The 111,623-nt window shown below is 70.0% G+C and carries 114 protein-coding genes, 1 tRNA gene and 1 pseudogene (1 of these 116 running past the window's edge); 69 read left to right on the forward strand and 47 right to left on the reverse strand.

The features are described from left to right. The 3 genes in view from LCN96_RS02270 to ccsB are tightly spaced (each overlapping or abutting the next) and all read left to right on the forward strand, a layout consistent with a single transcriptional unit that may run on beyond the window. Window positions 1-471, forward strand: the 3' portion of a protein-coding gene (locus LCN96_RS02270) for a cytochrome c biogenesis CcdA family protein (protein WP_225270927.1). It extends 252 nt beyond the left edge of the window; the window shows 471 of its 723 coding nt (coding positions 253-723); its start codon lies beyond the left edge, outside the window; it ends in the stop codon at window positions 469-471. Further along, window positions 471-2,030, forward strand: a complete 1,560-nt coding sequence (gene resB / locus LCN96_RS02275; RefSeq protein ID WP_225270928.1) for a cytochrome c biogenesis protein ResB — start codon at window positions 471-473, stop codon at window positions 2,028-2,030. Before LCN96_RS02270 ends, resB begins: the two co-directional genes overlap by 1 nt. After that, window positions 2,020-3,030, forward strand: a complete 1,011-nt coding sequence (gene ccsB / locus LCN96_RS02280) for a c-type cytochrome biogenesis protein CcsB (RefSeq protein ID WP_225270929.1) — start codon at window positions 2,020-2,022, stop codon at window positions 3,028-3,030. The genes resB and ccsB overlap by 11 nt, the downstream gene beginning before the upstream one ends. Window positions 3,031-3,039: 9 nt before the next feature. On the opposite strand, the gene LCN96_RS02285 is transcribed toward ccsB, so the two are convergent. Beyond that, window positions 3,040-3,333, reverse strand: coding sequence for a PLD nuclease N-terminal domain-containing protein (locus LCN96_RS02285; protein ID WP_225270930.1), 294 nt, complete (start codon window positions 3,331-3,333; stop codon window positions 3,040-3,042). 139 nt (window positions 3,334-3,472) lie between these two features. Here LCN96_RS02285 and LCN96_RS02290 point away from each other — a divergent pair, with 139 nt between their 5' ends. Together LCN96_RS02290 and LCN96_RS02295 are read left to right on the forward strand one after the other, a co-directional pair. Then, window positions 3,473-4,621, forward strand: coding sequence for a hypothetical protein (locus LCN96_RS02290; RefSeq protein WP_225270931.1), 1,149 nt, complete (start codon window positions 3,473-3,475; stop codon window positions 4,619-4,621). A 10-nt stretch (window positions 4,622-4,631) separates the two neighbouring features. Then, window positions 4,632-4,874 (forward strand): hypothetical protein, encoded by a 243-nt coding sequence (locus tag LCN96_RS02295; protein WP_225270932.1) that lies wholly within the window; start codon window positions 4,632-4,634, stop codon window positions 4,872-4,874. A gap of 205 nt (window positions 4,875-5,079) precedes the next feature. On the opposite strand, the gene LCN96_RS02300 is transcribed toward LCN96_RS02295, so the two are convergent. Further along, the gene (locus LCN96_RS02300; RefSeq protein WP_026214226.1) at window positions 5,080-5,301 is read right to left on the reverse strand and encodes a BldC family transcriptional regulator; all 222 of its coding nucleotides are present in this window, start codon (window positions 5,299-5,301) and stop codon (window positions 5,080-5,082) included. Window positions 5,302-5,558: 257 nt separating this feature from the next. On the opposite strand from LCN96_RS02300, the gene LCN96_RS02305 reads away from it, so the two are divergent. Further along, a complete protein-coding gene (locus LCN96_RS02305; RefSeq protein ID WP_225270933.1) occupies window positions 5,559-5,777 on the forward strand; it encodes a DUF4229 domain-containing protein in 219 nt (72 codons plus the stop codon). On the opposite strand, the gene LCN96_RS02310 is transcribed toward LCN96_RS02305, so the two are convergent. Continuing rightward, on the reverse strand, window positions 5,774-6,979 hold the full coding sequence (locus tag LCN96_RS02310) for a hypothetical protein (RefSeq protein WP_225270934.1): 1,206 nt from the start codon (window positions 6,977-6,979) through the stop codon (window positions 5,774-5,776). The two genes, LCN96_RS02305 and LCN96_RS02310, sit on opposite strands and share 4 nt — an antisense overlap. Before the next feature lie 107 nt (window positions 6,980-7,086). Between LCN96_RS02310 and LCN96_RS02315 the strand changes: the two genes are divergently transcribed. Further along, the gene (locus LCN96_RS02315) at window positions 7,087-7,803 is read left to right on the forward strand and encodes a demethylmenaquinone methyltransferase (RefSeq protein ID WP_225270935.1); all 717 of its coding nucleotides are present in this window, start codon (window positions 7,087-7,089) and stop codon (window positions 7,801-7,803) included. Here the strand turns inward: LCN96_RS02315 and LCN96_RS02320 are convergent. Continuing rightward, the gene (locus tag LCN96_RS02320) at window positions 7,790-8,509 is read right to left on the reverse strand and encodes a hypothetical protein (protein WP_225270936.1); all 720 of its coding nucleotides are present in this window, start codon (window positions 8,507-8,509) and stop codon (window positions 7,790-7,792) included. The genes LCN96_RS02315 and LCN96_RS02320 overlap by 14 nt on opposite strands. Window positions 8,510-8,797: 288 nt before the next feature. Between LCN96_RS02320 and LCN96_RS02325 the strand changes: the two genes are divergently transcribed. The 17 genes from LCN96_RS02325 to LCN96_RS02405 all read left to right on the forward strand — a co-directional run bounded on the left by LCN96_RS02325 (window position 8,798) and on the right by LCN96_RS02405 (window position 27,407). Beyond that, window positions 8,798-9,670: a helix-turn-helix domain-containing protein gene (locus LCN96_RS02325; protein WP_225270937.1), complete on the forward strand. Its 873-nt coding sequence runs from the start codon at window positions 8,798-8,800 to the stop codon at window positions 9,668-9,670. 207 nt (window positions 9,671-9,877) lie between these two features. Next, entirely contained in the window at window positions 9,878-11,131 is a 1,254-nt protein-coding gene (locus LCN96_RS02330) for a geranylgeranyl reductase family protein (protein ID WP_225270938.1), read from the forward strand. Window positions 11,132-11,195: 64 nt separating this feature from the next. Then, window positions 11,196-11,591, forward strand: a complete 396-nt coding sequence (locus LCN96_RS02335) for an NADH-quinone oxidoreductase subunit A (protein WP_080043646.1) — start codon at window positions 11,196-11,198, stop codon at window positions 11,589-11,591. A gap of 2 nt (window positions 11,592-11,593) precedes the next feature. Next, a complete protein-coding gene (locus tag LCN96_RS02340; RefSeq protein ID WP_225270939.1) occupies window positions 11,594-12,145 on the forward strand; it encodes a NuoB/complex I 20 kDa subunit family protein in 552 nt (183 codons plus the stop codon). Beyond that, window positions 12,142-12,837: an NADH-quinone oxidoreductase subunit C gene (locus tag LCN96_RS02345; RefSeq protein WP_225270940.1), complete on the forward strand. Its 696-nt coding sequence runs from the start codon at window positions 12,142-12,144 to the stop codon at window positions 12,835-12,837. Before LCN96_RS02340 ends, LCN96_RS02345 begins: the two co-directional genes overlap by 4 nt. Beyond that, window positions 12,834-14,159 (forward strand): NADH-quinone oxidoreductase subunit D, encoded by a 1,326-nt coding sequence (locus LCN96_RS02350; RefSeq protein WP_225270941.1) that lies wholly within the window; start codon window positions 12,834-12,836, stop codon window positions 14,157-14,159. Before LCN96_RS02345 ends, LCN96_RS02350 begins: the two co-directional genes overlap by 4 nt. After that, entirely contained in the window at window positions 14,156-14,812 is a 657-nt protein-coding gene (gene nuoE / locus LCN96_RS02355; RefSeq protein WP_225270942.1) for an NADH-quinone oxidoreductase subunit NuoE, read from the forward strand. Before LCN96_RS02350 ends, nuoE begins: the two co-directional genes overlap by 4 nt. Beyond that, the gene (nuoF, locus tag LCN96_RS02360; RefSeq protein WP_225270943.1) at window positions 14,809-16,098 is read left to right on the forward strand and encodes an NADH-quinone oxidoreductase subunit NuoF; all 1,290 of its coding nucleotides are present in this window, start codon (window positions 14,809-14,811) and stop codon (window positions 16,096-16,098) included. The genes nuoE and nuoF overlap by 4 nt, the downstream gene beginning before the upstream one ends. Window positions 16,099-16,115: 17 nt before the next feature. Continuing rightward, entirely contained in the window at window positions 16,116-18,473 is a 2,358-nt protein-coding gene (locus LCN96_RS02365; RefSeq protein WP_263657429.1) for an NADH-quinone oxidoreductase subunit G, read from the forward strand. Further along, window positions 18,470-19,753 carry an NADH-quinone oxidoreductase subunit NuoH gene (nuoH, locus tag LCN96_RS02370; protein ID WP_225270945.1) on the forward strand — a complete coding sequence of 428 codons (1,284 nt, stop codon included), beginning with the start codon at window positions 18,470-18,472 and terminating at the stop codon, window positions 19,751-19,753. Before LCN96_RS02365 ends, nuoH (LCN96_RS02370) begins: the two co-directional genes overlap by 4 nt. Next, window positions 19,740-20,255 carry an NADH-quinone oxidoreductase subunit NuoI gene (nuoI, locus tag LCN96_RS02375; RefSeq protein WP_148433094.1) on the forward strand — a complete coding sequence of 172 codons (516 nt, stop codon included), beginning with the start codon at window positions 19,740-19,742 and terminating at the stop codon, window positions 20,253-20,255. Before nuoH (LCN96_RS02370) ends, nuoI begins: the two co-directional genes overlap by 14 nt. After that, a complete protein-coding gene (locus tag LCN96_RS02380; RefSeq protein WP_225270946.1) occupies window positions 20,248-21,051 on the forward strand; it encodes an NADH-quinone oxidoreductase subunit J in 804 nt (267 codons plus the stop codon). The genes nuoI and LCN96_RS02380 overlap by 8 nt, the downstream gene beginning before the upstream one ends. Beyond that, on the forward strand, window positions 21,048-21,344 hold the full coding sequence (gene nuoK / locus LCN96_RS02385) for an NADH-quinone oxidoreductase subunit NuoK (protein ID WP_148433096.1): 297 nt from the start codon (window positions 21,048-21,050) through the stop codon (window positions 21,342-21,344). Before LCN96_RS02380 ends, nuoK (LCN96_RS02385) begins: the two co-directional genes overlap by 4 nt. 71 nt (window positions 21,345-21,415) lie before the next feature. Next, on the forward strand, window positions 21,416-23,254 hold the full coding sequence (gene nuoL / locus LCN96_RS02390) for an NADH-quinone oxidoreductase subunit L (RefSeq protein WP_225275904.1): 1,839 nt from the start codon (window positions 21,416-21,418) through the stop codon (window positions 23,252-23,254). After that, a complete protein-coding gene (locus LCN96_RS02395; RefSeq protein ID WP_225270947.1) occupies window positions 23,254-24,813 on the forward strand; it encodes an NADH-quinone oxidoreductase subunit M in 1,560 nt (519 codons plus the stop codon). Before nuoL ends, LCN96_RS02395 begins: the two co-directional genes overlap by 1 nt. Then, window positions 24,810-26,402: an NADH-quinone oxidoreductase subunit NuoN gene (nuoN, locus tag LCN96_RS02400; protein WP_225270948.1), complete on the forward strand. Its 1,593-nt coding sequence runs from the start codon at window positions 24,810-24,812 to the stop codon at window positions 26,400-26,402. The genes LCN96_RS02395 and nuoN overlap by 4 nt, the downstream gene beginning before the upstream one ends. A 15-nt stretch (window positions 26,403-26,417) precedes the next feature. Next, entirely contained in the window at window positions 26,418-27,407 is a 990-nt protein-coding gene (locus LCN96_RS02405) for a polyprenyl synthetase family protein (RefSeq protein ID WP_225270949.1), read from the forward strand. On the opposite strand, the gene rarD is transcribed toward LCN96_RS02405, so the two are convergent. Then, window positions 27,383-28,315 carry an EamA family transporter RarD gene (rarD, locus tag LCN96_RS02410; RefSeq protein WP_225270950.1) on the reverse strand — a complete coding sequence of 311 codons (933 nt, stop codon included), beginning with the start codon at window positions 28,313-28,315 and terminating at the stop codon, window positions 27,383-27,385. The genes LCN96_RS02405 and rarD overlap by 25 nt on opposite strands. Window positions 28,316-28,694: 379 nt before the next feature. On the opposite strand from rarD, the gene LCN96_RS02415 reads away from it, so the two are divergent. Both LCN96_RS02415 and LCN96_RS02420 read left to right on the forward strand, forming a co-directional pair. After that, on the forward strand, window positions 28,695-29,825 hold the full coding sequence (locus tag LCN96_RS02415) for a hypothetical protein (RefSeq protein WP_225270951.1): 1,131 nt from the start codon (window positions 28,695-28,697) through the stop codon (window positions 29,823-29,825). Window positions 29,826-29,834: 9 nt separating this feature from the next. Beyond that, window positions 29,835-30,758 carry a GNAT family N-acetyltransferase gene (locus LCN96_RS02420; protein WP_225270952.1) on the forward strand — a complete coding sequence of 308 codons (924 nt, stop codon included), beginning with the start codon at window positions 29,835-29,837 and terminating at the stop codon, window positions 30,756-30,758. 197 nt (window positions 30,759-30,955) lie between these two features. Here LCN96_RS02420 and LCN96_RS02425 read toward each other — a convergent pair whose 3' ends face one another. From LCN96_RS02425 to LCN96_RS02435, 3 genes are read right to left on the reverse strand one after another with little or no spacing between them, the layout of a single operon-like run. Further along, entirely contained in the window at window positions 30,956-31,306 is a 351-nt protein-coding gene (locus LCN96_RS02425; RefSeq protein WP_225270953.1) for an MmyB family transcriptional regulator, read from the reverse strand. 52 nt (window positions 31,307-31,358) lie between these two features. Then, complete coding sequence (locus LCN96_RS02430; protein WP_225270954.1) at window positions 31,359-32,039, reverse strand: NADPH-dependent F420 reductase; 681 nt, start codon at window positions 32,037-32,039, stop codon at window positions 31,359-31,361. Further along, complete coding sequence (locus LCN96_RS02435) at window positions 32,036-32,929, reverse strand: helix-turn-helix domain-containing protein (RefSeq protein WP_225270955.1); 894 nt, start codon at window positions 32,927-32,929, stop codon at window positions 32,036-32,038. The genes LCN96_RS02430 and LCN96_RS02435 overlap by 4 nt, the downstream gene beginning before the upstream one ends. An 80-nt stretch (window positions 32,930-33,009) precedes the next feature. On the opposite strand from LCN96_RS02435, the gene LCN96_RS02440 reads away from it, so the two are divergent. Next, window positions 33,010-34,407 carry an MFS transporter gene (locus tag LCN96_RS02440; protein ID WP_263657430.1) on the forward strand — a complete coding sequence of 466 codons (1,398 nt, stop codon included), beginning with the start codon at window positions 33,010-33,012 and terminating at the stop codon, window positions 34,405-34,407. A 77-nt stretch (window positions 34,408-34,484) separates the two neighbouring features. Here the strand turns inward: LCN96_RS02440 and LCN96_RS02445 are convergent, their stop codons facing one another. Continuing rightward, a complete protein-coding gene (locus LCN96_RS02445) occupies window positions 34,485-35,276 on the reverse strand; it encodes a hypothetical protein (RefSeq protein WP_225270956.1) in 792 nt (263 codons plus the stop codon). A 431-nt stretch (window positions 35,277-35,707) separates the two neighbouring features. On the opposite strand from LCN96_RS02445, the gene LCN96_RS02450 reads away from it, so the two are divergent. Together LCN96_RS02450 and LCN96_RS02455 are read left to right on the forward strand one after the other, a co-directional pair. Continuing rightward, entirely contained in the window at window positions 35,708-36,859 is a 1,152-nt protein-coding gene (locus tag LCN96_RS02450) for a sensor histidine kinase (RefSeq protein ID WP_225270957.1), read from the forward strand. Between the two features lie 398 nt (window positions 36,860-37,257). Further along, the gene (locus tag LCN96_RS02455) at window positions 37,258-37,962 is read left to right on the forward strand and encodes a response regulator (RefSeq protein WP_225270958.1); all 705 of its coding nucleotides are present in this window, start codon (window positions 37,258-37,260) and stop codon (window positions 37,960-37,962) included. Window positions 37,963-38,303: 341 nt separating this feature from the next. Here the strand turns inward: LCN96_RS02455 and LCN96_RS02460 are convergent, their stop codons facing one another. The 3 genes from LCN96_RS02460 to LCN96_RS02470 form a co-directional block, all read right to left on the reverse strand. After that, the gene (locus tag LCN96_RS02460) at window positions 38,304-38,903 is read right to left on the reverse strand and encodes a dihydrofolate reductase family protein (RefSeq protein WP_225270959.1); all 600 of its coding nucleotides are present in this window, start codon (window positions 38,901-38,903) and stop codon (window positions 38,304-38,306) included. 318 nt (window positions 38,904-39,221) lie between these two features. Then, on the reverse strand, window positions 39,222-40,346 hold the full coding sequence (locus LCN96_RS02465; protein WP_225268164.1) for an IS5 family transposase: 1,125 nt from the start codon (window positions 40,344-40,346) through the stop codon (window positions 39,222-39,224). A 145-nt stretch (window positions 40,347-40,491) separates the two neighbouring features. Continuing rightward, window positions 40,492-41,931, reverse strand: a complete 1,440-nt coding sequence (locus LCN96_RS02470; RefSeq protein ID WP_225270960.1) for a carboxylesterase/lipase family protein — start codon at window positions 41,929-41,931, stop codon at window positions 40,492-40,494. Window positions 41,932-42,016: 85 nt separating this feature from the next. Here LCN96_RS02470 and LCN96_RS02475 point away from each other — a divergent pair, with 85 nt between their 5' ends. From LCN96_RS02475 to rfbD, 14 genes are all read left to right on the forward strand, one after another. After that, on the forward strand, window positions 42,017-42,193 hold the full coding sequence (locus LCN96_RS02475) for a hypothetical protein (RefSeq protein ID WP_225270961.1): 177 nt from the start codon (window positions 42,017-42,019) through the stop codon (window positions 42,191-42,193). Window positions 42,194-42,389: 196 nt separating this feature from the next. Continuing rightward, the gene (locus LCN96_RS02480; protein ID WP_225270962.1) at window positions 42,390-42,962 is read left to right on the forward strand and encodes a TetR/AcrR family transcriptional regulator; all 573 of its coding nucleotides are present in this window, start codon (window positions 42,390-42,392) and stop codon (window positions 42,960-42,962) included. 141 nt (window positions 42,963-43,103) lie between these two features. Continuing rightward, window positions 43,104-45,983 carry a WD40 repeat domain-containing protein gene (locus tag LCN96_RS02485; RefSeq protein WP_225270963.1) on the forward strand — a complete coding sequence of 960 codons (2,880 nt, stop codon included), beginning with the start codon at window positions 43,104-43,106 and terminating at the stop codon, window positions 45,981-45,983. A 140-nt stretch (window positions 45,984-46,123) separates the two neighbouring features. Beyond that, the gene (locus LCN96_RS02490) at window positions 46,124-46,543 is read left to right on the forward strand and encodes a VOC family protein (RefSeq protein WP_225270964.1); all 420 of its coding nucleotides are present in this window, start codon (window positions 46,124-46,126) and stop codon (window positions 46,541-46,543) included. Window positions 46,544-46,682: 139 nt separating this feature from the next. After that, window positions 46,683-46,997: an MmcQ/YjbR family DNA-binding protein gene (locus LCN96_RS02495; protein ID WP_404823979.1), complete on the forward strand. Its 315-nt coding sequence runs from the start codon at window positions 46,683-46,685 to the stop codon at window positions 46,995-46,997. A gap of 10 nt (window positions 46,998-47,007) precedes the next feature. Continuing rightward, on the forward strand, window positions 47,008-47,499 hold the full coding sequence (locus LCN96_RS02500; RefSeq protein WP_225270966.1) for a GNAT family N-acetyltransferase: 492 nt from the start codon (window positions 47,008-47,010) through the stop codon (window positions 47,497-47,499). Window positions 47,500-47,564: 65 nt separating this feature from the next. Further along, the gene (locus tag LCN96_RS02505; protein ID WP_225270967.1) at window positions 47,565-47,948 is read left to right on the forward strand and encodes a hypothetical protein; all 384 of its coding nucleotides are present in this window, start codon (window positions 47,565-47,567) and stop codon (window positions 47,946-47,948) included. A gap of 34 nt (window positions 47,949-47,982) precedes the next feature. Continuing rightward, complete coding sequence (locus LCN96_RS02510; RefSeq protein ID WP_225270968.1) at window positions 47,983-48,873, forward strand: DMT family transporter; 891 nt, start codon at window positions 47,983-47,985, stop codon at window positions 48,871-48,873. Further along, entirely contained in the window at window positions 48,870-49,514 is a 645-nt protein-coding gene (locus LCN96_RS02515) for a GntR family transcriptional regulator (protein WP_225270969.1), read from the forward strand. Before LCN96_RS02510 ends, LCN96_RS02515 begins: the two co-directional genes overlap by 4 nt. 47 nt (window positions 49,515-49,561) lie before the next feature. Then, a complete protein-coding gene (locus LCN96_RS02520) occupies window positions 49,562-49,912 on the forward strand; it encodes a hypothetical protein (protein WP_225270970.1) in 351 nt (116 codons plus the stop codon). 269 nt (window positions 49,913-50,181) lie between these two features. Further along, window positions 50,182-51,636, forward strand: coding sequence for a sugar transferase (locus LCN96_RS02525; protein WP_225270971.1), 1,455 nt, complete (start codon window positions 50,182-50,184; stop codon window positions 51,634-51,636). 2 nt (window positions 51,637-51,638) lie between these two features. Continuing rightward, window positions 51,639-52,706 (forward strand): glucose-1-phosphate thymidylyltransferase, encoded by a 1,068-nt coding sequence (locus LCN96_RS02530; protein WP_225270972.1) that lies wholly within the window; start codon window positions 51,639-51,641, stop codon window positions 52,704-52,706. Next, the gene (gene rfbB / locus LCN96_RS02535) at window positions 52,703-53,629 is read left to right on the forward strand and encodes a dTDP-glucose 4,6-dehydratase (RefSeq protein WP_225270973.1); all 927 of its coding nucleotides are present in this window, start codon (window positions 52,703-52,705) and stop codon (window positions 53,627-53,629) included. The genes LCN96_RS02530 and rfbB overlap by 4 nt, the downstream gene beginning before the upstream one ends. A 33-nt stretch (window positions 53,630-53,662) precedes the next feature. Then, on the forward strand, window positions 53,663-54,514 hold the full coding sequence (gene rfbD, locus LCN96_RS02540) for a dTDP-4-dehydrorhamnose reductase (RefSeq protein WP_225270974.1): 852 nt from the start codon (window positions 53,663-53,665) through the stop codon (window positions 54,512-54,514). Here rfbD and LCN96_RS02545 read toward each other — a convergent pair. Continuing rightward, entirely contained in the window at window positions 54,496-55,077 is a 582-nt protein-coding gene (locus LCN96_RS02545; protein WP_225270975.1) for a dTDP-4-dehydrorhamnose 3,5-epimerase family protein, read from the reverse strand. The genes rfbD and LCN96_RS02545 overlap by 19 nt on opposite strands. A gap of 59 nt (window positions 55,078-55,136) precedes the next feature. On the opposite strand from LCN96_RS02545, the gene LCN96_RS02550 reads away from it, so the two are divergent. The 9 genes from LCN96_RS02550 to LCN96_RS02590 all read left to right on the forward strand — a co-directional run bounded on the left by LCN96_RS02550 (window position 55,137) and on the right by LCN96_RS02590 (window position 64,321). Then, the gene (locus LCN96_RS02550) at window positions 55,137-56,339 is read left to right on the forward strand and encodes a class I SAM-dependent methyltransferase (protein ID WP_225275905.1); all 1,203 of its coding nucleotides are present in this window, start codon (window positions 55,137-55,139) and stop codon (window positions 56,337-56,339) included. Beyond that, complete coding sequence (locus LCN96_RS02555; protein ID WP_225270976.1) at window positions 56,336-57,112, forward strand: glycosyltransferase family protein; 777 nt, start codon at window positions 56,336-56,338, stop codon at window positions 57,110-57,112. Before LCN96_RS02550 ends, LCN96_RS02555 begins: the two co-directional genes overlap by 4 nt. Further along, window positions 57,109-57,759, forward strand: coding sequence for a PIG-L deacetylase family protein (locus tag LCN96_RS02560; RefSeq protein WP_225270977.1), 651 nt, complete (start codon window positions 57,109-57,111; stop codon window positions 57,757-57,759). Before LCN96_RS02555 ends, LCN96_RS02560 begins: the two co-directional genes overlap by 4 nt. Window positions 57,760-57,764: 5 nt before the next feature. Continuing rightward, entirely contained in the window at window positions 57,765-58,784 is a 1,020-nt protein-coding gene (locus LCN96_RS02565; protein ID WP_225270978.1) for an NAD-dependent epimerase/dehydratase family protein, read from the forward strand. Continuing rightward, the gene (locus tag LCN96_RS02570) at window positions 58,781-60,052 is read left to right on the forward strand and encodes a DUF4910 domain-containing protein (RefSeq protein WP_225270979.1); all 1,272 of its coding nucleotides are present in this window, start codon (window positions 58,781-58,783) and stop codon (window positions 60,050-60,052) included. Before LCN96_RS02565 ends, LCN96_RS02570 begins: the two co-directional genes overlap by 4 nt. Then, a complete protein-coding gene (locus LCN96_RS02575) occupies window positions 60,049-61,002 on the forward strand; it encodes a hypothetical protein (protein WP_225270980.1) in 954 nt (317 codons plus the stop codon). Before LCN96_RS02570 ends, LCN96_RS02575 begins: the two co-directional genes overlap by 4 nt. Beyond that, complete coding sequence (locus tag LCN96_RS02580) at window positions 60,999-62,447, forward strand: oligosaccharide flippase family protein (RefSeq protein ID WP_225270981.1); 1,449 nt, start codon at window positions 60,999-61,001, stop codon at window positions 62,445-62,447. Before LCN96_RS02575 ends, LCN96_RS02580 begins: the two co-directional genes overlap by 4 nt. Then, window positions 62,434-63,309, forward strand: coding sequence for a glycosyltransferase family 2 protein (locus tag LCN96_RS02585; RefSeq protein ID WP_225270982.1), 876 nt, complete (start codon window positions 62,434-62,436; stop codon window positions 63,307-63,309). Before LCN96_RS02580 ends, LCN96_RS02585 begins: the two co-directional genes overlap by 14 nt. Window positions 63,310-63,373: 64 nt before the next feature. Further along, entirely contained in the window at window positions 63,374-64,321 is a 948-nt protein-coding gene (locus tag LCN96_RS02590; RefSeq protein WP_225270983.1) for a hypothetical protein, read from the forward strand. Here LCN96_RS02590 and LCN96_RS02595 read toward each other — a convergent pair. Together LCN96_RS02595 and LCN96_RS02600 are read right to left on the reverse strand one after the other, a co-directional pair. Then, window positions 64,300-65,172, reverse strand: a complete 873-nt coding sequence (locus tag LCN96_RS02595) for a DUF6492 family protein (protein WP_225270984.1) — start codon at window positions 65,170-65,172, stop codon at window positions 64,300-64,302. The two genes, LCN96_RS02590 and LCN96_RS02595, sit on opposite strands and share 22 nt — an antisense overlap. Continuing rightward, window positions 65,169-66,053: a DUF6492 family protein gene (locus tag LCN96_RS02600; protein ID WP_225270985.1), complete on the reverse strand. Its 885-nt coding sequence runs from the start codon at window positions 66,051-66,053 to the stop codon at window positions 65,169-65,171. The genes LCN96_RS02595 and LCN96_RS02600 overlap by 4 nt, the downstream gene beginning before the upstream one ends. Before the next feature lie 146 nt (window positions 66,054-66,199). Between LCN96_RS02600 and LCN96_RS02605 the strand changes: the two genes are divergently transcribed. Beyond that, the gene (locus LCN96_RS02605) at window positions 66,200-66,925 is read left to right on the forward strand and encodes a hypothetical protein (RefSeq protein WP_225270986.1); all 726 of its coding nucleotides are present in this window, start codon (window positions 66,200-66,202) and stop codon (window positions 66,923-66,925) included. 3 nt (window positions 66,926-66,928) lie between these two features. Continuing rightward, window positions 66,929-68,275: an O-antigen ligase family protein gene (locus LCN96_RS02610; protein WP_225270987.1), complete on the forward strand. Its 1,347-nt coding sequence runs from the start codon at window positions 66,929-66,931 to the stop codon at window positions 68,273-68,275. Here the strand turns inward: LCN96_RS02610 and LCN96_RS02615 are convergent. Then, complete coding sequence (locus tag LCN96_RS02615) at window positions 68,224-69,129, reverse strand: hypothetical protein (RefSeq protein WP_225270988.1); 906 nt, start codon at window positions 69,127-69,129, stop codon at window positions 68,224-68,226. The two genes, LCN96_RS02610 and LCN96_RS02615, sit on opposite strands and share 52 nt — an antisense overlap. Window positions 69,130-69,141: 12 nt before the next feature. Continuing rightward, window positions 69,142-69,690, reverse strand: a complete 549-nt coding sequence (locus LCN96_RS02620; RefSeq protein WP_225270989.1) for a dTDP-4-dehydrorhamnose 3,5-epimerase family protein — start codon at window positions 69,688-69,690, stop codon at window positions 69,142-69,144. A gap of 47 nt (window positions 69,691-69,737) precedes the next feature. Between LCN96_RS02620 and LCN96_RS02625 the strand changes: the two genes are divergently transcribed. Continuing rightward, window positions 69,738-70,562, forward strand: a complete 825-nt coding sequence (locus LCN96_RS02625) for a glycosyltransferase (protein WP_263657431.1) — start codon at window positions 69,738-69,740, stop codon at window positions 70,560-70,562. Between the two features lie 16 nt (window positions 70,563-70,578). Here the strand turns inward: LCN96_RS02625 and LCN96_RS02630 are convergent, their stop codons facing one another. The 11 genes from LCN96_RS02630 to LCN96_RS02675 all read right to left on the reverse strand — a co-directional run bounded on the left by LCN96_RS02630 (window position 70,579) and on the right by LCN96_RS02675 (window position 82,229). Further along, complete coding sequence (locus LCN96_RS02630) at window positions 70,579-71,772, reverse strand: glycosyltransferase family 4 protein (RefSeq protein WP_225270991.1); 1,194 nt, start codon at window positions 71,770-71,772, stop codon at window positions 70,579-70,581. Continuing rightward, window positions 71,762-73,069, reverse strand: coding sequence for a nucleotide sugar dehydrogenase (locus LCN96_RS02635; RefSeq protein WP_225270992.1), 1,308 nt, complete (start codon window positions 73,067-73,069; stop codon window positions 71,762-71,764). Before LCN96_RS02635 ends, LCN96_RS02630 begins: the two co-directional genes overlap by 11 nt. 103 nt (window positions 73,070-73,172) lie before the next feature. Next, window positions 73,173-74,168, reverse strand: coding sequence for a GNAT family N-acetyltransferase (locus LCN96_RS02640; protein ID WP_225270993.1), 996 nt, complete (start codon window positions 74,166-74,168; stop codon window positions 73,173-73,175). Next, a complete protein-coding gene (locus LCN96_RS02645) occupies window positions 74,165-75,067 on the reverse strand; it encodes a glycosyltransferase family 2 protein (protein WP_225270994.1) in 903 nt (300 codons plus the stop codon). The genes LCN96_RS02640 and LCN96_RS02645 overlap by 4 nt, the downstream gene beginning before the upstream one ends. After that, window positions 75,067-75,726, reverse strand: coding sequence for a polysaccharide deacetylase family protein (locus LCN96_RS02650; protein WP_225270995.1), 660 nt, complete (start codon window positions 75,724-75,726; stop codon window positions 75,067-75,069). The genes LCN96_RS02645 and LCN96_RS02650 overlap by 1 nt, the downstream gene beginning before the upstream one ends. Window positions 75,727-75,781: 55 nt before the next feature. Next, window positions 75,782-76,663, reverse strand: coding sequence for an NAD-dependent epimerase/dehydratase family protein (locus LCN96_RS02655; RefSeq protein WP_225270996.1), 882 nt, complete (start codon window positions 76,661-76,663; stop codon window positions 75,782-75,784). A gap of 10 nt (window positions 76,664-76,673) precedes the next feature. Then, a complete protein-coding gene (locus LCN96_RS02660; protein ID WP_225270997.1) occupies window positions 76,674-77,600 on the reverse strand; it encodes a hypothetical protein in 927 nt (308 codons plus the stop codon). Between the two features lie 20 nt (window positions 77,601-77,620). Continuing rightward, a complete protein-coding gene (locus tag LCN96_RS02665) occupies window positions 77,621-78,667 on the reverse strand; it encodes a 2-oxoacid:ferredoxin oxidoreductase subunit beta (RefSeq protein WP_225270998.1) in 1,047 nt (348 codons plus the stop codon). Beyond that, complete coding sequence (locus LCN96_RS02670) at window positions 78,660-80,504, reverse strand: 2-oxoacid:acceptor oxidoreductase subunit alpha (protein ID WP_225270999.1); 1,845 nt, start codon at window positions 80,502-80,504, stop codon at window positions 78,660-78,662. Before LCN96_RS02670 ends, LCN96_RS02665 begins: the two co-directional genes overlap by 8 nt. 126 nt (window positions 80,505-80,630) lie before the next feature. Next, a complete protein-coding gene (locus LCN96_RS57310; RefSeq protein ID WP_311132193.1) occupies window positions 80,631-80,720 on the reverse strand; it encodes a putative leader peptide in 90 nt (29 codons plus the stop codon). 33 nt (window positions 80,721-80,753) lie between these two features. After that, window positions 80,754-82,229 carry a polysaccharide deacetylase family protein gene (locus tag LCN96_RS02675; protein WP_225271000.1) on the reverse strand — a complete coding sequence of 492 codons (1,476 nt, stop codon included), beginning with the start codon at window positions 82,227-82,229 and terminating at the stop codon, window positions 80,754-80,756. Window positions 82,230-82,338: 109 nt separating this feature from the next. On the opposite strand from LCN96_RS02675, the gene LCN96_RS02680 reads away from it, so the two are divergent. Further along, complete coding sequence (locus LCN96_RS02680; RefSeq protein ID WP_225271001.1) at window positions 82,339-82,710, forward strand: NADH-quinone oxidoreductase subunit A; 372 nt, start codon at window positions 82,339-82,341, stop codon at window positions 82,708-82,710. Between the two features lie 284 nt (window positions 82,711-82,994). On the opposite strand, the gene LCN96_RS02685 is transcribed toward LCN96_RS02680, so the two are convergent. Further along, a complete protein-coding gene (locus LCN96_RS02685) occupies window positions 82,995-83,240 on the reverse strand; it encodes a hypothetical protein (RefSeq protein ID WP_225271002.1) in 246 nt (81 codons plus the stop codon). On the opposite strand from LCN96_RS02685, the gene LCN96_RS02690 reads away from it, so the two are divergent. The 5 genes from LCN96_RS02690 (at window position 83,233) to LCN96_RS02710 (ending at window position 87,940) form a co-directional block, all read left to right on the forward strand. Then, the gene (locus LCN96_RS02690; RefSeq protein WP_263657432.1) at window positions 83,233-84,453 is read left to right on the forward strand and encodes a M48 family metalloprotease; all 1,221 of its coding nucleotides are present in this window, start codon (window positions 83,233-83,235) and stop codon (window positions 84,451-84,453) included. The genes LCN96_RS02685 and LCN96_RS02690 overlap by 8 nt on opposite strands. A 216-nt stretch (window positions 84,454-84,669) precedes the next feature. After that, window positions 84,670-85,200, forward strand: a complete 531-nt coding sequence (locus LCN96_RS02695; RefSeq protein WP_311132194.1) for an NADH-quinone oxidoreductase subunit B — start codon at window positions 84,670-84,672, stop codon at window positions 85,198-85,200. Further along, a complete protein-coding gene (locus tag LCN96_RS02700; protein WP_225271003.1) occupies window positions 85,197-85,943 on the forward strand; it encodes an NADH-quinone oxidoreductase subunit C in 747 nt (248 codons plus the stop codon). Before LCN96_RS02695 ends, LCN96_RS02700 begins: the two co-directional genes overlap by 4 nt. After that, complete coding sequence (gene nuoH, locus LCN96_RS02705) at window positions 85,936-86,877, forward strand: NADH-quinone oxidoreductase subunit NuoH (protein WP_225271004.1); 942 nt, start codon at window positions 85,936-85,938, stop codon at window positions 86,875-86,877. Before LCN96_RS02700 ends, nuoH (LCN96_RS02705) begins: the two co-directional genes overlap by 8 nt. Window positions 86,878-87,283: 406 nt before the next feature. Further along, window positions 87,284-87,940, forward strand: a complete 657-nt coding sequence (locus tag LCN96_RS02710) for a class I SAM-dependent methyltransferase (RefSeq protein WP_225271005.1) — start codon at window positions 87,284-87,286, stop codon at window positions 87,938-87,940. On the opposite strand, the gene LCN96_RS02715 is transcribed toward LCN96_RS02710, so the two are convergent. Together LCN96_RS02715 and LCN96_RS02720 are read right to left on the reverse strand one after the other, a co-directional pair. Beyond that, window positions 87,937-88,611: a helix-turn-helix domain-containing protein gene (locus LCN96_RS02715; RefSeq protein WP_225271006.1), complete on the reverse strand. Its 675-nt coding sequence runs from the start codon at window positions 88,609-88,611 to the stop codon at window positions 87,937-87,939. The genes LCN96_RS02710 and LCN96_RS02715 overlap by 4 nt on opposite strands. A gap of 479 nt (window positions 88,612-89,090) precedes the next feature. Further along, a complete protein-coding gene (locus LCN96_RS02720) occupies window positions 89,091-90,206 on the reverse strand; it encodes a serine/threonine-protein kinase (RefSeq protein WP_225271007.1) in 1,116 nt (371 codons plus the stop codon). A 206-nt stretch (window positions 90,207-90,412) separates the two neighbouring features. Here LCN96_RS02720 and LCN96_RS02725 point away from each other — a divergent pair, with 206 nt between their 5' ends. The 7 genes and pseudogenes from LCN96_RS02725 (at window position 90,413) to htpX (ending at window position 98,882) form a co-directional block, all read left to right on the forward strand. Continuing rightward, a complete protein-coding gene (locus tag LCN96_RS02725) occupies window positions 90,413-91,501 on the forward strand; it encodes a 4Fe-4S binding protein (protein ID WP_225271008.1) in 1,089 nt (362 codons plus the stop codon). After that, a complete protein-coding gene (locus LCN96_RS02730) occupies window positions 91,498-92,238 on the forward strand; it encodes an NADH-quinone oxidoreductase subunit J family protein (protein ID WP_225271009.1) in 741 nt (246 codons plus the stop codon). The genes LCN96_RS02725 and LCN96_RS02730 overlap by 4 nt, the downstream gene beginning before the upstream one ends. Then, window positions 92,238-92,555, forward strand: a pseudogene (gene nuoK / locus LCN96_RS57060) (NADH-quinone oxidoreductase subunit NuoK); the annotation flags it as partial. The gene LCN96_RS02730 and the pseudogene nuoK (LCN96_RS57060), both read left to right, overlap by 1 nt. Before the next feature lie 125 nt (window positions 92,556-92,680). Next, a complete protein-coding gene (locus tag LCN96_RS02740; RefSeq protein WP_225271010.1) occupies window positions 92,681-94,684 on the forward strand; it encodes an NADH-quinone oxidoreductase subunit 5 family protein in 2,004 nt (667 codons plus the stop codon). Between the two features lie 73 nt (window positions 94,685-94,757). Continuing rightward, entirely contained in the window at window positions 94,758-96,371 is a 1,614-nt protein-coding gene (locus tag LCN96_RS02745) for a complex I subunit 4 family protein (protein ID WP_225275908.1), read from the forward strand. Then, a complete protein-coding gene (locus tag LCN96_RS02750; RefSeq protein ID WP_225271011.1) occupies window positions 96,368-97,873 on the forward strand; it encodes an NADH-quinone oxidoreductase subunit N in 1,506 nt (501 codons plus the stop codon). The genes LCN96_RS02745 and LCN96_RS02750 overlap by 4 nt, the downstream gene beginning before the upstream one ends. A gap of 157 nt (window positions 97,874-98,030) precedes the next feature. After that, window positions 98,031-98,882: a zinc metalloprotease HtpX gene (gene htpX / locus LCN96_RS02755; protein ID WP_225271012.1), complete on the forward strand. Its 852-nt coding sequence runs from the start codon at window positions 98,031-98,033 to the stop codon at window positions 98,880-98,882. 13 nt (window positions 98,883-98,895) lie between these two features. On the opposite strand, the gene LCN96_RS02760 is transcribed toward htpX, so the two are convergent. Together LCN96_RS02760 and LCN96_RS02765 are read right to left on the reverse strand one after the other, a co-directional pair. Further along, entirely contained in the window at window positions 98,896-99,435 is a 540-nt protein-coding gene (locus tag LCN96_RS02760) for an NUDIX hydrolase (RefSeq protein ID WP_318528345.1), read from the reverse strand. Window positions 99,436-99,510: 75 nt separating this feature from the next. Continuing rightward, entirely contained in the window at window positions 99,511-100,002 is a 492-nt protein-coding gene (locus tag LCN96_RS02765; RefSeq protein WP_225271014.1) for a YajQ family cyclic di-GMP-binding protein, read from the reverse strand. Between the two features lie 281 nt (window positions 100,003-100,283). Here LCN96_RS02765 and LCN96_RS02770 point away from each other — a divergent pair. Beyond that, window positions 100,284-100,365, forward strand: a tRNA-Tyr gene (locus LCN96_RS02770). A gap of 121 nt (window positions 100,366-100,486) precedes the next feature. On the opposite strand, the gene LCN96_RS02775 is transcribed toward LCN96_RS02770, so the two are convergent. The 14 genes from LCN96_RS02775 to LCN96_RS02840 form a co-directional block, all read right to left on the reverse strand. Continuing rightward, entirely contained in the window at window positions 100,487-101,947 is a 1,461-nt protein-coding gene (locus LCN96_RS02775; protein WP_225271015.1) for a tyrosine-type recombinase/integrase, read from the reverse strand. Beyond that, entirely contained in the window at window positions 101,947-102,141 is a 195-nt protein-coding gene (locus tag LCN96_RS02780) for a helix-turn-helix transcriptional regulator (RefSeq protein WP_225271016.1), read from the reverse strand. The genes LCN96_RS02775 and LCN96_RS02780 overlap by 1 nt, the downstream gene beginning before the upstream one ends. A 133-nt stretch (window positions 102,142-102,274) precedes the next feature. Further along, the gene (locus LCN96_RS02785) at window positions 102,275-103,456 is read right to left on the reverse strand and encodes a DUF3631 domain-containing protein (RefSeq protein WP_225271017.1); all 1,182 of its coding nucleotides are present in this window, start codon (window positions 103,454-103,456) and stop codon (window positions 102,275-102,277) included. Between the two features lie 23 nt (window positions 103,457-103,479). After that, complete coding sequence (locus LCN96_RS02790; RefSeq protein ID WP_225271018.1) at window positions 103,480-104,382, reverse strand: bifunctional DNA primase/polymerase; 903 nt, start codon at window positions 104,380-104,382, stop codon at window positions 103,480-103,482. Beyond that, complete coding sequence (locus LCN96_RS02795) at window positions 104,379-104,606, reverse strand: hypothetical protein (RefSeq protein ID WP_225271019.1); 228 nt, start codon at window positions 104,604-104,606, stop codon at window positions 104,379-104,381. Before LCN96_RS02795 ends, LCN96_RS02790 begins: the two co-directional genes overlap by 4 nt. A 178-nt stretch (window positions 104,607-104,784) precedes the next feature. Next, window positions 104,785-105,711, reverse strand: a complete 927-nt coding sequence (locus LCN96_RS02800) for an adenine nucleotide alpha hydrolase family protein (RefSeq protein WP_225271020.1) — start codon at window positions 105,709-105,711, stop codon at window positions 104,785-104,787. A 186-nt stretch (window positions 105,712-105,897) separates the two neighbouring features. Continuing rightward, window positions 105,898-106,380: a single-stranded DNA-binding protein gene (locus tag LCN96_RS02805; RefSeq protein ID WP_225271021.1), complete on the reverse strand. Its 483-nt coding sequence runs from the start codon at window positions 106,378-106,380 to the stop codon at window positions 105,898-105,900. 277 nt (window positions 106,381-106,657) lie between these two features. Further along, window positions 106,658-107,353, reverse strand: a complete 696-nt coding sequence (locus tag LCN96_RS02810) for a hypothetical protein (RefSeq protein ID WP_225271022.1) — start codon at window positions 107,351-107,353, stop codon at window positions 106,658-106,660. A 1-nt stretch (window position 107,354) separates the two neighbouring features. After that, complete coding sequence (locus tag LCN96_RS02815; protein WP_225271023.1) at window positions 107,355-109,427, reverse strand: hypothetical protein; 2,073 nt, start codon at window positions 109,425-109,427, stop codon at window positions 107,355-107,357. Continuing rightward, window positions 109,427-109,897 (reverse strand): hypothetical protein, encoded by a 471-nt coding sequence (locus LCN96_RS02820; protein WP_225271024.1) that lies wholly within the window; start codon window positions 109,895-109,897, stop codon window positions 109,427-109,429. The genes LCN96_RS02815 and LCN96_RS02820 overlap by 1 nt, the downstream gene beginning before the upstream one ends. Continuing rightward, on the reverse strand, window positions 109,894-110,130 hold the full coding sequence (locus tag LCN96_RS02825; protein WP_080043560.1) for a hypothetical protein: 237 nt from the start codon (window positions 110,128-110,130) through the stop codon (window positions 109,894-109,896). Before LCN96_RS02825 ends, LCN96_RS02820 begins: the two co-directional genes overlap by 4 nt. Further along, on the reverse strand, window positions 110,127-110,381 hold the full coding sequence (locus LCN96_RS02830) for a hypothetical protein (protein WP_225271025.1): 255 nt from the start codon (window positions 110,379-110,381) through the stop codon (window positions 110,127-110,129). The genes LCN96_RS02825 and LCN96_RS02830 overlap by 4 nt, the downstream gene beginning before the upstream one ends. Continuing rightward, window positions 110,381-110,626 (reverse strand): hypothetical protein, encoded by a 246-nt coding sequence (locus LCN96_RS02835; RefSeq protein WP_225271026.1) that lies wholly within the window; start codon window positions 110,624-110,626, stop codon window positions 110,381-110,383. Before LCN96_RS02835 ends, LCN96_RS02830 begins: the two co-directional genes overlap by 1 nt. After that, window positions 110,626-111,609, reverse strand: coding sequence for a DUF2637 domain-containing protein (locus LCN96_RS02840; RefSeq protein ID WP_225271027.1), 984 nt, complete (start codon window positions 111,607-111,609; stop codon window positions 110,626-110,628). The genes LCN96_RS02835 and LCN96_RS02840 overlap by 1 nt, the downstream gene beginning before the upstream one ends. Between the last annotated feature and the right edge of the window lie 14 nt (window positions 111,610-111,623).

Below are 111,623 nucleotides of genomic sequence, written 5' to 3' on the forward strand. Positions count from 1 at the left end.
AACGCCGACGTCATCACCCGGGTGCTCGGCGTGCTCACCATCCTGCTCGGGCTCGCCTTCCTGGGCGTGCTGCCCGGGCTCATGCGCGACGTGCGCATCCACCGCCTGCCGGCCGCGGGGCTGGCGGGCGCGCCGCTGCTCGGGGTGGTCTTCGGCCTCGGCTGGACGCCGTGCATCGGGCCCACGCTGGCCGTGGTGCTCACGCTCGGCCTCAACGAGGGCAGCGCGGGCCGGGGAGCGCTCCTGGCCGTCGCCTACGCCCTCGGCCTCGGCCTGCCCTTCGTGGGCGCGGCGCTGGCCTACAGCAGGGCGCTGCGCACGTTCCGGGCCATCCGCAAGCACTCGCGCCTGATCACCAGGATCGGCGGCGGCATGATGGTGGCCGTCGGCGTGCTCCTGGTGACCGGGCTCTGGGGAGAGATGATCGCCGCCATGCAGGGACTGATCGGCGCGTTCGAGCCGGTGATCTGATGAGCGTCCAGGAGCTGGAGAAGGAGCAGGAGCCCAAGCAGGGCTCGTTCGGCCTGGTGGCCTGGCTGCGCTGGGTGTGGCGCACGCTCACCTCGATGAAGACGGCGCTGATCCTGCTGTTCCTGCTGGCGCTGGGCTCGGTGCCCGGCTCGCTGGTGCCGCAGCGCAGCGTCGAGCCCGACAAGGTCGCCCAGCTCTACGAGCAGAGCCCGGCGCTGGCCGAGTGGTACGACCGCCTCCAGCTCTTCGAGGTGTTCAGCTCCACCTGGTTCGCGGCCGTCTATCTGCTGCTGTTCACCTCGCTGATCGGCTGCATCATCCCGCGCACCGCGACCTACCTGCGCGAGCTGCGCCGCAAGCCGCCCGCCGCCCCCAAGAACCTGTCCCGCCTGCCCCACGCCGACTCCTTCGACTCCGCCCTGGAGGTCGACGAGGCCGCGCGCCGGCTGCGCAAGCTGCGCTTCCGCGTCGTGACCGGCGACGGCTGGGTGTCGGCGGAGAAGGGCTACCTGCGCGAGACCGGCAACCTGTTCTTCCACGTCGCCCTGCTCGGCATCCTGCTCGCCATCGGCGCCGGGTCCCTGTACGGCTACCGCGGCAACGTCCTGGTCGTCGAGGGCGACGGGTTCGCCAACACCGTGGCCGCCTACGACCGGTTCATGCCCGGCAACCAGGTCTCCGCCGAGTCGCTGCAGCCGTTCTCCTTCACGCTGTCGGACTTCAAGGTGGCCTACCAGGTCGCCGGCGACAAGCGGGGGCAGGCCCTCGACTACTCGGCCCACCTCAAGGTCAGCGACACGCCGGCCGCGCCCGCCCGCGACTACGAGCTCAAGGTCAACGAGCCGCTTGAAGTCGACGGCACGCAGATGTACCTGATCGGCAACGGCTACGCGCCCGTGTTCAAGGTCACCGACGGCAAGGGGCAGGTGGCCTTCGAGGGGCCCGTGCCCTGCCTGATCGAGCAGAAGACCACCATGACCTCGGGCTGCGTGGTCAAGGTGCCCGACGCGCAACCGTCGCAGCTGGGGTTCCTGCTGCAGTTCCTGCCGACCAGCGTGCCGCTGACCAACGGTGACCACGCCTCGGCCTTCCCCGGCTCGCTCAACCCCGAGGTGAAGATCCTCGGCGCCTTCTCCGGCGACCTGGGTGTGCGCTCGGGCAAGCCGCAGTCGGTGTACGAGCTGGCCGAGCCCGAGGTGCTGAAGAAGCTCAAGCCCCTCGTCATGGGGTCCGCCGCGCCCAAGCCGCTGGCCGTGGGGCAGTCGCTGGACCTGCCCGACGGGCTGGGCAAGCTGGAGTACACCGGGGTCAAGGAGTGGATCACGCTCCAGACGTCCTACGACCCGGGGCGCTTCCCCGCGCTGGTGGCCGCCGCCACGGCCGTCGTCGCCATCGCGCTCTCCCTCATGATCCGCCGCCGGCGGGTCTTCGTGCGGATCTCCGGGGGCAGGGCCGAGGTGGGCGGCCTGACCCGTACCGAGGGCTCCGCGGCGGGCTTCGCCGAGGAGTTCGCCGACATCGTGAAGGTTCTATCAGCAGGAGAAAAGGATGTCCGCTGAGCAACTCGCCGAGCTGAGCGACCTTCTCGTCGTCGCAGCCGTGCTGCTCTACGTCGTGGCCATGGTGGGCTTCGCGATCGAGCTCGCCTTCGGCCGGGCCCGGCCCGGCAAGGCCGTGGCCACCGAGCCGGCCGAGGTCAAGCAGCCGGTCGCGGTGGGGGCCACGGCCGCGGTGCCCGACGAGGGGGCCTCGGAAGGCGCCACCGTCAAGGACGCCGACGGGAAGACCGCCGAGGCGGCGCCCGCGGTGGCCGGGAAGGCGGCCGACCAGCCGGGCGGGCACACCAAGGCCGGCACGGTGGCGCTCGTGCTCGCCTGGATCGGCTGGGCCGCCAACTTCGGCGCCATCGTCACCCGCGGCCTGGCCGTGGACCGGTGGCCGTGGGGCAACATGTACGAGTTCGTGGTCGCGATCTGCTTCGCCGCCGTGACCGCGTTCCTCGGCACCCAGCTCCGCCACAACGTGCGGTTCCTGGGCGCGTTCGTGATGGTCACGGCCGCGCTGGGGCTCGGGCTGGCCGTCAAGGTCTTCTACACCGCCGCGGGGCCCGTGGTGCCCGCGCTGAACTCGTACTGGATCGCCATCCACGTCAGCGCGGCGATCATCTCCAGCGGCCTGCTGACGCTGGCCGGCGTCGCCGGCGTGCTCTACCTGGTGCGGGGCGACGGGATGTCGCGCCTGCCGTCGCGGGCGGACCTGGAGAAGGTGGCGCACCGGGCGATCGTGTTCGCCTTCCCGCTGTGGACGTTCGCGGTGATCGCGGGTGCGCTCTGGGCGGACCGGGCGTGGGGTCGTTACTGGGGCTGGGACCCCAAGGAGGTGTGGTCGTTCATCACCTGGGTAGCCTACGCCGCCTACCTGCACGCGAAGGTGACGGCCGGCTGGCGGGGGAGGGCGGCGACGATCGTGCAGCTCGTGGCGTTCGGCTGCCTGCTGTTCAACCTGATCGGCGTCAACATCTTCATCGACGGCCTGCACAGCTACGCCGACGTCGACTAGCCCCGGGGGCTAGGAGACGTCGTCGCCGCGCATCCGCCGGTCGAGGTCCTTGAGGAAGTCGGGGTCGTCGTCCGGCCCCTTCGGCGCGCCCGGGCCCGGGGGGACGGGCCAGGCCGCCCTCGGGGCGCGCGGACGGCCGCGCGCCATCCACACCACGCCGCCGAGCAGCGGGATGAGCACGACGATGAGGATCCACAGCGGCTTTGGTACGTTCCGTACCTCGTCTTCGGGTGTGGTGACCACGTCGAACAGTGAGAAGAGCCAGAAGGCCAGCAGCGCCAGGCCGATCAGAACACCTGCCATGTCCCGAACTGTAAGCCATGTTTCGGCGTGATCGTGCTGCCTGATGTCCCATTTCGGGTGACTAGCGGAAGATCGGCGTCGTACGGTGGAATCCGATGCGTCGGTGTCCACGGGGCTCCAGGTGGCGTTGAGGGGTGCGATGGCCTTTTCTTCCGACAGGGGACCCAACGACAGAGGACGGCATCGGCGTGGGCGCTGGTGGCGGCGTGGCTCCTACCTCTTCTCGCGCCGTGGCGAGGCGCACCCCGACGCCGACCGTTCCTTCTGGTCCGACGCGCGCACCGGTGGCGGGGAGCCGCACCAGGTGGGCCGGCCCGCCGAGACGGGCAGGCTGTCCGGCACGCAGGACAGGATGATGTGGCCCGGAGGTGACGATCCGGAACGCCCGCGATGGCCATCGGACGGCACCCGCGCGGAACGGCCACGCGACGGTTACCGCGCGGAACGGCCACGCGACGGTTACCGCGCGGAACGGCCGCCGGACGGCACGCGCGCCGAACGGCCCCCCGATGGACGGCCGGCTGCGCGGTCGGAGGGGACGAGCTGGGACGCCTTCGGCCTACGCGAGCGCGGCGAGCGCCTGCCCGCCGCCGTCGTGGTCGATCGCCCCCGCTACACCTGGGCCGACTTCGAGCTCACCGACGAGCCGCTCAGGGCCCGCCCGCACCGCCCCGACGCGCCCTCGCTCGGCGACGGCCTGCGGCACTGCGGCAGGCTGGAGTCGATCCTGCACCGCCAGTGGGACGCCAGGCAGGGCCCGCCGTCCGCCGACGTGATCAGGGCCGTGGAGAGCCTGGCCAGGCTGCCCGAACGGTTGAAGGAACTGCTCGCCTCGGGCCTGGAGGGCATCTACGTCGGCCCCGGCGGCGTGCCCGACCTCGACGACATGGGCTACCTGCGCGGCGCCCCGCTCCCGTCGAGCCGGGCGACCTGGGACATCTGCGCCGGCGCGTACGGCGACAGGAAGATCGTCGTGGGCGACCGTCCCTCACCCACGCCCGACGTGATGATGCACGAGGTCGGCCACGCCATCGACGACATCGACGCGGCCTACGGCGACTGGGTGTCGGACTCGCCGGAGTTCGCGCGCCTGTACGACTCGGCCGTGCCGCTGCTGGCCTCGACGTTCCACCGCCAGGGCGGCGGGCTCGGCCGCAAGGAGTTCTTCGCCGACGCCTTCGCCGCCATCGCCTCGCGCCAGCGCCCGGCCCTGGTGGACATGCTCGGGGGCGACACGCGGATGGCGCTCGACATCATGCTGTTCTTCAACCGGCGCTACGGAATCTAGGTGATCGGCCATGTACGTCATCCGGCTCGCGGACGGCACCTTGCGCGTACCGCAGAGCCTGGCCAGCCAGGACGGCCGTCTGATCGGCAACGCCTACGTCGAGGTCCAGCCCGGTGACCCCGACTACGAGCAGTGGCTGCCGGAGTCGCTGACCGAGGAGGAGGCGGAGCTGCGCCGCCGGCGCTGGGAAGAGGAGAACGACGACCTGGAGCGGGAGTTCCTGGCGTTCAAGGCGCGGCAGGAGGACGCCTGACCGGGCTGCAGGGGGACGCCGGCCCGGTCCTGGGCGAACGGACAGGCGCCAGCCACGGTCGGCGGTTGGCGCCGCCCCGTGCCGTTCCCGTACGGAAGTGTGGCCGGGAGGGCACGCGAAACAGTGGGTTCCGCCAGCGGTGATCCTGGCGGGAAGGACCGCTGTTCAGGCGGCCCGCCTGCAGGATCACCGACTAGACGGAACGTCAGACGCGCGGGGACTCACCTGCTGGCCTGTCGGCCGTGAGAACGTCCTCGCCTCGGAGAAGGGCGTGCACTTCCGACTCGCGGAAGCGCCGGTGCCCTCCGGGGGTGCGGATACTGCTGATGCGGCCTGCCGCTGCCCAGCGTGTAACCGTCTTTGGGTCTACCCGGAAGAGGGCGGCAACCTCTCCTGGGGTCAGCAGACGCTCGCTGCTACTCTCCACCAATCTCTCCCCCTCGCATCCCGCTTCCTGCCAGCGGGCGGACAGGTAACCAGTGTGTCGAGCGAAGCCTGATTTATCCGTGGTTTTCTACAAAGATCACGGGTTGTTATCAGCTGACTGCCCGATTGTTATATGATAGAGCCTCTTTGGGGCTCTCGTGGGTGTTTCTTTACGAAACTCCCTAACTGGGAACAGTAGCAGTGCTCGCGTCCGATGCGAAGAGCGACCGCTGCGCCGGTCCGAGTAACCTCGAACCTGTGCGTCCCGTTCTCGTTTACACCGCGTCGCGGATCGGCTTGTTTCTCGTGACCCTGGGTGTCCTGTACCTGCTCGGACTCCAAAACCCGCTGATCCTCATCGCCGCTTCTTTCTTGATCAGCGGCATAGCCAGCTACGTGTTGCTGTCCAAGCAGCGTGACGCCGTGAGTGCGCGTCTCAGCGACAGGATCGACCGGCCGAAGCCGGACAACGACTAGGGCAGGGGGAACATGCCAATCCGGGCATGGTACTCCCGTCCGAGTCTCGTTGTGTCGCTACCGACAAGTAGTCCACTGCCGTGCGCGTAAAACGCCTTCACCCCGATCCCGCGCTCCCGCGTGGGATTCCAACTGAGGGCCTTTCCGGTGCTCGGATGAATGGCGCCGATCCCGGGCCGTGACACCGCGCCGGGGCCGGCCGAGTCGCGGCCCTGTGGATTGTCCAGCCAGCGCTGGTGCCCGCCCACGTACACCGCCGCACCGGTCACCGCGACCGCGTAGAGCGAGTCGCCGCCGGTGCTGTTCACCCAGGTCGGGCGGATGGCCGAGCCCTTCGCCCAGGTCTCGAAGCGGGCCGTCGTGTCGCACATGCCGCCCTTCGGGCCGCCCGTGGTGACGACCGCGAAGTAGCGGCCGTCGGGGGAGAAGTCGAGGCCGCGTACGTAGGAGGGGAACGCGCTGCTGCACGGGCGCGCGTACGCCTCGGTCCGCCACGGGGCCACTCTGGCGACCGGCCCGCCGACGTCGATCAGCCCGAGCTGCGGGCGTGACTGGCCGTCGAGCGTGGTGAACGAGCCGTCCACCGCGAGCCTGCGGCCGGAGACGGCCAGCGCGTACACCTTCACGCGTGACGTCAGCGGCGCGCCCGGCTCGACGGCGAACCCCGCGTCGGGCGCGCCGGTGGTGGCGTCCAGCCGGGCCAGCGCCGTGCGCGGGCTGACGAAGTCGCCGCCGACGTACAGGTGCCGGCCCTGCCTGGCCAGCGCGGTCACCATGCCGCCGCCGACGCGCGGCTGGAAGGCGGGCACCAGGGCGCCGTCGGCCAGGCTGAGCCTGGCCAGGCCGCGGGCCCGGCGGTTGTCCACGCCGTGGAACTCGCCGCCGACGTAGACGGTGCCGCTGTCGCCGGCCGCCAGGCCGTAGACGGGGCCGGCCACGCTCGGCGCGAAGCCGGGCAGGACGCGCCCGGTCACCAGGTCGTAGGCGAACAGGTTGTCGCGGGCGTGGACCGTGGTGCGGGACGCGTCGCTCACTTCGCTGAACGAGCCGCCGACCACGACGGTGCGGCCGACGACGGTGATGGCGTTGACGATGCCGTCGAGCACGTGCGGGGTGGTGTCGATCGGGTCGGCCGCCACGACGCGGGCGTGCGCGACGGGGGCGTAGGCGGTGATCGCCGCAAGGGCGACACGGGCAAGCATTCGCCAATATCTAGCAGACGTTGGGTAGTGCTGCGACTACTTTCCGTTGATTGTCCTGGATGGGTATGACCGCGTACCCGCAGGCGGGGCCCAATAAGGTGTGAGTCATGACGCGCGCTCAGTTGGACAAGCAGCCGGACGAGGTCGCCGCGATGTTCGATCGCACCGCCCGGCGTTACGACCTGGTCAATGACGTGATCTCCCTCGGGCAGGTGCGGCTCTGGCGCAAGGCGGTGGCCGCCGCCGTGGACGCCGGGCCGGGGGAGCTCGTGCTCGACCTGGGCGCCGGCACGGGCACGTCCACCGACGCGTTCACCACGCTGGGGGCACGGGCGATCGCCTCCGACTTCTCCTTCGGCATGCTCAGCACGGGGGTGCGGCGGCACGGCGGCAACGCGCTGTCGGGGCCCGGCGTGCCGTTCGTCGCGGGTGACGCGATGCGGCTGCCGTTCGCCGACGGGGTGTTCGACGCGGTGACGATCTCGGTGGCGCTGCGCAACGTGCATGACACGTCCCTGGCGCTGCGGGAGATGCTGCGGGTGACGAAGCCGGGCGGGCGGCTGGTGATCCTGGAGTTCTCGCACGTCACGTTCGGCGCGTTCGACCTGGTCTACCGTGAGTACCTGATGCGGCTGCTGCCGAAGGTGGCCAAGGTGTTCGGCTCCAACGACGACTCCTACGAGTATCTCGCCGAGTCGATCAGAGACTGGCCCGACCAGCCGACGCTGGCCCGGACCATCCAGGACGCCGGCTGGGAACGGGTGGCCTGGCGCAATCTCACGATGGGGATCGTCGCCATGCACAGGGGGTTCAAGCCCGCCTGAGCTCGATGGTCAGCAGGTGGGCGTGACGGGGATGGCGGTGGAGCGTGACCTCCTTGACGAAGCAGGCGACCTTGATCTCGGGGATGTAGTCCTCGAACAGCTCGGGGCTCATGCCCGACCTGCACCAGATCAGCATCGCGGTCCCGTCCGGGATCGCCTGGGTGTGGACGACGAGGGGCAGGCGCCCCTCGGGGGTGCGCATCGAGGTGCGCAGGCAGAGCCCCTGGAAGCGGTGGCGGATGACGAGCCGCCCCACGGCCCTGCGTACGGCTGGGATCGCGCCGCCGGCGAGCACCGCCCCCGCGAGCAGCAGTGCCGCCACCGGCCCTTGCCAGAGGACCACTGAAGCCGCGCCGGCGAGCGCGAGCTCGGTCCGCCACCGCCAGGCCAGGCCCGCTGCGGCGACGGGGCCGCGCGCTCTGGCGATCTTCGGATGCTTCCGGGGGAACCCGTCCCCGGGGCTGAACTTGCGCGGGGGCGGTTCGCTGACCGGCTCGTCCTGGGGCGGCGACTCCAGGATCTCCTTCTTGCGCTGCTCGAAGCGGGGGTCGCGGTACTTCCGCCCGCCCCAGGCCGACCGGTCGACCTCCCAGCCCTGCTTCCTGGCGAAGTCGTTGGACCGGCGCCAGAACCACCTGTTGACGGCGACGGTTAATCGCCGCCATCCGCCCTTGCGATCTCCGGCGCCACGTGTAGCGTCGTTCATGCCGCGGCTCCCAATTTCCGCTCTTCGGTCAGAGTCGGGGTGCTACGCGGTTGCGGGCGGATGGGGTCCCACCATCCGCCCCCTCGCGTCTGGCGAAAACCTCATTTCGGCATCTGGCCCGTTTTCCTGCCTGCGGGCTACCCTGAGGGTGTGCCATCGGGCGGCCCTGTGCAATTCCCGCAGGGATGAGTCAAGGGATTCCGCGCGGAACGTGATTCATTCTTCCCGGCGACGATTGCATGACAGCGGGGCGGGCATATTTGGAAGAATGTCCCGAGAGGAGGCTGAGTGATCGGGGAGGTCAATCCGACACTCCGCCGCCGGAAACTCGCCTCTGAGCTGCGGCGGCTCCGCGAGGAGGCGGGGCTCAACGGGGTCCAGGTGTCGCAGGCGCTGCACTGGTCGACCTCCAAGCTCTCCCGGCTGGAGACCGGGCAGGTCGCTCCCTCGGCCAAGGACGTGGCCCGGCTGCTCAAGCACTACGACGCGCTGGGCGAGGAGGCCGACCTGCTGCTCGAACTGGCCGGCAACCACGTCGCCAAGGGCTGGTGGGAGTCCTACTCCGACATCCTGGCCGAGGTGGCGCTGGAGTACATCGGCCTGGAGGACGGCGCCCAGGTGATCAGCGCCTGGCACAACAACGTGCTGCCCGGTCTGCTGCAGACGCGCGCCTACGCCACGGAGCTGGCGCGGCTGTACCGCGCGGTGGAGCTGGCCACGCCGACCCAGATCGAACGCAGGACCCGGGTCCGCATGCGCAGGAAGCAGCTGCTCACCAACGAGCGGGTGACGTACACGGCGGTGGTGGAGGAGGCGACCCTGCGCCGCCGGTTCGGCGAGGCCGACGAGGCGATGATGCGCGAGCAGTTACGCCATCTGCTGGAGCTTTCCGACCTGCCGAACATCACCATTCACGTGATGCTGCTCGAACAACAGCATCCGATCGACTTATCGAGTTTCGTGCATCTGAGATTTCCCTCGATGCGGCTGCTCGGCCCGATTTCCAGTGACGTGGTCTACACCGAGGACTATCCCGGGCTGGAGCTGATCGAGGCGGAGGAACGGGTCTATCGGTATTCGCTGCTCTTCGACCTGCTGCGGGAGGCGGCGCTCGACGAGGAAGCGTCTCGAGACTGCATCGCCTCACTGGCCGGACTCTGACGCTCATGGGCCGGCTGCTAGCGTGACGATCATGACTGCGCGGCCTCAGGCGACACGCCGTCCCCAGGGATCACAGAACCGCACCCCGACTGCCACTATGTACAGGAAAAGCAGTAGACTGCGGGCCGGTAAGTTTGTGAAGGGGTTCACAAAGGAACGAAGGCGCGACACCCCACGGCCTTCGAGCGTGTAGGGACAGGATGTCCAGTGACCGTGCCAGCAGCCAGACAGGCTGACGCAGACGTCATCGTCGTCGGCGCCGGTCCAGCCGGCTCCGCAACCGCCTTTTACCTCGCTCAGGCCGGGCTCGACGTGTTGCTCCTGGAGAAGACCAGGTTTCCTCGCGAGAAGGTCTGCGGCGACGGCCTGACCCCCCGTGCGGTCAAGCAGCTGCAGAACATGGGCGTCGACATCGACGCGCCCGGCTGGATCAGGAACAAGGGCCTGCGTGTCGTCGGCGGCGGCCTGCGCTTCGAGCTCGACTGGCCGCAGCTCGAGCGCTTCCCCGACTTCGGCCTCGTCCGCACCCGCCAGGACTTCGACCAGATCGTCGCCGCCAACGCGGTCAAGAACGGCGTGCGCCTCATGGAGGGCGTCACCGTCACCGGCCCCGTGCTCGACGACCGCAGCGGCCACATCGTCGGCGTGACCACCAAGGACGGCCGCGAGTTCCGCAGCCGCGTGGTCGTGGCGGCCGACGGCAACAGCACCCGCCTGGCCCTGGGCATGGGCCTGCACAAGCGGGAGGACCGCCCGATGGGCGTGGCCGTGCGGACGTACTTCCAGAGCCCGCGCCACGACGACGACTACCTCGAGACCTGGCTGGAGCTGTGGGACGGCGACACGCTGCTGCCCGGCTACGGCTGGGTGTTCGGCGTCGGCGACGGCACCGCCAACGTCGGGCTCGGCCTGCTCAACACCAGCTCACAGTTCGGCAACATCGACTACCGCGACCTGCTGCGCCGCTGGTGCCGGTCGATGCCGCAGGAGTGGGGCTTCACCGAGGAGAACATGACGGGCCCGATCCGCGGCGCCGCGCTCCCGATGGCCTTCAACAGGCAGCCCCACTACACCCGCGGCCTGCTGCTCGTCGGGGACTCCGGCGGATCGATCAACCCGTTCAACGGCGAGGGCATCGCCTACGCCATGGAGACCGGGGAGATCGCCGCCGAGATCATCGCCAAGGCCCTCAAGGACACCACCCCCGCGCAACGCGAGCGGATCCTGCGGACCTATCCTCAGACGCTGAAGGACGCCTACGGCGGATATTTCACGCTCGGGAGGTTGTTCGTCGAGGCGATTGGGAAGCCGGGTGTGATGAGCTTCGGCACCAGGCACGGGCTCCCGCACCCGAGGCTGATGCGCTTCGCGCTCAAACTCCTTGGTAATCTCACCGACCGGCGAGGCGATGCGTCAGACATGATCATCAACGCACTCTCAAAGGTCGCGCCATCAGCATGAATCTCGCAATCAACAGATCCGGCTGCGCGCCCGCGCGCGCGGCGACTCCAGAGGAGGCGTAGCGATGGACCTTTACGTGCCCATCCTGGTGCTCGCCGTTCTCGCGGGGGGCTTCGCGATCTTCTCGGTCGCCATCGCTCCCTTCACCGGTCCCAAGCGCTGGAACCGCGCCAAGCTCGACGCCTACGAATGCGGCATCGAGCCCACGCCCCAGCCTGTCGGTGGTGGACGGTTCCCACTCAAATACATGATCACGGCGATGCTCTTCATCGTCTTCGACATCGAGATCATCTTCCTATACCCGTGGGCCGTCTCGTTCGCTCCGCAGACGGACGACCTCGGCCGCGTGCTCTCCTCGGGCCTTGGCCTGTTCGCGCTCGTCGAGATGCTGCTGTTCATCGTCACCGTGCTCGTCGCCTACGCGTACGTGTGGCGCCGCAAGGGTCTGGACTGGGACTGAAAATGGGACTTGAAGAAAAACTCCCCAGCGGGTTCATCCTCAGCACGGTCGAAGCGGCCGCGGGGTGGGCGCGAAAGAACTCCGTGTGGCCGGCCACGTTCGGCCTCGCGTGTTGCGCCATCGAGCTGATGGCCACCGGTGGCCCCCACTACGACCTGGCGCGCTTCGGTATGGAGCGCGCTTCGGCGTCTCCCCGGCAGGCCGACCTCATGATCGTGGCCGGCCGCGTGTCGCAGAAGATGGCGCCCGTCCTGCGCCAGATCTACGACCAGATGGCCGAGCCCAAGTGGGTCATCTCCATGGGCGTGTGCGCCTCCAGCGGCGGCATGTTCAACAACTACGCCATCGTGCAGGGCGTCGACCACGTCGTCCCGGTGGACATCTACCTGCCGGGCTGCCCGCCGCGGCCCGAGATGCTCATCGACGCGATCGTGAAGCTGCACGACAAGATCCAGAACATGAAGTTCGGCGCGCACCGCGCCAAGCAGATCGAGGAGCTCGAGCTGCAGGCGCTGCGCACGCTGCCGCTGATCGACCAGGGGGCCCCGAAGTGACCTCGCCCGACAACCTGCCCGAGGTCCCGGACGCGGAGGTTCCCCAGGTTCCCGCGGCCCAGGAGCCGCCGGTCGCCCGCAGGGGCATGTTCGGCGCGCACGACAGCGGCGACACCTCCGGCTACGGCGGTCTCGTCGTGCGCCGGGCGCCGCAGCTCTCCACGCCCCGCCCGTACGGCGGCTACTTCGACGAGATCGTCGACAGCCTGGCGATGGACGACGCCATCGAGCGCGTGGTCGTCGACCGCGGCGAGCTGACCCTGCACGTCAAGCGGGAGCGCCTGGTCGAGGTCGCCCAGAAGCTGCGCGACGACCCCGCGCTGCGCTTCGAGCTGTCGACCGGCGTGTCCGGGGTGCACTACCCGCACCTGGCGGGCGAGGAGCTGCACGCCGTCTACCACCTGGTCTCGATCACCCACAACAGGCGCGTGCGCGTGGAGGTGAGCGCGCCGGACTCCGACCCGCACATCCCATCCACGGTCAGCGTTTACCCTGGTCACGACTGGCACGAGCGCGAGACGTACGACTTCTTCGGGATCATCTTCGACGGTCACCCCGCGCTCACCCGGATCATGATGCCGGACGACTGGGACGGCCACCCGCAGCGGAAGGACTACCCGCTGGGCGGCATCCCGGTCGAGTACCGCGGCGCCACGATCCCCTCGCCTGACCACAGAAGGAGCTACTCATGAGCACCGCTTATGACGAGGCGACCGAGGGCAAGGTCTATTCGGTCAACGGCGCTGACTGGGACCAGGTCGTCAGCGGCGTGCGCGACTCCGAGGAGGAGCGCCTCGTCGTCAACATGGGCCCGCAGCACCCGTCCACGCACGGCGTGCTCCGGCTGGTGCTGACGCTCGACGGCGAGACGGTGACCGAGGCGCGCGGCGTCATCGGCTACCTGCACACCGGCATCGAGAAGAACATGGAGTACCGGACGTGGACCCAGGGGACCACGTTCGTGACCCGCATGGACTACCTCTCGCCGATCTTCAACGAGACCGCCTACTGCCTCGGCGTGGAGAAGCTGCTCGGCATCACCGACCGCGTGCCCGAGCGGGCGCAGGCCATCCGCGTGATGATGATGGAGCTCAACCGCATCGCCTCGCACCTGGTGGCGATGGGCACGTTCGGCATGGAGCTGGGCGCCACCACGCCGTTCCTGTTCGGGTACCGCGATCGTGAAATGATCATGGACCTGTTCGAGTACATCACCGGCCTGCGCATGAACCACGCCTACATCCGCCCCGGCGGCGTGAGCGTGGACCTGCCCGCCGGCGCGGTCGACAAGGTGGGCGAGTTCCTCAAGGAGATGCCCAAGCGGATCAAGGACATCCGCAAGCTGCTCGACGAGAACCCCGTCTACGTGCGCCGCACCAGGGACGTGGCCTACCTCGACCTGACCGGCTGCATGGCCCTCGGCGTCACCGGGCCGATCCTGCGCGCCGCCGGCCTCCCGTGGGACCTGCGCAAGTCGCAGCCCTACTGCGGTTACGAGACCTACGAGTTCGACGTCGCCACCGAGCGCGGCTGCGACGTGTACTCGCGCTACCTCGTCCGCATGAGGGAGATGGAGGAGTCCCTCAAGATCATCGAGCAGGCGCTGGACCGCATCGCCGGTCCGCTCAAGGGCGACCCTGTCATGATCGAGGACAAGAAGATCGGCTGGCCCGCGCAGCTCGCGCTCGGCCCCGACGGGTTCGGCAACTCGCCCGACCACATCGCGCACATCATGGGCACCTCCATGGAGGCCCTCATCCACCACTTCAAGCTGGTGACCGAGGGCTTCAGGGTGCCGGCGGGGCAGGCGTACGCCAGCATCGAGTCGCCCAAGGGCGAGCTCGGCGCCCACGTGGTCAGCGACGGCGGCACCCGGCCGTACCGCGTGCACTTCCGCGAGCCGTCCTTCTGCAACCTGCAGAGCTTCCCCGCCATGGCGGAGGGCGGCCAGGTCGCCGACGTGATCGCCGCGGTGGCTTCTATCGACCCCGTCATGGGAGGTGTGGACCGGTGACTTACTCACCGGAGATCCGTGAGCGTCTGGAGCGGGACGCCAAGGAGATCATCGGGCGTTACCCGAAGACGCGCTCCGCTCTGCTGCCGCTGCTCCACCTCGTGCAGTCGGAGGACGGCTACGTCTCCGACGACGGCCAGGAGTTCTGCGCGGAGATGCTCGGCCTCAGCAAGGCCGAGGTCACGGGCGTGGCCACCTTCTACACCATGTACAAGCGCAAGCCCGCCGGCGAGTACCACGTCGGCGTGTGCATCAACGCGCTGTGCGCGGTCATGGGCGGCGACCAGATCTGGGAGGAGCTCTCCGAGCACGTCGGCGTCGGTCACGAAGAGGCGACCGCCGACGGCAAGATCTCGCTGGAGCGCCTGGAGTGCAACGCGGCCTGCGACTTCGCGCCCGTCATGATGGTCAACTGGGAGTTCTTCGACAACCAGACCCCCGAGTCGGCCAAGCAGCTCGTGGACGACCTGCGTGACGGCAAGGACGTGGCACCCACGCGCGGCCCCAAGAAGCTGTGCACCTTCAAGCAGGCCTCGCGCGTGCTCTCCGGCCTGCCGGACGACCTCGCGGGCGAGGGCCCGTCGGCCGCCGGCGCCTCGCTGGAGGGCCTGAAGGTCGCCAAGGCCAAGGGATGGAAGGCACCGGAGGCATGAGCACGACTTTGACACCGGTCCTGACCGCGAACTGGGACCAGCCCAACTCCTTCACCCTCGGCGCCTACGGAGAGTACGAGGCGGCGAAGAAGGCCCTGGGCATGGACCCCGACGCGGTCATCCAGGCCGTCAAGGACTCGGGCCTGCGCGGCCGCGGCGGCGCGGGCTTCCCCACCGGCATGAAGTGGGGCTTCATCCCGCAGGGCGACGGCAAGCCGCACTACCTCGTCGTCAACGCCGACGAGTCGGAGCCGGGCACCTGCAAGGACATCCCGCTGATGATGGCCAACCCGCACGCGCTGGTCGAGGGCATCATCATCACCTCGTACGCGATCCGGGCCAACCACGCCTTCATCTACGTGCGCGGCGAGGTGCTGCACGTCATCCGGCGGCTGCACGCGGCCGTGCGCGAGGCGTACGAGAAGGGCTACCTCGGCACCGACATCCTCGGCTCCGGCTACGACCTGGAGCTCGTCGTGCACAGCGGCGCGGGCGCCTACATCTGTGGCGAGGAGACGGCGCTGCTGGACTCGCTGGAAGGCTTCAGAGGTCAACCGCGGCTCAAGCCCCCGTTCCCGGCCGTGGCGGGCCTGTACGCCTCGCCTACTGTCGTGAACAACGTCGAGTCGATCGCGTCTGTTCCCTCGATCATCGCCAACGGCGCCGAGTGGTTCGCCGGGATGGGCACCGAGAAGTCCAAGGGCTTCGGCATCTTCTCCCTCAGCGGCCACGTCACCAGGCCCGGCCAGTACGAGGCCCCGCTCGGCATCACGCTGCGCGAGCTGCTCGACATGGCCGGCGGCGTCCGCGAGGGGCACCAGATCAAGTTCTGGACCCCGGGCGGCTCCTCCACGCCGATCTTCACCGACGAGCACCTCGACGTGCCGCTCGACTTCGAGGCGGTCGGCGCCAAGGGCTCCATGCTCGGCACCCGCGCGCTGCAGATCTTCGACGAGACCACCTGCGTGGTCCGCACGGTGCTGCGCTGGACCGAGTTCTACGCCCACGAGTCCTGCGGCAAGTGCACGCCCTGCCGCGAGGGCACGTACTGGCTCAAGCAGGTGCTCAAGCGCCTGGAGAAGGGCCAGGGCACCGAGGAGGACCTCTCCACGATCACCGACATCGCGGACAACATCCTGGGCCGCTCGTTCTGCGCGCTGGGTGACGGCGCCACGAGCCCGATCCACTCCTCGGTGAAGTACTTCCGCGAGGAGTACCTCAAGCACTTCGAGATCGGCGGTTGTCCGTTCGACCCGAAGAAGTCCACTCTCTGGGGTGAGCAGTGACCGTCGTAGAGACAGAAGTGAACCTGGTGACCCTGACCATCGACGGGTTCCAGGTCAGTGTCCCCAAGGGCACGTTGATCATCAGGGCCGCCGAGCTGCTGGGCATCCAGATCCCCAGGTTCTGCGACCACCCGCTGCTCGACCCGGCCGCCAACTGCCGGCAGTGCCTGGTCGACATCCCCGACGCGGGCAACGGCCGCGGCTTCCCCAAGCCGCAGCCGTCGTGCGCGATCGAGGTCGCCGAGGGCATGGTGGTGCAGACCCAGCTCACCTCCCCGGTCGCCGAGAAGGCGCAGCGCGGGGCCATGGAGCTGCTGCTCATGAACCACCCGCTGGACTGCCCGGTCTGCGACAAGGGCGGCGAGTGCCCCCTGCAGAACCAGGCCATGTCCAACGGCCAGGGCGAGTCCCGCTTCCAGGAGCAGAAGCGCACCTTCCCCAAGCCGCTGCCGCTGTCGACGCAGGTCCTGCTCGACCGCGAGCGCTGCGTGCAGTGCGCGCGCTGCATCCGCTTCTCCGACCAGATCGCCGGTGACCCGCTCATCGAGTTCTTCGAGCGCGGGGCCAAGGAGCAGGTACGCACGGCCGAAGGCAAGCCGTTCAACTCCTACTTCTCCGGCAACACGGTGCAGATCTGCCCGGTCGGCGCGCTCACCGGCGCCGCCTACCGCTTCCGCGCCCGCCCGTTCGACCTGGTCTCCACGCCGAGCGCGTGCGAGCACTGCGCCGGCGGCTGCGCCCTGCGCACCGACCACCGGCGCGGCCGGGTCACCCGCCGCCTGGCGGGCAACGACCCGCAGGTGAACGAGGAGTGGAACTGCGACAAGGGCCGCTGGGCGTTCACCTACGCGCAGCAGCCCGACCGCCTCAAGCAGCCGCTCATCCGCAACGAGGAAGGCGTGCTCGTGCCCGCCTCGTGGCCGGAGGCGCTGATGGTGGCCGCCGAGGGCCTGGCCAAGGCCCGTGGCAAGGCCGGCGTGCTGGTCGGCGGCCGGGTCACGGTCGAGGACTCCTACGCCTACGCCAAGTTCGCCAGGCTCGCGCTCGGCACCAACGACATCGACTTCCGCGCCAGGCCGCACTCCGCCGAGGAGGCGCAGTTCCTGGCGCACGCGGTGGCCGGCAAGGGCATCGAGATCAGCTACACCGACCTCGAGAACGCCCCGCACGTGCTGCTCGTCGGCTTCGAGCCCGAGGACGAGTCGCCGGGCGTCTTCCTGCGCCTGCGCAAGGCGTGGCGGAAGAAGGGCCTCAAGGTCACCTCGATCGCGCCGTTCGCCTCGCTGGGCCTGACGAAGATGGGCGGCACGCTCATCCGCACCGCGCCCGGCGCCGAGGCCGACGCGATCGGCGACCTCGTCGGCACGCTGGCCGAGGGCACGATCGTGCTGGCCGGCGAGCGCCTGGCCACGGTGCCCGGCGCGCTGTCGGCCCTGGTCCGGCTCGCCGCCGCCTCCGCCGGCGTCAGGATCGCCTGGATCCCGCGCCGGGCCGGTGAGCGCGGCGCCGTCGAGGCGGGCGCGCTGCCCAACCTGCTGCCGATCGGCCGCCCCGTGGACGACGAGAGCGCCAGGGCCGAGGTCGCCAGGGCGTGGAACGTGGCCTCGCTGCCCGCCACGCCCGGCCGCGACACCTCCGGCATCCTCGCCGCCGCCCGCGACGGCGAGCTGGACGCGCTGGTCGTCGCCGGGGTCGACCCCTACGACCTGCCGGACCCGGCCGCGGCGCTGGACGCGCTGGAGCACACGCCGTTCATCGTCAGCCTGGAGATCCGCGCCAGCGCCGTCACCGACCGCGCCGACGTGGTCCTGCCCGTCGCCGCGGTGCAGGAGAAGGGCGGCACGTTCGTCAACTGGGAGGGCAGGGGCCGCTCGTTCGAGGCGCCGCTCAAGGTGCCCGGCCTGCAGTCCGACCTCGCCGTGATCGCCAACCTGGCCGACCGCATGGACGTGCACCTGGGCCTGCCTGACGCCAAGGCCGCCCGGCGCGAGCTGTCCGGCCTCGGCTCGTGGCGCGGCAGCCGCATCAGCGCCCCGGTCGCCCTGTCCCGCACGCTGGACCTGCCGGAGCAGGGCCAGGCGCTGCTGGCCACCTGGCACCTGCTGCTCGACGAGGGCAGGCTGCAGGACGGCGAGCCGTACCTCGCGGGCACCGCCCGCCCCGCCGAAGCACTGGTCTCGGAGGGCACCGCCGCCGAGCTGGGCGTCACGGACGGCGACAAGCTCGTCGTCGGTGAGAACGTCACGCTGCCGGTGCGCGTCGCCGACCTGCCCGACCGCGTGGTCTGGGTGCCGGCGAACTCCGGCGGCTGCTCGGTCACCCGTGACCTGCGCGCGGTGGCCGGCGACATCGTCACCATCGGGAGCGCCTCATGAGTCCCACCCTGGAGAACTTCGGCCACGATCCGCTCTGGATCACCATCATCAAGGCCGTCATGCTCTTCGCCTTCCTGATGCTGGGCATCCTGTTCGGCGTCTGGTTCGAGCGCAAGCTCATCTCGCGGATGCAGCACCGCTACGGCCCCAACCGGGCCGGCAAGTTCGGCCTGCTGCAGTCCGTCGCCGACGGTCTGAAGATGGGCCTGAAGGAGGACATCTTCCCGCGGACCGTGGACAAGGTGCTCTACCTGCTCGCGCCCGTGATCATGGTGGTGCCGGCCTTCCTGGCCTTCTCCATCGTGCCGTTCGGGCCGGTGGTGAACCTGTTCGGTGTCGAGACGCCGCTGCAGCTGGTGGACCTGCCGGTGGCGGTGCTGTTCATGCTGGCCATGGGTGCGGTGTCGGTGTACGGCGTGGTGCTGGCCGGGTGGTCGTCGCGCTCGCCGTACGCGCTGCTGGGCGGGCTGCGCTCGGCGGCCCAGGTGGTCTCCTACGAGATCGCGATGGGCCTGTCGTTCGTGGCGATCTTCCTGTTCGCCGGCACGCTGTCCACCTCCGAGATCGTCAAGGCGCAGGAGCAGACCTGGTTCGCGGTGCTGCTCATCCCGTCCTTCCTGGTCTACGTGATCTGCATGTTCGGCGAGGCCGCGCGCATCCCGTTCGACCTGCCCGAGGGCGAGGGCGAGCTGGTCGGCGGGTTCCAGACCGAATACTCCTCGTCGCTGAAGTTCGCGCTCATCATGATGGGCGAGTACCTGCACACCTTCACCGCCTCGGGCATCGCGGTCACCCTGTTCCTGGGCGGCTGGCGGGCGCCGTTCCCGATCTCGTTGTGGGAGGGGGCCAACCAGGGCTGGTGGCCGGTGCTGTGGTTCTTCATCAAGTTCGTGCTCACGTTCTGCTTCATCGTGTGGGTGCGCGCCTCGCTGCCGCGGGTGCGTTACGACCAGCTCATGTCGCTGGGCTGGAAGGTGCTCATCCCGGTCAACCTGGCCTGGATCCTGCTGGTGGCCGCGGTGCGCAACATCGTGGTCAACGAGGGCGACCGGACGCTCGGCATCGGGCTCGGCGTGGTCATCGTGATCGGCGCGCTGGCCATCTGGATGCGCTTCGACACCGTCAACCAGCGGCGCAAGGAAGCGAAGAAGGCGCAGGTGGAGGCCGAGTTCGAGCAACTGTCCGAGGAACCGGCGGCCGGTGGCTTCCCTGTGCCGCCGCTCGACCTGCCGCACTACCACGGGGTGCAGCACAAGGAGATTCCCAGTGGGACTAACTGATTGGCTGAACCCCGTCAAGGGCTTCGGGGTCACCTTCCACACGATGTTCAAGAAGCCCGTCACGACGAACTACCCGGAGGAGAAGAAGCCCACGGCTCCTCGCTTCCACGGGCGTCACCAGCTCAACCGCTGGCCCGACGGGCTGGAGAAGTGCGTCGGGTGCGAGTTGTGCGCCTGGGCGTGTCCGGCCGACGCGATCTACGTCGAAGGCGCGGACAACACCGAGGAGGAGCGCTTCTCGCCCGGTGAGCGCTACGGGCGCACCTACCAGATCAACTATCTGCGGTGCATCCTGTGCGGCCTGTGCATCGAGGCCTGCCCGACCCGCGCGCTCACCATGACCAACGAGTACGAGCTCGCCGACACCAACCGCGAGAGCCTCATCTACACCAAGGAGATGCTGCTCGCGCCGCTGACCCAGGGCATGGAGCAGCCGCCGCACCCCATGCGGCTCGGTGAGACCGAAGAGGACTACTACCGGCTGGGGCGGACCAATGGGTGAGACCATCACTTTCTGGGTGCTCGCCGTCGTCTCCGTCGGCGCCGCGCTCGGCATGGTCTTCAACCGCAAGGCCGTCTACTCCGCGCTGATGCTCGGCACCGTGATGCTCTGCCTGGCCGTCCTGTACGCCGTGCAGGACGCGCCCTTCCTGGCCGCGGTGCAGATCATCGTCTACACCGGCGCCATCATGATGCTGTTCCTGTTCGTGCTCATGCTCGTGGGCGTGGACTCCTCCGACTCCTTCGTGGAGACGCTCAAGGGACAGCGGTTCTGGGCGATCCTGGCGGGCCTCGGCTTCCTGGCGCTGATCGTGCTGGCCGTCGGCAACGCGATCTTCGCCCCGGAGGCCGGGTTGGCGCAGGCCACCGGGCAGGGCGGCTACATCCGCTCGATCGCGCTGCTGCTGTTCACCAAGTACGTCTTCGCGTTCGAGATCACCTCGGCCCTGCTGATCACCGCCGCGCTGGCCGCGATGGTGCTCGCGCACCGCGAGAAGCTCACCGAGAAGGTCACGCAGAAGGACCTGTCCCGGGCCCGCTTCCTCGGCGACCGCCCCTCGCCGCTGCCCGGCCCCGGCACCTACGCCAGGAGCAACGCCATCGACATGCCGGCGCTGCTGCCGGACGGCTCGGTGGCCGAGGACTCGGTCAACCGCTACATCGCGCGCTACGACGTCGAGCACGACCACCTGCCCGAGGACCCGAAGCTCGCCGAGGCCATCAAGCACACGGCCGAGCTCGACCAGGCGCCGACCGAGGCGGAGAAGGACGCCGAGACCAATGAGGTGACCAAGTGACGACGCACTACCTCGTCCTGTCCGGCATTCTCTTCGCCATCGGCGCCATGGGCGTGCTCATCAGGCGTAACGCGATCGTGGTGTTCATGTGCGTGGAGCTCATGCTCAACGCCTGCAACCTCGCCTTCGTCACCTTCTCCAGGCAGGTCGGCAACCTGGAAGGCCAGATCATCGCGTTCTTCGTGATGGTGGTGGCCGCGGCCGAGGTCGTGGTAGGCCTGGCCATCATCGTGACGATCTTCCGAACCCGCAGGTCCGCGTCCGTCGACGACGCGAACCTGCTGAAGTACTGAGGTGACTGGTGGAATCTCATATCGCTGAGATCACGCCGCACACCGGTGGAGTGATCGGCAACGCCTGGCTGATGATCGCCCTCCCGCTGATCGGGGCGTTCATCCTGCTGGTGTTCAACCGGTTCACCAACCGCTGGGGCCATCTGCTGGGCGTGGCCATGTCCCTCGCCTCGTTCGTCGTGGCGGTGCTGGCGTTCTTCGAGCTGATCGGGTTCGGGGCGGAGGAGCGCCGCCGGGCCGTGCACCTGTACGAGTTCATCCCCGGCATGGTCGACATGGGGCTGCTCATCGACCCCCTGTCCATCAGCTTCGCGCTGCTGATCACCGGTGTGGGCTCGCTGATCCACATCTACTCGATCGGCTACATGGCTCACGACGAGCACCGCCGCAGGTTCTTCGCCTACCTGAACCTGTTCGTGGCCGCGATGCTCCTGCTGGTGCTGGCCGACAACTACGTGGGCCTGTTCATCGGCTGGGAGGGCGTCGGTCTGGCGTCGTACCTGCTGATCGGCTTCTGGCAGTTCAAGCCGTCCGCGGCGGTCGCGGCCAAGAAGGCGTTCGTCGTCAACCGCGTCGGTGACTTCGGCCTGCTGGTCGGCATGTTCGTCATCTGGACCACGTTCGGCTCGCTCGCCTTCAAGGACATCCCGGTCAACGGCGCCGAGAGCGGCACCACGCTCGCGATCGGCCTGCTGCTGCTCCTCGGCGCGTGCGGCAAGTCGGCGCAGCTCCCGCTGCAGTCCTGGTTGCTCGACGCGATGGAGGGCCCGACCCCGGTCTCGGCCCTCATCCACGCCGCGACCATGGTCACCGCCGGCGTCTACCTGGTCGTCCGCTCCGGGGCGTTCTTCTTCCCCGAGGGCTCGGGCGCCGCGCTCGCCGTCGCCATCGTCGGCGCGGCCACGCTGCTCGCCGGTGCGATCATCGGTTGCGCCAAGGACGACATCAAGAAGGGCCTGGCCGGCTCGACGATGTCGCAGATCGGCTACATGATGCTCGGCGCGGGCCTCGGCCCGGCGGGATACGCCTTCGCGATCGGCCACCTGATCACGCACGGCTTCTTCAAGGCCGACATGTTCCTCGGCGCCGGTTCGGTCATGCACGGCATGAACGACGAAGTGGACATGCGCAAGTACGGCGCGCTCCGCAAGGTCATGCCGATCACCTTCGTCACGTTCTTCATCGGTTACCTGGCGATCATCGGGTTCCCGCTGCTGTCCGGTTACTTCACCAAGGACGGCATCATCGAGACCGCGGTGCACCACCAGCCGATCCTCGGCTGGCTGGCCGTGCTGGGCGCGGGCATCACCGGCTTCTACATGTCGCGGATGGTCTTCATGACCTTCTTCGGCCAGAAGCGGTGGGCCGACGACGCGCACCCGCACGAGTCGCCGCTCGTCATGACGGTGCCGCTGATGATCCTCTCGCTCGGTGCGCTGGGCCTGGGCGCCTACCTCGTCCTGAGCAACCGGCTCCTGCACTTCCTGGCTCCGGCCGTCGGCGCTCCGGAGGTCGAGCCGCAGTTCGCCCCGTTCGCCCCGTCCGGTCTGGCGACGCTGGGGCTGGTCGCGGTCGGCGCGATCATCGCCTGGATGAAGTACGGCCGGGTCGAGGTGCCGTCGGTGCAGCCGCGCGGCTCCTTCCTCACCACGTTCGCCCGGCGCGACCTCTACGGTGACGCGCTCAACGAGTCGCTCTTCATGCGCCCCGGCCAGTGGCTGACCCGTCTCGCGGTGTTCTTCGACAACCGCGGCATCGACGGGATCGTCAACGGCCTGGCGGCGGGCATCGGCGGCAGCTCCGGGCGCCTTCGGCGGGTCCAGACGGGCTTCGCCAGAACGTACGCGCTGTCCATCTTCATCGGTGCCGCCCTGCTGACCGGCGCCCTGCTCCTCGTTGGGAACATCTGATGTCACCCTGGCTTCCGATACTCATGGCGGTGCCCGTGGTGGGCGCCATCGTGGTGGCCCTGCTTCCCAAGGGCAGTGACAAGCTGGCCAAGCAGGTAGCGCTGCTCGTCTCGCTGCTGGTGCTGGTCCTCACGGGCGTCGTGGCCGCCGGGTTCAAGCCGTCCGGCGACCGCTTCCAGTTCGTCGCCGAGTACAACTGGATCCCGAGCTTCGGCGTGAAGTTCGGGGTCGGCGTGGACGGTGTGGCCTTGGTGCTCATCGCCCTGTCGGCGGTGCTGGTGCCGATCGTGATCCTGGCCTCCTGGCACGACGCCGACGGGGTCAAGACCGCCGACGGCACGGTGGTCGCGCCCAAGCGGTCGGTGAAGACGTACTTCTCGCTGCTGCTCGTGCTGGAAGCGATGATGATCGGCGTCTTCGCGGCGACCGACATCTTCCTGTTCTACGTCTTCTTCGAAGCCATGCTGATCCCGATGTACTTCATGATCGGGTCGTACGGCGGCGCCCAGCGGTCCTACGCGGCCGTGAAGTTCCTGCTGTACTCGCTCTTCGGCGGCCTGCTCATGCTGGTCGCGGTCATCGGGCTGTACTTCGTCGCCGGCAAGCAGACGTTCATGTTCCCCGAACTCGTCGGGGCCATCCAGGACCCGACGACGCAGAAGTGGCTGTTCGGCGGCTTCTTCATCGCCTTCGCCATCAAGGCGCCGCTGTGGCCGGTGCACACCTGGCTGCCCGACGCGGCCGCCCAGGCTCCGGCCGGTGCCGCGGTGCTGCTGGTGGGCGTGCTCGACAAGGTCGGCACGTTCGGCATGCTGCGCTTCTGCCTGGAGCTGTTCCCGGACGCCGCCAAGGCGTTCACGATGCCGATCGTCGTGCTGGCGGTCATCAGCATCATCTACGGCGCCATCGTGGCCATCGGCCAGACCGACATGAAGCGGCTCATCGCCTACACGTCGATCTCGCACTTCGGCTTCATCGTGCTCGGCGTGTTCGCCATGTCGGACGTCGCCCAGTCCGGCGCCGCGCTCTACATGGTCAACCACGGCTTCGCCACCGGCGCGCTGTTCCTGGCCGCGGGCTTCCTCATCGCCAGGCGTGGCTCGCCGTTCATCAGCGACTACGGAGGCGTGCAGAAGGTCGCGCCGGTGCTCGCGGGCTTCTTCCTGGTCGCCGGTCTGGCCGGGCTCTCGCTGCCGGGCCTTTCGTCGTTCGTCAGCGAGTTCATGGTGATGATCGGCACGTACTCCACCCAGGCGCACGGCTCGGGCGCGCTGACGGTGGCCGCGATCATCTCCGCGGTGGCCGTGATCCTCGCGGCCGTCTACATCCTGTGGATGGTCCAGCGGACCATGAACGGGCCGACGGCCGAGCCGGTCAAGGCGTTCAAGGACCTGAACGCCCGCGAGGTCTGGGTGCTGGCTCCGCTGGTCGCCCTCATCATCGGCTTCGGCTTCTTCCCCAAGCCGCTGCTCGATGTGATCAACCCGTCTGTGCAACAGACGCTGACCAACGTGAAGGTGCCCACCTCCACCATCGCTGAGAAGGGGACAGGTCAGTGAACCCCGCCATCGAAGCGCCGACGATCGAGTACGGCACGCTGGCGCCGCTGCTGATCATCTTCGGCGCGGCCTGCATCGGCGTGCTCGTCGAGGCGTTCGCGCCGCGCTACCTGCGCAAGTCCATCCACGTGCCGCTCACCCTGCTGAGCCTGGCCGGCGCGTTCGCGCTGGTCCTGGTGCAGACGCTGCGCGGCCAGGTGTCCACCACGGCCTCCGCCATGGGCGCGATCGCCGTGGACGGCCCGTCGCTGTTCATCTGGGGCATCATCCTCGTCCTGTCGTTCGTCTGTGTGCTGCTGATCAACGACGAGGGGCACTTCGTGGCCTCCGCCGCGGCCGTGCCGGGCAGCGCCGACGAGGAGGAGGCCGAGGCGCACGACAACGGCACCGGCCACACCGAGGTCTACCCGCTGGTCCTGTTCGCCGTGGGCGGCATGCTGCTCTTCCCGGCCGCGCACGACCTGCTGATGATGTTCGTGGCCCTCGAGGTCATGTCGCTGCCGCTGTACCTGCTGTGCGGCCTGGCCCGCAGGCGCCGCCTCCTGTCGCAGGAGGCGTCGATGAAGTACTTCCTGCTGGGCGCCTTCTCCTCGGCGTTCTTCCTGTACGGCACCGCCATGGTCTACGGCTTCGCGGGCACCGTCTCGCTGCCGGGCATCAACCAGGCCATGGCGTCGGGCAACACGCTCGACCCGCTGCTGCTCATCGGGTTCGCGCTGCTCGGCGTGGGCCTGCTGTTCAAGATCGGCGCGGCGCCGTTCCAGGCCTGGAAGCCGGACGTCTACCAGGGCGCTCCCACCCCGATCACCGCTCTCATGGCCTCCGGCACGCTGGTGGCGGCCGTCGGCGCCGTGCTGCGGGTGTTCTGGGTGGGGCTGGGCAACCTCGACTGGGAGTGGCGGCCGGTCATCTGGGCCGTCGCCGCGCTCACCATGGTCGTGGGCTCGATCCTGGCGATCACGCAGACCGAGATCAAGCGCATGCTGGCGTACTCGTCCATCGCGCACGCCGGCTTCCTGCTGGTCGGTGTGATGGCCACGTACGGCAGCGGCGAGCAGAACGCAGGCTCGCTCCAGGCGATCCTGTTCTACCTGGCGGTCTACGGCATCACCACCGTCGGCGCGTTCGCCGTGCTGACGCTGGTGCGCGACCCGGGCGGCGAGGCGGGGCACCTGTCCCGCTGGGCCGGGCTCGGCAAGCGCGCGCCGCTGCTGTCCGGGGTGTTCGCCTTCTTCCTGCTGGCCTTCGCCGGAATCCCGCTGACCAGCGGCTTCATGGGCAAGTACGCCGTCTTCGCCGCCGCGCTGAACAGCGGCACGCAGCCCGGCGACTCCATGGGCGGCTGGATGGCCGGCCTGGTCGTCGTGGGTGTGGTCGCCTCCGCGATCGCCGCGTTCTTCTACGTCCGCGTGATCGTGCTGATGTTCTTCAGCGAGCCGGCGGCCGACGGCCCGGCGATCGCGGCCCCCAGTATGGGGACCGTGGCCGTCATCGCGGTTTCGTTGCTGGTTACCGTAGGGGTGGGGCTCTACCCGGAGTCCGTGCTCGGTGTTGCCAACGACGCTGCTAGCAGCCTGTTCATCAGATAGACAAGGGGATCTCGTATGTCTGCGCCTCCCGTGGTTGACCTTCCCATTGCGGACGAGCGGTTGGCGCAGGACGTGGCCAACGGACTGGCCGCAGTCGAGAAGCTCCTGCGCTCGTCGGTGGAGAGCGAGGACGCCTTCGTCACCGAGGTGTCCAAGCACCTCATCGAGGCGGGCGGCAAGCGGTTCCGCACCCTGATGGTCCTGCTCGCCGCCCAGTTCGGCGACCCGTCGGCGCCGGGTGTCGTGCCCGGCGCCGTGGTCATCGAGCTGACCCACCTCGGCTCGCTCTACCACGACGACGTCATGGACGAGGCCCCGGTCCGCCGGGGCTCCCCGTCCGCCAACGCCCGGTGGGACAACACCGTGGCCATCCTCACCGGCGACTACCTGTTCGCCCAGGCCTCCGACCTGCTCGCCGACCTCGGCCCCGAGCTGATCAGGATCCAGGCCCAGACGTTCTCCCGGCTCGTACAGGGCCAGATCCGCGAGACCGTCGGCCCGCGCGCCGACGAGGACCCGATCGCCCACTACCTCGGCGTCCTGGCCGACAAGACGGGCTCGCTCATCGCCGCCTCCGGCCGCTTCGGCGCGCTGCTGTCCGGCTCTCCCGCCGACGTGGAGGAGCGCCTCAGCCGGGCCTGCGAGGCGATCGGCGTGGCCTGGCAGCTCGGCGACGACCTGCTGGACGTGGCCTCCACCGGCGCCCAGTCGGGCAAGACGCCCGGCACGGACCTGCGCGAGGGCATCAAGACGCTCCCCGTACTGTACGCGCTGGCCGCCGGCGACTCCCCGCGCCTGACGGCCCTGCTCTCCGGCCCGGTCGCCGAGCAGGACGTCGAGGAGGCGCTCACCCTGCTGCGCGCCCACCCCGGCATGGCCCAGGCCAGGGCGGAGCTGGAAGCGTGGGTGAACCGCGCCCGGGCCGACATCTCGGGCCTGCCCGACATCCCGGCCAAGGACGCGTTCCTGGCGCTCTGCGACTACGTGGTCGAGCGCTCCGGCTGAAGCCGCGCCTGGGCGGCCTTGCGGGCGGTACGGTTCATCCGTGCCGCCCGCAGGCTGTCGTAGGTGAAGACGGCCAGCGCCAGCCACACGATCGAGAACCCGATCCACCGGCTCGACGGCATCACTTCCTTGGCGATCAGCACCCCGCACGCGAACTGCAGGATCGGCGCGATGTACTGCAGCAGCCCGATCGTGCTCAACGGCACCCTGATGGCCGCCGCCCCGAAGCAGAGCAACGGCAGCGCCGTGATGAGCCCCGCACCCACCAGCAGCACCGCGTGCCCGGCTCCCGCCTGCCCGAACGTGCCCTCCCCGCTCACCTGCAGGAATCCCAGATAGCCCAGGGCGGGCAGCAACAGCACCAGCGTCTCGACCGCCAGGCTCTCCGTGGCCTGCACGTTGGCGTGCTTCTTGACCAGCCCGTACACGCCGAAGCTGAAGGCCAGCATGAGCGCGATCCACGGCAGCCGGCCGTAGTCGAACGTGAGCACCAGCACCGCCAGCGTCCCGAACCCCACCGCCGCCCACTGCAGCGGCCGCAGCCGCTCCCGCAGCAGCACCACCCCGAACAGCACGTTGACCAGCGGGTTGATGAAGTAGCCCAGGGCGCTCTCGACCACGTGGCCGGTGTTGACCGCGTAGATGTAGGTGCCCCAGTTGACGGTCACGAAGACGGCGGCGACGGTGAGCAGGGCGAGCTTGCGCGGCTGCCGCGCCAGCTCCTTGACCCAGCCCCAGTGCCGGCGCACGGCCAGCGCGGCGACCACGACGACCAGGGACCACACCATCCGGTGGGCGAGGATCTCGACGGCTCCCGAGGGCTTGAGCAGGGGCCAGTAGAGGGGGAACAGCCCCCACATGGTGTAGGCGGCGATCCCGAGGAACACGCCACGCCGGAGGTCAGGCATGTCCACGATTGTGACGCCTTACCACCTTTAAACACAAATTTCATGCACTAAGTGGAAATGTGTAGACATTCTTAAGTATTGGCTGCTGTGTGGGCTGATTCCGACCTGCGGAGGTAGCGCCATGGGCTGGCTGTTCGGCGGCAACAAGACCTCGATGGTCCTCCCGAGGACGCCCTCCCCGGCACCCCATCCCCGTCCCACCCCGCCACGCCGTTCTGGACGTCCCCCTCGCGCCCCCTTACCCGGAGGGCCTGGAGATTCACCTCGACACCCCAAGGACACCGAGTAGGACCTGACGCGTAGGCGCACGTGGCCAGGTTGCATGCACAGCGATGATCTTCGTAGGGTGAGGCACCCCCCAGTGAAGATCGGAGCCTCGATGCACGAGCCCCAGCCGACGCCCGCCGACCAATGGTCCACCTGGGAGACCAGCCCCAAGAACCCCAGCAGCTGGCCGGGCCTCGGCGACGAGCATGCGGAGGGGTTCGAGATCCAGCGCGGCAACGTCAAGGCCGTCGCCGGCAAGCTGGTCGGGCTGGCGGTGGCCGCCGCCGACCACGGGTCCAGCCGGGCGACCAACGACGGACTCACCGGCCTGCACTGGAACCTGCCTCGCGAGCTGCACGCGATCTTCACCGACGCCGACAGGGCGGTCGCGCAGTTCTGGAGCGACCTGTACGCCGAGACGGGCATGGCGGGCCTGCTGATCGAGCGGGCCGCGGCCAACTACCGGCTGGCCGACGAGCCGTTGCTCGGCGACCTGCCGCTCGACCGGCTGCGGGAGCGGATCGAGGAGCTGGGTGCGGGCATGGGGGTGCGGGGGCCGAGTGACCTGTATCCGAACGGCACGGTGTCGCTGCGGTTGCCCAGGGCGATCGACTACGGCGTGGACGACATGACCGCGGAGCAGGCGCGGCGGGACATCGAGGCCCTGGTGCTGTACGGCGGCGGCGGTGATCCGCTGCGGTACGAGGAGATGGCGGAGGAGCTGGTCGGCCTGGCGAACGGGGTGCGGCTGCGGGCGCAGGACCTGCGTGATTCGCCGTGGCGGGGCGGGGCCGCCGACAACGCGCAGACGGCGTTGCGGCAGATCTACGGCAACGTGACGGCGCTGGCCGCCGCCACGGGGGCGCTGGGCGCCGCGAGCAGGAGGTTCGCGGAGGTCATCGACTGGTGTCACCGCAACTTCCAGGCCATGGCGGACCCGGACCGGGGCGGGTGGGAGGAGTTCTGGGATCTCGGGGGTACGGCGGACAGCCGGGCCCGCGACTTTCTCACCCAGGCGAACAACGAGTTCGTCACCGTCTACGACCTGCTGCCCGCGCAGATCCAGGAGAACCTGCCCGGCCTCCTCGTCACCGACGAAAGCCACACCAGGCTGAAGTGGAACATCCAGGACATCCAGGACAGCATTCTGGACTCGGGCAGGAACGACTTCGACGCTCCCTGGCTGCAGAGCCTGGACCGCAGGCTCGCCGGCTACGAGCGGGCCGAGGAGAACTACGGCTAACCTTCGCGGATGACTTCCTACCGTGCGATTCTGCCCACCGAGCTCGATCGGGTCACCGCCTGGGTCGTGAGCGAGCCCGTCGGGTCGATCTCCGCCGAGCGTTACCTCGCGGAGCTGGCCGAGAACATGTACCGGCCGGAATGGACGTGGATCGCCGAGGCCGGTGACCGGGTGGTGGGGCGGGCCCTGTGGTGGGGGCCGAAGGGCAGTGCGGAGCCGGTCGCGCTCGACTGCCTCGACGTGGATCCCGGGGTCGGGGATCGCGCCGCGGTCGCCGCCGAGCTGATCAAGGCAGCGGTGGCCGGGATCGCGGGGCCGGTGCAGTACGCGATCAAGACGAACGGCGGATGGCGGGACGATCCGGTCGTCTCGGCGGCCGTGGGGTGGCGGCGGGCGGCGGCGCACGCGGCCGGGCTGACCCGGGAGGTGGAGCGGCTGCAGTTCGAGTGGACGCCGGACGCCGGGGTGCCCTCGGCGGCGGGCCGGCTGCGGTTCGCGCAGGCGTCCGACGAGGAGTTCCTGAAGGTGTTCCGCAGGATCGCCGAGGGCAGCCTGGACGCCCAGACCCGGGCGAACCTGGCGGCCAAGGGGCCGGAGGCGACCGCTCGCGAGGAGCTGGACTTCTACCTGCGGGCGCCGGGCGAGCGGGACTGGTGGCGGCTGGCCTGCACCGAGGAGGGCGAGGTGGCCGGCCTGGCGATCCCGTCCGCGACGCCGTACAGCGTGAATGTGGGGTATCTCGGGGTGGTGCCGGAGCAGCGCGGGCGGGGGTACGTGGACGAGTTGCTCGCCGAGATCACCCGGCTGCACGCGGCAGGCGGCGCGTCGCGGATCACCGCCACCACCGACATGGGCAATACGCCGATGGCGGCGGCGTTCCGGCGGGCCGGTTACCGCAACACGGAGATCCGGATCAATCTCTCGAACGGTTAGCAGACGCCCGGTAGCGTGCACACCTTGACGGCCATCTTCCTGGCGTGCTTGGTGAGCCGGCCGGGGTTGTAGAAGCCCTCGTCGGTGATGTAGATCATCAGGGCGCTGCCCCGGCGGGCGGCGAGGGAGGAAGTTCTTCGGGATCTCGGTCGCGGTCACGGGGGTGAGGGTCAGCAGCAGGGAGAGTGTCACACTGATCATGCAGGGTTGGACACCGGCGCGAGCGGCTCGGTTCGCTTCGGCAGCTGGAGCGACCGGTACGCCGGGGAGTCCGGGTCGGCCGTGCGGATGACGACCTGCTGTTCCTGTTCGGGGACGGTGAGGATGTCGAAGTCCAGCTCGATGGGGCCGAGCTGCGGATGGCGTACCTGCTGGCGCAGGTGCCGGTCGATGTGGAAGGCGTGGGAGTGCCACATCCGGGCGGACACCTCGCTGCCGGCCACCAGCTCGTCCATCAGGCCGCGCAGCTCGGAGGCGTCCGGGTAGCGGGTGAGGGTCAGGCGCAGGTAGGTGACCGCCGTGACGACGAACCGCTCCGGATGGAGCACGCCGTAGCGCGGCCGGTCCGGCTGACGGGCGGCTCCTACCGCTGACGGGCGGTCAGCGCTTGGCGGCGTCCAGGTCGGCCCGGATCCGCTCGGTGCCCGCCGGTACGCCCGGAGACTCCCAGAAGTTCGCGCTCTCACCCGCGTACGCGTTGCCGTACACCGGCGTCCCGGGCTGGAACCGCCAGCCCTCCGCCAGCGGGCCCGCGTCCACGGCGTCGTAGCCGATCGCGTCCAGGAACGCGCTCGCCTCCTGCTTCCCGGCGGCGTCGTCACCCGCGATCGGCAGGGCGCTGCGGTCGGGCGCGCCGCTGGGGCGGGGCAGGGCCTTCAGGTGCTCGAAGAAGATGTTGTTGAACACCTTGACGACCCGCGACGCCGGCAGGTGCTGCTGCAGCAGCTCGCTGGACGTGGTGGAGCCGTCGTCGAGCTGCGGGAAGTCCCCGTCGCGCTGCGAGTAGTAGTTGTTGGTGTCGAGAACGGTCTTGCCGGCGAGCGGCTCCACGGGCACGTCACGGTACGCCCGTAGCGGAATGCTGACGACGACCAGGTCCCCGGCCGCCGCTGCCTCCGCCGGGGTCGCCGCGCGGGCTTTGGGCCCCAGCTCGGCCACCAGGTCCTGGAGCGTCTCCGGGCCCCGGGAGTTGCTGAGCACGACGTCGTAGCCGGCTGCCGCGGCGAGCCGGGCGACGGTGCCGCCGATGTGTCCGCTGCCGATGAAGGCGATAGTCGTCATGACGGCCCCAACTGCGGCGGAGGGTGCGGCATTCCCCCTGCGACCGATGGGCGGCGTGTCGTCGTACCGGCCAGGTGACGCAGCCCGGCCTCCGACTCCGAGCCCGGCTCGGCCGCGAACAGGTCCATGCCCTGCAGCTCCGGGTCGCCCGGCAGGGTGACGAGCTCGGCCGACAGCCGCAGCTCGCCCACGACCGGATGGTCGAGCACGTAGTCGCGGTGCGTCGCGGCGGCCACGTGATGCTCCTCCCACAGCTCGCGGAACTCGGCGCTCTCGCTGCGCAGGGCGTTGACGTGCGCCGTGACCTGGGGGTTCGCCGGGTAGCGGGCGGTCAGGATGCGGAGCTGTGCCACGTGCTCCCTGGCCAGGCGCGGCCAGCGCTCGCCGTGCAGGCGTCGGATGCCCTCGTCCAGGAAGATCAGGTGGGCGATGGTCCTGCGCTCGTCGGGGATCGCGGCGAAGTCGGCGAAGACGGCGGCGGCGAGGCTGTTCCAGGCCACGATGTTCGCGTGGCGGCCCAGGACGAAGGCCGGCGTGAGCACGAGGGAGTCGAGCAGCCGCTGCAACCCCGGCCGCACCGCCGCCTGGGGGAGGTCGTGGCAGCGGTGCGCCGGGTGGGCCAGCGCGTGCAGGTACGCCCGCTCGTCCCCGGTGAGCCGCAGCACGTCGGCGATGGCGTCCAGCACCTCGGCGGAGACGTTCTGGCTGCGTCCCTGCTCCAGGCGGGTGTAGTGGGTGACGCTCACGCCCGCGAGCAGCGCCAGCTCCTCGCGGCGCAGCCCACGCACCCGCCGCGTGCCGCTGCTCAGGAACGGGACGCCGGCCTCCTCGGGGCGCAGGCGGGCCCGCCGGGACTTCAGGAACTCGCTCAGCTCAGCGCTTCGATCCACATCCGCCCAGCCTAGGCAAAGATTGGCTAGTCAAGACGCGGGGCTGGTTGGAGGGCATGGGGGCCAGCAGGCTGTCCGGCATGAGATCTGTGATCCCTCTTGTTCTGCTGGGGCTGGGCAGCATGATCACTGCCCTGGACTTCACCCTCGTCTACGTCGCCTTGCCGGAGATCGGCCGGGAGGTCGGGTTCTCCGCCCGCGATCTGCAGTGGGTGGTGAGTGCGTACGCGGTGCCGTTCGGTGGGTTCTTGCTGCTCGGTGGGCGGTTGGCGGATGTGGTGGGGCGGCGGCGGATGTTCGTGGTCGGGATGGTTCTGTACGGGGTCGCGTCGTTGCTCGGGGGGCTGGCCGGGACGGCTGGGCTGTTGATCGGGGCGCGGGCGTTGCAGGGGGTGGGGGGCGCGGTGCTGATGCCGGCGACGTTGTCCCTGGTGGTGACCCTATTCGAGGAGGGGCGGGCGCGGAATCGGGCCATGACGGTGTGGGCCGTGTGTGGGGCCAGTGGGATGAGTGTGGGGGCGTTGCTGGGTGGGGTGCTCACCGGGGCGTTCGGGTGGGAGGCGGTGTTCTTCGTGAACGTGCCGTTGGTGGGCGTGGCTGTTGTGGCGGCGTTCGGGGTGCTGGCTCCGGACGGTGTGCGGGCTTCGGCGGGGCGTTCGGGTGGGTTCGACCTGCCTGGGGCGCTGGCCGGGACCGCGGGGGTGACCGGGCTGGTGTTCGCGATCTCGCGCGGCGCCGAGTCGGGGTGGGGCTCCGCCGGAGTCCTGGTGCCGCTGGTGGTGGCGGTGGGGCTGCTCGTGGCGTTCGTGGTGATCGAGGCCCGCAGCCGCAGCCCGCTCATGCCGCTGCGCCTGCTGGCCAACCGGCACACGAGCGCCGCCGCCGGGGCCATCCTGGTGTACGGGATGACCCTGCAGTGCGTCCCGTACTTCCTGGCCCTGCACTTCCAGGACGTGCTCGGCTACGACGCCCTGCAGTCGGGCCTGGCCTTCCTCGGGCCGACCCTCGGCATCACCCTGGGGAACCTGGCCGGTGAGCGGCTGATCCCCCTCCTCGGGCTGCGCGGCACGTTGCTCCTCAGCGTGGTGGTGGGGGTGGCCGGCACGGGGGTGCTGGGGCTCAGCCTCTCCGTGGACGGGACGTACCTAGGGCTGCTCGCCGGGGCCGTCTGCTTCGGGGTGGGATCCGGGTTGTCGTTCACCACCATGTTCATCCTCGCCTCGACGGGGGTGGCCGCGCATGAGCAGGGGGTGGTGTCCGGGCTGTCGTCCACGGTGTTGCAGGCGGGGAGCGGGGTGGGGCTGGCTGTGCTGGTGGCGGTGGCCGATCGGGGTGGGAGCGGTGGGCTGACCGGGGAGGCGTTGCGGGTGGCCACCGTGGAGGGGTTGCGGGGGGCGTTCTTCGTGGCGGCGGGGATCGCGGTGGTGGGGGTGGTGGCGGCGGTGGCGATTCCGCGGCGGGTGCCTGTGTCGCGGTGAGAGGGTTGTCAGGGGCTGAGGTGCTTTGCGCGGTGTCGGTACGCCTTCCGCGCCGTCGTCCGTACGGTGTCGAGCTGCTATCCGCGCGGCCCGAACGCAGCGCCCAGCACGAGCGAGGCAACGCACACCGCGACCCAGCACAGCGCGCGGGTGGTGGGACGAGGGCCGTTGCGCAGCATCTCGATCCCGAGCGGCACGAGCGCCAGGCAGAGCCCGACCGCGGCGATGATCGACTGGGGAACCTGGGTGCCCTTGAGGGTGCCCAGTGCCAGCATGGACATGAGCCCGAGGGCAATGGACCGGCCCAGCCCCAAGGCCCCCGACCGGTAGGAGGCCACGGCGAGCACCACCCAGCCCAGGAACGCCGGTCCGGACAGGGTCTTGAACGGGTGCCATGGCGTGTCCCGCCACGACTGGTAGTAGTCGCCGATCGCCCCCACCATCGTGTCCGCTCCCAAGCTGTCGGTCAGGTGGAAGGCGAGGTGGTCGGTGCCGAACTGGAAGGTACGCGCGAACAGCCCGAACATCACCATGCACCCGCCCCACATCGCCCATAACGGCTGGGTCGCGGCGATCCGCTGAGCCAGGGCCATGACCGCCGGCCACAACAGCACGACTCCGAACGCGAAGCAGGCGTAGGCGGTGGTGATGAGGGTGGGGTGGCGGTCGTACGCGGCGATCTGGTCGGGGTAGAAGAAGTGGAAGCGGATGCGGATGAGGATGCCGGTCAGGAGCAGGATGGGGGCGCACACCAGAGCGATCCCGCTGACCCAGCGGCCGGGGAACGGGTGCTTCTCGTGGCGGTAGGCCGCCGCGTTCGCGGCCTGCCGGGCACGGTCGGCGCGGTGCCACTTTCGGACTCGGTTCACGCTCATGGGTTGCTCCGTCTTGTTCGGGGCGTCGGCTGGTACGCCGGGTGGTCCGGTTGCAGAGTTGTGGTGTTCGGCGGTGTCAGTCGGCCAGGGCGCTGCCGTCGAAGGCGAGACCGTGCCGATGGCACCGCCCGGTGGCACCCGGCCGGTGGCACCCGGCTGGTGGCGCCGCCCGGTGGCACCCGGCCGGGTGGCCGTCGAACTGGTTGGCTGTCGTACCGGGCAGCCATCGTGCCGGTTGGAGCATGGCTAGGGCGTCGGACCGGAGTCGGATCTTCGGCGTACGGAAAACCCCCAGCTACGACCCCAGTCCGACACCAAATCTCCAACCCTGGTCAGATGCCCCACCCACCACCCCGCGATAACTTCTCCGCATGACCACCCCACCCCCCCGACAAGTGCGGCCGGCGCTCGCAGAGGCCGGAGCAGTGACAGCTCTGGTCCTGCTCCTCGGCTACGCGCTGGTCGATCCACCGGGGCCGTCCTCCTGGCTACCACCATGGGCCGCCTGGCCAGTCGCGGCGGCCATGAGCCTGCCGGTCGCCTTCCGGCGACGCTGGCCGCAGGCCATGCTGATCACCGCAGCCACAGCAGCCGTCCTGGCGACCGCGGCAGGCGCCGTGGCCGCCGGCGCGATCTGGATCTTCTTCATCCCGGCCGCACTCACGCTCTACCTGGTCGCCACCACCACTCCGCCAGCCCGGTCGGCGGCCTTCCTGGCCGGATGCCTGAGCGGCGCGGCGGTCGCCGTGCTCGTCTTCTACACACAGGTGTTGCCGACCCTGCCGCCCGCCCTCGAGCGCACCGAGTTACCCCCGTACTGGCCGGTGGAGGGCGGCACGATCGGCGTCTTCATGAGCGCCGCGTGGGGGATCGGCGTGATGGTCCGCCGCCAGCGGGGCCTGGTCGCGCGTCTCGCCCACCACCGTGCCGAGGCTGCGGTGGCCGACGAACGCCGACGCATCGCCAGGGAGCTCCACGACATCATCGGGCACAGCATGAGCGTGATCGCGGTCAAGGCCACCGTGGCCAACCACGTCGCCGACCTCCACCCCCAGGAGGTGCGCGCCGCGATGACCGTCATCGAGCAGACCAGCCAGAGCACCCTCACCGAGATCCGCCGGGTGCTCGGCCTGCTCCGCTCCGACGGCGACCCCCACGACTCCTGGGCCCCCGTGCCCGGCCTGGCCGACCTCTCCGACCTGGCGCGCCAGGCAACATCAGCCGGGGTGGACGTGAATCTCCATGTGCCTACGGACGCGGCACTGCCATCCGCAGTAGCCCTGTCCGCGTACCGGATCGTGCAGGAGGCCCTCACCAACGTCGTTAAACACGCGGCACCCACCCGATGCTCAGTCACCGTGACCCTCGACAGCGGCCAAGCCGTGATCGAAGTCCGCGACAGCGGCCCCCGGACACAACGCGAGCCACGACCGACGTCCCTGGGCGGCCACGGCCTCATCGGAATGCGCGAACGCGCCACGATGTTCGGCGGCACCCTCACCGCCGGCCCTCACACCGACGGCGGATTCCACGTGGTGGCACGCCTTCCCTACGGCCCGGTGGACGCCGCAGCCTGAGGCCGACCGGACACACCGTCCGGCCTCCGAAGAGGACAGTAACCTCAGCCGAGCCGAGCCGAGCCGAGCCGAGCCGAGCCGAGCCGAGCCGAGCCAAGCCGAGCCCAGCCGAGCCAAGCCGAGCCGAGCCAAGCCGAGCCAAGCCGAGCGAGTCGAGCCGAGCCCAGCCAAGCCAAGCCCAGCCGGAGCCGAGCCAAGCCGAGCCAAGCCGAGCGAGTCGAGCCGAGCCCAGCCAAGCCAAGCCCAGCCGGAGCCGAGCCGGAGCCAGAGCCGAGGGCGGGGCCAGCACGAGCGCTCAGACACAGTTTGATGTGATGGGCCGGAGTCCGCTGCTGTGATCAGCCGAGGCCGGATGGGGTGGATTGCGTGAGCGTGAATGCGGGTGAAGGGTGAATCACTTGGGATCTCAGGAGGACGATGGCTCGTCCATCAAGGTCCTGCTCGCCGAAGATCAAGTGCTGCTACGTGACAGCTTCAGAATGCTCATCGACAGCACCCCGGGAATGGTGACCGTAGGTGAGGCGGGCACCGGTGGTGAGGCCGTGCGGCTGGCCGGTGAGCTACGTCCCGACGTCGTCCTCATGGACGTGCGCATGCCCGAGATGGACGGGATCGAGGCGACCAGGCGGATCTGCGGTTCCCCGCAGAACGCCGGCATTCGCGTGCTCATCCTCACCACCTTCGATCTGGACGAGTACGTCTACGCCTCCCTGCAAGCCGGCGCCAGCGGCTTCCTGATCAAGAACACGACGGCCGCCGAGCTGCTCAGCGCGATCCGGGTGGTGGCCGGCGGCGAAGCACTGCTGGCCCCGACCGTCACGCGCCGGCTCATCGCGGAGTTCCTGCAGCGCTCCGAACGGCCTCCAGCGGCGGCCCGACCGCTCGACGGGATCACGCCCCGCGAGCGTGAGGTGCTGACGCTCATCGCCAAGGGCCTGTCCAATCGCGACATCGCAGAGCACCTCCACCTCACCGTCGGCACGGTGAAGACGCACATCGGTCACTTACTGGCCAAGCTGAAGGCCCGCGATCGGGCGCAACTCGTGATCGCGGCCTATGAGGCCGAGCTGGTCACCAGCCCTTCCCGGGACGGCCGCCGATAACGAGCAGCCCAGGCCAATAGCAGCAGTTATTGATGATGATCGCCGGTAGCTGCGGCGCGACCCTGGTGCCGAGGGCGGGCTCATCGGCTCGGCCGAGGACCGCTGTGCCTGCACAGAGCCATCATGTGGGTCGGGCGGCTCCGCAGTGGATCCGGTGGCTCCGCTGAGGACCGCTGTGCCTGCACGAAGTCACCATGTGGACGCGGCGGCTCCGCGGTGGAACGGGCGGATCTGCGGTGGAACGGGCGGATCTGCGGTGGAACGGGCGGATCTGCGGTGGGTCGGGTGGCTCCGCCGTACATCCGGCGGCTCCGTCTGGTCTGAAGTGCGGGGCTCAGGTCTTACCGGACCACTCGGTACGTCAGGTGGGAGACGAGGCTGGTGCCGGTGGGGGTGCCGATGGGCTCGAGGGTGATGTCGCCGACGTTGTGGAGCAGGCGCTCGCCTCTGCCGAGGATCACCGGTGCGATGTGGAGGCGCAGCTCGTCGATGAGGCCCGCTGCCAGGTACTGGTTGACGGTTGCGGCGCCGCCCGCGATGGCGACGTCGCGCTCGCCGGCCGCCTCGCGGGCCTGGGCGAGCGCTGATTCGATGCCGTCGGTGACGAAGTAGAACGTCGTGCCGCCCTGCATCGGCAACGGCTCGCGCGGGTGGTGGGTGAGGACGAAGACCGGGGCGTGGTACGGCGGCTCGTCGCCCCAGTAGCCGTTCCAGTTCAGGTCCCAGGAGCCGCGGCCGGGGGTGAACATGTTGCGGCCCATGATGAACGCGCCGGCTGCGGTGACGTTCTCGATCACGGTGGCGTGCTGCTCGGGCTCGTCGAACATCCACTGGTGCAGGCGGTCGCCCACGCCGTCGCCGAAGGGCTTGTCCAGGCTCTGGTTGGGGCCGGCGACGAAGCCGTCGACGGACATCGCCATGTCACAAGTGACCTTGCTCATCTCTGCCTCCTGTGGTTCCGGCGCCTGTCTGGCGCCGCCTTCACTGGTTGGTCGGAGCCGCTCGGCCGTTCTTTACATGCCGGTGGGATTTTGGTCGTGAGATTTCGGGGTGGGGGTGGGGGTGGGGGTGGGGGTGGGGTGTCGGGCGAGGTGACAGGTCATCGTCCGAGCATCGTGGTGAGCACCACGGTGAGTGCTGTGGTGAGCACCACGGTGAGTGCTGTGGTGAGCACCACGGTGAGTGCTGTGATGAGTGCTGTGGTCAGTGCTGTGGCGGTGCAGTGGTGAGGTGCTGCGTTAGAGCCTGTTGGCAGAGGCTTAAGCCGCTGTCGGCACTGGCCCGTAGAGGGCTGGTCCGATCTTGTTGATGTGGCCCTGGTGGGACCATTGGGACAGTTGGACGCGGAAGCTGTTGACGTTGTCGATGGCGAGGATGGCGGCCAGTTCGGTGCCTTTCCAGGCGCGCCAGGGCTGGGCTGCCAGGAGCTCCAGGACCTTGCCTCGCCTGTCGGGGCTGGTCAAGCACGGGAGCGGTGGCGGGCCGCCCCAACGGCGATTGGGCGGTTGACCTGCGAGTTCTCGGGTGAGGCGGCGGGTCATCTGATGAACGGCCGCCCACCAGATCATCGCTTCGTGATGGGCGGGCCGCCGTTCGTAGCACCGCACCAGGCGGCGGTGCCGCATCAGCCAGGCCAGACTCCGCTCGACGACCCATCTGCGGGGCAGGACGACGAAGCCTTTCATGTCGTCGGTGCGCCTGACGACGGCCACGGTGATCTTCAGGGCCTTGGCTGCCCAGGTCACGAGTCGTCCGGCATAGCCGCCGTCGGCCCACACCAGCGTGATGGTGGAGAACTTCCCCCGCAGGAGGGCCAGGAGCGGGTGAGCGCCATCGCGGTCCTGGACCGAGGCGGCAGTCACCAGCACGGTCAGCAGTAGCCCGAGCGTGTCGACCGCGACGTGCCGCTTCTGCCCCTTGATCTTTTTCCCGCCATCGAAACCGCTGTCGGCGGCACCGATGGTCTCGCTCGCTTTCACACTCTGCGCGTCGATGATCGCGGCCGTCGGTGTCTCCTTCCGTCCCGCGGCGACGCGGATCCGACCGCGGAGCCGATCGGCCAGCCGTGCCGGCAGTCCCCGCTCCGACCAGCGCTCGAAGAACGCATAGACCGCCGTCCAGGGCGGGAAGTCCACCGGCAGCGCCCGCCATTCGATCCCGTACCTGGTCACATAGCCGATCGCATCCACCACCGCCCGAAGATCATGTTTCATCGGGCCGCCTGGACCCTTGCGCAGCTCGGCCATGACAGCCTCGGCCTCGGGCAGCAACACCTCCCACTGCGCATCAGACAGATCAGACGGATAGGGACACGAACGGCTCCAGCAGCCACAACCGGGCACGGCGCAACTGGCGGAGCCCGGCGGAAACCGGTAGACAGTCATCCAAGGGCTTCTGATGGGCGAGAGACGTAGACACTCCCTCAACTATCAGAAGCCCTCTTCCGTCCCCGAAATCGCCACGCATCACACCAAACCCTCTGCTAACAGGCTCTTAGTGGTGGGGTGGGGGTGATTGTGGTGATAAGGGTCAGTGATTGAGGGTGGTCCAGAAGCGGTAGTGGTGGTCCTGGGCGTAGTCGGCGCGCTTCCAGGTGCCGCTCGTCAGGGACTGCACGTGCCAACCCGCCTGGCTGCCGTTGTCGCGGAGGAGGGGCCAGGGCTGCTCGCCGCCGCCGTTGGGGTCTCCGGTGCGGGCGAAGCGCGTCCAGGTGGCGATCAGGCGGTTGGCGAGGGTGGACTGCTGGAGTGAGAGCTTCTCGAACAAGGTCAGGTCGAAGAGGTAGGGCAGCTCGGCCATGTGCTGGGCGGCGGCGGGGAAGCTGGGCTTGGGAGTGCCGGCGTACCAGGGCGTTCGCTGCTCGGCGAACTCGAACATGCGAGTGGAGGTCCAGCGGGACAGGGCGCGGGCGGTGTCGAGGGTGGGGGCGGACCAGGTTGAGTCCGTTTTTACGGTTGCCAGGGTTCTTCCTGCGGAGTTGCCCAGCGGGTAGCGACGTAGCACGGCGGCGGCGTTCTTGCCGTAGGCCTCGGTGATGGCGGGTCGGTAGTCGGTGGCGGCCATGGGCTTGCCGGTTGCGAGTTCCAGGCCGAGGATCATGCCGTTCTCCTCGTCGTGGTTGACGCCGACGAGGACGGGGACGCGGTTGAAGCGGCCCGTGCGCAGCGCCTGGTCGACCGGGAGCGGGAGGGAGGGTGTGCCGCTGTACGGGCGCGGCTCGCGCTGGGTGCCGTACGCCTCCAGCAGTTTGGCCATGGGGAGGTCGCGCAGGCAGCTCGCCACGTCGGAGGCGTCGGCGCAGCCGGCCTTCTTGATGACTTCGGAGCTCTCGGCGAGGGCTTCGGCCTTGGTACGGGAGGCGTCCGCGCAGGGTGCGCTCTGGATGATCGCTCGCTGGAACAGGCCCGCCGAGGCCGGGGAGGCGAGGTGGCCGCAGACGGCGAAGCCGCCGCCGGACTGGCCCATGATCGTGACCTTGCCCGGGTCGCCGCCGAAGGCTGCGATGTTCTGGCGCACCCAGCGCAGCGCCGCGCGCTGGTCGTCGAGGGCCAGGCCGCCGGAGTCCGGCAGGGACGGGTGGGTCAGGAAGCTGGTGGCGCCGAGGCGGTAGTTCATCGAGACCACGACGGCGCCGCCTGCCGCCAGCCGGTCGGCGCGGTACAGGTCGCCCATGCCGTACATGAGGCTGCCGCCGTGGACCCAGACGATGACCGGGAGTTCGTCGTGCTTGCCGGTCGGGGTGGTGACGTTGAGGTTGAGGCAGTCCTCGGCGGTGCTGGGCTTGCCGATGGGGTAGCCGGCCGGTTGTGCGCACACGTTGCCCGGTTTGGTGGCGTCTCGTGTGCCCTGCCACGGGGGGACGGGGGTGGGGGCCGAGAAGCGGGTGGCGGTGGCGTACGGGATGCCCTGGAAGGTGCTGACCTTGGGGCCGGATGTGCCACGAACGGCGCCGCTGCTGGTCGTGACCACGACGGTGGTAGCGGATGTGGACGTGGACGTGGACGTGGACGTGGACGTGGACGTGGTGGTTGTGGTTGCGGCGGCATGAGCGGTGGTGGCCGCAGTCCTGCCGGTGCCGGTGCCGGTGCCGGTGGCTGTGGCTGTGGCTGGGGCTGAGGCCGTGGCCGTGGTGGGCGCTGACGTGCTGCCGGGAGTGGTGGTGGCTGCGGTCGTGCTGCCGGGAGCGGTGCGGGCCGGGGTGGTGGGGGTGGCGTGGGCGGTCGGGGTGTAGGCCGTGAGGAGGGCCAGGCCGAGGGCTGCTGATGCCGTGGCCGTCTTCTTCGTGCTCGGGTTCATGGGGGTGGATCCGTCCTTCTGTCGATCAAGCGATGGGAGGACCATAGCCCAGATTTGCACGATCGCGCAAAACGAACGCGCAAAACGAACGCATCATGCGTTCGTGCTAATCAGTTGGTACGGTGTCCCGCATGGGAAACCGTGAAGACCTCATCGCGGGCGCCAAGCAGTGCCTGCGGGAGAAGGGCTACGACCGCACCAGCGTGCGGGACATCGCCGCCGCGGCCGGCGTGAGCACGGCGGCGATCGGCTACCACTTCGGCTCGCGGGAGGCGCTGCTGACCCAGGCGCTCTTCGGCCTGCTGGACGAGTGGGGCGACAGTCTCGGGCGGGCGCTGGCGCCTGAGGCCGGGGACGACGCGGTGCGCGCCTACGAGCGCATGTGGGAGGGGCTCGTCCGGCAGTTCGCCGAGCATCCGGATCTCTGGCTGGCCACGGTGGAGTTGTTCCTGCAAGGCCGGCGGCAGGCGGAGCTGGGGTCCCGGGTGGCGGAGGGGATGGCCGAGGGGTGGCGCGGGATGAGTGCGATCCTGGAGAGCGTGCCGGAGGAGAGCGTGTCGGAGCGGTCCGCTCGTACGCTCGGGATGGTGCAGACGGCGCTGATGTCCGGGGTGATGATCCAGAGCCTGGGCAACCCGGCCGATGCGCCCACCGCGGCCGAGGTGCTCGAAGGGTTGCGGGCGCTGGCCAAGCTGGCGGGGTAGGGGCCGGAGCGGGGAGAGGAGATCCACCAGATCTCCGGACAATCCGAAGATAGTTCAGTAAGGTCGCCCGCTATGGCGATCACGAACCCATCGTCGGATCCAGGTGCGTTTCTGGCGACACTGCAGGCAACGGACTGGACGGTGTTCGAGCCGGCTCACGACCTCCCGCCCCTGCGTGCCGCGCTCGTCCAGTTGGAGCAGGCGCACGGGACCACCGAGGCGCACCGGTTCGCGACCGAGCGGATCAAGGAGCTGGGTGCGGTACTGCGGCACGGCGACGGGCATCCGGCCGAGATCTACGCGTACGCGCTGAGCCCGTGCGGGCGTTACCTGGCGATCGGGAGCTGGTGCGGCGACGACTACGACCGGGGCGGTGTCCTGCAGGTGTGGGAGCTGGCCAGCGGGCGGTGCGTCAACGTGCTTGACGAGATCATGGGCGGGGTGGGCTGGCCCGGGTACACGGGGACGGTTCAGTGGTCGGCTGACGGGCAGCGGCTCGCGCTGGCGTACAACACCAACGGGGTGGGGGTGTGGGATCCGTTCGGGGAGGAGCCGGGGCCCAGCGCCGAGGCGTACGTGACGGACGGGGGTTCGCGCCCGCCCGGGTTCGCCTTCGCGCCCGACGGCACCCGCGCGTTCATCGTGACGGGCACCTCGCAGGAGGTGCAGGGGTGTATCGCGCCGCTGGTCGCGGGCGAGGTGTTCGAGATCGGCGACGAGGACGACGAGGGCGGGGAGGGCGACGAGGACGCGTGGGACGCCGGTGGTTGGGATGACGAGGGCGAGGGCGATGGTGAAGGCGATGGCGATGGTGAGGGCGATGGCGAGGGCGATTACGCAGGGGATGGCGCAAAGCATGGCGTAGGGGATGGTGAGCGGTCCGAGGGGCAGGACGACGGGGAGGACGACGGCGAGGAGGAGTGGGACGACGAGCCGGACGCGCAGCTCGCGCGCCCGCTGACCGAACCCCTCCCGGAAACGGTCAAAGCCCTACTGGGCCAGGACAAGCTCCGTCTCCGCGACGTCTCCTGGTCCCGCGACGGCCGCCGCCTCTACGGGCACGCCCGCGGCTGGGCCTGCGCCCTGGACGCCACCGACGGCCGGGTCCTGTGGTTCGCCGAGGCGGGCGTCGGCAGGGACGCCCCCGCCTGGAGCAGGGACGAGCGGTACTTCGCCCACCAGCTGCGCGGCCAGTTGCTGATAGGCGACGCCATGACGGGCTGGACGGTGGCGACGCTGCCGGGGCATCCGGGCGCGTCGGAGCTGTCCTGGGGCGCGTACGGCACGGTCACGCGGCTGGCGGTCGTCGTGCCGGCGGGCAACGACGCGCACGCCCGTCCCCACGTCACCGTCTATGACCAGGGCCGGCACCGCTACGACCTGGACGTGGCGCTGCTGCAGCTCGAACCGGACGAGGAGGGCGTGGCGTGGGCGTGGTCGCCTGACGGGCTGTACGCGGCGGCGCTGACGGCTCGCGGGCAGGTGGAGGTCTGGAGCCTGGCGGACGCGCCGAGCCTGATCGGGGCGGTGGAGGCGCCGGCGGAGGCCCGGGGCGTGTTGTGGGGCGCCGACGGCGTGATCGTCGTGCTCGGCCGCGCCGGGGTGCGGTTCTTCCAGGCGGCCACCGGCCGGATCACCGGGGACTTCGCGTTCCTGCGCGTGCCGCCGGGCCCCCGCCCGCTGGAGCTCGACGGCGTGGACCTGGCGGAGGAGGTGCGGGACGAGGAGGAGGCGAGCATCGACCCGACGTTCGCGCTCGACGACCAGACGTGGGCCGTGGCGTTCGAGTCCGGGCAGGTCATCGCGCCGCCCGACCGCGTGCCGGCGCTCGACGGCGCCCTGGCCTGGGCGGTGGAGCGCCGGTTCGGCTGGCCGGTGCGCTGGGGTGGGCTCGACGTCGCGCCGGACGCCGCCACCGGCGCCGAGCGGTTCGGGCCGCCGCTGGACGAGTACCTGGAGGGGTTCCGCGGCCACACGCCGGCGGCGAACGAGCCCTGGCCCCCGCCGAACACGGTCACGCTCGACGACCTCTTCCAGTTCGCGATCACCTCGGTGGCGCCGCTCCACAGCGGCTGGGACCACCACGTGAGCCAGAACCTGCGGCACGCGGCCAGGCTCAGGGCGCGCCTGGGCCAGCCGGCCGGCGCGCGGGTGCTGCTCGACGCGATCCCGACCCCGGCCGAGCAGGTGCGGGGACGGGCGGACGTGGCGCTGATCCTGGCCGCCGCCGGGCGCAGGGACGAGGCGCGGACGTTCTTCGACGGCGACGAGGCCCAGGTCGAGGCGGTGCTCGACGAGTACAACGAGGCGTTCGTGGCCTCGTCGGTGGCCGGCGCGTACGCGGCGATGGGCGATCCCCGGGCCGAGGCGTGGTTCCAGCGCGCGCGGGCGGCGATCGAGCCCGAGACGAACCCGGGCGAGCACCACCTGGCGGTGGCGTGGGCGATGATCGAGTGCGGGTGGGAGCAGGAGGGGCGGGCCCTGCTGCGGCAGTGCACCGAGACGCCCTCCATCTTCTACACCGTGCCGCTGCTGGCCTACCTCATCCTCACCCGCCGGGACCACATCGCCCGCGAGCTGATCCCCATGCGCAATCCGGCGGCCGAGGAGTGGGAGCCGCAGGGATGGTTCGACGGCTGGGAGGCGGTGGAGGTGTTCAGCCGCCTGGGCCGGCCGGATCTGGTGCACGCGTGGGCGCAGGTCTACGGCGACGGTTACGCCTACGAGGACCATCTCGCTCAGGCGGAGACGAACGCCAGGCGTGACCCGGCGCGCGCCCGGCCGGGCGAGGGGGAGCTGGCCGCGATCTTGGACGCCTACGCGACCCTGCAGAAGACGCCGCGCACGCAGCGTGAGCACCCGACGCAGCTGCTCGCCGCGCAGGCGGCCGAGTGCGGCCATCTCGGGGCGGCGCTGGACCTGATCGAGCGCCTGCCGAAGGACGACTTCAACGGGCGGGCCGGCCAGACGTTCCGCGCGCTGTGGATGGCGGCTACCGGGCTCGACGTCGAGCCGTGGTGACGGCTGGCGCGGGCACAAGCGTCCTCCTGGAATAAGTTAACCGTCCCTTTCCGCCAGGTGGCCATTCGCCGGGCGATGAGGCATGAGGTGGACAACGGGGATCGGGTCATCAGATGCTGGAGAGAAAGTGGAGGTGTTGTATGCACGCACGCCTTGACCATCTCGTCGTCTGGGTCTCCGACCCCCGCGCGTCCGTGGACTTCTACGAGCAGGTCGTCGGCCTGCCAGGGGTCCGGGCGGCGGAGTTCCGTGACGGTGAGGCGCCGTTCCCCAGTGTGCGGATCTCGCCGGAGACCATCCTCGACCTGATGTCGTACGAGGCGATGCGCGGCGTGGACGAGGGCACCGGGGTGAAGGGCAGCGCCGGGCACCCGATCAACCACTTCTGCCTGTCGGTCGGCAAGGAGGACTTCGACGCGCTGCAGGTACGGCTCAAGCAGCACGGCGTGGAGATCACCGGCGGCGGCACGAACTCGTTCGGCGCCCAGGGCATCGCGCCCGAGACCATGTTCTTCCCCGACCCGGACGGGAACGTGATCGAGGTCCGCTACTACGAGTGAGCCCGGCCCCGACGGCCTTGCGCATCACCGGCCCCAGCTCAAGACGCTCGGAAGTGTCGGTAGCTTCTGGTACACAGGCGGCATGGGTGTCACCGTCGATGAGTTCCTGAAGCTGCTGGACGAGCTGCCCGACGTGCGGATGAGTCACGGCGGCGAGTGGGTCGGCCTCAAGGTGCACGACAAGGGGTTCGGCTATCTGTGGGAGGCCACCGAGACCGTCGGCCTGAAGGCCACGATCGAGGAGCAGATCGCGCTGGTCAGCGAGCGGCCCGAGGTGTTCGAGGTGCAGTTCACGGCCGGGCGGTTCGGCTGGGTGGTGGTGCACCTCGACAGGATCGACGAGGAGGAGCTGTTCGAGCTGATGGCCGAGGCGTGGTGCCTGACCGCGCCCAAGCAGCTCGTGGACGACTTCGAGGCCACCCACCCGATCGGGAAGAAGGTGCAATCCGGGTAATCTCCGACATGTGCCCCTCCTGAACGTCCGGCTGCGTGCGTGGCGCGAGGACGACGCGTCCGCCGTGCTGCGTGCCTTCCAGGCCCCCGACCTGCGTCACCAGGCACCCTGGCCCGTCGTCACGCTCAAGGACGCCTCGGGGTGGATCGCCTCCTGGGAGGGGGTCGGGCACGCCTTCGCCGTGCTCCAGGACGACCAGGTCGTCGGAAACGTGGCGGTGACCAGGCTCGACTCCCACGGCAACGGCTGGGTGTCCTACTGGGTGGTGCCCGAGGCGAGGGGGAGGGGGGTCGCGGTGGCGGCCACCGAGCTGGTGGCGCGGTGGGCGTTCGACGAGCGCGGGCTCTACCGGCTGGAGCTGGGGCACCGGACGAACAACCCGGCGTCGTGCCGGGTGGCCATGAAGGCCGGCTTCCTGCCGGAGGGCATCGAGCGGGGCAAGCTCAGCCACGCGGGCGTCCGGTACGACGTCGAGCGGCACGCGCGGCTGGCCACCGACTGAGCAAAGGTGATCGGGAGGGCCGGTCACCTGGCGTCTTCCGCTCAAGCTGAACTACGCTGTGGCGGGTGGACAGCGAGAGTCTGGCCGCGGCCGGGCTGTTGGAGGCTCTGAGCCGGGCGTCGGAGATTCTCGCCGAGTTACGCCATCCGTTCGTGAGAAGCGAGCAGTTCTCCTATTTCTTTCCCCCTGCGGGTGCCCGCGTCGGCGCCGCGGTCATGCTGCCCGACGGCCGGGAGCTCAGGTTCGAGGTGTCCATCGCCGTGTCCGGCAGGGCCTTCCAGGTCGAGGGCGGGATCCAGGTGGAGGCCGAGACGCTGCTGGAGCTGCCCCGCAAGAGCGTGTCCGGCATCGAGGAAGGGCTGGCCGCCTTCGGCGACTACGTGGGGGAGGTGGCGGCACCGGCGCGGCAACTGATCGAGCAACTGCTGGAAGAATTGTCTGACAACTAGACAGACGGTGTCTGGTTGTCTGACAATGAGGTCCATGAGGAATGGACCGCTCGCCGTCGTGGGTGCCTCCGTGCTCTGGGGCACCGCGGGCACGGCCGGGTTGCTGATGTCCGCCGACTCCGTGGCGCTGGCCGCCGCCCGGCTGGTGATCGGCGGCGCGGCGCTGGCGTTGCTGGCCGGGCGCGACCTGCGTGCAGCCGTCAAGCCCGGGCTGCTGTTCGGGGCCGTGGCGGTGGCGGCGTACCAGCTCTGCTTCTTCGCGGCCGTCAGCCGCACGGGGGTGGCCATCGGCACGGTGGTCGCGATCGGCAGCGGGCCGGTCTTCACCGGGCTGCTGTCGTGGGTGCTGCACGGGCGCAGGCCGACGAGGCGGTGGAGCGCGGCCACCGCGGCGGCCATCTGCGGGTGCGCGGCGCTGATCGCGGGCGGCGGGACGGACGCGGGCACGCAGGTGGTGTCCGGGATCGCGCTGGCGCTGCTGGGCGGCCTGCTGTACGCCTTCTACGCCGTCATGGCGGCCCGGGCGATCGGCCAGGGCGGTCGGTCGAACGCGGTGATGGGCGTGATGTTCGGCGGCGCCGCGCTGATCATGGTGCCGGTGCTCGCCGTCAGCGGCGTCGGCTGGATCGGCGAGCCGCGGGCCCTGCTCGCCGTGCTCTACCTCGGGCTCGGCACCACGGCCCTGTCCTACTTCCTGTACGGCCGGGGCCTGCGCACCACCCCCGTGGCCACGGCCGCCACCCTGTCGCTGGCCGAGCCGGCCGTCGCGGCGCTGCTCGGCCTGGTGGTGCTGGGCGAGCGGCTGGCCCCGGTCTCGATCGCCGGGCTCGTGCTGCTGGGGCTGAGCCTGGCGGCGGTGGCCGTACCGGAAAGGGCGCAGCGAAGGGAGCGTACGCCGGAAAGGGAGCTAGAGTCGCAGCCGTGACGTTGCCGCTCAGACCCGTCTCCACCGTCGGCGCGCTCGCCGACGCCCTGCGCAGCAGGGTGCTGTCCGGCGAGATCCCGCCCGGCACCGCGCTGCCCGAGCAGGAGATCGCCGCCTCCTACGGCGTCGCCAGGCCGACCGTGCGGGAGGCGCTGGCGAGCCTGGTGCACGAGGGGCTGCTCAGGCGGGAGCGCAATCGCAGTGCCTATGTCCCGGAAGTGACGCTTTCGGACCTCGAAGATCTCATGTACGTCCGCCGCCCCCTGGAGGACCTCATGGCCAGGGCCGTGATCGGCCGCACGGTGCCGGAGGCGGAGGCGGCGCTGCGCCGGATGGCCGCGTTGCCCGGCGAGGCGCCCTGGTCGGAGACCGTGGCCGAGCACATGGCGCTGCACCAGGCGCTCATCGAGGCCGTCGGCAGCCCGCGGCTGGAGCGGCTCTACGGCGTGCTGGCCGCGGAGACGCGGCTCGGCCTGGTGCGGCTGCGCGAGGTCTACCAGGACAGGGACGTGCTGGTGGCCGAGCACCGCGACCTGCTCGACGCGATCGCGAACGGCCCGGAGGAGGCCGCGCGGGCGGCGGTCGCCGCGCATCTCGGTCACTCCTGGGGCGGCGCGACGCGAGTCCATCGGCACCTTTGAGTGCGAACCCTTGCGGGACTGCCCCGTAACTCGCAAGAATCGCGCCCATGCACGGCAATCCGATGCCGGACTCCTACGTGTATGTCACGGAAGAGGGCGTCACTCGTCACTATGCGGACGGTAGCGTCGAGGCCCTCGCCTGGGAGGACGTGGTGGAGGTCCGTGTCGTCACCGAGTCCGGGGAAGACGTCCTCTATATCCTGCTAGATCGCGACGGTGAGGGCTGCGTGGTGCCGCGTTCGGCCACGGACGCCACGTTTCTGGCCCGCCTGCGTTATCTGCCGGACTTCGACCTCGACCGGCTGACCGTGGCCGCCGACTCCGCGCACGACGGCGTCGTGGTGGTCTGGCGCAGCCCCGACCCGCCGTCGGCGCTGCCGGATCTCGAGTACGACTAGGGCGCTTCATATTTCGGCAACCTGCCGAAATACCGCAGTAAATCTCACATTTCCCTCGTCAACTGCTGCCACTTGTGGACCGTTCCGTCAAGCCCCCGGGGGGTCTGACAATCGTCCGATTGTGGACATTTGCCGGTATTCCTCATGCCGGAATTGATCTTTACTCTTTAGTGGGGGCCGCCGCCCTTGATTGTGCGTGGGACTTGTCAACCCATGTGGTTCAAGGAACGTCCAGTTATCGCGGTGCACAGAGTTGTCAGGGTGGTGCTATGAGGGTGGGGATTGGGGAGTCCGCTGTCGTGCTCCTCGAGGCCGTGCCGCGCCGCGCGTCGAGCATCTGGACGCGTGCGTACTTACGGCTCCTGTTATCCGGGGACACGGTGTGCGCGCTGCTCGCATGCGTCTGCGTGCTGGGCATCCGGCTGATCGCCGGCGCGTACATTCCGCTGGTCGAGTTCCTGCTGGGGTTCGGCCTGGTGATCGCCTGGCCCATCGCGCTGTGGATGGGGGGCGCGTACCGCCAGCGCGCCAACGGCGAGGGAACGGAGGAGTTCAAGGCCGTCTTCAACGGCGGCATCGGGTTGATGGCGGCCGTCGCCATCATGGCCTACGCCACGCAGGCCGTCATCGCGCGCAGCTTCGTGATGGCGATGTTGCCGCTGGCTCTGGTGACGACGCTCTACTACCGCTACCGCATGCGCAAACGGCTGCACAGACGCCGAGCGGTGGGCGAGTACATGCGGCAGGTGATCGCCGTCGGGCACCGGGAGTCGATTCTCGACCTCGTGATGCAGTTCAGGCGCCAGCCGTACCACGGAATGCGGGTGGTGGGAGCCTGCCTGCCCGATGACAGCATCGAGGTGGACCTCGACGGCATCCCGGTGCTGGGCACGTTCGCCGACGTGGCCACCGTGGCCGAGCGCGAGCAGGCGGACGCCGTGGCCGTGCTGGCCTGCCCCGAGCTGGACGGCGCCGCGCTGCGCCGGCTGGCGTGGAGCCTGGAGACCGCGCGGACGGACCTGTTCGTGGCGCCCGCGCTCCTCGACGTGGCAGGGCCCCGGATCAGCATCAGGCCGGTCGCGGGCATGCCGCTGCTGCACGTGGAGCATCCGGAGTTCGGCGGGATGCGGCAGTTCGTGAAGACCGTCTTCGACCGGCTGGTGGCGGGGATCGCGCTGCTGGGCCTGGCGCTGCCGCTGCTGGGCCTCGCGCTGCTGATCCGGCTGACGAGCCCGGGACCGGCGTTCTTCTACCAGACCAGAGTCGGCAAAGGCGGCACTGAGTTCCGTCTGGTGAAATTTCGGACCATGGTGGCCGATGCGGAACGACTCAAGGGCGCACTGCTCGAAGCGAACGAGTTCGACGGAGTGCTCTTCAAGATTAGGAACGATCCAAGGATCACCAGGGTAGGCGCTTTCCTGCGGAAATACTCGCTCGACGAGCTCCCCCAACTGCTGAACGTCCTGCGCGGCGAGATGTCCCTCGTGGGCCCGCGCCCGCCGCTGCCGCAGGAGGTCGCCGAGTACGGCACCGACGTCCGCCGCCGCCTCGTGGTCAAGCCGGGCATGACCGGCCTGTGGCAGGTCAGCGGGCGCTCCGACCTGAGCTGGGAGGAGTCCGTACGCCTCGACCTGCGCTACGTGGAGAACTGGTCGCTCATCCTCGACCTGCAGATCCTGTGGAAGACCTGGTCCGTCGTCACCCGTGGAGAAGGGGCTTACTAGCGGTGAAAGCACTCGTGCTCGCCGGGGGGTCGGGCACCCGGCTGCGCCCCATCACGCACACCTCGGCCAAGCAACTGGTCCCCGTCGCCAACAAGCCGGTCCTGTTCTACGGGCTGGAGGCGATCGCGGCGGCGGGGATCGAGGAGCTCGGCCTGGTGGTCGGGGACACGCACGCGGAGATCGAGGCGGCCGTGGGCGACGGCTCGGCGTTCGGGCTGCAGGTGACGTACCTGCGGCAGGAGGCCCCGCTCGGGCTGGCCCACGGCGTGCTGATCGCCCGCGACTACCTGGGCGACGACGACTTCGTCATGTACCTGGGCGACAACTTCGTCGTGGGCGGCATCAACGGCCTGGTCGACCGGTTCGCCAGGGATCGGCCCGCCGCCCAGATCATGCTGACGAAGGTCGGCGACCCGCGCCAGTTCGGGGTGGCGGAGCTGGACGCCGAGGGCCGCGTGGTCGGCCTGGAGGAGAAGCCCGAGCGGCCCAAGAGCGATCTGGCGCTGGTCGGCGTCTACCTGTTCAGCCCGGCCGTGCACGCGGCGGTGGCGGAGCTGAAACCGTCGTGGCGCGGCGAGCTGGAGATCACCGACGCCATCCAGTGGCTGATCGAGTCGGGGCAGCGCGTCGAGTCCTCGGTGATCTCCGGCTACTGGAAGGACACCGGCAACGTCACCGACATGCTGGAGGTCAACCGGCTCGTGCTGGAGTCGGTCGAGCCCAGGACCGAGGGGCGGGTGGACGCGGCCAGCGAGCTGATCGGCCGCGTGGCGATCGAGCCGGGCGCGGTGGTCGAGCGCTCGCGCGTGGTCGGCCCGGCGATCATCGGCGCCGGCGCCCGCATCCAGGACAGCTACGTCGGCCCGTACACCTCCATCGGCGCGTCCTGCGCCGTCACCGGCAGCGAGATCGAGTACTCGATCGTGCTGCCCCGTGCCTCCATCGCCGGGGTGGGCCGCATCGAGTCGTCGCTGATCGGCCACGACGTCGAGGTCACCCCGGCGCCCAACACGCCCAAAGCCCACCGTCTCGTACTGGGCGATCACAGCAAGGTACAGATCAGTTCATGACAAGAATTCTGGTCACCGGTGGCGCGGGATTCATCGGCTCCCACTTCGTCCGCAGCCTGCACGACGAGTACGTCACGGTGCTGGACAAGCTGACCTACGCCGGCAACCGCGCCAACCTCGACGGGGTGCGGCACGAGTTCGTGCACGGGGACATCTGCGACGCCGAGCTGCTCGCGCGGCTCGTGCCCGGCCACGACCTCGTGGTCAACTTCGCCGCCGAGTCCCACGTGGACCGGTCGATCGAGGGCGCCGCCGAGTTCATGCGCACCAACGCGCTGGGCACGCAGACGCTGCTGCAGGCGTGCCTGGAGGCCGGGGTGCCGAAGGTGGTGCAGGTCTCGACCGACGAGGTGTACGGGTCGATCGACATCGGCTCCTGGGACGAGTCGGCGCCGGTGCGGCCGCGCTCGCCGTACGCGGCCTCGAAGGCGAGCGGCGACCTGATCGCCCGCGCGTACGCGGTCACCTACGGGCTGAACGTCTCGATCACCCGCTGCGGCAACAACTACGGGCCCCGGCAGTACCCCGAGAAGATCATCCCGCTGTTCATCACGAACCTGCTGCGCGGCAGGAAGGTGCCGCTGTACGGCGACGGCGGCAACGTGCGGGACTGGATCCACGTCGAGGACCACTGCGCGGGCATCCGCCTGGTCGCCGAGAAGGGCGAGCCGGGGGAGGTCTACCACATCGCGGGCACGGCCGAGCTGACCAACAAGGAGCTCACCGCGCGCCTGCTCGAAGCCTGCGGCCGGGACTGGGACATGGTCGCCTACGTCGCCGACCGCAAGGGCCACGACCGCAGGTACTCGCTGGACGACTCCAAGCTGCGGGCGCTGGGCTACCGCCCCGAGATCCCGTTCGAGCAGGGGCTGAAGGACACCGTCCGGTGGTACGCCACGCACCGCGACTGGTGGAGCCGTTGATCCCATGACCCCCCACTTAGGCCGGGAGGCCGCATGAGGTGGCTCATCACGGGGGCGGGCGGCATGCTGGCCGCCGACGTCCTCGACAGGACCGCGCTGACGGGCGAGCCGGTCCTCGCGCTCGGCCGGACCGAGCTGGACGTGCGCGACAGGCGGGCGGTGCACGACTTCGTCGCCGCCTACCGGCCCAGGGCCGTGCTGAACTGCGCGGCCTGGACCGCGGTGGACGACGCCGAGACGCACGAGGCCGAGGCGCTGGCGGTCAACGGGCACGCGGCGCGCTGGCTGGCCGAGGCGTGCGACCGGGTCGGGGCGCGGCTCGTGCACGTGTCCACCGACTACGTCTTCGACGGGACGCCGGGCCCGCCCCGCACCGAGGACGCGCCGACCGGGCCGGTGAACGCCTACGGCAGGACCAAGCTGGCGGGCGAGCGGGCGGTGCTGGAGCACGGCCACTACGTGGTGCGCACCGCCTGGCTGTACGGCGCGCACGGCGCGAACTTCGCCACCACCATGATCAGGCTGGCGGGGGAGCGGCCCACCCTGGACGTGGTGGACGACCAGCACGGCCAGCCGACCTGGACCGCCGACCTGGCGGACTACCTGGTCAGGCTGGCCCAGTCGGACCTGCCGCCGGGCGTCTACCACGGCACGAGCGCGGGCCGGACGACCTGGTGCGGGTTCGCCAGGGAGATCCTCACACTGCTGGGCGAGGACCCGGAGCGGGTGCGCCCGGTGCCGACCTCGGCCTTCCCGCGCCCGGCCCGGCGGCCGGCCGACAGCGTGCTGGCGCACACCCGATGGGAGCCGATCCGGCACTGGCGCACGGCGCTGCACGCGGCCTGGCCCGTCCTGACGAGGAGCCGTCAGTGCAGTGTCGCGTAGAACTCCCGGCACACCCGGTAGTCGGGCAGCAGCCCGGCCCTGAGCGCCTCGTCGAGGGTGGGCGCCTTGGCGTCCTTCTCCGACAGGACGGGCTCGACGCCGGACGCCCAGTCGATTCCGAGCGCCGGGTCGAGCGGGTGCACCCCGTGCTCGCGCGCCGGTGTGTACGGCTCGGAGCACAGGTACATCACCGTGGCGCGCTCGCTGAGCGCCATGAACCCGTGCCCGAGCCCCTCGGCGACCAGGACGGCGCTCCTGCTCACGTCGTCGAGTGTCACGCTCTCCCACCGGCCGAAGGTGGGCGAGCCGACGCGCAGGTCCACCACGACGTCCATGACGCTGCCGGACAGGCACATCACGTACTTGGCCTGGCCGGGGGGCACGTCGGCGAAGTGCACGCCGCGCAGCACGCCGCGGGCCGAGACCGAGCAGTTCACCTGCGCCAGGTCGAAGCGCCGCCCGGGCAGGTCGGCGGCGCGGAAGGCCTCGTAGAACGAGCCGCGGGGATCGGAGTGGACGGGCGGCGTGTGGCGCCAGACGCCATCGATGCCGAGGGGATCCATGGGCTGACAGTAACGAGATCACCGGCCCTCGCGAAATATCAATCTCTTGGAGCGTGCGAATGATGACTTGCCGGTTATGTGGCTCGGACGATCTCACCGGCGTGGTGGACCTGGGGGCGACGCCGCCCTGCGAGCGGATCCTCACGGCCGGGCAACTCGACGAGCCCGAGGTGACCTACCCGCTGCACCTGCGCGTGTGCACGTCGTGCTGGCTCGCGCAGATCCCGCCGCTGATCACCCCCGAGGAGACTTTCACGGACTACGCCTACTTCTCCTCCTACTCGGCCTCCTGGGTGGAGCACGCCCGCGCCTTCGTGGCCGAGCTGGACCTGCGGCCGGACTCGTTCGTGGTGGAGGTGGCCAGCAACGACGGCTACCTGCTGCGGCACGTGGTGGAGCGCGGGGTGCGCTGCCTGGGCATCGAGCCGTCGGTGAACGTCGGCCAGGCCGCCAGGGAGCGCGGCGTGCCCACGGTGACGGCGTTCCTGACGCCCGAGAGCGCCCAGGCGGTCGTGGCCGAGCACGGCAGGGCCGACTACGTGGTGGCCAACAACGTCTACGCGCACATCCCCGACGTCATCGGCTTCACCGAGGGGCTGCGCACGCTGGTCGCCGACCACGGGCTGGTCTCGGTGGAGGTGCAGCACCTGCTCACGCTGATGCAGCTCAACCAGTACGACACGATCTACCACGAGCACTTCCAGTACTACACCGTCGCCTCCGCCCAGCGGGCCCTGGCGAGCGGCGGGCTGACGCTGGTGGACGTGGAGCTGCTGACGACGCACGGCGGCTCGATCCGCCTGTGGGCCGCGCCGTCGGGCACCCCGTCGCAGCGCGTCTCCGACGTGCTGGCGATGGAGAAGGCGGCCGGGCTGCACGAGATCTCCGGCTACATCGACTTCACCGAGCGGGTGGCCAAGGTCCGGCGCGACCTGCTGGGCTTCCTGATCAACGCCGCCGAGGAGGGCAGCACGGTCGTCGGGTACGGGGCTCCCGGCAAGGGCAACACGCTGCTCAACCACTGCGGCATCCGGCCCGACCTGCTGCCGTACACGGTGGATCGCAACCCGTACAAGCACGGCAAGTTCACCCCCGGCGCGCGGATTCCGATCTTCGCGCCGGAGCGCATCGCCGCCGACAAGCCGGACTACGTGCTCGTGCTGCCGTGGAACCTGCGCGACGAGCTGATCGACCAGCTCTCCTACATCCGCGACTGGGGCGGCCGGCTGGTCTTCCCCATCCCCGCTCTGGAGGTCGTGTGAAGGTCGTCCTGTTCTGCGGGGGTTACGGCACCCGCATGCGTACGGGTGCCGGCGGCGACGCGCCGAAGCCGATGCAGCTCGTCGGCCCCAGACCGCTGATCTGGCACGTCATGCGCTACTACGCGCACTTCGGCCACAAGGAGTTCATCCTCTGCCTCGGCTACGGGGCCGAGCAGATCAAGGACTTCTTCCTCCGGTACGAGGAGACCGCGTCCAACGACTTCGTGCTGCGCGGCGGCAACGTCGAGCTGCTGGCCGCCGACATCTCCGACTGGTCGATCTCGTTCATCCACACCGGCGTCGAGTCCTCGATCGGGGAGCGGCTGCGCCGGGTGCGCGACCACCTCCAGGGCGAGGAGATGTTCCTGGCCAACTACGCGGACGTGCTCACCGACGCGCCGCTGCCGGAGATCGTCGAGCGGCTGGAGAAGTCGGGCGCGGGCGGCGCGCTGATGGCCGTGCCGCCGCCGGGCACCTTCCACTGCGTGGAGATCGCCGAGGACGGGCTGGTCGGCCAGATCACCGCCGTCACCGAGATGCCGCTGTGGGTGAACGGGGGATATTTCGTCCTACGCCAGGAGATCTTCGACCACATCCCGGAGAACGGCGACCTGCTCGTGGACGGCTGCAAGGAGCTGGCCAAGCGCGGGCGCCTGATGGCCTACCCCTACCGGGGCTACTGGCGGCCCACCGACACCGTCAACCAGCGCATGGAGCTGGATCGGGCCTACTCGCGCGGCGAGCGCCCCTGGGCCCTGTGGGAGCGGGTGTGAACCGCCTGTTCCCCAGCGGCCTGAGCCGCGTCGCCCTGCTCGCCGCCCACTGCGACGACCTGGCCATCGGCGCCGGCGGCACCCTCCTGGTCATGTGCACCGCGCACCCGGGCCTCCAGGTCGACGCGCTGGTGCTCTCCGGGGGCGGGACCGTGCGCGAGGAGGAGGAGCGCAACGCGCTGGCCGCCTTCTGCCCCGGCGCGGACCTGCGGGTGACCGTGGCCAAGGTGCCCGACGGCCGGCTGCCGGCCCACTGGGACGAGGCCAAGAACGCGGTCGAGGAGCTGCGGATGCGCACCGAACCGGACCTGATCCTGGCGCCGCAGGCCGGTGACGCGCACCAGGACCACCGGGGGCTGGCGCGGATGGTGCCCACCGCGTTCCGCGACCACCTCACGCTCGGTTACGAGATCCTCAAGTGGGACGGCGACCTCGGCCGGCCCAACGCCTACCAGCCGCTCGACCTCGCGCTGGCCGAGCGCAAGGTCTCCCTGCTCTGGGAGCACTACCCGTCCCAGCGGCACCGCCCCTGGTTCGACAGGGAGGCGTTCCTCGGGCTGGCCAGGATCCGCGGCATCGAGTGTCACGCACGCTACGCGGAGGCCTTCTACCTGCACAAACTCGCTCTAGATCTAGCTGGAGGCTGATCGACATGCGTGTCTTACTCACGGGGCACCAGGGCTATCTCGGCACGGTCATGGCGCCCATGCTCGCCACGGCCGGCCACGAGGTGGTGGGCCTGGACTCAGGGCTGTTCGCCGAGTGCGTGCTCGGCCCGATGCCGGACGACCCGCCGGGCCACCGCGTGGACCTGCGGGACGTGCCGGCGAGCCTGCTCGACGGCTGCGACGCGGTGATCCACCTGGCCGCGCTCTCCAACGACCCGCTCGGCGCGCTCGCGCCCGAGCTGACCTACGACATCAACCACCACGCCTCCGTGCGGCTGGCCAGGCTGGCCAGGGAGGCGGGCGTGCGCCGCTTCCTGTACGCCTCCACCTGCTCGGTCTACGGCGCCTCCGGCGGCGACGACCTGCTCGACGAGGACGCCCCGCTGCGGCCCGTCACCCCGTACGCGGAGTCGAAGGTCCGCGTCGAGGACGAGCTGGTCGAGCTGGCCGACGCCGACTTCACCCCGGTCTTCCTGCGCAACGCGACCGCGTTCGGGTTCTCGCCCCGGCTGCGGGCCGACATCGTGCTGAACAACCTGGTCGGCCACGCCCACCTGACCGGCCAGGTCCGCGTGCTGTCGGACGGCACCCCGTGGCGGCCCCTGGTGCACGTGGCCGACATCGCCGACGCGTTCCTGGCCGCGCTGACCGCGCCGCGCGAGGCCGTGCACGCCAGGGCGTTCAACGTGGGCGGCGAGCTGAACAACCTGACCGTCGCCGAGATCGCCGAGCACGTCGTGGAGGCGGTGCCGGGCTCGGAGCTGCTGATCACCGGGGAGACCGGCGCCGACCCGCGCTCGTACCGGGTCTCCTTCTCGCGCATCCGCGAGGCGCTGCCCGGCTACCACGCCCGCTGGACGGTGAAGGCGGGCGCCGTCGAGCTGGCCGACGCCTACCGTTACCACGGCCTGACCGCCGAGGACTTCCGCCAGCGGTTCACCCGCCTGGCCTGGCTGGCCGACCGCCGCAAGGCCGGGACGGTCTCCGAGGAGCTGCGCACGTGACCGGGGAGGAGATGCACGCCCTGGTGGAGCGGCTCTACCCGCTGTGCCGCTCCATCACGGGCGACGGCGTGCGCGCCACGCTGGGGATCATCGGGCAGAGCCTGGAGCTGGACGTGCACGAGGTGCCGACCGGGACCCAGGTGCTCGACTGGACGATCCCCAAGGAGTGGAACATCCGCGACGCCTACATCAAGGATCCGGCGGGGCGCCGGGTGGTGGACTTCCAGCGGTCGAACCTGCACGTCGTGGGCTACAGCGTGCCGGTGTCGGCCACCATGACCCTGGCCGAGCTGCGGCCGCACCTGCACACGCTGCCCGATCAGCCGGGCCTGGTGCCGTACCGGACGTCGTACTACGCCGAGACGTGGGGGTTCTGCCTGAGCCAGGACACCCTCGACGGGATGGGCGAGGGGCCGTACGAGGTGGTGATCGACTCGACGCTGGCCGACGGGCACCTGACGTACGCCGAGCACGTCGTGCCGGGGCGGACCGAGGACGAGGTGCTGATCTCGTGCCACGTCTGCCACCCGTCGCTGGCCAACGACAACCTGGCGGGCGTCGCGGTGGCCACGGCGCTGGCCCGCAGGCTCAGGGAGCCGCGCCTGACCTACCGGTTCGTGTTCGCGCCCGGCACGATCGGCGCGATCACCTGGCTGGCGCGCAACCGCGAGCGCACCGGGCGGATCAGGCACGGGCTCACGCTGGCCTGCGCCGGTGACCGGGGCGCGCTGACGTACAAGCGGAGCAGGCGCGGCGACGCGCCCATCGACCGGGCGATGGCGGCCGTGCTGCGCGAGCGCCCGCACACGATCGTGGACTTCTCCCCGTACGGCTACGACGAGCGGCAGTACTGCTCGCCCGGCTTCGACCTGCCGGTCGGCAGCCTGACCAGGACCCCGTACGCGGGCTACCCCGAGTACCACACCTCGGGGGACGACCCGGCTTTCGTCTCGCCGCAGGCCATGGCCGACACGCTGGAGGCGCTGTGGTCGGCGGTCGAGGTGCTGGAGCACGACGGCCGCTACCAGAACCTCAGCCCGTACGGCGAGCCGCAGCTCGGCCGGCGCGGCCTGTACGGATCTCTCGGCGGCCGGAGTGACACGAAACAAGCGCAACTGGCGATGTTATGGGTGTTGAACCTGTCGGACGGTGAGCACAGCCTGCTGGACGTGGTCGGCCGATCGGGCCTGCCCTTCCGCGCGGTCGCCGAGGCGGCCGCCGCCCTGGAGGGCGCGGGTCTGCTCAAACGGGTGGGAGAGGGCGCATGAACCTGCGGGTGGGGGACCTCGTCGAGGTACGGAGCGCGGCGGAGATCCTGGCCACGCTGGACGAGCGGGGCGAGCTGGAGAGCCTGCCGTTCATGCCGGAGATGCTGGCCTTCTGCGGGCAGCGGATGACGGTGCACAAGGTCGCGCACAAGCTGTGCGACACGATCAGCCGCAGCGGCATGCGGCGCATGGACAGCGCGGTGCACCTGACGGGCGCGCGGTGCGACGGCGGCGGGCACGGCGGCTGCCAGACGGCCTGCTCGCTGTACTGGAAGGAAGCCTGGCTCAAACGGGTCGAACCGGACGAGCCCGCCACCCCGCAGATTCCGGAGGAGCGGCTGCTGAAGCTGCTCGACGCCAACACCCGCAAGGGCCCCGACGGCTACTCCTGCCAGGCCACCGAGCTGCTCAGGGCCGCGCCGACCTGCCTGCCCTTCCGCGACCTCGGCCAGTACGTCACCGACGTGCGCAGCGGCAACGCGGGCGTCGGCCAGACCGTGCGCACCTTCCTGGTCGGCCTCTTCAACCGCTTCCAGGACGTGAGCAAGAAGGTGCTGCCGCGCCGCCTGTGGATCAGGCGCGGGCTGCGCTGGGGCTTCATCGAGGGCCGGGCAGGCAAGAAGACGCCGACCGCCACGCTGGACCTCAAGCCGGGCGAACTGGTCAGGATCAAGTCCAAGGCGGAGATCCTCGACACGCTCAACGACGACCTGCTCAACCGCGGGATGGGCTTCGAGGAGGAGATGGCCCGCTACTGCGGCAGGACCGCGCGGGTCCGGGCCAGGGTCGAGCGCTGCCTGGATGAGAAGACCGGCCGCATGCTGACCATGAAGAGCCCGTGCATCATCCTCGACGACCTGGTCTGCGAGGGCGTCTACAACGCCAACTGCCCACGCGAGTTCGTGCCGTTCTGGCGGGAGATCTGGCTGGAGAGGGTCGAGACTTCGTGAGCGAGGTCGGCGACATCGGCCGCAAGGCCGGTCGCGGACTGCGCTGGAGCCTGCTGGGCAACCTGGTGATGAAGGCCGGCTCGTTCGTGATGAGCCTCATCCTGGCCAGGCTGCTGGTGCCCGAGGACTTCGGCGTGTTCGCGATCGCGCTGGCGGCCACCCAGTTCGTCATCTACATCAACGACGCCGGCGTGATCGCGGCGACCGTGCAGTGGCGGGGGAAGCTGGAGGAGATCGCGCCCACGGCCACCGTCGTGGCCATCCTGTCGAGCTTCGCCCTCTACGCGCTGTTCTGGGTGATCGCGCCGTTCTACGCGCGGCTGGCCGGCAGCGAGGACGCCACCTGGGTGATCCGCATCCTCATGGCCACCAACGTCGTCTACGGGCTGACCGCGGTGCGCAGCGCCGCGCTCATGCGCCGGTTCGAGCAGGACAAGCTGGCCTGGGCCAACCTGGCCGGGTTCGTGGTCAACGCCTCCGTCTCCATCACCCTGGCCGCCAACGGCGCCGGGGCCTACAGCTTCGCCTGGGGGCAGCTCAGCGGCGGCGTGCTCACCGGGGTGCTGGTGGTGGCGCTGGCCCGGATCAGGATCCGGCTCGGTTTCGACCGGGCGCAGGCCGCCCGGCTGCTGCGCTTCGGGCTGCCGCTGTGCGTCAGCCTCGGCATCGAGGGCCTGCTGCTCAACGTGGACTCGGTCATCGTCGGCGACGTGCTCGGCCCCGTCTGGCTGGGCTTCTACCTGCTCGCCTTCAACATCTCCAGCTGGGTGCCCGGCCTGATCGGCACCGCCATCCGCTACGTGGCGCTGCCCAGCTTCTCGCGCCTGGCGGAGGAGGGCGGCCAGGCCATGCGCGACGGCGTACGGCAGGCCGTCCCGCTGCTGGCCGGCATGGTGCTGCCGATCGCGGTGCTGATGGGCACGCTCGCCCCCGCGGTCGTGGAGTTCCTGTACGGCGCGAACTGGCTGCCCGCCGCCCAGGTGCTGCGGTTCCTGGCGGTCGTGATGGCCGTGCGCATGCTGACACTGCTCATCACCGACATCCTGGCCGCGCTCGGCAGGACGAAGGCGACCATGTGGGTGAACCTGTGCTGGGCCGTCGCGCTGGTGCCCGCGCTCCTGGTGGGCGCCCGCCTCGACGGCATCCAGGGTGCGGCCGTGGCGCACGCGGTGGTCGCGGTGGTGGTGGCGCTGCCGCTGCTGGGGGTGGCCCTGCACCGCTCCGGAGTGCCCGTCGGCCTGTTCGGCGCCGGGCTGGCCAGGCCGCTGCTGGGAGCGGTGGCGGCGGGCCTGGTCATGGTGGCGCTGGCCTCGGTGGTCGACGGCGCCTTCATCGAGCTCTGCGTGGCAGGAGGCGCGGGGTTGCTGCTGTTCGTGCTGGTCGTGGTGCCGCGCGCGGTGCTGCAGCGACTCGTACGCCAAGGGAGGGCGCATGCACGACCGTGAGCTGGTATCGATCGCGCTGCCGGTACGCAACGGGGCCGGCCGCCTGGAGGCCGTGGTCCGATCGGTGCTGGCCCAGGACCACCCGCACATCGAGCTGGTCATCTCCGACAACGCCTCCACGGACGGCACCGAGGAGCTGTGCCGCGACCTGGCGGCGGCCGATCCCCGGATCGTCTACCACCGGCATCCCGAGAACATCGGCCTGCTCGGCAACTTCCAGCACGCGGCCCGCATCTCCCGGGGCGCCTACGTGCGCTGGATCGGCGACGACGACCGGCTGGAGCCCGACTGCGTCTCGGCTGCCCTGGCCGCCTTCGCCGCGGACGAGCGGCTCATCCTGGTCACCAACCAGGTCTCCTACACCGGCTCCGACGGCAAGGTGAGCACCGTCGCCTACACGGGCACCGAGCTGGGCTCCGCGGACCCGGTCGTGCGCTTCGCCGAGATGCTCAGGCTGCTCAACGAGAGCCCGTACCTGATGGACCCGCTCTACGGCCTGCTGCGGCGTGAGGCCGCGACCGGCATCCCGAGGCGGAACATGCTGCGCGAGGACGAGGTGTTCGCGGCCAAGCTGGCGCTGGCGGGCCCGTGGGCGCACGTCCCGGAGGTGCTCTCGCACCGCAACTGGCGGCTGGAGCGGATCGGGCGCATCGCCCGCCGCCTGGACGTGCCGCCGTGGCAGTCCCACCTGGCCAACACACTTCAGTGCAGGGAGCTGCTGCGATGGGTGCGCGACGCGGAGCTGACGGAGGACCAGCGGCGCCGGGCGCGGACCGAGGTGATGCGCATGTACGCGCGGCGCCAGCGCCGCACGTTCGCGCACCGCGGCCGCAAGCTGCTGACCCTGGCCCGCCTGGTGTAACACCTCCGATGAGCAGAGCGATTTCCCGTTTGCATCGGTACAAAAGTCGACGGGGGCGGAAATAGTGCGCTTCTGGAAGGCCATCCTTGGTCTGGCCCGGAAGAAGTTCGTGGGGCCGCCCGTCGCCGTCGCGGCCATCGGCCTCGCGCTGGCCGCGTACTTCCTGATGCCGAGCCGCTACGTCTCCACCGCCTCCATGGTCCTCACCGTGCCCGCCACGGGCGGCACGCTGGAGACCGAGCCGGCGAGCAAGCCCGGCCTGACCAACCCGCTGCTGCAGTTCAACGACGCGTTGCGGACCACGGCGGGCATCCTGATCCTGGCCACCAACAGGGCCGACGTCTACAAGGAGATCGGCGCGCCGGAGAACGGGTCCACCGTCGTGACCATCAACGACGGGCGCACCAACCCCGACCTGCTGAGCATCAGCACCAACGGGCCCTTCATCTACGTCGAGGTGGAGGGCGACGACCCCGCCACCGTGCGCGAGGTCATGCGCAAGGCGCAGCAGCGGGTGCGGCTGGAGCTGGGCAGGCGGCAGACCGAGCTGGACGCGCCGATCAGCACGCACATCGGCATCATGGACGTGATGCCGCCCTCCGGCCCCAGGGCCGCGCTCGGCGACCGCCTGACGTTCGCCGCCTTCGGCGGGGTGTTCGGCCTGATCGCCGGGATCGGCGTGGCGTACGGCGTCCAGCGCGTGCGCTGGTCACGCGCCGCACCGGCCGCCGAGCCCGCTCCCGTGCAGGAGGAGCCGGAGGTGTGGAGCGAGGTCGTGGCCGAGCAGCCGGTGGCGGAGAGCGAGGCCACGGAGAAGCTCAACGGCTCCCGGCCGCACCCGCCGTCGGCGGTCTCGGGCTTCCCCATGTCCGTGGCCGAACTGGCCACGGAGGAGACGGGACCGATCCAAGTGATCAGGCTGGGCGACGGAGCGGCCCCGGACCCCGGCGAGAAGAAGGACGACACGGGCACGAGCGAGGACGGCGACGGTCAGCTCGACTCGACGACCTGAGCGCACCTCTTGATGGCGGCCTGCCTGGCCGCCATCGGGGTGTGCGACTTGGCCGAGATCATCATCCCCACGGCCTCCTGCGGCAGCTTGTCGGCGAAGGCCACCGCCTGCGCCTCGTCCCACGGCTCGTGGTTGTAGCTCAGATGGCAGATCGTGGTGTTGATCGGCGGGTCCGCCTTCAGCACCTCGTCCACGAAGACGCCGTACAGGATGAACTCCGAGACGTGCAGCTGCGCGTTGAACGCGTCGAGCCAGTCGCGGCCCGTCACCTGCGTGATCCGCCGCTGCATGGCCCGGACGATCTCCGGGTCCCAGAACGTCAGCGCCGTCACGTAGTCGGGCAGCGGCGGTGGCGGCGCGGGCGGCAGGCCGAGCAGGTCGCGGGCCACCTGGTGCCAGATGACGTGCCGCTTCATCTCGGCCGTCACGCCGTTCTCCAGCCGGTACAGGCACAGCCGCCCGTCCCTGGAGAAGGACTCGGCGCTGGTGGGGCGGACGAGCACGGCGTCGGAGTCCACGATGAGCAGCGCGTCGGCGTCGATCAGCCCCACCGAGGCGATCTTGACGGTCTGCTGCATCACCCAGCCGCGCAGCGGCGGCCACGGCCGGCGGGAGTTGACGTACATGTCGGCGCCGGGCACCCGCAGGTACCTGCGGGGTAACAGCTCCGAGCGCACCCACACGTGGCAGCGCGGCCCCTCGAACGCGGCGAACGCCTCACGGTCGCCCGGCGGCACGAAGACGTGGTGGATGGTGTCCTCTGAGGTGTAGTCCAGCACGGATCGGTGCAGGTCGGCGAAGAGCTCGGCGTCCTGGGCGTAGGAGGGCGTGATGACCGCCAGCTTGCTCACGGAGTGCTCCCGTCGGGTCCGGTGATCTGGGAGCATCGCTCGATCGCGGCGCACCTGGCCGCCATGGGTGTCGCCGACTTGGCCGAGATCATCATTCCCACCGCGTCGGCAGGGAGCAGGTCGGCGAAGGCGATGGCTCCGGCAGGGTCGAGTGGGGTGCGATCCCACCTGTTGTGGCAGATCGCGGGGTTGACCGGAGGCGCGGCCCCGAGCACCTCGTCCACGAACACGCCGTAGACGATGAACTCCGAGACCTGGAGGTAGGAGACGAAGGCGGACAGCCAGTCGCGCCCCGTCGCGTCGGTGATCCGGAGCTGCATCTCGCGGACGACGGCCGGGTCCCAGCACGCCAGCGAGCTGACGTAGTCCGGCAGGGGCAGCGGCGCCGGCCCCGGCAGGCCCAGCAGCTCGCGGGCCACCCGGTGCCAGGTGACGTGGTCGGTCATGCCCTCGTGCACCCCGCCGTCCATCCGGTACAGGCACACCTGCCCGTCGCGGATGAACAGCTCGGGGACGGCCTCACGGACCAGCACGACGTCGGAGTCGGCGACCAGCACCACCTTCGCGTCGAGCCGCGCCGTCACCGCGACCTTCACGGCCTGCTGCGCCACCCAGCCGCGCAGCGGCGGCCAGGGCCGTCTGGGATCGATCCACACGCCGGCGAGCGGCACCCGGACGATCCGGCGGGGCAGGATCTCGGCGTAGGTCCAGATCCTGCAGCGGGGGCCCGCGTACCGGGCGAACAGGCGGCGGTCGGAGTCGGGCACGACCACGTGGTGCACCGTGTCGTCGGAGGTGTGCGCGAGCACGGATCGGTGCAGGTGGGCGAAGAGATCCGCGTCAGGGGCGTACGTGGGCGTGACGACGGCCAGTGCGCTCATGAAAAGTGATCTCCGTCCCCCCGGCGGGTGAACCGCGCCCCTCGTACTCCATATCGCCCCGCGATAGGTGGTGTTACAGCGATTTGTGTAACGCTCCACCCCTTCGCGGGCGACATGCATGAGGCGGGACTCGCGAGGGAGGGCGCGTGGATTTCTGGGGGACCATCCTCGTCCTGTTGCGACGCTGGTACGTCGCCCTGCCCGCCTTCCTGGCGGCCGTCGGCGCCGCCTTCTACGCCTACTCCACGATCCCGGTCACCTACACCACGACCGCCGTGCTCGTGCTCACCGCACCGACCAGCGGCGGCACCCTGCCGCCCGACCCCGACCAGCCCATCCCTCGGGTCAACCCGCTGCTGAACTTCGACCACGGGCTCGACGTGGCCGCCTCCATCCTGATCAGCGTGATGAGCACGCCGGACATGGTGGCCGCGATGGGCGTCACGAGCGGCGGGCCGACCACGTACGCGGTCACGAACGGCACCAACAACCTGGAGTCGCTGGCCACGGGGCCGCTGGTGTTCGTCGAGGGGGAGAGCCGGACGCCCGACGAGGCCACGCGGATCACCCGCAAGGCCATCGACCGGATCGAGCAGGAGCTGGACCAGCGCCAGAGGCAGGTGCAGGCGCCCAAGGGCACCTACATCACGATCAGCGAGGCCGTGCCGCCGACCACGCCGGCCCCCCAGCAGGGCAGGAAGCTGCGCTCCGCCGCCTCGGCGCTCGGCCTGGGGGTGATCGCCTCACTGTGCGCCTCGTTCGCCGCGGAGAGCCTCTCAGGGCCGCTGCGCGGCGCCGTCGCGCGCCTGCGCCGGCGCGGGGAGCCGCCCGCGGGGATACCGGAACGGATCTCCGAGAAGACGGGGGCCTAGGCGGTGGCCGCCACCAGGGTGGGCGCGCCGCCGCTGCCCGGCCGCGCCGACGGCGCCACGGTCGCCGCGATCTTCGCCGCGGTGCTGCTGATCGTGCCCGCCCGGCTGGTGCTCAAGGCGCTGCCGCTCTCCCTCACGCCGGCCAACGTGGTCAGCCTCGGCGCGGCGCTGTTGTGGTTGTGCGCGCAGTTCACGCTCACGCTGGGGGCCGCCAAGGGCCGCAACCCCGTGCGGACGGCGCTGTTCGCCTACTTCACCGCGATGGTCGCCACCTACGGGTTCTCCACCTGGGGTTACATGGACTCCGACGAGCTGAACCTGAGCGACCACGCGTTCGTCCTCGTGGTCGCCCTGGTCGGCATCGCCCTGACGGTCTGCGACGGGGTGCGCGACCGGCGGCGCCTGGACTTCCTGCTGCAGACGCTGGTGGTCGGCGGCGCGGTGATCTCCGTGATCGCGGCCTTCCAGTTCCTGCTCTCGATCGACCTGACCAGGTTCCTGGAGCTGCCGATCCTGCGCTACACCAGCGAGGGCGACTCGTTCGTGCTGGAGCGGGCCGACCTGCGGCGGGTGGCGGCGACCACCGGGCATCCCATCGAGTTCGGCGTCACCTGCGCCATCCTGCTGCCGCTGGCCGCGCACTACGCCACCCAGGCGCGCCTGCGGGGCGAGCCCGCGCTGCGCTGGTGGGTGTGCACGGGGCTGATCGGCTGCGGCCTGATGTTCTCCGTGTCACGCTCGGCCATGCTGAGCCTGGCCGTGGTGGGGGCGGTGCTGTTCGCCGGCTGGTCGTGGCGGCGGCGGGGCTACACGCTGCTGATCGCCGCCGCGTTCCTGGTCGTGATCAGGGTCACGGTGCCCGGCCTGCTCGGGGCGATCACCGGCCTGTTCTCCAACATCGGCAACGACGAGAGCATCCAGTACCGCACGCACGACTACGCCGTCGCGGGGCAGGAGATCGGCCGGCACTTCTGGCTCGGCCGCGGCCTGGGCACCTGGTACGCCCCCAAGCACCAGATCTTCGACAACCAGTACATCCTGTCCATGGTCGAGACCGGGCTGTTCGGCACGGTGTCGTTCGCCGCGATCTTCGCGGTGGCCTGCTACGCCGCGCTGCGGGCCCGCCACCTCAGCGCCGACCCGGGCGACCGCGACCTCGGCCTGACCATCGCCGCCGTCATGCTGGTGCCGCTCGTCGGGTCGTTCACCTTCGACCTGCTGTCCTTCCACACCGTGACCGGCCTGGCGTTCGTGCTGGTCGGCGCGGCGGGAGCGCTGCTCAGGGCGGCGCGCGCCGATCAGCTCTCCCCCGCGCAGGCCAGCGGGCCGACGATCGAGGTGACCCGATAGTCCTCGTCGATGGTGACCAGCTCGTTGCCGGCCCACTCCGCCCTGGCGCACTCGGAGTCCACCGGGCCGTACACCCACGACTTGTCCACCAGCTTGTTGCCGCGCACCACCTGCTTGCCGCGCGCGTTGCGCACCTGGATGCTGTACGTGCCGCCCATGACGAGGTTGTCGGTCACCACCACGTCCCGCGACTTCTCGTCCACCAGGAAGATCGGCGCGGTGATGTCCTTGGCCTCCCGCTGGTCGACGGTGTTGTGGTGGAACAGCAGGCCCTTGCCGCCGTTGTAGGCCTGGATGCCGTCGGAGTGGTCGCCCGGCCGCGAGCAGAGCTTGACGTAGGAGTCGCGGATCTGCACGTCGTCGCCGGAGACGCGGAAGCCGTCGCTGTGCCCCTGCACCAGCACCCTGGTCGCCTCGTACTTGTCGTGGCCGATGGCGGGCAGCGGCTCGCACTTGGTCGTGGTGCCCACCGTGGTGTCGGTGATCGTGAAACTGAACGACCGCGGCCCGTCGGCGTTGATCACGTCACCGTCGATCACGCTGTTCCTGATCGTCACGTTGTCGGCGTGGACCAGCAGGTGGCCGGGGACGTGCACGCCGTCGAGCACGGCGCCCTCCCTGCGCACGCGCAGCGCGACGTCCTCCGTGTTCAGCCCGGTGTCGGTCAGCTCGGTGCCGCGCAGCACGCCCGTGCAGGCGGGCGTCGGATGGTCGGGGCAGGAGGAGCCGTCGGAGCGCACGATGGCGGGCGGCGGGCTCGGCGGGCCGGACGGCGGTGCCGGATCGGTGGGAGCGGCCTGGCAGGCCACCGGCGTCATCGCCGCGACGAGGAGCAGGAGAGCACGTCCGCGCATTGCCGCCCCCTCTCAGGCGCCCAGCCTGGGCAGCAGGTCGGCCCAGGAGCCCGCGCCCAGGTCGCGCGGGCTGACCTCCGTCGGCTGGAGCGGCCAGGCTATCCGCAGCTCCGGGTCGTCGTAGCGCACGGCCAGATCCTCGCCCGGATCGTGCTCCCTGTCGATGCGGTAGCACGTGTCGGCCTGCTCGGTGAGCGCCTGGAAGCCGTGCAGCAGGCCGGGAGGCACGTAGAGGGTGACGAAGTCCTCGTCGTCCAGGCGCACCGCCATGCTGCGGCCGAACGTGGGCGAGTGCGGCCTGGCGTCCACCAGCACGTCGAGGATCGCGCCCCGCGCGCACCGCACCAGCTTGGCCTCGCCCCTGCCGGCGCGCCCGTGCAGGCCGCGGATCACGCCCCGCCTGGACCTGGACTGGCTGTCCTGGATGAACGCGCACGGGTCCAGGCCCGCGCCGGCGGCCACGGCGGCGTCGAAGGTCCTGGTGAACAGGCCGCGGCCGTCGCGGTGCGGCACGGGGGTGAACAGCAGCACCCCGTCGAGCTCGCCCTGCTCCACTTTCATGTCCGGTCCTTCCTGGAAGGGGTGCGATGAAGCCTGTGGTCAGTGTCGTGATTGCGGCCCACAACGAGGAGAACGTCGTGCGGGCGGGGCTGGACCAGCTGCTCGCGGGGGCCGCGCCGGGGGAGTTCGACGTCGTGGTGGTGGCCAACGGCTGCTCCGACGGCACCGCGCGGGCCGCCGCCCGGCCGGGCGTGCGCGTGCTGGAGACACCGGTCGCGGGCAAGGTGGGCGCGCTGCGCCTGGGCGACGCCGCCTGCCGCGCCTTCCCCCGCGTCTACCTGGACGCCGACGTGCGCCTGGACGCCGAGTCCGTGCGGCTGCTCGTCGAGGCGGCGGGCCGGCCGGGCGTGCTGGCCTGCGCGCCGGTGCCGGTGTGGGACCTGCGCGGCACCGGGCCGGTGGTCCGGCGGGTGCACCGGGTGCACGACCGGCTCATCGCGCCCCTGCGGGCGCTGGCCGGGGTCGGGGTGTACGTGCTGAACGAGCGGGGGCACGAGCGGGCCTTCCCGCTGCCCGACGTGATCTCCGACGACGGCTGGGTGGACGGCTGCTTCACCGGCTCCGAGCGCGTCGTCGTGACCGAGGCCAGGTCCGTGGTGCGTCCGCCGCGCACGGTCAGGGCCCACCTGCGCAGGCGGGTCAGGGTCAGGCAGGGCAACCGGCAGCTGGCCGCGCTCGGCAGGCCCGGCTCCTCGCTGCGGCTCGGGGCGCTCGGGCGGCTGGTGGCGGCGCGTGCGGTCGGGCCGATCGACGTCGCCTGCTACCTGGGCGTGCTCGTGCTCGACCGGCTGCTGACCAGGCTGCGCCGCGGCCCGGCCGGCTGGGGCACCGACGCGGGCAGCCGTCACCGCGACCCCACGGCGGCCCCGTAGGCCGTCGTCACCGAGGTCATCGCCGCCTCATGGCGGCCTCGTAGGCCGCCAGGAGCGCGGTCCTGGAGTGCTCCCAGGAGAGCGGCCCCGCCACGCGCTCGCGGCCGATCTCGCCCATCCGCCGCCGCTCCTCCGGGTCGTCCAGCAGCCGCGCGATGAGCTTGGCGAACTCCGACTCGTCGTTGGCGGGCGCGTACAGCGCCGCCTCGCCCGCCGACACGCGGGCCTCGCGTAACTCGAAGGAGACGATGGGCCTGGACATGGCCATGTACTCCATGACCTTGTTCATGGTCGAGACGTCGTTGAGCGGGTTGAGCGGGTCGGGCGACAGGCACACGTCGGCCGTCGAGAGGTAACGCATGAGGTCCTCGTCCGGGATGCGGCCGGTGAACTCCACGCAGTCGCCCAGCCCCAGCTCGCGCGAGAGCGCCACCATCGCGTCGAACGTGTCGCCGCCGCCGACGAAGACCGCGTGCCAGTCCGTCCTGCCGTGCTCGTCCCGCAGCCTGGCCAGGCTGCGCAGCGCGTAGTCCACGCCGTCCTGCGGGCCCATCACGCCGAGGTAGCACAGCAGGTGCGGCTTGCCGCGCCGGGCCGACGCGTCGGGCGGCACCTGGTGGAACCGCTCGACCACGGGCGCGCTGCGCACCGTGAACACGTCCTGCGGCCGCTTGCCGCCCCTGGTCTGCGCGATCCGCCGGTAGCTCTCGTTGGTCGCGATCACGACGTCCGCCGTCCGGTACGTCAGCCGCTCCGCCAGCAGCACCCCCCGGTACAGCAGGTCCCGCCCCCGCCCGAACCGCGACAGGTACAGCTCGGGCACCAGGTCGTGCTGGTCGAAGACGAACCGCGTGCCCCGCCACCGCATGGCCAGCGCGACCAGGAAGAACAGGTCGGGCGGGTTGCAGCCGTGCACGACGTGGAAGGGGCCGAGCCGCCTGGCGATCCTGAAGGTGTGCCACAGCGCGGAGCCGTACTCCTGGACGAACCCGAGCGGGCCGCCGGTCGCGGCACGCAGCGGGTAGCGGTGGATGTGGACGCCGTCGATGACGATCTCCGCCTCGGTGTCCTGCTTCGTGCCCTTCGGGCAGATGACGTGCACCTCCCACCCGGCCTGGCGCAGGGCGGTGCTCTCCTGCCACACCCGGCGGTCGAGCGGTACGGAGAGGTTCTCGACGAGGATCAGCGCTCTGCCAGCTCTACCAGCCAATGCCTGTGTAGTCCCTTCTGCCCCGTTGGGTTTCCGCGTCCGGAAGACGGACGAGATCGACGATCGGGCGGTCGCCGGCCCGGGCCAGCGCCTCCAGCACCGCCGGGTCCTGGCACCCGACCACGCACACCTCGGCGTGCTCCAGCACCTCCTCCACCGAGTCGGCGAGCAGGTCGCCGAGGTGGGGCAGGCGCTCGGCGATGTAGGCCCTGTTGGCGCCCACCAGGCGCGACAGGGACACGTTCGCGTCGTGGATGCGCAGGTCGTAGCCCTTGCCGAGGAGCCGCTCCGCCAGCTCGACCAGCGGGCTCTCGCGCAGGTCGTCGGTGCCGGGCTTGAACGACAGGCCGAAGATGCCGATCCTGCGCCTGCCCGGCGCGGTGACCAGCTCGAAGGCGCGCTGCAGGTGGGCCTCGTTGGCCGGCAGCACGTGCGACAGCAGCGGGATCGACACGTCGGCCTTCCTGGCCGCGTAGACCAGGCCGCGCAGGTCCTTGGGCAGGCACGAGCCGCCGAAGGCGAAGCCGGGGCGCAGGTAGGCCGGGCTGATGTTCAGCTTGCGGTCGGCCAGGAAGACGTCCATGACGCGGTGGGAGTCGAGCCCGAGTGCCTGGCAGATGGCGCCGATCTCGTTGGCGAAGCCGATCTTGACCGCATGAAACGCGTTGTCCGCATATTTCGTCATCTCGGCGACGGGGATGGGCACCCGGAAGACCTCGCCGGGCAGGCCCGCGTACAGGGCGGCCACCACGTCCCCCGAGGCCGCGTCCGACTCGCCGATCACGGTCTTGGGCGGCGCGAAGAAGTCGCGCACGCTGGTGCCCTCGCGCAGGAACTCGGGGTTGACCGCCACCCCGAAGTCCACCCCCGCCCGCATGCCGGACGACAGCTCCAGGATCGGCACGAGCAGCTCGGCGCAGGTGCCGGGCAACATCGTGCTGCGGAAGACCACCACGTGCCCCGGCCGCAGCGCCCGGCCGATCTCCTCGGCCACCCGCTCCAGGTACGTGGTGGACAGGCTGCCGTTCTGCGCCGACGGGGTGCCCACGCAGACCAGGGAGACCTCGCTGGCCGCGACCGCCTCGGCGGCGTCGGTGGTGGCCCGTAACAGGCCCTCGGCGGTCGTCTTCGCGATCAGCTCGCCGATGCGCTCCTCGACGATCGTCGCCTGCCCGCTGTTGATCAGCTCGACCTTGTCGGGGTTGACGTCCACGCCGGTCACCCGGTGTCCCATCGAGGCCAGGCAGGCCGCCGAGACGCACCCCACGTAGCCGAGCCCGAAGACACTGATCCGCATAGCCGCCCTCCGCATTGGACCGTCTACCGTGGACCGTCTGTTGGAGGGCAGCGCGTGATTCCCCCCGCCTCCATCGGATATGTCGGGCAGGCGTATTGGAACGTTACCGACTTCTTCGGAAACGTCCGCTCCTGGCCAGCTCCCTGGCCCGGGCCAGGGCCGTCACGCCGGCCCGGCGCAGCGGGTTGCGCGTCACGATGCCCTGGCACACCACGCTCTCGCCGGTCTTGGCCCGCCGCTTGTACTCGTCCTCGCCCCGGCCCAGATCGATCCGGGAGATCCCCAGCTCCGGGGCGGCCTCCACCAGCCCGCGCAGCAGGATCCAGCCGGGCGACAGCCGCGCGAACTCCGGGTCGTAGACCGGGAACCACCAGTGCAGCACCCCGCCGGACCTGAGCCCGAAGTGCGCCGCCAGCAGGCGCGATCCGGCGTGCACCGTGGACAGCACGCCGCCGAAGCCGGGATCGCGCAGCTTCAGCAGGCCCTCCATCAGCCGGACCCGGCCGGGCTCGGCGAAGTAGTCCTTGGCGCCCGTCGCGGCGTACTGGGCCCGCTTCAGCTCGATCACCCGCGCCAGCGCCTCGGCGTCGTCGGAGTCGGCCTCGAAGCGCACCTCGCCGTGCTCCCGCCCGGCCTTGGCGGCCCGCCGCCTGGCCTGCCCCATGTTGTCCTTGCCGCTCTTCGACGCCCGGCCCAGGTAGCCCGCCAGCCCGCCGGTGACGTCCAGGAACGGCGACGGCCTGCGCGTGACCACCCACCGCTCGAACCCCGGCGCCTGCTCGACGAGATGGTCGAAGGCGTACCCGCCCGCGCCGTTGCCCAGCAGGTCCAGCGGCTGGAACGGGGTGCCCGCCGCCAGGATCGGCCCCTGGAAGTCCGCGCCGGGCCAGCCCACCGGCCGCAGCAGCCGCCCGTCCCTGTGGTGCGGCACGAACACGCCGTCGCCCGTCGCCACGTGCACGGTGCGCCCGCTGGCGTGCACCGCCGCCGAGAAGCCGGGATGGAAGTACGGGCTGTCCAGCGCCGGGTTGCCGGCCCGCACCGCCTCCCACTCGTCCAGCTCGCCCCTGGTGAGCGTCTCGAAGCTCCTGACGTTCATTGCGGCAACACCGTGAGCCGCCGGGAGGGCCGCAGCAACGCCGCCACGCTGGCCCGCGACGTGCGCCGCCCGGCCAGCGCCCGCACCGACTCGCCGGCGAGCACGGCCAGGTAGTACGCCGTCCCCGACAGCGGCCCGTGACGCCGCCGGTACAGGCGCACCTTGTTGACCACGAGCATGGAGGCCAGCATCGGGTTCACCCCCGAGTCACCGCCGATGTGCTCGATCACCGAGGCGGGCTCGTACCAGGTGGCGTAACCCAGGTCGGCGGCCCGCAGGCAGTAGTCGGTCTCCTCGCTGTAGAGCAGGAACGACTCGTCCCACGGCCCCACCGCGCGGATGACCTGCGGCGAGAGCAGCATGGCCGCCCCCGTCGCCCAGGCGAACACGCCGGGCTCGGCGTAGTCGCGCGGATCGGTCACCAGCTCGCCCAGCTTGCCGATGCGCCCGGCCAGCCCGCCGCCGACCACGGCCTCGACCACCGCCCGGCCCACCGTCGGCATCCGGCGCAGCGACGGCTGCAGTGTGCCGTCCGGATTGACCATGTACGGCACCGCGATGCCCCTGCCCGGCTCCCGCAAGGAGTCCAGCAGGGGAGCGATCGCCCCGGGGCGCAGCCGGCAGTCCGGGTTGAGCACGTAGACGCCGTCGAGGCGGTCCAGGTCGAGCGCGGCGATCCCGGCGTTGATCGCCGCCGCGTACCCGGCGTTCCTGCCCACCTGCACCACGGTGACGCCGGCCTTCTCCGCGATGGCGGCGGAGTCGTCCTTGGAGGCGTTGTCGGCGACCACGACCTCGGCCAGCTCCACGCCCCGCGCGCCGCCGCGCAGCGAGTCCAGGCAGCCCTGCAGCACGTCCGCGCTGTTGTAGGTGACGATGACGACCGCGGCCCTGCGCATCAACGCACCCGCTTGTACAGCCGCATGCCCAGCTTCCCCGCCCGCCGGCCGAGCGAGGGACCGGCCAGCACCCCGCCGATCCAGGAGGCGTCGAGGTCGTGCCTGAGGCTGTTGCGCGCCTGCAGCCAGGAGCCCGGCCTGGCCCTGCCGCCGTCGCTGGTGTACGCCCTGGTCACGCCGGCGCGGCGTAAACGGCGCAGCACCCGCCTGTCGTACGAGCCGAACGGGATCGCCACCCGCGACACCGGCGCGCCGGTCAGCTCGCCGAGCACCTCGTGCGCCCGCTCCAGCTCCTCGGCCGCCTGCGCCGCCGTGACCGTGCGCCAGTCGCGGTGCGCCCAGCCGTGCGAGCCGATCCGCATGCCCTTGCCGACCAGCTCCCGCACGCCGTCGGCGTCCAGCCTGCCGGGCTCGCCGAGCAGCCCGGCCAGCACGAAGAACTCCGCCTTCAGCCCGCGCTCCAGCAGCCGGGGGAGCGCGATCTCCACGTCGGAGGCGTTGCCGTCGTCGAACGTGATGCGCACGTCGGGCCGGTCGGCCACGGCGTCCACCACCCGCTCGAACTGCTCGACGGACACCCACGTCGTGTCCTCGCCCCGCTCCAGCTCCCGGGCCGTCTCTCCGATGCCGTGCACGGTCAGATTCGTCACCGCACGCATCCCGCCCCCTGATCAGAGTGCCGCCGAGAGTGTTATCGCGGCCGGGGATGGACCGTTACACGCGCTTTGAATGCCATTCGACAGTTTTTGTGAGCCCCGCCGTCAACGACGTGACGGGCCGCCAGCCCAGCACCCGCGCGGCCGGCTCGATGTCCGAGCGCTGCGTGCGGTCCAGCGGCCGGGCCGCCACGGCGCCGTACACCGGCCGCCCCGGGCCGCCGACGATCCCGGCGATCAGGTCCGCGGTGTGGCGGATGGAGACGGGCTCGGGGGTGCCGATGTCGAGCACGTGCCCGGCCGCGTCGCCGCTCGCCCCCGCCCTGACGAACGCGTCCACCACGTCCTCGACGTACACCCAGGTCACGAGCCTGGTGCCGGAGGTCAGCTCGGGCGACTCGCCGCGCAGCAGGGACGTCGTCACGTACGGGACCAGCCTGCGCGGGTTCGGCTCCTCCGGGCCGTACACCATGGCCACGCGCAGCACCGACACCGGGACCTGCCACAGGGCGTGGAACATGCGGGCGTAGCCGGTCGCGGCGGCCTTGGCCGCCGCGTACGGCGAGCCGGGCACCTCACCGTCGCGCGGCTCCTCCACCGAGCCGGCCAGCACCACACTGCGGACGCCGGTGCCGGTCACGGCCGTGAGCAGGTTCACCGCGGCGCCCAGATTGGCGGCCAGCGTCGGGGCCACTGTTCCCGGCTCGCGAACCCCGGTCACCTCGCTGGCCAGGTGGAAGACCACCTCGGGGCGGACCCGCCCGATCAGCTCGGCGGTCGCCGCGGCGTCGCTCAGGTCCGCCTGGTGCCACCGCTCCCGATCCGTGCTCCTGCGGCTGACCGCGTGCACCTCCGCGCCGAGTTCGTCCAGCCGCCGGACGAGATGAGCCCCGATGAAACCGGTCGCGCCCGTCACCAGGGCCCGCGTCCCCTGCCACATATGGCCTCTTTCAGTCGTGTTGTTCGGGTGCCGGTAGGGGATCGCCCGTGTCGTGCCAGACGTTTCCCTCCGTCGCCTGGAGCTGCGACTGAGTGCTCAGCAGGATCGGGCAGTCGTGCGCCGAGTTGCGCCCGAACCGGTTGCCCGTGACGCGCTGGCCGGTCAGCGGGCGGCCCAGCGGCGTGTGGTCGATGTTGACGACGCAGGCGCCGCCGTCGAGGTAGTTGCCCTCCACGCGCAGCTCGTCGGCCGACGACTGCACGGCCGCGTTCGGGTCCCTGGTGGTGGACAGGTCGATCGTGTTGTGCCGCAGCGTGACGCCGCTCTGCTCGGCGAAGGCCTGCACGCCGTCGTTGTGCGTGGGCTCGCCGCCCTGGTCGGGGTCGCTGGCGAACCAGCTCAGGTCGTGGATCCAGGAGTCCTGGACGAGGGTGCCGGTGTGCGCCTTGACGCCGTCCACCGTGCCGCGGAACTCCGAGCGGTAGATCCTCGTGTGGGCGGCCCAGATGCCGTCGATCGAGGGGGAGGGGTGCGTGGGGTGGAACTCCGAGTCCTCCACCACGGTGCCGCGGGCGTGCTCGGTGTCGAGCAGCGGGCGCACGTCCTGGGTGGGGCCGCCGCGGAAGACGCACTTCCTGAAGGTGACGTTCCTGGCCGTCACCACGACGAAGCCGTAGAAAACCCTGCCCTCGACGACCTCGCCGTCTTCGGCGAAGGTCTGGTCGCCGACGACCTCGGTGAGCGGGGTGCCGGGCGGCACGCCGGTCGTGTCAGCGTTCGGGAAGGTGTGAGTCGTGAAGGTCTCCTCGGCGACCTGCGGCGCGATCGTCGAGGTCGCCGCCTGCCGGCCGGCCGGGGCTCCCAGCACCTGCGCGGCGGCCACGACCAGTGCCAGGGCGGCGACCGCGGCTATGACATACCACCACGTCTTCGCCACCCCGGCATAGTCGCGAAAAATCAGCCGATGCGCCAGGTGTCGCCACCCAGCAGCAGCTCACTCAGATCGCCGGGGCCCTTCTGCGCCACGGACTCCTCAAGCTGGTCGGCCATCAGCGACTCGTACGACGGCCGGTCCACGCTGCGGAAGATCCCGATCGGCACGTGCTCGAAGGCCGGCTCGTCGAGCCTGCTGAGCGCGAACGCCACCGACGGGTCGGGGTTGTGCGCGTCGTGCACGAGGATCTGGTCCTCGCTCACGCTGTCGCGGGCCACCACCTCGACACCGCCGTTCGGGCCGCGCACGACGGCCTTCGAGGCGCTCACGATCGGCTGCCCGTGCTCCAGGCGCAGCGTGATGTCGTCGCGGACCTCAGGATCCTTGAGCTGCTCGAAGGCGTTGTCGTTGAAGATGTTGCAGTTCTGGTAGATCTCGACCAGCGACGTGCCGCGGTGGGCGGTGGCCTCGCGCAGCACCGACTGCAGGTGCTTGCGGTCGGAGTCGATGGTCCTGGCCACGAACGACGCCTCGGCGCCGATGGCCAGCGAGATCGGGTTGAACGGCTTGTCCAGCGAGCCCATCGGCGTCGACTTGGTGATCTTGCCGACCTCGGAGGTGGGCGAGTACTGGCCCTTCGTCAGCCCGTAGATCCGGTTGTTGAACAGCAGAATGTTCAGGTTGACGTTGCGGCGCAGCGCGTGGATCAGGTGGTTGCCGCCGATCGACAGCGCGTCACCGTCACCCGTGATCACCCACACGCTCAGGTCGGGCCTGCTCGCCGCCAGCCCGGTGGCGATCGCCGGCGCCCGGCCGTGGATGGAGTGGAAGCCGTAGGTGTTGAGGTAGTACGGGAAGCGCGAGGAGCACCCGATGCCGGAGACGAACACGATGTTCTCGCGCTTGAGCCCCAGCTCGGGCAGGAAGCTCTGCACCGCGGCCAGGATCGCGTAGTCACCGCAACCCGGGCACCAGCGCACCTCCTGGTCGGACTTGAAGTCCTTCAGGCCCTGCTTGACGTCGGTCTTCGGGACGAGCGACAGGCCCCTCCCGTTCACCAGCTCAGTCACTGTCGATCACGTCCTGGATGACTCCGGCCAGCTCCTCGGCCTTGAACGGGAGCCCGCGCACACGGTTGTAGCTGATGATGTCCACGAGGTACCTGGCCCGCAGCAGCAGGGCGAGCTGGCCGAGGTTGATCTCGGGCAGCAGCACCTTGTCGTAGCGCTTGAGCACCTCGCCGGTGTTGGCGGGCAGCGGGTTGAGGTGGCGCAGGTGGGCCTGCGCGACCTTGCCGCCGTTGCGCCTGATGCGCCGGACGGCCGCGGCGATCGGCCCGTACGTCGAGCCCCAGCCGAGCACCAGCACGCTCGCGTCGCCGTCGGGGTCGTCGACGTCGAGGTCGGGCACGTCGATGCCGGCGATCTTGGCAGCCCGGGTGCGGACCATCAGGTCGTGGTTGTTCGGGTCGTAGGAGATGTTGCCGGTGCCGTCGGCCTTCTCGATGCCGCCGATGCGGTGCTCCAGCCCGGCGGTGCCGGGGATGGCCCACGGGCGGGCGAGGGTCTCGGTGTCACGCTTGTACGGCAGGTACTCGCCGTCGGCGCCGTTCGGCTCGACGGTGAACTCCTGTGAGATGTCGGGCAGATCCGACACCTCCGGCAGGCGCCACGGCTCGGAGCCGTTGGCCAGGTAGCCGTCCGAGAGCAACATGACCGGAGTGCGGTACTTGATGGCGATCCTGGCCGCCTCGACCGCCGCGTCGAAGCAGTCGCTCGGCGACATCGGCGCCACGATCGGCACCGGCGACTCACCGTTGCGCCCGAACATGGCCATCAGCAGGTCGGTCTGCTCGGTCTTGGTCGGCATGCCCGTGCTGGGCCCGGCCCGCTGCACGTCCACCACGATCAGCGGCAGCTCGGTCATGACCGCCAGGCCGACCGTCTCACTCTTCAGCGCCACGCCGGGGCCGCTCGTCGTCGTCACGCCGAGCGCGCCGCCGAACGCGGCCCCGAGCGCCGCGCCGACACCCGCGATCTCGTCCTCGGCCTGGAACGTGCGAATGCCGAACCGCTTGTGCTTCGACAGCTCGTGCAGGATGTCGCTGGCCGGGGTGATCGGGTAGGAGCCGAGGAACAGCGGCAGCTTCGACTGCACGCTCGCCGCGATCAGGCCGTAGGCCAGCGCCTGGTTGCCGGAGATGTTGCGGTAGACGCCGGGTGCCAGCTGCGCCGGCTTGACCTCGTACGAGACCGAGAACGACTCGGTGGTCTCACCGTAGTTCCAGCCGGCCTGGAAGGCCGCGATGTTGGACTTGGCGATGTCCGGCTTCTTGGCGAACTTCTGCTCGAGGAACTTGATCGTGGCCTCGGTCGGCCGGTGGTAGAGCCACGACAGCAGCCCGAGGGCGAACATGTTCTTCGAGCGCTCCGCGTCCTTCTTGGACAGGTCGAAGCCCTCGAGCGCCTTGACGGTCAGCGAGGTCAACGGCACCGCGTGCACGCGCCACTCGCTCAGCGAGTCGTCCTCCAGCGGGTTGGCGGCGTAGCCGACCTTCTGCAGGTTGCGCTTGGTGAACTCGTCGGTGTTGGCGATGATGTCCGCGCCCCTGGGCAGGTCGCCCAGGTTGGCCTTGAGCGCGGCGGGGTTCATGGCCACGAGCACGTTCGGCGCGTCGCCGGGCGTGAGGATGTCGTGGTCGGCGAAGTGCAACTGGAAGCTCGACACACCGGGCAGGGTGCCTGCGGGCGCGCGGATCTCAGCGGGAAAGTTGGGGAGCGTCGACAGGTCGTTGCCGAACTCCGCCGTGCCGGCGGTGAAGCGGTCACCGGTCAGCTGCATGCCGTCGCCGGAGTCGCCGGCGAATCTGATGATCACGCGGTCGAGTTGCTGGACCTGCTTCGTCACAGCTCAGTCCTCCTCGACGCGCCTATGCGCGGTTGCTTCGGGCGCGTTCTCTGTATCCATGCTAGATCCTCGGAAGGTCACGCGTTTGCATGCCGCGCAAAGCGGGTAAACGCGGTCGGAGTTCAGTCAGGGTGAGGTGGGAGAACGACGACACAGCCCGGACGCGAGCCTGCAGAGGTCTACATGCAGGCGGGCGAACAGGACGGTTCGGGTCACGAGCGCCAACTATACGTCCCCCCAACACATGCGCTATGTCAGGGGCTGCTTGCGTGGCAGCTCGTTCCCTGACCGGTACAGGCGTCCGGCCTGCATCCCCACAGAGCCGTACAACTCAGGAACGGTCACGAAGCTGTAACCCTTCCCGCGCAACCTTTTGAGGATGTCCGGAACCGCATCCACGGTTTCCCGATGAATGTCGTGCATGAGAATGATCGCACCTGGATGAGCTTCACGCACGGCCCGGTCCGCGATGTCCTTGACCTTGGCCCCGTTCTGGTCGTCCGTATCGATGTCCCAGGTGACCAGCGACAATCCCATCTCGCGGGCGACGTTGCCCACCTGCTGGCTGACCGCCCCGTACGGCGGCCGCACGAGCTTCGGCGTCTGCCCGATGATGCCCGATACCGTGTCGCCCGTCTTGACGAGCGTGTCGGTGATCTTGCTGCTGCCCTGTTTCGACAGGTCCCGATGGGCCCACGTGTGGTTGCCGACGAGGTGGCCCTCCACGCTCATCCGCCGCACCACCGCCGGCTGCGCCGTCGCGTTGCTGCCCACGACGAAGAACGTCGCCCGCGCCCGCCCCTGCTTCAGCAGGTCGAGCAGCCTGCCCGTGTACGGCCCCGGCCCGTCGTCGAACGTCAGCGCCACGCACTTGACCTTCGCGCAGTCCACGCTGCCCGCCCGGTTGCTGACGGCGTCGGGGTCGGTCGTGGGGGTGAAGGTGGGGGTGTCCCCGCCGTGCGTCCGGTTCTCCCGCACGCTGCGCTGAGCCCGCCGTCCCAGCTCCGACAGCAGCGGCGTCACCCGCGCGGCCGGCACCGCCACCGCCACGCGGCCCAGCGAGCACGGCCCGAGCTGGCAGTCGTCGAACTCCACGACCAGGTCGCCCCGGCGGTTGAACGCCATCGAGTCGAACTTCTCGCTCCCGGCCGTCACCCCGTCGCGCTCGACCTGCCCCCCACGCTCCTTGAGCTGCTCCCTGACCAGCGCCGCGAACCGCCGCAGCGCCGCGTCCCCCGCGAGCAATCCGGTGGACCCCGTCGCCCGGCCCGTATGCGGGTCGAACCAGACCGTCCGCGTGGAGTTGGCCCAGCTCTCGCCCTGGAACTCCCCGGTACGCAGCCGCACCGCGACGGCCTCGGGGGAGGAGGCGGCCAGCTGCCAGTCCACGTTCAGCTCGGGGCGCGGGCTGACGGGCCCGCCGTCGCGGGTGCGCGCCCGAAACTCCCGCAACTGCCGCTCTGCCTGGGCGCGCAGCTCGCGGTTGAGCGCGGTGGCGCCGGCGAACTCGGGGTAGTTGATGTGCACGTACCTGCTGCCGGGGTTGTCGCCTTCGGTCAGGGTCCTGGTGGACAGGCCGATGACGGTCGCCGGGTCGACGAAGTCGATCATCGTCGGCTCCGCCGGGATCACCATGCCCCTCTCGGGGGAGGCGACGGCCAGACCGCACCCCGAGGCCGAGAGGGCCAGCAGAGCGATTCCGGAGAAGAGCCGCGATTTGTACATGCCTGTCAGGGTATGCCGCCGATCTTCCGATTTACCCCGATTTTGTGTGAAAGCTCCGGACACTTTGACCACGCTGGGTACCTCAGCGGTGGCGGGTTACCATCCCTTCATGGACGGCTACTTCGGGTCCTACGTGCTCGTCGCCGCGCTCCTCGCCGTCGGCGTCGCCATCGTGGCCGGCGCCCTCTTCGCCAACCGCCTCCTCCGCCCCAGCAGGCCCACCCCGGAGAAGCTGACCACGTACGAGTGCGGGGTCGATCCTGTGGGGGAGGGGTGGGCGCAGTCGCAGGTGCGGTACTACGTCTTCACGTACCTGTACGTCGTGTTCGCGGTGGATGCCGTGTTCCTGTTCCCGTGGGCCACCGTCTTCGATGCGCCTGGGTACGGGGTCACCACGTTGGTGGAGATGTTCGTGTTCTTGGGGTTCATCGCGTTGGGGATTCTGTACGCCTGGCGCAAGCGCGTTCTGTCCTGGACGTAGGGGGTCTTCGGGCGGGGGCGGTGGTGCGGGTGGCTATCTTGCTGTGCCATGTCCGCCTGTCCTGAGTGCCGTGGGCGTCTTGAGAGCGAGCCGTTCTATCCCGAATGGTGTGCGTCTTGTGAGTGGAATGTGGTGCCTGGTGTCTCGGGGGTTGTTGATGGGGGGCGGGGGAGGCGGTTCGCGCGGTTAGAGGGGTGGGTGGTGCGTGGGCTTCATGAGGACGTACTCCGCACCCACGCCCCCCAACGCCCCACTACCAACACCACCCCAGCCACGCCCCCTCCTCACCCCACCACCTCTGCCGCCACCACCACCTCTGCCACCGCGACATCCGCCGTCGCGACTTCCGGCACTGCAGCTTCCGCCACCCCTGTCACCGCTACGCCCGTAACATCCACCGCGACCCCCGCCGCCACGCCCACCGCCACCGCGACCCCCCGCACGACACCGCCCGTCACCACGCCGCCCGTCACCACGCCGCCCGTCACCACGCCGCCCGCCATCCTTTCCACCCCGGCCAACGTGTCCACCCCCGCCAGTCCTGGCCCAGATGCCGCCCCCGCCCACGACCTCGCCCCATCACCCGCTCACGATCCCGCCCCCGCCCACGACCTCGCCCCATCACCCGCTCACGATCCCGCCCCCGCACGCGTTCACGATCCCGCCCCCGCACCCCAACCCGCCCACGCCGCCAGCCCCAGCTCCTCCACCCGCCCAGGAACAGCCCGCGCCATCGTCTTCACCCTCGCCCTCCTGACCCACCTCCTAACCCCAGCCTTCCTCCTCCTAGGCATCTACCTCCTCACCCGCGGCGCCCTCTTCGCCATCCTCCCGGCCCTGGTAGCCCTGGACCTCGCCTGGCTCCTACGCCCCCGCCCCGCCCCGTTCCCACCTGACACCCAACCCCTCACCCGAGAAACAGCCCCACACCTGTTCGCCCTGCTCGACCGCATAGCCACCGAAACAGGCGCCCCACGCACCGACGCGGTAGCCATCAGCGGCGAGCCGAACGCCTCATCCCGCACCTACGGCTGGCGCCGACGCCCACTGATCGAGATCGGCTACCCCATGTGGCTGACCCTCACCCCACAGGAACGAGTCGCCCTCCTCGCCCACGAACTGGCCCACGCAAGCAACGGCGACAGCCGCCACGGCTTCGTCGTCGGCAGCGCACTCCACTCGCTCGCCGTCCTGACAGACGTGACCCGCTTCGACTGGAGGGAAGGCGACGGCCTGGCCCACCTCCTCGCCGAGTCCCTGCTCGCCCTCCTCGGCCTCCCCGTCCGTGCCCTCATGGCGACGATGGAGCTCCTGCTGTACCGCTCGTCCCAACGCGCCGAGTACCGCGCCGACGAACTGGGCACCCGCGTGGCAGGCATCCCAGCCATGGCCTCACTCCTGGACGCCACGACCACCAGGTTGCCGTCCGTCATCAGATTCCTGGAGACGAGCGCCCACACCACCAAGCCCGAGCACCTCTGGACGGCCCTCCGCACCGCCGTCGACGCCGTCCCCGCCTCCGAACTGGAGCGCCGCCGCCGTGCCGCCCGCTTGGAGGAACTCCGCGTCGATCGCACCCACCCGCCCACCTACCTGCGGATCGAGCACGTGAACGCGCTGCCGTACGCAGAGGCCCGCCTACTGCCCAGCGACATGCCGGCGATCGACGACGAACTCAAGGCGGTCACACTCCGCGTAGCCCAATCAATCAGAGAAAACGCCCAATCAGCCCTCTACCGCTGACATCAATCAGAGAAGACGCCCAGTCGGCCCTCTACCGCCGACCTCCATGCCACCACTAACCCTCACCTCCACGCCACCACTAACCCTCACCTCCACCCAACCCCGCCGTGACCCCCCACCCTCAACTGCACCCACCCCCACTTCAGGCCCCCTCCCTTCCTTTGCCTGACCAGTGATCCGCGCAAGAATGGCCATATGGCAGCAACGGATCTCCCGATGCCCACCGTGGGCCCGATCTCACGGTTGGCGCCCAAACCCATGCGCTTCGTCCTCAACTGGGGCCGCCGCTACTCGCTGTGGGTCTTCAACTTCGGGCTGGCCTGCTGCGCCATCGAGTTCATCGCCGCCTCGACGAGCCGCCACGACTTCATCCGCTTCGGCGTCATCCCGTTCGCGAACGGCCCGAGACAGGCCGACCTCATGATCGTCTCAGGAACGGTCACCGACAAGATGGCCCCGGCCGTGAAGCGGCTGTACGAGCAGATGCCCGACCCCAAGTACGTCATCTCGTTCGGCGCCTGCTCCAACTCCGGCGGCCCGTACTGGGACTCGTACTGCGTCACCAACGGCGTGGACCAGATCATCCCCGTCGACGTCTACGTCCCCGGCTGCCCACCCCGTCCCGAAGCCCTCCTGTACGGCATCACCAAGCTCCAGGAGAAGATCGCCGCCGAACGGCTCAGCGACCGCTACCCCGAGCCCCGCCCGCACCAGCCCCAAGCCTCGGACCAGGAGCCGCAACGGTGACCACCAACGACACCGGCGACGACCACACCCCGAGCCCAAGCGACGGCGCCGACACAGGCACCGACGACACCACCCCACCCCCGAACACCCCCGCAGCCCCCAACACTCCAACCGCCAGCGCCCAACCCGGGACAACCACCGGCACCCAACCCGGGACAACCACCGACACCCAACCCCGGTCAACCACCAGCACCCCACCCCCGACAACCGCCATCACCGAACACTTCGGCGACCGCGCCCAAATCTCCCAGTCCTTCGGCGACACCACGATCGACGTCGCCCCCACCGACTGGCTCGCCCTGCTCACCCACGTCCTCGACGCCCTGCAGTTCACCTTCTTCGACTGGCTGACCGGCGTGGACGCCCCACCGGAATCGTTCGCCATCGTCGCGCACGTCTACAACCCGGCCGCGGGCCACCGCCTGCTCCTGCGCACCCACGTACCGCGCGACAACCCGCACCTCCCCACCGCCGTCGACATCTACCGCGGCGCGAACTGGCACGAACGCGAGACGTACGAGATGTTCGGCGTGATCTTCGACGGCCACCCGAACCTCGTCCCGCTCCTCCTCCCCGACGGCTTCGAGGGTCACCCGCTCCGCAAGGATTTCATCCTGGCCGCCCGAGTCGCCAAGCCCTGGCCGGGCGCCAAGGAGCCGGGCGAGTCAGGCCACGGCGCGCCGAGCCGCCGCAAGACCCTTCCACCAGGAGTTCCAGCCGACTGGGGGCCACCCGATGCTTGAAGTGGTGCTGAGCTTCGTCGTCATCCTCGTCGTGTTCCTGGTCCTGCCCTTGATCATCGGCCAGACCGAGCACAAGGTCATGGCCCACATGCAGTCAAGGCTCGGCCCCATGTACGCGGGAGGCTTCCACGGCTGGGCGCAGCTCATCGCCGACGGGGTGAAGTTCGCACAGAAGGAGGACATCGTCCCGGCAGCGGCCGACCGCCGCATCTTCATGATCGCCCCAGGCGTGGCCCTCGTCCCGTACCTGGTCGTCCTGATCGTGATCCCCATCGACCGCGATCGCGTCGCCGTGCACCTCGACCTCGGCCTCTTCTTCGTCCTCGCCGTCATGGGCATCGGCGTCCTCGGCTCGATCATGGCCGGCTGGGCCTCGGCCAACAAGTATTCCGTCCTCGGCGGCATGCGCTCCGCCGCCCAGCTCATGTCGTACGAGCTGCCCCTGGTCCTGTCCGCCTCCTCGGTCGCCATGGCGGCGGGCACCCTGTCACTCCCCGGGATCGTCGAAGCCTGGCAGTGGTGGTGGCTCCCCTGGCAGGCGATCGGCGCCATCGTCTTCTTCCTGGCCGGCCTAGCCGAACTCCGCCGCCCCCCGTTCGACATGCCCATCGCCGAATCCGAGATCATCATGGGCCCGATGACCGAGTACACCGGCATGCGCTTCGCCCTCTTCATGCTCTCCGAATACGCCGGCATCGTCGTCCTGTCCTTCCTGACCACCGTATTGTTCCTAGGCGGCTGGCAGGGCCCGTTCCTTCCTGGCTGGTTGTGGACGCTCCTGAAGGTCTTCTTCCTGGCCTTCCTCGTCATCTGGCTCCGCGTCACGTTCCCACGCCTGCGCGAGGACCAACTCCAGAAACTGGCCTGGGCAGTCCTGGTCCCTCTCGCCCTCGCCCAACTGGCCCTCACCGGCATCGTCAAGGTCCTCACCTGACGGACCACCCCGCCACACCACCCCAGCCCTCCAACCCCGCACTTTGTACGCCCACCTGCCCACCTGCCCGCATGCCCACTCGCCCGCATGCCACCTGCCCGTACGTCCGCGTGCCCGTGCGTCCGCCCGCATGTCCGAACGCTCGACGACCAGTGCGCCCACACGCCCACATGCCAACACGCAGATCGCTCATGCATCCGAACGCGCTCACACGCTCACACGCTGACCGCCCAAGCACCCACCGCCCAAGCACCCACCGCCGGGGCGCGTCCACACGCCCGCAAACTCACGCGTCCACATGCCCAGAGAGCCACGGCATGGCCCCTCCCCCCGCGGAACCCCAACCCCACCCCACGCGAGCGATTCGTTCAAGACCGCCCAAGCCACCACAACCCACACTCTCTCCATGACCGAGAGAACCTTCACCCCCGCCTTGGGCCGCCTCTCCCTCCCCAAGCTCTACGACGCCGTGATCGCCCTAACCCGCGAACGCCTGTGGCGCAGCATGACCGCCATGCACGCAGCCCCCACCCCCAACGCCGTGATCATCGACGTCGGCTGCGGCACAGGCTCACTGGCCCTACTCCTCCACCGCATCGAGCCCACAGCCCGCGTCATAGGTGTCGACCCGGACCCGAAGATGCTCACAACCGCCCGCCAGAAATCCACAGCGGCCGGCACCGATCAGGTGGAATGGCACACCGGCATGGGCAACGCCCTGACGGACATCATCGCCCCGCAGACCGCCGACATCATCGTCTCCAGCCTCGTCTTCCACCAATGCCCAGTGCCGATGAAGCGCGCGATCCTCATCTCCATGCTCGAAACCCTCCGCCCAGGCGGCAAGCTGGTGATCGCCGACTTCGGCCTCCAACGCACCCGCCTGATGCGCCTGGCCTTCCGCATCGTGCAACTAGCGGACGGCAAGGAAGACACACAATTCAACGCCGACGGAGCCCTTCCCGATCTTATGACCGACGTCGGCTTCCACCAGGTACAAGAGCCCGACACCATCCCCACGATCAACGGCTCGATCTCGATCTACACCGCCCGCCGCCCTTAACCCCGCACAGCCCGAACCACCTCCGAAGGCGTGAGCCCCATCATCCGCCGCATCTCCCGGCTGAAGTGAGCCTGATCAGCGAAACCACCCGCGAACGCCGCCCCGCTCAGCGCCCCACCCTCACGCAACACCTCCGCCGACCGAGCCAACCGCTGCCAGATCCGCCAACGCGTGAGCGGCATCCCCAACTGCCGCCGCGCCAACGCCCGCAGGCGCGGAGAGGAAAGCCCAACCTCAGCAGCAAGATCCACCATCGACATCCCCTCCTCCGTCATCCGGCGCATCGCCAGCAGCAACCGCCCATCAAGCTCCCCAGAAGCACCCCCGACCCGAACATCCTCCTCAAGAAGCCCCGTCATCTCAGGAGCCGACCTGATGCCATCACCACAACGCACCCGCAACCGATCAGCGAACGCACTATGTGGCTCAACGAAGAAAGTCCGCACCGCCTCATTCGCCAACAACCGATGACCAACCATCGGCGCCACCACCAACGCCCCACCGCGATAAGGCATCCCGGACGCGTCCTCCACGGTCACATCACCACGAACCCCGATGACGACCTGAAAAGCAGCGTGCCGGTGAACAGCGCCCTCGGTCACAGGCCCCTGGTAAAGCGCGTACCCATCCCGAACAACGAAGTACCGCCCCACCTCTTCCACCCGCGCCATGCTTCCACAAGCATCGATCACGGACAGCTCGCCCACCCCGTTCGCCGGCGCGCCACACTGCCTCACCCGCTACACCGACCCCCTGAGAACACCCACCCATAACGCTCACCCGCAAACTGGACCGACGCCATCCACCCCCTCGTCGCGCGCACGAACCCCCTCCCTGAGCCCTCAACATCCCCAGGAACCCTTATGCCCGCCTTATTCGTCGTAGCAAAACAAGGGGCCCCTACGGGGAGACGACGAGTGAACCAACTCCGCCCAAGCGCCGGCGCCACAAAAGACAGCCACTGCCCGCAAACAACCCTGACCTCAGACAACCACCAGAACCTGACGGTCACCGACGAGGCATCAGGCGATTCCATCAACCTGACCCCCGTCCGCCTCTACCACTACAGATACGACCAGCACCCCACCTCAGGCCAGAAGCCCCCAACCCTGCAGGGCCTGGCAGCCCTGGACCCCCACACCCGTCGGGCTCAGCGGACGATCGCGAGCATCACGTCCGAGGCCGAGGGTCGTTCCTCAGGCTGTTTGTTGAGGCAGGCCTTCACGATGCCGCGTAACGCGGGAGGCAGTGGCGATAAGTCGGGATGAAACGTGAGCACCCGATGGAACACCGCAGGCACCGTGTCCTCCCCGAACGCCGGCCGCCCCGTCGCCGCGAACATCATCGTCACGGCCCAGCTGAACACGTCGGACGCCGGCCCCACCGCCGCCCCCGTCAGCTGCTCCGGCGACATGTACGGCGGCGTCCCCACCATCTTCCCCGCCGTCATCGTGACCTGATCGAGCGCCCGCGCGATGCCGAAGTCGATCACCCGTGGACCGTCATGCCCGATCAGGACGTTGCTCGGCTTGAAGTCGCGATGAACGACCCCCGCCTTGTGGATCGCCGCCAGCGCGCCCGCCGTGGACAACGCCAGCCGCGTCAGGCTGTCCTCGTCACGCGGGCCGTACTTCTTGACGAGCTGCTCCAGCGACGGCCCCTCCACGTACTCGCTGACGATGTACGCGTGCTGCCCCGTGATGTTCACATCGAGCACGCGGGCTGTGGAAAACGTCGCCACCCGCCGTGCCGCCTCCACCTCCCGCGCGAACCTCGCCCGCGCCGTCTCGTCCACCAGGTCGTGCAGCACCTTCACGGCGACCCGCACCCCGTTGGGCGCCATGGCGAGGTAGACCGACCCCTGGCCGCCACGCCCGAGCTGCTGGAGCACCCGGTAGTGGCCGACCCACTCCGGATCTCCCGGCCTGCGCTGGTGGCTGGGCGCCGTGGTGCGCTGGCGCAGGTCCACCGCATGGTACGACGGCCCCGTGAGCCGGGCGCGGGCCATGAACGGCACGAGGATGCCGGAGTGGATGACCCCGCCGATCCAGCTGGCGAAGAAGCCGACCGTGGTGACGAGGGACAGCGCTGCGGGGATCTCCTCATAGGTGTCGTACGCCATCACGGCGATCAGGAACGAGCCGATGCACACCAGATAAACGGCTGCGGCCACGCCGTGCCAGATGTTGCGCAGCCAGAAAGCCGCGATCCCGATCGTGAACGGGGTCGCCAGGCCGCACGTGAACAGGGGCAGGCAAGCCCACACGACGGCAGCCGTCCACCTCAGGCTACTGGGGTGGACGGGATGGCTTTGGTGCATGGCGGAGAGACTATCGCCATGCCGAGGCTCATATCGGGCATGCACACAGGTTGTGGATAACTACCCGCCAGCCTGTGGATAGCTGTGGAAAACCTGGGGACAATGCGCTGGCTCATTCACGTACGTGGCCAAGTACGTCATGATGTTGAACCATGGCGCGGATTCCGGGAGTCGGACTGGCAAAGGGGCTGTCCATCACCCTTCGCCACATGCTGCGCAAATCAGTCACACAGCAATATCCCGAGGTCAAGCCCGATCTGCCGCCCCGCAGTCGAGGCGTTATCGCCCTGGTCGAGGAGAACTGCACCTCTTGCATGCTCTGTGCCCGAGAGTGCCCCGACTGGTGCATCTACATCGACTCCCACAAGGAGACGATCCCGGCCCCTGAGGGCGGCCGCGCCCGCCAGCGCAACGTCCTCGACCGTTTCGCCATCGACTTCGCCCTGTGCATGTACTGCGGCATCTGCATCGAGGTCTGCCCCTTCGACGCGCTCTTCTGGGCTCCGGAGTTCGAGTACGCGGAAGGCGACATCCGTAACCTCCTCCATGAGAAGGACAAGCTGGCCACCTGGGTACAAGCCGTTCCGCCGCCTCCGGCCCACGACGCCGGCGCCGCGCCCCCGAAGGAGCTGACGGCCGCTCCCCGGCGCCCGGCCGCCGACCGCCCGGCCCGTACCCCCGCAGCTCAGCGCCCCCGCGCCGCCACCTCCACGCGCCCGCCCGCCACCGAGGACCAGACCCCCGCGACGAGCACCGAGGCCGCTCCACGCACGACGACCGGCGAACCGCCCTCTGAGGCGACAGGCGAATCCGCTTCCGGCGCGCCCGAGTCCAGTTCCGCCGCGCCTCCGTCGCGCCGCTCCCGCCGCCCGATGACGAACGTACGAGGCATCCGCCCCCCGGGCGCCCTCCCGTCCACGCCCGAGAACGCCACCCCTGGACCACAGGCGGCCACGGACGAGCCTCGACCGCAGGCGGCCACGGAGCAGGACCGGCCGCGAGGAGAAGGCCCCGAGCGTCCCCAGCCCCCGGACGAGTCGCGAGACCAAGCGTCATCCACAGGACAACCACCTGAAGACAAGTTGTCCACAGCCGGGGCCGAATCGCGACCGGAGCCCGAAAACAAGGAGCAGACTTCTGCCGCGAGCCCACGCCGGCGCAGGATGGCCGATCCACGGTCCATCCGACCGCCGGGGCGGCTCGGCCCTGATGAGCCGGAGGAGTCCGAGGAGGAGTCGTGACCGAGGCGGTGCCCTCCTACCTGTCACCCACCGGGCAAGAGATCGTCTTCTTGCTGCTGGGAGCGGTAGCGGTTGGATCGGCGCTGCTTGTCGTCACGACCAGACAACTCGTCCACGCCGCCCTCTGGCTGGTGGTCTGCTTCGGCGCGCTGGCGGGCGGCTACCTGGTGCTGACCGCCGAGTTCGTGGCCTGGGTGCAGGTGCTCATCTACGTGGGTGCCGTGGTCGTGCTGCTGCTGTTCGGCATCATGCTCACGCGCGCTCCCATCGGGCGCTCCGCCGACCTCGACAGCGGCAACAGGCTGGTCTCGGCGCTGGTGGCGGTAGGGACGGCGGCGATCCTCGTCACGGTGGTGATCGACGGCTTCCGTACGGCCTACGCCCCCCTCACCCCCGGCCCGGGATCCGCGAAGGAGATCGGGGCCAGCGTGTTCGCCACCTGGGTGCTGCCGTTCGAGGCCCTGTCGGTGCTGCTGCTGGCCGCGCTGATCGGCGCCATCGTCCTGTCCCGTACGGACATCCCCGGCGGCGCACCGCCCCAGCCCGACACCCCGTCCGCACCGAAGCCCACCTCGCCCACGCCCCGCCCGAACGGCGCCTCACCACCGAACCAGCCGCGAAGCACCTCACCACCGAACCAGCCGCGAAGCACCTCGCCGCCCGACCAGCCGCAGAGCACTCCACCACCTGACCGGCCAACGGACGACCCACCACCCGACCAGAGCGGGGGCCATTAGTGCACATCGTCTACCCGGCGGTCGTCTCCGCGCTCCTGTTCTCCATCGGCGTCTACGGTGTGCTCGCCCGCCGCAACACCATCCTCGTCCTGATGTCGGTCGAGCTCATGCTCAACGCCGTCAACCTCAACCTGGTGGCGTTCGACGTCTGGCTGGCCGACCGCCTGCACAGCGGCCAGGTGCTCACCCTCTTCGTCATCGTCATCGCCGCCGCGGAGGTGGGCCTGGGCCTGGCGATCGTGCTGGCCCTGTACAGGAACCGCCGCACTGTTGACCTCGACCACCTGCGCGACCTCGCGGAGCCGGACGACGACGCCCACCCGGAAGCACCACAGCCGCAACCGGTCCCCGTGCGCCTGCCCGCCCCGGCGGAGGCCGTCCAGGCCAACGACCACCATGACGACCAAGGAGCTCCCGTCAAGCGAGGAGGAGGCGGCACACCATGACGACGTTCCCGCTGCTGGCCGTACTCCTGCCCTTCGCCGCCGCCTTCGCGGGCCTCCTGCTCTCCCGCCTGCCGCACCGGCGAGCGCAGCTCGCCGACCAGCGCGGCCGAGCACCCAGCGCCGACCAGCACAGCCGAACACCCAGCGGTGGCCAGCGCGGCCGAGCGCCGCTCACCCAGCAACAACATGAAGGCACGACACCAGGCCACCGATCGGCGAACGCCACAGCCGCCTGGATCGCGATCCTCCCCACGGCCGCCTCGGCGATCCTCACCCTGGCCCTGGCCTGGACCCCGGGCCTGGCCTACTTCTCCGGCACCCCCGCCCCACCCACAGGCCAGACCTACGGCACGATCGTCACCGGCGGCATCCCGATCTCGCTCACCCTCCAGGCCGACGCCCTGTCGAGCGTCATCGGCGTCCTGGTGACCCTCGTGGCCCTCGCCGTCCAGGTCTACTCGGTCGGCTACCTCAAGGACGACCCCCGCTACCCCTCGTACAGCGCCTTCATCAGCCTGTTCACCAGCGCGATGCTCCTGGTCGTGTACGCGGGCGACCTCCTGGTCCTCTACGTCGGCTGGGAGATCATGGGCCTGTGCTCCTACCTCCTCATCGGCCACTGGTGGGAGGACCGGGACAATTCACGCGCCGCGGTGAAGGCGTTCCTGGTCACCCGCCTCGGCGACGTCGGCTTCCTGTTCGGCATCTTCGTGCTCGGCATGGCGGCAGGCAGCTTCCGCATCACCGACGTGCTGGCGAGGGTGCCCGAGATGTCCGCGGCCACCCTGGTGACGGCCACGATGCTGCTGCTGGCCGGCGTGGCGGGCAAGAGCGCCCAGGTGCCGCTGCACACCTGGCTCCCCGACGCGATGGCGGGCCCGACGCCGATCAGCGCCCTGATCCACGCCGCCACCATGGTCGCCGCCGGCATCTTCATCGTGGCCAGGCTGTTCCCGGCGTTCCTGGCCGCCCGTCCCACGCTCGACGTGCTGGCCGTCATCGCCGCGCTGGGCATGCTGGGCGCCGCGCTGGCCGCGCTCGCCCAGGACGACCTGAAACGTGTCCTCGCCTACTCCACGGTCAGCCAGCTCGCCTACATGGCGGGCGGCCTGGCCGCGGGCTCCGACACCGCGGCCGTCTTCCACCTGCTGACCCACGGCGCGTTCAAGGCGCTGCTGTTCCTCTGCGCGGGCGCGGTGATCCACCACGTCGGCTCGAACCTGATGACCCAGATGGGCGGCCTGCGCCGCGAGCTCCCCATCACGTTCGTCACGATGACGATCGGCCTGTCAGCCCTCATGGGCATCCCGCCGGCCAGCGGCTTCTTCAGCAAGGACGGCGTCCTGCTGGCCATGGACGACGCGCTGTCGGGCGGCGGCCTCACCGACGCGGCCGCCTTCCTGCTGTACGGCTGCGCGCTCGCGACCGTGGCCGTCACCGGCGCGTACGCCACCAGAGCCTGGCTGCGCACCTTCTTCGGCGAGGTGCGAGCCGTGGCGCTCCCCGAGCCGGAGCCCGGCACCGCCCACGTCGTGGACGTCAGGGAGGCCCCGCGCACGATGCTCGTCCCCGTCATCCTGCTCGCGGCCCCGGCCCTGCTGCTGGGCTTCGCCGGCGAGCCGCACCTCGACCTCGGCGTGGCGGCCATCAGCGTCGTCCTCACGGCGCTCGGCGCGGGAGCGGTCTACCTCTTCTGGCGCACGAACCCCCTCACCGACCCGGCCCGCCTGCTGGGCCCGCTGCGGGCGCCCTGCGAGCGCGCCTTCTACGTCGACACCCTGTACACCGCCTTGTTCGTCGGCCCGGTGCTCGCCCTGGCCAGGCTGGTGGTCAGGACGGACGACGTGGTCGTGGACGGTGCGGTGCGCGGCTCGGGCAAGTCGGCCCGGAGGCTGTCCGGCGTGCTGCGCCTGGCCCAGAACGGCAACGTCCAGCTCTACGTGAGCGGCGTGCTGGCCGGCGTCCTCCTGATCGCGGTAGGGGCGGTGGTGTTCACGTGACGGCCGGGCACGGCATCGAGCCGAGGGCGGGCATGACGGCCAGGCACGGCACCGACCCGAGGGGAGTCGCATGATGGGCTGGATCCCGGTCGCGCTCCTGGCCGTACCCCTGCTGGGCGCCCTCCTGCTGGTCCTGTCGCCGCGAGCGCTGCGCGGGGTGCTCCGCGCGTACGGGCTGATCTTCTCAGGCGTCACGCTGGCGCTGAGCCTCGCGCTCCTGGCGATGTTCGACTACGGCGCGCCCGCCCGGATGCAGTACGAGGCCGACTGGCCGTGGATCCCGGGGCTGGGGCTTCGCTTCCACCTGGGCATCGACGGCGTCTCGCTGCCGCTGATCGTGCTGACGGCGCTGCTGACGTTCCTGTGCTTCGTCTACCTGCGGTGGGGCAGCGCGTCCGGCACCACGGCGTTCATGAGTGCCAGGCCGAGGGCGCTCGTGTTCACCATGCTCGTGCTCGAAGTCGGCATGATCGGCACGTTCCTCGCCCTCGACCTGCTGCTCTTCTTCGTGTTCTTCGAGATCGTGCTCATCCCGATGTACTTCCTGATCGGCATCTGGGGCGGCGGGGGGCGCAGGGCGGCGTCGATCAAGTTCATCCTCTACACGCTGCTCGGCTCGGTCGTCATGCTGCTCGGCCTCCTCCTGGTGTGGGCGCAGACCGGCACGCTCGACATCGAGGCGCTGAGCGCGGCCCACGGCGCGGGCATGCCGAGATCCATCCAGATCCTCGCGTTCGTGGCGATCGGCATCGGTCTGGCCGTCAAGACGCCCATGTGGCCGCTGCACACCTGGCTGCCGGACGCCCACACGGAGGCGCCCACCGCCGGCTCGGTGCTGCTGGCGGGGGTGCTGCTCAAGATGGGTACGTACGGCTTCGCCAGGATCGCCATCCCCGTGCTGCCCGAGGGGGCGGCGGCGGTGGCACCGTGGCTGGGCGCGTTCGCGGTGGTCGGCATCGTGTACGGCGCCCTGGCCTGCCTGGCGCAGCGCGACCTGAAACGCATGATCGCCTACTCCTCGGTGGGCCACATGGGCTTCGTCCTGCTCGGCTTCGCCACGCTGACCCCCGTCGGCATCAACGGCGCCCTCTTCGCCAACGTCGCCCACGGCCTGATCACGGGCCTGCTGTTCTTCCTGGCAGGCGCGATCAAGGAGCGCCACCACACCTCGGAGATGCCGGCGCTGGGCGGCGGCATGCTGGCGACGATGCCGCGGCTGGGCGCGGTGCTCACGTTCGCCTCGATCGCGTCGCTGGGGTTGCCGGGGCTGGCGGGGTTCTGGGGGGAGATGCTGGCGCTGTTCGGGGCGTTCCAGCCGGCGAACGGGCTGCCGCGCGGCCTCTTCCTGACGTACATGGTGATCGGAGGGCTGGGCGCGGTGCTGACGGCCGCGTACTTCCTGGTCATGCTCTCGCGCATCACGCACGGCCGGCCGGACCCCGTCGCGGGGGCCGCCGCGCCCGGCCACCTCGTGCCGCTGGACGACCACCTGATCCACGAGCCCACCGACGAACGCCCCGTCGCCACCGCGACGCTCCCCGAGGTCCGCCGGTACGACATCAGAGGGTACGAGCTGGCGGCGTGGACCCCCCTGGTGGTGCTGATCCTGCTGTTCGGGCTGTGGCCCGGCCTCCTGCTGTCGCTCAGCACCCCGCCCGTGCAGACCCTGCTGGGAGCCTTCTCATGATCCAGCAGATCGACTACTTCCTGATCGCGCCTCCGCTGGTGCTCGCCCTGGTGGCGGGGCTGGTGCTGCTACTCGACGCGTTCCTGCCGGCCCGTCCGCGGACGAGGGCGGGGCTGGGCCTCGTCACGCTGGCGGGCATCCTGGTCGCGCTGGGGTTCGTGGCCGTCCAGGCGTCCGGGGCCGGCTCGCCGCGGTCGACGTTCTGCGTCCCGCCCGCGCTCGCCGGCGGTCAGGCCCAGTCCGCGGCGCTGTGCTCGTTCGTCGTGGACGGGTTCACGCTGGTGTTCGCGGGCCTGGTGCTGGCGGCGGCCGTGGTGGTCGTCCTGATGTCGATGACGGAGCTGGCGCGCGGCGAGATCCCCGTCGGCGAGTGGTACTTCCTGCTCCTGTGCACCCTCGTCGGCGCCGTGACCCTGCCCGCGTCCCGCGATCTGATCATGCTGGTGGTGGCGCTGGAGCTGGTCTCGCTCCCGGTCTTCGCCCTCACCGCGCTCAGACGCTACGACGGCCGCTCGTCCGAGGCCGCCGTGAAGCTGTTCGTCGTGTCGGTGGTGTCCACGGCGATCATGCTCTTCGGTGTGTCCCTCCTGTACGGCATCGCGGGCTCGGTCTACCTGTCGCGCCTGGGCACCGTGCTCGGGGCGCCAGGGACGGACCTGCCCGCGGTGGTCACGGTGGGTGTGGTCCTCGTGGCGGCCGGCTTCGCCTTCAAGATCGCCGCCGTGCCGTTCCACTCGTGGGCCGCCGACGTCTACCAGGGGGCGCCCATCCCCGTGGCGGCGCTGCTGTCGGTCATCTCGAAGGCGGCCGGGTTCGCCGGGCTGATCCTCGTCCTGGTGAGCGCGCTGTCCGGGCAGTCCGCCACCTGGACCCCGATCGTGGCGATCGTGTCGGCGCTGACCATGACCGTGGGCAACCTGCTGGCCATGCGCCAGCGCTCCGCCGTACGGCTGCTGGCCTGGTCGTCGGTGGCGCAGTCGGGCTACATCCTGGCGCCGCTCGCGGTGGCGGCCACGACGCCGGGCGCGGTCGGCACGTCCACGGCCTACCTGGTCATCTACGCCGCCATGAACCTCGGCGCGTTCGCCGTCGTCATGCTCGTGTCCAGGACCGCGGCCCGCAACGAGCTCGACGACTACCGCGGCCTGGCGCTGCGCCACCCGGCGGCGGGCGTCACGCTGGCGTTCTGCCTGGTCTGCCTGGCAGGGCTGCCGCCGGGCCTGGCCGGGCTGTTCGCCAAGGTCTTCGTGTTCAGGGAGATCGTCGAGGGCGGGGCCGGCTGGCTGGCGGTGGTCATGGCCGTCAACACGGTGATCGGCCTGTACTACTACGCCATCTGGACGGCTCGCCTCTTCACTCCGGCAGGCAGGGCGGAGCCGTCCCCCTACCGGCCGCCCCTGACGGCCTGGCTGGCCGTCGGCCTGGCCCTGGCGGCGGCCGTGCTCTTCTCGATCGCGCCGCAGCTCGTCCTCGACCTGACCTCTTTGTCCGCTTTCGGCTGAGATCCGATCAGGACGGCAAGTCGCGTACCGCCCTCGGCTGAGCACGCCGGGACAGGACGGCAAGTCGCGCTCCGCCCTCGGCTGAGCACACCGGGGAACGAAGCACGGGGTCTTGCTCGTTAACCGTGGTGAACCCAAGCCACGAGAGGGGGAAACCGTGCACCACAACGGTCTGCGTACCGCCATCCTGCTCGGCGGGCTGTCGGCGCTGATCATCGCGGTGGGCGCGTGGTTGGGCGGCGGCACCGGTGCACGGATCGCGTTCGTGCTGGCTCTGGTGAGCAACGGCGTCGCTTATTTCTTCTCCGACCGCATCGCGCTGTCCGCCATGCGGGCCAGACCGGTCAGCGAGGTCGAGCATCCCACTCTCTACCGGATCGTCCGCGAGCTCTCCACGCAGGCCAGGCAGCCCATGCCGCGCCTGTACATCTCGCCGACGGTCCAGCCGAACGCCTTCGCGACCGGCCGGAGCCCCAGGCAGGCCGCAGTGTGCGTGACGTACGGCCTGACCAAGCTGCTCACCGAGGACGAGCTGCGCGGCGTGATCGGCCACGAGCTGTCCCACGTCTACAACCGGGACATCCTCATCTCCTCCGTGGCCGGCGCGTTCGCCACGATGATCACCTGGCTCAGCTACGTGGCCGTCTTCTTCGGCGGCTCGGACGACGACGAGGGCCCCGGCTTCGTGGGCGCGCTGCTGATGATGGTGCTCGGCCCGGTGGCGGCCACGATGGTGCAGATGGCGATCTCGCGGACGCGGGAGTTCCAGGCGGACGAGTCGGGCGCCAGGCTCACAGGCGACCCGCTGGCCCTGGCCTCGGCCCTCCGCAAGATCGAGATGGGCGCCCGCAGGCTGCCGCTCCCGGAGAACAGCCGCCTCACCTCGGCCTCGCACATGATGATCGCGAACCCGTTCAGCGGCTCCGGCTTCGGCCGCCTGTTCTCGACCCACCCGCCCACCTCGGAGCGCGTCGCGCGCCTCGAGCGCATGGCCGGCTACCGCCGCTGACCGCCCTCAGGCGTCAGTCGTCTTCATTGATCTTCCGCAGGATGGTCGCCAGATCCGCGGGATGCACGACCTCGTCGGTGCTCTCGAGCTCCTCGGCGCTCCACCACCGATACTCCGTCGTCGTGTCCTTCTCGATCTGCTCCATGTGCTCGAACGACACGACCGCGTCGCCCACCGGGATCGCGAAGAACGACTGATCCTGAGTGAAGGCGTACTCACCCCACTCGAACTCGATCAGCGCCTCCGCATGCGGCCCGGTGAACTCCGCCACCCCGGCCCGGATCCCGACCTCCTCGAACAACTCCCGTGCCGCCGCCTCCTGCAGCGTCTCCCCGCCCTCCACGGCCCCGCCGATCGTGAACCAGAACCGCAACTCCGGGCGAGCCGGATCGAAGCCATGAAGCAGGAGAACCCGGCCTTGTTCGTCGATGGGCAGCACGCGAGCCGTGAACCGGCGCAGGGGGATCTTCGTCACGCTAACCGAGCATAAGGTCCACGCCGCGGACAGGCGTCGCCTCCACGCCGGCCATGTGGCGGAGCGGCCCCGGGACACAAGGGTGTGCTGTGTCCCGGATACGCTCTCCGCGATCGTCGTGTGCCAGCTCGGAGCCGTACAGCATGCCTCGGGCTAGCGGTAGTTCACGAACTGCAGGGCGATGTCCAGGTCCTTGCCCTTCAGCAGGGAGATGACGTCCTGAAGGTCGTCCTTCTTCTTGGAGCTGACCCGCAGCTCCTCGCCCTGAATCTGCGCCTTGACCCCCTTCGGCCCCTCATCGCGGATCAGCTTGGAGATCTTCTTCGCGTTCTCCTGGTCGATGCCCTCCTTCAGGCTGACCAGCATCCGGTACTCCTTGCCCGACAGCTTGGGCTCGCCCGCGTCGAGAATCTTCAGCGAGAGCCCCCGCTTGACCACCTTCTCCTTGAACACGTCGAGCGCGGCACCCGCCCGCTCCTCGCTGTTCGCCTTGATCTCGATGTTGTCCTGCCCGGACCAGCTGATGCTCGCCCCGGTTCCCTTGAAGTCGAAGCGGTGTCCGATCTCCTTGACCGTCTGATTGAGCGCGTTGTCGACCTCCTGGCGGTCGATCTTGCTAACGATGTCGAAAGATGAATCGGCCAAAGCACCCATCCTCTCAGCTGCGGCGAAATCGGCCCGGCCCACGAAACGCCCGGACCCAGCGAACGAGCCTAGCCAGCATCGGCCCTCCGTGCAGGACCCCGTCCCCTTGCTCGCCCCCTACGCCCGCCATCCCGTTCGCCCGTCTCCTCCCCGATCCACCCCCTCTACGGCTCCTATGCCGGGGGGCGGGGGCACTCGGACTCGCCTCGGGACAAACCGGTGTCACGTGCACCTCCGAAGTCCGCTATTCTTCTTTCTGTCGCCGCGAGAGCGGATGGCACGGCAGGTTGCCCGAGTGGCCAAAGGGAGCGGTCTGTAAAACCGTCGGCTCAGCCTACGCAAGTTCGAACCTTGCACCTGCCACACCAGCGGGAAGAGGCCCGTCACCAGCGGAAACGCGGTGACGGGCCTCTCGCTTTGTGTCCGGCTGTCAACGGCTCACGCCGGTTCCCTACGGGTGGCTACGCTGAATACGCGCTGAAGATCAGCGGGCCTGCTCGGGGGAGTCCGGCGGCTTCGGCGACACCGGTGGTAGGGCTGCTTCGATGCGCCGCATGGCCTCGGCCTGCCCACCAGAGATGCACTTGGCGTAGACCCGTAGCAGCACCTCGACACCGTGCCCAGCCCACTCGGCAACTTGGGGCGGGTTCACGCCGGCGTTGAGCCACGCGGAGACGCACGCATGCCGGAAGTCGTACGGCCGGCCAGCGATGCCTGACGCCCGCTCAGCGGGCGTGAGGGCGCGCTTACGTGCCGCGTGCCAGACCGGGAGGTAAGTGCTGTCACGAATGATGCCGCGCCGGGGCCCAGTGAAGATGCGGCCTTCTCGATCAGCAGGGAATTCGGCCATGTGGGCGCGCAACAGGGCAACGAGATCGGGGTGAATGGGTACTGACCGCTTCGCCTTCGGCGCGCGGTGCTTCAGCCCGCGGCGCTGTCGTGCACTCCCGTCGTCGGTCCACTTGGTTCCGACCTCGGGGGCGACATTGGTCAGGATGAATGCACCCCATCCACCGGCATCGGGAAGCGTTGCGATGTTCTCTTTTCGCAGGTCAATCACTTCTTCCGGACGGAGTGCGGCGTAATACATGCAACCGAAGAAGGCAACGAGGCGCTTGCCCATGGCGCCTTCCTTGCCGACTTCGGAGAGGATGGCGCGGGCCTGCGTGGGATTGGTGACCACGCCGGGGTCTACTGCTTCCTCCGTCTTGGGCCTGGTCCACGTGATGTTGTGGAGCGGATTCTCTGTCAGGGCGTTGATCTCTATGGCGAACTTGAAGAGGTTGTTGAGGACCTGTCGCTTGCGCTTCGCGGTGTTGCCCGCGGCGGCAGTGCCGTCTTGCGTCCGGCTGATGCGGTCGAGGATCGAGCGGGTGAGGCTGGCACCGTGCTTCGATTGCGTCAGCTCGCGAACGTCGATGGTGTTGTTCTGTAGCCATCGGATCACATGCTCAATGTTCGCCGGTGGGGCAAGCCAGCGGATCGCCGGGCTCTGGTCCTTGCGGGGGCCCCTTTCGCCATCGCGCGTGCGAGTGCTGAAAACCCAGTCACGCAGGGCGGCTCGGAGCTCCTTTTGAGCGGGTCGCCCGTTGCCCCCTGCCGACACCGCCTCAGTCGCGTCGGTGAGGGCTTCAGCGATGCTTCTGCGGTGGTTGCCTGACGCGTACGGCCATTTGGCATCCATGTAGGCACAGACCAGCGTGAACCAGCTAACGGCCTGTTCATCGCGCTTCCACGAGAGCGGTCGTCCGTCCTCGACGCTGAACGCTTCGCCCTTGTTGGCGGCGACCGTGAGTTCCGCCTTGAAGCTCTCCGCCTGGGCCTTGAGGCGGAAAGGCGCTCTGAATGCCGCTTTGGCCACCCGCCAGCGAACGGTGTAGGTGCTGACCTCAGCCCCCTGGTAGACCTCGGTTTTCCAGATGCGAACGTCGTAGCTGGCGTTCATCAGGCGGCGTCCTCCAGGCTGGTCAGCCAGCGGTCGTAGTCGGTGCGGCGGATGCGCAGGTCGCCGTTGGGCAGCTTGAGGCAGCGCGGGGCGCGGCCTTTCGCACGCCAGTCGTAGAAGGTGGAACGGGCGATGCCCAGCTCGGCACAGAAGTCGGCAACGGTCATGGGCTTGCTTGCGTTGGTGGTCGCCATGAGCGCGTGTCCTTCCGGGTTTTAAGATCGCTACAGACTGCGGATGTCCGCTTGGGAGGGGGTAGCCGTATCAACCCGATACAGCCGTAACATTGCAGGCCAGGGTTGATACGGCTTGCTGAGGTGTTACGGCTTAAGCCGTAACAGGATCGGAAGCCGTACCGGTCTGATCTGCGGTGTTACGGCTATTACGGCTATTACGGCTGTTGCGGCTTCCCCTCTCCAGAGGGAGGATCGCGGCCTCGGGAACGGGTTCCACGGCCGGGCAGTAGCGCGCCCACGCGTCGGTGAAGTCGCCGCGGTGGTATCCCCTGAGCGGGCCGTTGGGGAAGCGGATCATGGCCGGTCGGATGCCGTACTCGCGGAGCATCGTGCCGAGCTTCATTGCGGTCAGCCCGGCGGGGCCGTGCTCGTTCCATTCGCCTTCCGGGTCGGCCTTGAGCCGCTCCAGGAGAACGGCGGTGGGCAGCGCGGTATCGGTGCCGAACGCGGTGCGGCAGTCGGCCAGCAGTCGCACGCGGGGTGAAGGTTGCCCGTTGTCGTCAGCTTCGGCGGTGAGCTCGACGGCGGCGGCGCGGGCAAGCTCGGGCCAGGCGCCGCCGGCGTGGTCGGCGACGATCACAAGGGGTTCCCAGGTGTCGGCGGCGCGGTCTTCCACGGGCATGGCGGGTTCTGCCTCCTCCAAGCTGCTCAGATCGGCCCGTAGCCACTGGTTGAGGGCGGAGGCCAGGTCGCGGAGCGGGGTGCGGTCGCGTCGGTGCCGGTAGGGTGCGGCGGTTTCACCGGGGGCGCGCCGGCGCATGCGGATCACAACGGCCCGATCTTCGATGGTGTCGGGCATGGCGCCGATGCCGGCGAGTGCGGCCATGGCGAAGGTCGGAATGCTTTCCACGCGGTTGGTGGCCGCGTCGTAGCGTTTGGCCGGCCGGTTGCGCTGGTGGCCGGCGTTGAGCAGGCCGCGTAGGTCTTCGTTGCCATCTGCCTTGGGTCCGAAGATGGTGTCGGCTTCGTCCACGAGCATGGTGGGCGGGTCGTCGGTGATAGACCGGTAGACCGCCGCCGAACTGGAGTTGACCGTGATGAACGGTGCGTGGCAGGTGGCCTCGACGATGTCGAGCAGGCGTGACTTGCCGCACCGCTTCTCAGGGCCGCGGATAACCAGGCGGGGCGCGTGCGCCCATGCCGGTTGCGCGTGCGATGCGGCGATCCACAGCGTGACGGCGTCGGCGGCCTCGCTGCTGGGCAGGATGACGTAGCGGGTCAGGGCGGCGCGTAGCCGGTCAAGTAGGGCCGCGCCGGTCGGGGGTTGAGTCATGGTGGTGCCTCCCAAGGTTCGGGTCAGGCGGCGGTCAGACGGCGGGGACGGCGGGCGCCGTGCCGCAGCCCGGACTCGACGGTTCGGACGACTTCGCTGCGGGGCAGTCCGAGGTCGCCCCCTCCCTGTTCAAGCAGCTCTTTGATGGGTTGCTCGGGGAGTGCGCCGCCGGCGATGAGCTCACCGAGGGCGGCGGCGACACCGAACAGGGCGCGGTTGCGCTGGCCGGGTTGGGCGGCGGCCAGGTGAGCGAGCTCGCGGTCCAGGGCCGCGCGCAGGTAGGCGGAATGGCGATCATCGGGGATGGGGACGTTCGCGGGCCTCTTAGCCAGTAGGGGGGCGGGTTGGAGCAGCTTGAACAGGGAGGGGGGCAGCAGGGCGGGTATCGCGCTGTGCTGAACGCGGTAATGGCCAGTGCCGTCCGGAAGGGTGACCGTGCTGCCCGGGGCGACGACGTAGCCGCCCCAAGCGCGGGTGTCGATCAGCCACCCCAGGCTGCCGGTGGTGCTCGGTAGCCGGGCGCCGGATGGGGCGGTGTAGTACAGGTGCAAGCCACCCCGTCGGGTACGAACTTGCAACGTCTCCCACTGCACCGAGACGTCGGCGCGCTGGCAGAGCAGCGCGAACACGTCCGCGCCGTCACCTACGCCGGGCAGATCCCATTCACAAGGCGGGCGCTGGTCGGGCTTGGGCAGATCGAGGTCGATCACGACTAGTCCGGCCGGGCCGGTAGCGATGCCCACGTTGTAGGGGGCGCGCTGCCACCAGGCGCGGATGCGGTCAGGGTCGCATGTGGCGCGATTTTCCCAGTTGGTGAAGCCGCGCGGGGGCGCCTTGTCCCCGACTGCGAGGGGGAAGACTGGCCACCCGTAGGCGGCGGTTCGCAGCGCGACAGTGGTCATGTCCGGGCGGTTGGGCGCGCTCATGCTGCCCGCCTCTCCGCCGTGGCGAGCGTGGCGGCGGTGGTCAATGCGCGTTCCAGGCAGACCTTGTGTACAGGGCGCTGATCGTCGTCGAGAAGGAAGCACAGGCGGTGGCAGAAGCGGCAGCGGCGGCGGCGTCCTGAACCCCAGTGATCGCGGCCCTTGTGCCAGTCCAGGGACACACGTCCCTGGTGGATGCGGTAGCTGCTTTGGACGGTGGCTGTCATGCTGGTGGATGCCTTTCCTCTTTTCATGAGGGGGAGCGGGCGGGCGGCCTCGACGGTTGTGCTTGGCGGCTTGTCGTCGAGGCCGCATTCCGCTCTTGTCCTGGTCACCAGGGGTCGAGGGCTAGAAGGGCGGATGGCAGGCGGCCTCGTGCCGAAGCATGTCGGCGACGGTGGCCTATTAGGCGGCTTCGTGGGTGGTCTGGTCACCACGGCAGCTCCATGGTGAACAGCCGTCGATCGCGCCTTCCTCGGCGTCGTCGATGTGGCCGGCGGTGTCGAGGGCGTGGTCTGCCAGGGCGTCGAAGAGGTCGGTTTGGCGTTGCTTCCATTCGCCGCGGGTGACCTTGTCGATCGGCGCCTGATCGAGGGGCAGCAGGCTGCGGTGCAGGTACGGCTGTTCTTTGATGCCACGCAGGGTGGCCTCACGCAGGCTGCGGTCGAAGGCGACCGCGTCGGCCCATTCGTCGGGGTGGTTGTCACGCAGGTCGCGCCACTGCCGGTTGCCGTGGAAGGGGCATCCGATGCAGGCGCTCTTGGGCGTGTCTGCCCAGCCTTGGGTGCGCAGATAGCGCAGGCAGTCGGTGCGCGTCCAGCCGGGCCGGCCATCGGCCGCGCCGCCGAGGTCGAGTAGCGGAAAGGCGTTGTGCAGGTAGCGCACGTGGGCGTCCTTGGCCCGGTGGAACTCATCGCGACTGATGCCGACCCACTGCTCCGCGAACACGGCGGCGGGCACCGGGCGCGGGTGCGGGTGGCCCAGCATGGCCCGGATGGCGGCCTTGATCGGGGCGACCTTGTATTCCTCGGTGCACTGGCGGCGGACCATCGCGGCGCCGGACCCGTCGCGATTGCGCACGAAGACGGGGATACGGACGAACGCCCCGGGGGCGAGGGAGTCGGCGCGCAGGTCTCCGGTGATCCGCTGGGCGTTGCTGTCGGCCCGTACCCGCAGGATCGGGATACCGGCCGGCTGAGCAACCTCGCGCTCTAGCCGGTCCAGGTGGGCGTAGACGGCGCGGGGTTCCCAGCCGGTATCGGCGAAGATGGCGACGTCGATGGTTGGCAGCTGCCCGCGGGCGGATAGCAACAGCAAGGTGGTGGACTGCACGCCAGCACCGAGACTGAGCACACGCAGGGCAGCGGCTTCGGGCGGGTGAGTGGAAGTGTTCACGATCGGGTGCCCTTTCTCTTCGTGAGGGGATTGGGCGGGCAGCCTCGACGGTTGTGCTTGGCGGCTTGTCGTCGAGGCTGCGTTCCGGTCAGGTCGCGATCGGCCGGGGCGGTGACGGTTCCTCTAGAACGGCGGCTCATCGCCCAGGCCGGTGCGGAACGACGGTTGGTCGCTTGTCGGTGTGGCGCTGGCCCATGGGTCGTCGGCGGGGGCGCTGCCGTCGTGGCCGTTGCTGCCGGTGCGGGCGGCCTTGTGCGGTTTGGCGGTGGCGAAGCGCAGGGACGGGCCGATCTCGTCCACGGTCATCTCCATGACGGTGCGGTGGTCGCCGTCGCTGGTCTCGTAGGTGCGCTGGCGCAGCCGGCCGGTGGCGATGACGCGGGTGCCGCGGGTGAGGGATTCGGCGACGTGGTCTGCGAGGTCGCGCCACGCCGAGCAGCGCATGAACAGCACCTCGCCGTCTTCCCACTTCTCGATGCTCTTGTTGTAGGTGCGGGCGCTGGAAGCGATGGTGAAGCCGGCCACCCCCACGCCGGACTGCGTGTAGCGCAGTTCGGGGTCGCCGGTCAGGTTGCCGATGATGGTGATCGTGGTCTCGCCGGACATGGCGGGTCTTCCTTCTGAGATCGTCGAAAGCGTTGTGAAGGGGTTGCGAGCAGGGGTGTGGCACCCCCGCCCCCTGCCACGGGCGGGGGGTCGGGGGGAGGGGTACAGGTCAGGAGGGGTGCCACGGTGCGTGGCACCTGCCGTGGCACCCCCTGTGGCACCTGCTGGCACCGGCCGTGGCAGGGGTGTGGCACCCTCGCGTGGCACCCGTGGCAGCAAGATCGACAAGGGGTGTCGCTCGCTCCCACGCGCAGCCGTACGCGCGAGGGCGCGTGGCCTACTTGAACGACCAGATGTAGGCGCGCCCGGCACGGGTGAGGCTGACCAGCTCGGCGGGCGCTCCGTAGACGGTGGCCTTGTCCGGGATGCAGCCGTGGCAGTACCGCTCGGCGGGCTTGGCGATGTTCTCCCAGATGCGCAAGCGGCGCGCGGGCAGCGTGCCGCACCGCTGGCACGGGTGTTCTTCCTTGTCGCCGGCCGCACGCAGCCGGTAGACGTGCGCCTTGAACCCCTCGGTCCACCCCAAGTGCTCCCCAGGCGTGACCTGGATGAGGCCGCGCTGGTGGAGCCGGGTCAGCAGGTCGAGCGGCGCGCCGGCGTCGTGCTGCAGCAGCGGCACCGGCAGCGAGCCGGACAGGTGCAGATGGGTCACCACCTGGTTGGCGCCGTACAGCAGGTCGGCCGCCGTCTTGCCCGACGCGGTGAGGTAGAGGCGCAGCTTGCCGTCCTTGACCATCTGCAGCGTGACCGCGTCCGGGGTGGGCGAGTTGCCGTACGGTCCGCGGCGCGCCGGGTCCGGGTGCATGCCCTCGACGTAGCCGGCCGCGGCCAGGTCGGGCAGATCGGCCGGCTCGGCGGGAGCGAGCTTGCAGAGCTGCCCGACCCGGTAGCCGGCGCGCGCGGCGCTGGCGCTGTGCGCGCCGAGGAACAGCAGGGCGCGCCACTGGCCGGGGGTGAGTCTCAGCGGGTCCATGTCAGGCCGCCTCCTGCTCGATCTCGGGTCGGTCGGGCATCAGGTAGCGCTGGGCTTCGTCGTCGTAGCCGCCGAGCACGCCGGCTTCCACGAGGCGTTTGAGCTGCTTCTGACACCACGAGCGGGAGATGTCCGTGCTCTCCCACAGCGGCTTGAGGTCGCCGGAGGAGAAGTCGCGGGCGCCGTCGTCCCATAGCTCTTGCAGCCGTTCCAGCAGGGCCTGGCCGCGTTGCTGAGGGGTCATGTTCTGCTCGGGTGGGGCGAACGTCAGCGGCGGCTGCCCGTCCGGCAGGTCGGGGATCGCGTCGTCGAGGTCGCCGATGATGTCGGGGTCGGGGTCGTCGGTGGCCAGGTACTCGGCGGCCACGTTGCGCACGTCCTCCTCCTCATCGTCGTCGTCGGCCTGCTCGGCGTCGGGGTCGGCCTGGTGGGGTTCTTCCAGCTCGACGGGCCAGGTGGCGCGCGGGTGAGCGCCGCCTGCCAGGACGGACAGGCGGGCCGTGGTCGGGTCCACCTTCTTGCCGGCGGCGGGCCAGCGGGCCGCGTGCTCGCGCATCGCGGTGTTGGCGGCTTCGTCGTCGAAGGTGCCGGCGGCGTTGATGCCCCAGGCGAAGGTGCGCAGCGGCATCGCGATCCGCGCGTCCGGGATGGACGGGGCATCCAGGTAGGCCATGCCGGGTTGGGCGTTGGTCCACAGCTCGGGGCGGGCGCCGGCGTCCTGCTGGCGTTCCGACAGGCCGAAGGAGGCGTCGGCGGGGGAGTCCACGCCGAAGCACATCTTGGCCAACTGGCCGCGGGCGATGGTGGGCATCTGGGAGTAGTCCGAGCGCTGCAGGCTCATGACGATGGTGCCGCCGGCGGACCTGATCGCCTTGAGCATGGACAGGAACTTGTCCTGCTCGGCGTCGGTGAGCGCGTCGAAGATGTCCGGGAACTCCTCCAACCACACGATCCAGTACGTCAGGCCGCAGCCCTTGACCCACTTCTGCAGGCCCTTGCCGGCCAGGTAGTTGGTGCGTGGCTTGATCTGGGCTTGCAGGTCGGCCAGCATCGCCTTGACGCCGGCCTTGCTGGTCTCGAAGCGGTGCAGGGCCTCGCGCATCGGGCCGAGCGTCTGGTCGCCCTTGGTGATGTCGCCGGCGAACACGGCCACGTCGTAGCGGGTGACGACTTCGGCCAGGAAGTTCCAGGCGCCGCCGATGCTCTTACCCGAGCCGGTCTGCCCCATCACCTGCAGATGGTGGCCGACGATCACGTATTCGATCTCATCGAGGTCCTGCCACAGTCCCAGCCGGATCGGGTCGGCGATCGACAGTCCGGGACGGGACGGGCCAGGCCAGATGATCGGGTGCTTCATCACCCGCGGGTCGGAGATGGTGAGCTTGGCCTTGGACGCGTCGTCCGGGTCGATCGTGGTGGTGATGGAGCCGGGCGGCAGCGGGATCCCCGACTCGATGTAGGCGACCTTTTTCTGCAGGTCGTCGGCGATGTGCCGGCCGTGGTCGAGCTGCACCTCACCCTCCACCTTGTGCGCGGTGGCCTTGACGGTGCGGGCCTCGATCTCCTTCATGCCGGCGCGCTGGGCGCCTTGGCCGAACAGGAACGACAGCGGGTCGGTGACGGTGCCAGGATCATCCCAGCCCTTCATGCGGATGACCGAGCGGATGTTCCACGACAGCGCCATGGTGATGCCGCCGAGCACGCCGAGCCGCCACAGCACCGGGTGCCAGGGGCCGAGGTTGACCACCGCCACCGTCCAGGCGCCGGCCAGGAACGTGCTCGCGGTGGTGTGGGTCTTGCCCCACGGGCCGCGGGCGTGCGAGGTGCCGTAGGTGACGCCGGTCAGCACGATCACGCACACGGTGACCACGCTGGACCAGGCGCCGATCGCCTCGGGGCTGTAGAGGATGAAGTGCAGGGCGGCGGCCAGGCCGAAGCCGAACACGCCGACCACCCACGGGGTGACCAGGGTGAGCAGCTTGGACACGCCCTTGGCGGCCACCTTGGACATGCTGGATTCTTCGATGGTGGCGGTGGCGAGCTCGCGACCGCTGGTGGTGGTGCGTCCGGGCATCAGTCGTCATCCCATCGGAAGGTCGAGGGACGCTGCTCAGGCTTGGCCTTGGGCAGGATGTCCACGAATTCCTTACGGAACTGGGCGTGGAACTTCACCAGCTCCACCCCCGCCCCGCGCTGCAGTTCGGCGGCCCGCTTGAGCCGCTTGACGACCCGCTTGGCGCGCCGGCGCACGTCCGGGGCGCCGACCATGGCCAGCAGCGGGTGACCCTTGAACGAGCGGATCAGCACCGCGTACAGCTCATCGGATCCCATTGCGAACTCCTCGCCGAGCTCGCGGCACAGGCCGCGCCCGACGCGGGCGTAGTCGGTGATGGACCGCGGTCCCGACCACGGGATCGTGGCCAGTTCGGGGACGCGGCCCTTGCCGCCGGATGACGGGGCCGCGTGACGCGCTGCGGCGCCGCTCCCGTTCGCGTAGCCGGCAGATCCGCGCTCCTCGTTGATGAAAATGCCGTTGTTGCTCACAGGTTCTCCTTGCGCGCGCACTCGCGCACGATCTCGACGATGCGGCCGGTGAGGTAGGCGAGCCGGGGCACGCCCACCAGGGATGCGGCGTAGGCGTCCAACGCGCTGGCCGCGAGCACGACCACGTGGCCGAGCATGGTCAGCGCGGCCACGGTGCAGGAGACCGCCAGCATCAGCACGTAGCGGGCCTGCCGCGCGTGAAGCCCCCGCCGGTCGATGTAGAGGCGGTTCACCGGCGACCCCCTCGCATACGGCCGTCGCGGCGCGCCTGCCGGCGGGAGGTGCGGCGGGTCGTGCGGTGCCGCGGGAACACGGCGGCCTCGACGGCGGTCAGGACGATCACGACACAGGCGAGCGTCAGCCCGAACGCGACCGGCGACCAGCCCAGCAGCAGCCAGACCAGCCCGACGACCGCGGCCATGGCGAGCATGCTGCCGAAGTCGGGGCCGATCCTGTGGCGGGCGGTGTACTTCCTGCGGGCCATCACGCGCCACCCCCTCGACGCGGGCGGTTCAACCGGTGCCGCGCTTCGTCGATCTCGGCGCCAAGCTCGTGCCAGCGCTGGCACGCGCGCCACGTCGCGGCGAGGAAGCCGGTGATGAAGATGACGACGCCGAGCGGGTTGCCCGTCGAGGCCATCAGCGCGACCCAGCCGGCGAAGCCGAGCAGGGCCAGGGTGGGCAGGATCGTCCACACCTCGGCGGGAGGCGAGAAACGGCGCTTGGCCATCACGCGGCACCTCCCGCGCTGGTGCCCGCCGTCAGGGCGGGCCGGTCGGTGAACGCCTCATCGCTCAGCAACGCCTCGTGGCGCAGCCTGGTCACGATGTGCCGCACGCCGGCGTCGAGCGGCTCGGCGACCGGCTCGACGCCGGCCGGGTCGCTGTCCTCGATGGACTCGGCGGGCCAGTCGGCCAGCCGGGCGTTGATCAGCTCGACCGCGCGCCGCTCGGTGATGCCGAACCGGTCGATCAGGTGGTCCGGGTGCGGCGGCCGGCCCTGCATCCGCAACGTGGTCACGACCAGGTCGTCAACCACCTCGCCGATGATGGTCCGGGCCGCGGTACGGGTCAGCTTGAACCGGTCGGACAGCTTGCGCTCCGACAGCGGCTCACGCGCCAGCACGCTCGCCCCGTAGGCCAGCCGGGCGGCCTCCTCGACCGTGGCCGCCACGACCGGCGCAGGCGCGTCCGGCTCGGCGGCCTCCTGCTCGGTGTGGTCCTCGACCGGCTCAGGCGCGGCCTCGGGGGCGAGCTCGGCGGACGGGCGCGGGATACGGCGGCGCAGCATGCCCATCAGCAGCTCATAGGCGACCACCAGCACGATCGGCGCAACCGCGCTGATCAGGCTGGACGCCGGTCCACCGGACCAGCCATGCGCGACGTTCGCGGCCAGCGTGGCGACCGCGCCGGCGATCAGCGCGAGCCTGGCCAGCCACGGCGCCTTATCGCCACGGCGGGAGGCGTCGAGCATGACGAGCGATCCCATGATGATCACGCCGTCGATCAGGACGGGCAGCGTCCACGCCGTCGCGACCGGCTCGCCCGCCGTCATGGCCAGGCCGTGCTGGTGGCGGAAACTGACGTAGGCGGCCACCGCGGCGATCACCGACACGACGGCGATGGCGACCCGGCGGGTGGCCAGGCCCGCGGTCACCGCACCACCGTGGGTGGCGGGCGGCGGGTTGGCCGGCTCGGTAGGGTTCGGGTTCACAGTCTGGATCTCCT

Source organism: Nonomuraea gerenzanensis (assembly GCF_020215645.1).
Classification (GTDB): domain Bacteria; phylum Actinomycetota; class Actinomycetes; order Streptosporangiales; family Streptosporangiaceae; genus Nonomuraea; species Nonomuraea gerenzanensis.

What these genes read in the sequence shown, in the direction of transcription:
- rarD (WP_225270950.1), bottom strand. Translation starts at nt 28,315, where the DNA reads ATGCCTGACCTCCGGCGTGGCGTGTTCCTCGGGATCGCCGCCTACACC.
- nuoL (WP_225275904.1), top strand. Translation starts at nt 21,416, where the DNA reads ATGATCGCCCTCCCGCTGATCGGGGCGTTCATCCTGCTGGTGTTCAAC.
- LCN96_RS02655 (WP_225270996.1), bottom strand. Translation starts at nt 76,663, where the DNA reads ATGTGGCAGGGGACGCGGGCCCTGGTGACGGGCGCGACCGGTTTCATC.
- LCN96_RS02545 (WP_225270975.1), bottom strand. Translation starts at nt 55,077, where the DNA reads ATGGATCCCCTCGGCATCGATGGCGTCTGGCGCCACACGCCGCCCGTC.
- LCN96_RS02350 (WP_225270941.1), top strand. Translation starts at nt 12,834, where the DNA reads ATGAGCACCGCTTATGACGAGGCGACCGAGGGCAAGGTCTATTCGGTC.
- LCN96_RS02775 (WP_225271015.1), bottom strand. Translation starts at nt 101,947, where the DNA reads ATGAACGCCAGCTACGACGTTCGCATCTGGAAAACCGAGGTCTACCAG.
- LCN96_RS02620 (WP_225270989.1), bottom strand. Translation starts at nt 69,690, where the DNA reads ATGAAAGTGGAGCAGGGCGAGCTCGACGGGGTGCTGCTGTTCACCCCC.
- LCN96_RS02675 (WP_225271000.1), bottom strand. Translation starts at nt 82,229, where the DNA reads ATGTACAAATCGCGGCTCTTCTCCGGAATCGCTCTGCTGGCCCTCTCG.
- LCN96_RS02380 (WP_225270946.1), top strand. Translation starts at nt 20,248, where the DNA reads ATGGGTGAGACCATCACTTTCTGGGTGCTCGCCGTCGTCTCCGTCGGC.
- LCN96_RS02520 (WP_225270970.1), top strand. Translation starts at nt 49,562, where the DNA reads ATGCACGGCAATCCGATGCCGGACTCCTACGTGTATGTCACGGAAGAG.
- LCN96_RS02440 (WP_263657430.1), top strand. Translation starts at nt 33,010, where the DNA reads ATGAGATCTGTGATCCCTCTTGTTCTGCTGGGGCTGGGCAGCATGATC.
- LCN96_RS02710 (WP_225271005.1), top strand. Translation starts at nt 87,284, where the DNA reads ATGACCGAGAGAACCTTCACCCCCGCCTTGGGCCGCCTCTCCCTCCCC.
- LCN96_RS02585 (WP_225270982.1), top strand. Translation starts at nt 62,434, where the DNA reads ATGCACGACCGTGAGCTGGTATCGATCGCGCTGCCGGTACGCAACGGG.
- LCN96_RS02315 (WP_225270935.1), top strand. Translation starts at nt 7,087, where the DNA reads ATGACGCGCGCTCAGTTGGACAAGCAGCCGGACGAGGTCGCCGCGATG.
- nuoF (WP_225270943.1), top strand. Translation starts at nt 14,809, where the DNA reads ATGAGCACGACTTTGACACCGGTCCTGACCGCGAACTGGGACCAGCCC.
- LCN96_RS02830 (WP_225271025.1), bottom strand. Translation starts at nt 110,381, where the DNA reads ATGGCCCGCAGGAAGTACACCGCCCGCCACAGGATCGGCCCCGACTTC.
- LCN96_RS02695 (WP_311132194.1), top strand. Translation starts at nt 84,670, where the DNA reads ATGCCCACCGTGGGCCCGATCTCACGGTTGGCGCCCAAACCCATGCGC.
- LCN96_RS02480 (WP_225270962.1), top strand. Translation starts at nt 42,390, where the DNA reads ATGGGAAACCGTGAAGACCTCATCGCGGGCGCCAAGCAGTGCCTGCGG.
- LCN96_RS02835 (WP_225271026.1), bottom strand. Translation starts at nt 110,626, where the DNA reads ATGGCCAAGCGCCGTTTCTCGCCTCCCGCCGAGGTGTGGACGATCCTG.
- LCN96_RS02785 (WP_225271017.1), bottom strand. Translation starts at nt 103,456, where the DNA reads ATGACTCAACCCCCGACCGGCGCGGCCCTACTTGACCGGCTACGCGCC.
- LCN96_RS02510 (WP_225270968.1), top strand. Translation starts at nt 47,983, where the DNA reads ATGAGGAATGGACCGCTCGCCGTCGTGGGTGCCTCCGTGCTCTGGGGC.
- LCN96_RS02550 (WP_225275905.1), top strand. Translation starts at nt 55,137, where the DNA reads ATGATGACTTGCCGGTTATGTGGCTCGGACGATCTCACCGGCGTGGTG.
- nuoH (WP_225271004.1), top strand. Translation starts at nt 85,936, where the DNA reads ATGCTTGAAGTGGTGCTGAGCTTCGTCGTCATCCTCGTCGTGTTCCTG.
- LCN96_RS02420 (WP_225270952.1), top strand. Translation starts at nt 29,835, where the DNA reads ATGACTTCCTACCGTGCGATTCTGCCCACCGAGCTCGATCGGGTCACC.
- LCN96_RS02335 (WP_080043646.1), top strand. Translation starts at nt 11,196, where the DNA reads ATGGACCTTTACGTGCCCATCCTGGTGCTCGCCGTTCTCGCGGGGGGC.
- LCN96_RS02460 (WP_225270959.1), bottom strand. Translation starts at nt 38,903, where the DNA reads ATGAGCAAGGTCACTTGTGACATGGCGATGTCCGTCGACGGCTTCGTC.
- LCN96_RS02635 (WP_225270992.1), bottom strand. Translation starts at nt 73,069, where the DNA reads ATGCGGATCAGTGTCTTCGGGCTCGGCTACGTGGGGTGCGTCTCGGCG.
- LCN96_RS02490 (WP_225270964.1), top strand. Translation starts at nt 46,124, where the DNA reads ATGCACGCACGCCTTGACCATCTCGTCGTCTGGGTCTCCGACCCCCGC.
- LCN96_RS02715 (WP_225271006.1), bottom strand. Translation starts at nt 88,611, where the DNA reads ATGGCGCGGGTGGAAGAGGTGGGGCGGTACTTCGTTGTTCGGGATGGG.
- LCN96_RS02740 (WP_225271010.1), top strand. Translation starts at nt 92,681, where the DNA reads ATGACGACGTTCCCGCTGCTGGCCGTACTCCTGCCCTTCGCCGCCGCC.
- LCN96_RS02495 (WP_404823979.1), top strand. Translation starts at nt 46,683, where the DNA reads ATGAGTCACGGCGGCGAGTGGGTCGGCCTCAAGGTGCACGACAAGGGG.
- LCN96_RS02645 (WP_225270994.1), bottom strand. Translation starts at nt 75,067, where the DNA reads ATGCGCAGGGCCGCGGTCGTCATCGTCACCTACAACAGCGCGGACGTG.
- LCN96_RS02795 (WP_225271019.1), bottom strand. Translation starts at nt 104,606, where the DNA reads ATGACAGCCACCGTCCAAAGCAGCTACCGCATCCACCAGGGACGTGTG.
- LCN96_RS02810 (WP_225271022.1), bottom strand. Translation starts at nt 107,353, where the DNA reads ATGGACCCGCTGAGACTCACCCCCGGCCAGTGGCGCGCCCTGCTGTTC.
- LCN96_RS02465 (WP_225268164.1), bottom strand. Translation starts at nt 40,346, where the DNA reads ATGACTGTCTACCGGTTTCCGCCGGGCTCCGCCAGTTGCGCCGTGCCC.
- rfbB (WP_225270973.1), top strand. Translation starts at nt 52,703, where the DNA reads ATGACAAGAATTCTGGTCACCGGTGGCGCGGGATTCATCGGCTCCCAC.
- LCN96_RS02575 (WP_225270980.1), top strand. Translation starts at nt 60,049, where the DNA reads ATGAACCTGCGGGTGGGGGACCTCGTCGAGGTACGGAGCGCGGCGGAG.
- LCN96_RS02650 (WP_225270995.1), bottom strand. Translation starts at nt 75,726, where the DNA reads ATGCGTGCGGTGACGAATCTGACCGTGCACGGCATCGGAGAGACGGCC.
- nuoH (WP_225270945.1), top strand. Translation starts at nt 18,470, where the DNA reads ATGAGTCCCACCCTGGAGAACTTCGGCCACGATCCGCTCTGGATCACC.
- LCN96_RS02815 (WP_225271023.1), bottom strand. Translation starts at nt 109,427, where the DNA reads ATGCCCGGACGCACCACCACCAGCGGTCGCGAGCTCGCCACCGCCACC.
- LCN96_RS02745 (WP_225275908.1), top strand. Translation starts at nt 94,758, where the DNA reads ATGGGCTGGATCCCGGTCGCGCTCCTGGCCGTACCCCTGCTGGGCGCC.
- LCN96_RS02340 (WP_225270939.1), top strand. Translation starts at nt 11,594, where the DNA reads ATGGGACTTGAAGAAAAACTCCCCAGCGGGTTCATCCTCAGCACGGTC.
- LCN96_RS02565 (WP_225270978.1), top strand. Translation starts at nt 57,765, where the DNA reads ATGCGTGTCTTACTCACGGGGCACCAGGGCTATCTCGGCACGGTCATG.
- LCN96_RS02430 (WP_225270954.1), bottom strand. Translation starts at nt 32,039, where the DNA reads ATGACGACTATCGCCTTCATCGGCAGCGGACACATCGGCGGCACCGTC.
- rfbD (WP_225270974.1), top strand. Translation starts at nt 53,663, where the DNA reads ATGAGGTGGCTCATCACGGGGGCGGGCGGCATGCTGGCCGCCGACGTC.
- LCN96_RS02615 (WP_225270988.1), bottom strand. Translation starts at nt 69,129, where the DNA reads ATGCGCGGACGTGCTCTCCTGCTCCTCGTCGCGGCGATGACGCCGGTG.
- LCN96_RS02600 (WP_225270985.1), bottom strand. Translation starts at nt 66,053, where the DNA reads ATGAGCGCACTGGCCGTCGTCACGCCCACGTACGCCCCTGACGCGGAT.
- LCN96_RS02415 (WP_225270951.1), top strand. Translation starts at nt 28,695, where the DNA reads ATGCACGAGCCCCAGCCGACGCCCGCCGACCAATGGTCCACCTGGGAG.
- LCN96_RS02750 (WP_225271011.1), top strand. Translation starts at nt 96,368, where the DNA reads ATGATCCAGCAGATCGACTACTTCCTGATCGCGCCTCCGCTGGTGCTC.
- LCN96_RS02805 (WP_225271021.1), bottom strand. Translation starts at nt 106,380, where the DNA reads ATGTCCGGCGAGACCACGATCACCATCATCGGCAACCTGACCGGCGAC.
- LCN96_RS02405 (WP_225270949.1), top strand. Translation starts at nt 26,418, where the DNA reads ATGTCTGCGCCTCCCGTGGTTGACCTTCCCATTGCGGACGAGCGGTTG.
- LCN96_RS02295 (WP_225270932.1), top strand. Translation starts at nt 4,632, where the DNA reads ATGTACGTCATCCGGCTCGCGGACGGCACCTTGCGCGTACCGCAGAGC.
- LCN96_RS02285 (WP_225270930.1), bottom strand. Translation starts at nt 3,333, where the DNA reads ATGGCAGGTGTTCTGATCGGCCTGGCGCTGCTGGCCTTCTGGCTCTTC.
- LCN96_RS02395 (WP_225270947.1), top strand. Translation starts at nt 23,254, where the DNA reads ATGTCACCCTGGCTTCCGATACTCATGGCGGTGCCCGTGGTGGGCGCC.
- LCN96_RS02310 (WP_225270934.1), bottom strand. Translation starts at nt 6,979, where the DNA reads ATGCTTGCCCGTGTCGCCCTTGCGGCGATCACCGCCTACGCCCCCGTC.
- LCN96_RS02790 (WP_225271018.1), bottom strand. Translation starts at nt 104,382, where the DNA reads ATGAGCGCGCCCAACCGCCCGGACATGACCACTGTCGCGCTGCGAACC.
- LCN96_RS02290 (WP_225270931.1), top strand. Translation starts at nt 3,473, where the DNA reads ATGGCCTTTTCTTCCGACAGGGGACCCAACGACAGAGGACGGCATCGG.
- LCN96_RS02640 (WP_225270993.1), bottom strand. Translation starts at nt 74,168, where the DNA reads ATGAACGTCAGGAGCTTCGAGACGCTCACCAGGGGCGAGCTGGACGAG.
- LCN96_RS02320 (WP_225270936.1), bottom strand. Translation starts at nt 8,509, where the DNA reads ATGAACGACGCTACACGTGGCGCCGGAGATCGCAAGGGCGGATGGCGG.
- LCN96_RS02725 (WP_225271008.1), top strand. Translation starts at nt 90,413, where the DNA reads ATGGCGCGGATTCCGGGAGTCGGACTGGCAAAGGGGCTGTCCATCACC.
- resB (WP_225270928.1), top strand. Translation starts at nt 471, where the DNA reads ATGAGCGTCCAGGAGCTGGAGAAGGAGCAGGAGCCCAAGCAGGGCTCG.
- LCN96_RS02525 (WP_225270971.1), top strand. Translation starts at nt 50,182, where the DNA reads ATGAGGGTGGGGATTGGGGAGTCCGCTGTCGTGCTCCTCGAGGCCGTG.
- LCN96_RS02780 (WP_225271016.1), bottom strand. Translation starts at nt 102,141, where the DNA reads ATGGCGACCACCAACGCAAGCAAGCCCATGACCGTTGCCGACTTCTGT.
- LCN96_RS02680 (WP_225271001.1), top strand. Translation starts at nt 82,339, where the DNA reads ATGGACGGCTACTTCGGGTCCTACGTGCTCGTCGCCGCGCTCCTCGCC.
- ccsB (WP_225270929.1), top strand. Translation starts at nt 2,020, where the DNA reads ATGTCCGCTGAGCAACTCGCCGAGCTGAGCGACCTTCTCGTCGTCGCA.